The sequence below is a fragment of the Kribbella sp. NPDC051587 genome, from assembly GCF_044453945.1.
In the GTDB taxonomy this organism is placed as follows: domain Bacteria; phylum Actinomycetota; class Actinomycetes; order Propionibacteriales; family Kribbellaceae; genus Kribbella.
Genome location: NZ_JBITDE010000002.1, coordinates 564,758 through 677,695, shown reverse-complemented (window position 1 = coordinate 677,695; position 112,938 = coordinate 564,758). Strand labels below are relative to the sequence as shown.

At 68.1% G+C, this 112,938-nt stretch carries 109 protein-coding genes, 1 tRNA gene and 1 pseudogene (2 of these 111 only partly in view); 45 read left to right on the top strand and 66 right to left on the bottom strand.

What is annotated here, in order from left to right; genetic code table 11:
• The 7 genes from ACIA49_RS09485 to ACIA49_RS09455 form a co-directional block, all read left to right on the top strand.
• On the top strand, window positions 1–72 hold the 3' end of the coding sequence (locus ACIA49_RS09485; RefSeq protein WP_396376671.1) for a hypothetical protein. Its footprint begins 969 nt before the window's first position; 72 of the gene's 1,041 nt are visible here — the last part of the coding sequence; its start codon lies off the left edge, out of view; it ends in the stop codon at window positions 70–72.
• Window positions 69–2,351 carry a cell division protein FtsK gene (locus tag ACIA49_RS09480; protein WP_396376670.1) on the top strand — a complete coding sequence of 761 codons (2,283 nt, stop codon included), beginning with the start codon at window positions 69–71 and terminating at the stop codon, window positions 2,349–2,351. The genes ACIA49_RS09485 and ACIA49_RS09480 overlap by 4 nt, the downstream gene beginning before the upstream one ends.
• Before the next feature lie 310 nt (window positions 2,352–2,661).
• Window positions 2,662–2,928 (top strand): hypothetical protein, encoded by a 267-nt coding sequence (locus ACIA49_RS09475; RefSeq protein ID WP_396376669.1) that lies wholly within the window; start codon window positions 2,662–2,664, stop codon window positions 2,926–2,928.
• A gap of 51 nt (window positions 2,929–2,979) precedes the next feature.
• A complete protein-coding gene (locus tag ACIA49_RS09470) occupies window positions 2,980–3,855 on the top strand; it encodes a bifunctional DNA primase/polymerase (protein WP_396376668.1) in 876 nt (291 codons plus the stop codon).
• Entirely contained in the window at window positions 3,852–5,468 is a 1,617-nt protein-coding gene (locus tag ACIA49_RS09465; protein ID WP_396376666.1) for a YfjI family protein, read from the top strand. Before ACIA49_RS09470 ends, ACIA49_RS09465 begins: the two co-directional genes overlap by 4 nt.
• Window positions 5,469–5,552: 84 nt before the next feature.
• Entirely contained in the window at window positions 5,553–5,753 is a 201-nt protein-coding gene (locus tag ACIA49_RS09460; RefSeq protein WP_380090862.1) for a helix-turn-helix transcriptional regulator, read from the top strand.
• Window positions 5,750–7,177, top strand: a complete 1,428-nt coding sequence (locus ACIA49_RS09455) for a tyrosine-type recombinase/integrase (protein WP_396376665.1) — start codon at window positions 5,750–5,752, stop codon at window positions 7,175–7,177. The genes ACIA49_RS09460 and ACIA49_RS09455 overlap by 4 nt, the downstream gene beginning before the upstream one ends.
• A gap of 126 nt (window positions 7,178–7,303) precedes the next feature.
• Here the strand turns inward: ACIA49_RS09455 and ACIA49_RS09450 are convergent.
• Window positions 7,304–7,386, bottom strand: a tRNA-Tyr gene (locus ACIA49_RS09450).
• A gap of 82 nt (window positions 7,387–7,468) precedes the next feature.
• On the opposite strand from ACIA49_RS09450, the gene ACIA49_RS09445 reads away from it, so the two are divergent.
• The 3 genes from ACIA49_RS09445 (at window position 7,469) to ACIA49_RS09435 (ending at window position 9,551) form a co-directional block, all read left to right on the top strand.
• Window positions 7,469–7,960 (top strand): YajQ family cyclic di-GMP-binding protein, encoded by a 492-nt coding sequence (locus ACIA49_RS09445; protein WP_391541288.1) that lies wholly within the window; start codon window positions 7,469–7,471, stop codon window positions 7,958–7,960.
• Between the two features lie 67 nt (window positions 7,961–8,027).
• On the top strand, window positions 8,028–8,963 hold the full coding sequence (locus ACIA49_RS09440; RefSeq protein WP_396376664.1) for a phosphotransferase enzyme family protein: 936 nt from the start codon (window positions 8,028–8,030) through the stop codon (window positions 8,961–8,963).
• Window positions 8,964–9,551: a hypothetical protein gene (locus ACIA49_RS09435; RefSeq protein WP_396376662.1), complete on the top strand. Its 588-nt coding sequence runs from the start codon at window positions 8,964–8,966 to the stop codon at window positions 9,549–9,551.
• 170 nt (window positions 9,552–9,721) lie between these two features.
• On the opposite strand, the gene ACIA49_RS09430 is transcribed toward ACIA49_RS09435, so the two are convergent.
• Window positions 9,722–10,438 (bottom strand): hypothetical protein, encoded by a 717-nt coding sequence (locus tag ACIA49_RS09430; RefSeq protein WP_396376661.1) that lies wholly within the window; start codon window positions 10,436–10,438, stop codon window positions 9,722–9,724.
• Between the two features lie 10 nt (window positions 10,439–10,448).
• Window positions 10,449–11,234, bottom strand: coding sequence for a helix-turn-helix domain-containing protein (locus ACIA49_RS09425; protein ID WP_396376660.1), 786 nt, complete (start codon window positions 11,232–11,234; stop codon window positions 10,449–10,451).
• Window positions 11,235–11,334: 100 nt separating this feature from the next.
• Here ACIA49_RS09425 and ACIA49_RS09420 point away from each other — a divergent pair, with 100 nt between their 5' ends.
• The 3 genes from ACIA49_RS09420 to ACIA49_RS09410 are packed head-to-tail and all read left to right on the top strand — an operon-like array spanning window position 11,335 to window position 13,101.
• On the top strand, window positions 11,335–12,195 hold the full coding sequence (locus ACIA49_RS09420; RefSeq protein ID WP_396376659.1) for a phytanoyl-CoA dioxygenase family protein: 861 nt from the start codon (window positions 11,335–11,337) through the stop codon (window positions 12,193–12,195).
• Entirely contained in the window at window positions 12,192–12,476 is a 285-nt protein-coding gene (locus tag ACIA49_RS09415) for a hypothetical protein (protein ID WP_396376657.1), read from the top strand. Before ACIA49_RS09420 ends, ACIA49_RS09415 begins: the two co-directional genes overlap by 4 nt.
• Window positions 12,477–12,513: 37 nt before the next feature.
• Window positions 12,514–13,101 carry a SecDF P1 head subdomain-containing protein gene (locus ACIA49_RS09410; RefSeq protein WP_396376656.1) on the top strand — a complete coding sequence of 196 codons (588 nt, stop codon included), beginning with the start codon at window positions 12,514–12,516 and terminating at the stop codon, window positions 13,099–13,101.
• Here the strand turns inward: ACIA49_RS09410 and ACIA49_RS09405 are convergent.
• Window positions 13,098–14,105 carry a lactonase family protein gene (locus ACIA49_RS09405; protein WP_396376655.1) on the bottom strand — a complete coding sequence of 336 codons (1,008 nt, stop codon included), beginning with the start codon at window positions 14,103–14,105 and terminating at the stop codon, window positions 13,098–13,100. The genes ACIA49_RS09410 and ACIA49_RS09405 overlap by 4 nt on opposite strands.
• A 66-nt stretch (window positions 14,106–14,171) precedes the next feature.
• Here ACIA49_RS09405 and ACIA49_RS09400 point away from each other — a divergent pair, with 66 nt between their 5' ends.
• Window positions 14,172–15,026, top strand: coding sequence for an arylamine N-acetyltransferase (locus ACIA49_RS09400; RefSeq protein ID WP_396376654.1), 855 nt, complete (start codon window positions 14,172–14,174; stop codon window positions 15,024–15,026).
• 53 nt (window positions 15,027–15,079) lie between these two features.
• Window positions 15,080–15,436, top strand: a complete 357-nt coding sequence (locus ACIA49_RS09395; RefSeq protein WP_396376653.1) for a DUF3224 domain-containing protein — start codon at window positions 15,080–15,082, stop codon at window positions 15,434–15,436.
• On the opposite strand, the gene ACIA49_RS09390 is transcribed toward ACIA49_RS09395, so the two are convergent.
• The 10 genes and pseudogenes from ACIA49_RS09390 to ACIA49_RS09345 form a co-directional block, all read right to left on the bottom strand.
• Window positions 15,433–16,884, bottom strand: a complete 1,452-nt coding sequence (locus ACIA49_RS09390) for an NADH-quinone oxidoreductase subunit N (RefSeq protein ID WP_396376651.1) — start codon at window positions 16,882–16,884, stop codon at window positions 15,433–15,435. The genes ACIA49_RS09395 and ACIA49_RS09390 overlap by 4 nt on opposite strands.
• Window positions 16,881–18,413, bottom strand: a complete 1,533-nt coding sequence (locus ACIA49_RS09385; RefSeq protein ID WP_396376650.1) for a NuoM family protein — start codon at window positions 18,411–18,413, stop codon at window positions 16,881–16,883. The genes ACIA49_RS09390 and ACIA49_RS09385 overlap by 4 nt, the downstream gene beginning before the upstream one ends.
• Complete coding sequence (locus tag ACIA49_RS09380; protein ID WP_396376648.1) at window positions 18,410–20,176, bottom strand: NADH-quinone oxidoreductase subunit L; 1,767 nt, start codon at window positions 20,174–20,176, stop codon at window positions 18,410–18,412. The genes ACIA49_RS09385 and ACIA49_RS09380 overlap by 4 nt, the downstream gene beginning before the upstream one ends.
• Entirely contained in the window at window positions 20,173–20,496 is a 324-nt protein-coding gene (nuoK, locus tag ACIA49_RS09375) for an NADH-quinone oxidoreductase subunit NuoK (protein ID WP_391541274.1), read from the bottom strand. The genes ACIA49_RS09380 and nuoK (ACIA49_RS09375) overlap by 4 nt, the downstream gene beginning before the upstream one ends.
• A 1-nt stretch (window position 20,497) precedes the next feature.
• On the bottom strand, window positions 20,498–20,992 hold the full coding sequence (locus ACIA49_RS09370; RefSeq protein ID WP_396376645.1) for an NADH-quinone oxidoreductase subunit J: 495 nt from the start codon (window positions 20,990–20,992) through the stop codon (window positions 20,498–20,500).
• A 152-nt stretch (window positions 20,993–21,144) separates the two neighbouring features.
• Window positions 21,145–21,360: pseudogene (locus tag ACIA49_RS09365) on the bottom strand (4Fe-4S binding protein); the annotation flags it as partial.
• Between the two features lie 211 nt (window positions 21,361–21,571).
• The gene (locus ACIA49_RS09360) at window positions 21,572–22,330 is read right to left on the bottom strand and encodes a methylenetetrahydrofolate reductase (RefSeq protein WP_396376644.1); all 759 of its coding nucleotides are present in this window, start codon (window positions 22,328–22,330) and stop codon (window positions 21,572–21,574) included.
• Between the two features lie 70 nt (window positions 22,331–22,400).
• Window positions 22,401–23,597, bottom strand: a complete 1,197-nt coding sequence (locus ACIA49_RS09355; RefSeq protein ID WP_396376643.1) for an RNA polymerase sigma factor — start codon at window positions 23,595–23,597, stop codon at window positions 22,401–22,403.
• Complete coding sequence (locus ACIA49_RS09350) at window positions 23,594–23,938, bottom strand: YciI family protein (RefSeq protein ID WP_396376642.1); 345 nt, start codon at window positions 23,936–23,938, stop codon at window positions 23,594–23,596. The genes ACIA49_RS09355 and ACIA49_RS09350 overlap by 4 nt, the downstream gene beginning before the upstream one ends.
• 139 nt (window positions 23,939–24,077) lie before the next feature.
• Complete coding sequence (locus ACIA49_RS09345; protein WP_396376641.1) at window positions 24,078–25,589, bottom strand: alkaline phosphatase family protein; 1,512 nt, start codon at window positions 25,587–25,589, stop codon at window positions 24,078–24,080.
• Window positions 25,590–25,742: 153 nt separating this feature from the next.
• Between ACIA49_RS09345 and ACIA49_RS09340 the strand changes: the two genes are divergently transcribed.
• Window positions 25,743–26,648: a helix-turn-helix domain-containing protein gene (locus ACIA49_RS09340; protein WP_396376639.1), complete on the top strand. Its 906-nt coding sequence runs from the start codon at window positions 25,743–25,745 to the stop codon at window positions 26,646–26,648.
• A 16-nt stretch (window positions 26,649–26,664) separates the two neighbouring features.
• Here the strand turns inward: ACIA49_RS09340 and ACIA49_RS09335 are convergent, their stop codons facing one another.
• Window positions 26,665–27,612 (bottom strand): NADH-quinone oxidoreductase subunit H, encoded by a 948-nt coding sequence (locus tag ACIA49_RS09335; protein ID WP_396376638.1) that lies wholly within the window; start codon window positions 27,610–27,612, stop codon window positions 26,665–26,667.
• A gap of 91 nt (window positions 27,613–27,703) precedes the next feature.
• Here ACIA49_RS09335 and ACIA49_RS09330 point away from each other — a divergent pair, with 91 nt between their 5' ends.
• Complete coding sequence (locus ACIA49_RS09330) at window positions 27,704–30,904, top strand: S8 family serine peptidase (protein ID WP_396376637.1); 3,201 nt, start codon at window positions 27,704–27,706, stop codon at window positions 30,902–30,904.
• Here ACIA49_RS09330 and ACIA49_RS09325 read toward each other — a convergent pair.
• The 4 genes from ACIA49_RS09325 to ACIA49_RS09310 are packed head-to-tail and all read right to left on the bottom strand — an operon-like array spanning window position 30,886 to window position 34,004.
• A complete protein-coding gene (locus ACIA49_RS09325) occupies window positions 30,886–31,809 on the bottom strand; it encodes a GNAT family N-acetyltransferase (protein ID WP_396376636.1) in 924 nt (307 codons plus the stop codon). The genes ACIA49_RS09330 and ACIA49_RS09325 overlap by 19 nt on opposite strands.
• On the bottom strand, window positions 31,806–32,564 hold the full coding sequence (locus tag ACIA49_RS09320; protein ID WP_396376635.1) for an NADH-quinone oxidoreductase subunit C: 759 nt from the start codon (window positions 32,562–32,564) through the stop codon (window positions 31,806–31,808). Before ACIA49_RS09320 ends, ACIA49_RS09325 begins: the two co-directional genes overlap by 4 nt.
• Window positions 32,561–33,121, bottom strand: a complete 561-nt coding sequence (locus tag ACIA49_RS09315; protein ID WP_132177989.1) for an NADH-quinone oxidoreductase subunit B — start codon at window positions 33,119–33,121, stop codon at window positions 32,561–32,563. The genes ACIA49_RS09320 and ACIA49_RS09315 overlap by 4 nt, the downstream gene beginning before the upstream one ends.
• A 4-nt stretch (window positions 33,122–33,125) precedes the next feature.
• Entirely contained in the window at window positions 33,126–34,004 is an 879-nt protein-coding gene (locus tag ACIA49_RS09310; protein ID WP_396376634.1) for an alpha/beta fold hydrolase, read from the bottom strand.
• An 88-nt stretch (window positions 34,005–34,092) separates the two neighbouring features.
• Between ACIA49_RS09310 and ACIA49_RS09305 the strand changes: the two genes are divergently transcribed.
• The 6 genes from ACIA49_RS09305 (at window position 34,093) to ACIA49_RS09280 (ending at window position 39,921) form a co-directional block, all read left to right on the top strand.
• Window positions 34,093–35,541, top strand: a complete 1,449-nt coding sequence (locus ACIA49_RS09305) for a purine-cytosine permease family protein (protein WP_396376633.1) — start codon at window positions 34,093–34,095, stop codon at window positions 35,539–35,541.
• Window positions 35,542–36,234, top strand: coding sequence for a GntR family transcriptional regulator (locus ACIA49_RS09300; protein WP_396376632.1), 693 nt, complete (start codon window positions 35,542–35,544; stop codon window positions 36,232–36,234).
• Between the two features lie 59 nt (window positions 36,235–36,293).
• Window positions 36,294–36,452: a hypothetical protein gene (locus ACIA49_RS09295; RefSeq protein WP_391541252.1), complete on the top strand. Its 159-nt coding sequence runs from the start codon at window positions 36,294–36,296 to the stop codon at window positions 36,450–36,452.
• 139 nt (window positions 36,453–36,591) lie between these two features.
• Window positions 36,592–36,720: a hypothetical protein gene (locus ACIA49_RS09290; protein WP_391541251.1), complete on the top strand. Its 129-nt coding sequence runs from the start codon at window positions 36,592–36,594 to the stop codon at window positions 36,718–36,720.
• Window positions 36,721–36,733: 13 nt separating this feature from the next.
• Window positions 36,734–36,889 (top strand): hypothetical protein, encoded by a 156-nt coding sequence (locus tag ACIA49_RS09285; protein WP_396376631.1) that lies wholly within the window; start codon window positions 36,734–36,736, stop codon window positions 36,887–36,889.
• A gap of 113 nt (window positions 36,890–37,002) precedes the next feature.
• Window positions 37,003–39,921: an AAA family ATPase gene (locus tag ACIA49_RS09280; protein ID WP_396376630.1), complete on the top strand. Its 2,919-nt coding sequence runs from the start codon at window positions 37,003–37,005 to the stop codon at window positions 39,919–39,921.
• 248 nt (window positions 39,922–40,169) lie between these two features.
• Here the strand turns inward: ACIA49_RS09280 and ACIA49_RS09275 are convergent, their stop codons facing one another.
• The 3 genes from ACIA49_RS09275 to ACIA49_RS09265 form a co-directional block, all read right to left on the bottom strand.
• The gene (locus tag ACIA49_RS09275; protein WP_396376629.1) at window positions 40,170–40,376 is read right to left on the bottom strand and encodes a hypothetical protein; all 207 of its coding nucleotides are present in this window, start codon (window positions 40,374–40,376) and stop codon (window positions 40,170–40,172) included.
• A gap of 243 nt (window positions 40,377–40,619) precedes the next feature.
• On the bottom strand, window positions 40,620–40,976 hold the full coding sequence (gene ndhC, locus ACIA49_RS09270) for an NADH-quinone oxidoreductase subunit A (protein WP_391541247.1): 357 nt from the start codon (window positions 40,974–40,976) through the stop codon (window positions 40,620–40,622).
• 10 nt (window positions 40,977–40,986) lie between these two features.
• The gene (locus ACIA49_RS09265) at window positions 40,987–41,829 is read right to left on the bottom strand and encodes a hypothetical protein (protein WP_396376628.1); all 843 of its coding nucleotides are present in this window, start codon (window positions 41,827–41,829) and stop codon (window positions 40,987–40,989) included.
• 219 nt (window positions 41,830–42,048) lie between these two features.
• Between ACIA49_RS09265 and ACIA49_RS09260 the strand changes: the two genes are divergently transcribed.
• From ACIA49_RS09260 to ACIA49_RS09250, 3 genes are read left to right on the top strand one after another with little or no spacing between them, the layout of a single operon-like run.
• Window positions 42,049–44,016 (top strand): 2-oxoacid:acceptor oxidoreductase subunit alpha, encoded by a 1,968-nt coding sequence (locus ACIA49_RS09260; protein WP_396376627.1) that lies wholly within the window; start codon window positions 42,049–42,051, stop codon window positions 44,014–44,016.
• Complete coding sequence (locus tag ACIA49_RS09255) at window positions 44,013–45,083, top strand: 2-oxoacid:ferredoxin oxidoreductase subunit beta (protein WP_396376626.1); 1,071 nt, start codon at window positions 44,013–44,015, stop codon at window positions 45,081–45,083. The genes ACIA49_RS09260 and ACIA49_RS09255 overlap by 4 nt, the downstream gene beginning before the upstream one ends.
• A 58-nt stretch (window positions 45,084–45,141) precedes the next feature.
• Window positions 45,142–45,753 carry a hypothetical protein gene (locus ACIA49_RS09250; protein ID WP_396376625.1) on the top strand — a complete coding sequence of 204 codons (612 nt, stop codon included), beginning with the start codon at window positions 45,142–45,144 and terminating at the stop codon, window positions 45,751–45,753.
• A gap of 100 nt (window positions 45,754–45,853) precedes the next feature.
• Here ACIA49_RS09250 and ACIA49_RS09245 read toward each other — a convergent pair whose 3' ends face one another.
• From ACIA49_RS09245 to ACIA49_RS09230, 4 genes are read right to left on the bottom strand one after another with little or no spacing between them, the layout of a single operon-like run.
• Complete coding sequence (locus ACIA49_RS09245; protein WP_396376624.1) at window positions 45,854–46,618, bottom strand: HAD family hydrolase; 765 nt, start codon at window positions 46,616–46,618, stop codon at window positions 45,854–45,856.
• A complete protein-coding gene (locus tag ACIA49_RS09240) occupies window positions 46,615–47,766 on the bottom strand; it encodes an alpha-hydroxy-acid oxidizing protein (RefSeq protein WP_396376623.1) in 1,152 nt (383 codons plus the stop codon). The genes ACIA49_RS09245 and ACIA49_RS09240 overlap by 4 nt, the downstream gene beginning before the upstream one ends.
• Window positions 47,750–49,147 carry a nitrilase-related carbon-nitrogen hydrolase gene (locus ACIA49_RS09235; protein ID WP_396376622.1) on the bottom strand — a complete coding sequence of 466 codons (1,398 nt, stop codon included), beginning with the start codon at window positions 49,145–49,147 and terminating at the stop codon, window positions 47,750–47,752. The genes ACIA49_RS09240 and ACIA49_RS09235 overlap by 17 nt, the downstream gene beginning before the upstream one ends.
• Window positions 49,131–49,715, bottom strand: coding sequence for a TetR/AcrR family transcriptional regulator (locus ACIA49_RS09230; protein ID WP_396376621.1), 585 nt, complete (start codon window positions 49,713–49,715; stop codon window positions 49,131–49,133). The genes ACIA49_RS09235 and ACIA49_RS09230 overlap by 17 nt, the downstream gene beginning before the upstream one ends.
• A gap of 154 nt (window positions 49,716–49,869) precedes the next feature.
• Between ACIA49_RS09230 and ACIA49_RS09225 the strand changes: the two genes are divergently transcribed.
• The 3 genes from ACIA49_RS09225 (at window position 49,870) to ACIA49_RS09215 (ending at window position 53,713) form a co-directional block, all read left to right on the top strand.
• The gene (locus tag ACIA49_RS09225) at window positions 49,870–50,874 is read left to right on the top strand and encodes a hypothetical protein (protein WP_396376620.1); all 1,005 of its coding nucleotides are present in this window, start codon (window positions 49,870–49,872) and stop codon (window positions 50,872–50,874) included.
• A 350-nt stretch (window positions 50,875–51,224) separates the two neighbouring features.
• Complete coding sequence (locus ACIA49_RS09220; RefSeq protein ID WP_396376619.1) at window positions 51,225–52,430, top strand: MFS transporter; 1,206 nt, start codon at window positions 51,225–51,227, stop codon at window positions 52,428–52,430.
• A 35-nt stretch (window positions 52,431–52,465) separates the two neighbouring features.
• A complete protein-coding gene (locus ACIA49_RS09215) occupies window positions 52,466–53,713 on the top strand; it encodes a DUF445 domain-containing protein (RefSeq protein ID WP_396376618.1) in 1,248 nt (415 codons plus the stop codon).
• On the opposite strand, the gene ACIA49_RS09210 is transcribed toward ACIA49_RS09215, so the two are convergent.
• Complete coding sequence (locus ACIA49_RS09210) at window positions 53,710–54,471, bottom strand: D-Ala-D-Ala carboxypeptidase family metallohydrolase (RefSeq protein WP_396376617.1); 762 nt, start codon at window positions 54,469–54,471, stop codon at window positions 53,710–53,712. The two genes, ACIA49_RS09215 and ACIA49_RS09210, sit on opposite strands and share 4 nt — an antisense overlap.
• 188 nt (window positions 54,472–54,659) lie before the next feature.
• On the opposite strand from ACIA49_RS09210, the gene ACIA49_RS09205 reads away from it, so the two are divergent.
• Complete coding sequence (locus tag ACIA49_RS09205) at window positions 54,660–55,163, top strand: SigE family RNA polymerase sigma factor (protein ID WP_396376616.1); 504 nt, start codon at window positions 54,660–54,662, stop codon at window positions 55,161–55,163.
• Complete coding sequence (locus ACIA49_RS09200) at window positions 55,160–56,605, top strand: hypothetical protein (RefSeq protein ID WP_396376615.1); 1,446 nt, start codon at window positions 55,160–55,162, stop codon at window positions 56,603–56,605. Before ACIA49_RS09205 ends, ACIA49_RS09200 begins: the two co-directional genes overlap by 4 nt.
• Here ACIA49_RS09200 and ACIA49_RS09195 read toward each other — a convergent pair.
• Window positions 56,602–57,354, bottom strand: a complete 753-nt coding sequence (locus ACIA49_RS09195; protein ID WP_396376614.1) for a sugar phosphate isomerase/epimerase family protein — start codon at window positions 57,352–57,354, stop codon at window positions 56,602–56,604. The two genes, ACIA49_RS09200 and ACIA49_RS09195, sit on opposite strands and share 4 nt — an antisense overlap.
• A 131-nt stretch (window positions 57,355–57,485) precedes the next feature.
• Here ACIA49_RS09195 and rarD point away from each other — a divergent pair, with 131 nt between their 5' ends.
• From rarD to ACIA49_RS09180, 3 genes are all read left to right on the top strand, one after another.
• Entirely contained in the window at window positions 57,486–58,403 is a 918-nt protein-coding gene (gene rarD / locus ACIA49_RS09190; RefSeq protein ID WP_396376613.1) for an EamA family transporter RarD, read from the top strand.
• Window positions 58,404–58,464: 61 nt separating this feature from the next.
• Window positions 58,465–58,947: an RrF2 family transcriptional regulator gene (locus tag ACIA49_RS09185; protein ID WP_396376612.1), complete on the top strand. Its 483-nt coding sequence runs from the start codon at window positions 58,465–58,467 to the stop codon at window positions 58,945–58,947.
• Between the two features lie 54 nt (window positions 58,948–59,001).
• Complete coding sequence (locus ACIA49_RS09180) at window positions 59,002–59,469, top strand: cupin domain-containing protein (protein ID WP_396376610.1); 468 nt, start codon at window positions 59,002–59,004, stop codon at window positions 59,467–59,469.
• A gap of 165 nt (window positions 59,470–59,634) precedes the next feature.
• Here the strand turns inward: ACIA49_RS09180 and ACIA49_RS09175 are convergent, their stop codons facing one another.
• The 18 genes from ACIA49_RS09175 to ACIA49_RS09090 form a co-directional block, all read right to left on the bottom strand.
• Window positions 59,635–60,087, bottom strand: a complete 453-nt coding sequence (locus ACIA49_RS09175) for a hypothetical protein (protein ID WP_396376609.1) — start codon at window positions 60,085–60,087, stop codon at window positions 59,635–59,637.
• A 40-nt stretch (window positions 60,088–60,127) separates the two neighbouring features.
• Window positions 60,128–61,174 (bottom strand): polyprenyl synthetase family protein, encoded by a 1,047-nt coding sequence (locus tag ACIA49_RS09170; protein WP_396376608.1) that lies wholly within the window; start codon window positions 61,172–61,174, stop codon window positions 60,128–60,130.
• A complete protein-coding gene (gene nuoN, locus ACIA49_RS09165; RefSeq protein ID WP_396377179.1) occupies window positions 61,171–62,691 on the bottom strand; it encodes an NADH-quinone oxidoreductase subunit NuoN in 1,521 nt (506 codons plus the stop codon). Before nuoN ends, ACIA49_RS09170 begins: the two co-directional genes overlap by 4 nt.
• 65 nt (window positions 62,692–62,756) lie before the next feature.
• Window positions 62,757–64,280: an NADH-quinone oxidoreductase subunit M gene (locus ACIA49_RS09160; RefSeq protein WP_396376607.1), complete on the bottom strand. Its 1,524-nt coding sequence runs from the start codon at window positions 64,278–64,280 to the stop codon at window positions 62,757–62,759.
• Window positions 64,277–66,145: an NADH-quinone oxidoreductase subunit L gene (gene nuoL / locus ACIA49_RS09155; RefSeq protein ID WP_396376606.1), complete on the bottom strand. Its 1,869-nt coding sequence runs from the start codon at window positions 66,143–66,145 to the stop codon at window positions 64,277–64,279. The genes ACIA49_RS09160 and nuoL overlap by 4 nt, the downstream gene beginning before the upstream one ends.
• Before the next feature lie 12 nt (window positions 66,146–66,157).
• Window positions 66,158–66,457, bottom strand: coding sequence for an NADH-quinone oxidoreductase subunit NuoK (nuoK, locus tag ACIA49_RS09150; RefSeq protein WP_132411663.1), 300 nt, complete (start codon window positions 66,455–66,457; stop codon window positions 66,158–66,160).
• Window positions 66,454–67,290, bottom strand: coding sequence for an NADH-quinone oxidoreductase subunit J (locus ACIA49_RS09145; protein WP_396376605.1), 837 nt, complete (start codon window positions 67,288–67,290; stop codon window positions 66,454–66,456). The genes nuoK (ACIA49_RS09150) and ACIA49_RS09145 overlap by 4 nt, the downstream gene beginning before the upstream one ends.
• A gap of 5 nt (window positions 67,291–67,295) precedes the next feature.
• The gene (gene nuoI, locus ACIA49_RS09140) at window positions 67,296–67,850 is read right to left on the bottom strand and encodes an NADH-quinone oxidoreductase subunit NuoI (RefSeq protein ID WP_396376603.1); all 555 of its coding nucleotides are present in this window, start codon (window positions 67,848–67,850) and stop codon (window positions 67,296–67,298) included.
• Window positions 67,843–69,168 carry an NADH-quinone oxidoreductase subunit NuoH gene (gene nuoH / locus ACIA49_RS09135; protein ID WP_396376602.1) on the bottom strand — a complete coding sequence of 442 codons (1,326 nt, stop codon included), beginning with the start codon at window positions 69,166–69,168 and terminating at the stop codon, window positions 67,843–67,845. The genes nuoI and nuoH overlap by 8 nt, the downstream gene beginning before the upstream one ends.
• Window positions 69,165–71,576 (bottom strand): NADH-quinone oxidoreductase subunit G, encoded by a 2,412-nt coding sequence (locus ACIA49_RS09130; protein ID WP_396376600.1) that lies wholly within the window; start codon window positions 71,574–71,576, stop codon window positions 69,165–69,167. Before ACIA49_RS09130 ends, nuoH begins: the two co-directional genes overlap by 4 nt.
• Complete coding sequence (gene nuoF / locus ACIA49_RS09125) at window positions 71,573–72,874, bottom strand: NADH-quinone oxidoreductase subunit NuoF (RefSeq protein ID WP_396376599.1); 1,302 nt, start codon at window positions 72,872–72,874, stop codon at window positions 71,573–71,575. The genes ACIA49_RS09130 and nuoF overlap by 4 nt, the downstream gene beginning before the upstream one ends.
• A 2-nt stretch (window positions 72,875–72,876) precedes the next feature.
• Window positions 72,877–73,701 carry an NADH-quinone oxidoreductase subunit NuoE gene (gene nuoE / locus ACIA49_RS09120; protein WP_396376598.1) on the bottom strand — a complete coding sequence of 275 codons (825 nt, stop codon included), beginning with the start codon at window positions 73,699–73,701 and terminating at the stop codon, window positions 72,877–72,879.
• The gene (locus ACIA49_RS09115) at window positions 73,702–75,042 is read right to left on the bottom strand and encodes an NADH-quinone oxidoreductase subunit D (protein WP_396376597.1); all 1,341 of its coding nucleotides are present in this window, start codon (window positions 75,040–75,042) and stop codon (window positions 73,702–73,704) included.
• Window positions 75,042–75,749: an NADH-quinone oxidoreductase subunit C gene (locus tag ACIA49_RS09110; RefSeq protein WP_396376596.1), complete on the bottom strand. Its 708-nt coding sequence runs from the start codon at window positions 75,747–75,749 to the stop codon at window positions 75,042–75,044. The genes ACIA49_RS09115 and ACIA49_RS09110 overlap by 1 nt, the downstream gene beginning before the upstream one ends.
• Entirely contained in the window at window positions 75,746–76,300 is a 555-nt protein-coding gene (locus ACIA49_RS09105) for a NuoB/complex I 20 kDa subunit family protein (RefSeq protein ID WP_396376595.1), read from the bottom strand. The genes ACIA49_RS09110 and ACIA49_RS09105 overlap by 4 nt, the downstream gene beginning before the upstream one ends.
• 1 nt (window position 76,301) lies before the next feature.
• Complete coding sequence (locus ACIA49_RS09100) at window positions 76,302–76,661, bottom strand: NADH-quinone oxidoreductase subunit A (protein ID WP_391541221.1); 360 nt, start codon at window positions 76,659–76,661, stop codon at window positions 76,302–76,304.
• A gap of 105 nt (window positions 76,662–76,766) precedes the next feature.
• Window positions 76,767–78,080, bottom strand: a complete 1,314-nt coding sequence (locus tag ACIA49_RS09095; RefSeq protein WP_396376594.1) for a geranylgeranyl reductase family protein — start codon at window positions 78,078–78,080, stop codon at window positions 76,767–76,769.
• Window positions 78,081–78,231: 151 nt separating this feature from the next.
• The gene (locus ACIA49_RS09090; protein ID WP_391541219.1) at window positions 78,232–78,930 is read right to left on the bottom strand and encodes a demethylmenaquinone methyltransferase; all 699 of its coding nucleotides are present in this window, start codon (window positions 78,928–78,930) and stop codon (window positions 78,232–78,234) included.
• Window positions 78,931–79,188: 258 nt separating this feature from the next.
• Between ACIA49_RS09090 and ACIA49_RS09085 the strand changes: the two genes are divergently transcribed.
• Window positions 79,189–80,457: an isochorismate synthase MenF gene (locus ACIA49_RS09085; protein WP_396376593.1), complete on the top strand. Its 1,269-nt coding sequence runs from the start codon at window positions 79,189–79,191 to the stop codon at window positions 80,455–80,457.
• A 927-nt stretch (window positions 80,458–81,384) separates the two neighbouring features.
• Window positions 81,385–82,002 (top strand): MBL fold metallo-hydrolase, encoded by a 618-nt coding sequence (locus ACIA49_RS09080; RefSeq protein ID WP_396376592.1) that lies wholly within the window; start codon window positions 81,385–81,387, stop codon window positions 82,000–82,002.
• Here ACIA49_RS09080 and ACIA49_RS09075 read toward each other — a convergent pair.
• The 3 genes from ACIA49_RS09075 to ACIA49_RS09065 are packed head-to-tail and all read right to left on the bottom strand — an operon-like array spanning window position 81,992 to window position 84,400.
• Window positions 81,992–82,720, bottom strand: a complete 729-nt coding sequence (locus tag ACIA49_RS09075; protein WP_396376591.1) for a GNAT family N-acetyltransferase — start codon at window positions 82,718–82,720, stop codon at window positions 81,992–81,994. The two genes, ACIA49_RS09080 and ACIA49_RS09075, sit on opposite strands and share 11 nt — an antisense overlap.
• Window positions 82,707–83,546 carry a GNAT family N-acetyltransferase gene (locus tag ACIA49_RS09070; RefSeq protein WP_396376590.1) on the bottom strand — a complete coding sequence of 280 codons (840 nt, stop codon included), beginning with the start codon at window positions 83,544–83,546 and terminating at the stop codon, window positions 82,707–82,709. Before ACIA49_RS09070 ends, ACIA49_RS09075 begins: the two co-directional genes overlap by 14 nt.
• A complete protein-coding gene (locus ACIA49_RS09065) occupies window positions 83,543–84,400 on the bottom strand; it encodes a GNAT family N-acetyltransferase (RefSeq protein ID WP_396376589.1) in 858 nt (285 codons plus the stop codon). Before ACIA49_RS09065 ends, ACIA49_RS09070 begins: the two co-directional genes overlap by 4 nt.
• 55 nt (window positions 84,401–84,455) lie before the next feature.
• On the opposite strand from ACIA49_RS09065, the gene ACIA49_RS09060 reads away from it, so the two are divergent.
• From ACIA49_RS09060 to mptB, 4 genes are all read left to right on the top strand, one after another.
• On the top strand, window positions 84,456–85,076 hold the full coding sequence (locus ACIA49_RS09060) for a PadR family transcriptional regulator (protein ID WP_396376588.1): 621 nt from the start codon (window positions 84,456–84,458) through the stop codon (window positions 85,074–85,076).
• Window positions 85,077–85,181: 105 nt separating this feature from the next.
• The gene (locus ACIA49_RS09055; protein WP_396376587.1) at window positions 85,182–86,144 is read left to right on the top strand and encodes an ATP-binding cassette domain-containing protein; all 963 of its coding nucleotides are present in this window, start codon (window positions 85,182–85,184) and stop codon (window positions 86,142–86,144) included.
• Window positions 86,141–86,905 (top strand): ABC transporter permease, encoded by a 765-nt coding sequence (locus tag ACIA49_RS09050; protein ID WP_396376586.1) that lies wholly within the window; start codon window positions 86,141–86,143, stop codon window positions 86,903–86,905. Before ACIA49_RS09055 ends, ACIA49_RS09050 begins: the two co-directional genes overlap by 4 nt.
• Before the next feature lie 45 nt (window positions 86,906–86,950).
• Window positions 86,951–88,384, top strand: a complete 1,434-nt coding sequence (gene mptB / locus ACIA49_RS09045; RefSeq protein WP_396376585.1) for a polyprenol phosphomannose-dependent alpha 1,6 mannosyltransferase MptB — start codon at window positions 86,951–86,953, stop codon at window positions 88,382–88,384.
• Here the strand turns inward: mptB and menD are convergent.
• The 3 genes from menD to menE are packed head-to-tail and all read right to left on the bottom strand — an operon-like array spanning window position 88,311 to window position 91,971.
• On the bottom strand, window positions 88,311–89,972 hold the full coding sequence (gene menD, locus ACIA49_RS09040; RefSeq protein ID WP_396376584.1) for a 2-succinyl-5-enolpyruvyl-6-hydroxy-3-cyclohexene-1-carboxylic-acid synthase: 1,662 nt from the start codon (window positions 89,970–89,972) through the stop codon (window positions 88,311–88,313). The genes mptB and menD overlap by 74 nt on opposite strands.
• Window positions 89,969–90,895, bottom strand: a complete 927-nt coding sequence (locus ACIA49_RS09035) for an o-succinylbenzoate synthase (RefSeq protein WP_396376583.1) — start codon at window positions 90,893–90,895, stop codon at window positions 89,969–89,971. Before ACIA49_RS09035 ends, menD begins: the two co-directional genes overlap by 4 nt.
• Window positions 90,892–91,971 carry an o-succinylbenzoate--CoA ligase gene (gene menE / locus ACIA49_RS09030; protein ID WP_396376582.1) on the bottom strand — a complete coding sequence of 360 codons (1,080 nt, stop codon included), beginning with the start codon at window positions 91,969–91,971 and terminating at the stop codon, window positions 90,892–90,894. The genes ACIA49_RS09035 and menE overlap by 4 nt, the downstream gene beginning before the upstream one ends.
• A 36-nt stretch (window positions 91,972–92,007) precedes the next feature.
• Between menE and ACIA49_RS09025 the strand changes: the two genes are divergently transcribed.
• A complete protein-coding gene (locus ACIA49_RS09025; RefSeq protein ID WP_396376580.1) occupies window positions 92,008–92,880 on the top strand; it encodes a 1,4-dihydroxy-2-naphthoate polyprenyltransferase in 873 nt (290 codons plus the stop codon).
• Here the strand turns inward: ACIA49_RS09025 and ACIA49_RS09020 are convergent.
• Complete coding sequence (locus ACIA49_RS09020; RefSeq protein WP_396376579.1) at window positions 92,838–94,043, bottom strand: FAD-dependent monooxygenase; 1,206 nt, start codon at window positions 94,041–94,043, stop codon at window positions 92,838–92,840. The genes ACIA49_RS09025 and ACIA49_RS09020 overlap by 43 nt on opposite strands.
• Window positions 94,044–94,119: 76 nt before the next feature.
• On the opposite strand from ACIA49_RS09020, the gene ACIA49_RS09015 reads away from it, so the two are divergent.
• The gene (locus ACIA49_RS09015) at window positions 94,120–94,575 is read left to right on the top strand and encodes a MarR family winged helix-turn-helix transcriptional regulator (RefSeq protein WP_396376578.1); all 456 of its coding nucleotides are present in this window, start codon (window positions 94,120–94,122) and stop codon (window positions 94,573–94,575) included.
• A 131-nt stretch (window positions 94,576–94,706) separates the two neighbouring features.
• Here the strand turns inward: ACIA49_RS09015 and ACIA49_RS09010 are convergent, their stop codons facing one another.
• A complete protein-coding gene (locus ACIA49_RS09010) occupies window positions 94,707–95,822 on the bottom strand; it encodes a PLP-dependent cysteine synthase family protein (RefSeq protein ID WP_396376577.1) in 1,116 nt (371 codons plus the stop codon).
• 57 nt (window positions 95,823–95,879) lie between these two features.
• On the bottom strand, window positions 95,880–96,506 hold the full coding sequence (locus ACIA49_RS09005; protein WP_396376576.1) for a M23 family metallopeptidase: 627 nt from the start codon (window positions 96,504–96,506) through the stop codon (window positions 95,880–95,882).
• A gap of 140 nt (window positions 96,507–96,646) precedes the next feature.
• On the opposite strand from ACIA49_RS09005, the gene ACIA49_RS09000 reads away from it, so the two are divergent.
• Entirely contained in the window at window positions 96,647–97,666 is a 1,020-nt protein-coding gene (locus ACIA49_RS09000; RefSeq protein ID WP_396376575.1) for a M48 family metallopeptidase, read from the top strand.
• A 431-nt stretch (window positions 97,667–98,097) separates the two neighbouring features.
• Window positions 98,098–98,577: a GNAT family N-acetyltransferase gene (locus ACIA49_RS08995; protein ID WP_396377178.1), complete on the top strand. Its 480-nt coding sequence runs from the start codon at window positions 98,098–98,100 to the stop codon at window positions 98,575–98,577.
• A 58-nt stretch (window positions 98,578–98,635) separates the two neighbouring features.
• Here the strand turns inward: ACIA49_RS08995 and ACIA49_RS08990 are convergent, their stop codons facing one another.
• The 9 genes from ACIA49_RS08990 to hemL all read right to left on the bottom strand — a co-directional run bounded on the left by ACIA49_RS08990 (window position 98,636) and on the right by hemL (window position 107,164).
• Complete coding sequence (locus ACIA49_RS08990) at window positions 98,636–100,186, bottom strand: MFS transporter (RefSeq protein ID WP_396376574.1); 1,551 nt, start codon at window positions 100,184–100,186, stop codon at window positions 98,636–98,638.
• A gap of 55 nt (window positions 100,187–100,241) precedes the next feature.
• The gene (locus ACIA49_RS08985; protein ID WP_396376573.1) at window positions 100,242–100,847 is read right to left on the bottom strand and encodes a TetR-like C-terminal domain-containing protein; all 606 of its coding nucleotides are present in this window, start codon (window positions 100,845–100,847) and stop codon (window positions 100,242–100,244) included.
• A gap of 213 nt (window positions 100,848–101,060) precedes the next feature.
• Window positions 101,061–101,309, bottom strand: a complete 249-nt coding sequence (locus ACIA49_RS08980; RefSeq protein WP_396376572.1) for a DUF4229 domain-containing protein — start codon at window positions 101,307–101,309, stop codon at window positions 101,061–101,063.
• 1 nt (window position 101,310) lies between these two features.
• Window positions 101,311–102,249, bottom strand: a complete 939-nt coding sequence (ccsB, locus tag ACIA49_RS08975) for a c-type cytochrome biogenesis protein CcsB (protein WP_396376571.1) — start codon at window positions 102,247–102,249, stop codon at window positions 101,311–101,313.
• Window positions 102,250–102,269: 20 nt separating this feature from the next.
• On the bottom strand, window positions 102,270–103,847 hold the full coding sequence (locus tag ACIA49_RS08970; protein ID WP_396376570.1) for a cytochrome c biogenesis protein ResB: 1,578 nt from the start codon (window positions 103,845–103,847) through the stop codon (window positions 102,270–102,272).
• A gap of 1 nt (window position 103,848) precedes the next feature.
• Window positions 103,849–104,592: a cytochrome c biogenesis CcdA family protein gene (locus tag ACIA49_RS08965; protein ID WP_396376569.1), complete on the bottom strand. Its 744-nt coding sequence runs from the start codon at window positions 104,590–104,592 to the stop codon at window positions 103,849–103,851.
• Window positions 104,593–104,596: 4 nt separating this feature from the next.
• Window positions 104,597–105,136, bottom strand: a complete 540-nt coding sequence (locus ACIA49_RS08960) for a TlpA family protein disulfide reductase (RefSeq protein ID WP_396376568.1) — start codon at window positions 105,134–105,136, stop codon at window positions 104,597–104,599.
• A 44-nt stretch (window positions 105,137–105,180) separates the two neighbouring features.
• Window positions 105,181–105,804: a histidine phosphatase family protein gene (locus ACIA49_RS08955; RefSeq protein ID WP_396377177.1), complete on the bottom strand. Its 624-nt coding sequence runs from the start codon at window positions 105,802–105,804 to the stop codon at window positions 105,181–105,183.
• A gap of 40 nt (window positions 105,805–105,844) precedes the next feature.
• Complete coding sequence (gene hemL, locus ACIA49_RS08950; protein WP_396376567.1) at window positions 105,845–107,164, bottom strand: glutamate-1-semialdehyde 2,1-aminomutase; 1,320 nt, start codon at window positions 107,162–107,164, stop codon at window positions 105,845–105,847.
• A 247-nt stretch (window positions 107,165–107,411) separates the two neighbouring features.
• Between hemL and ACIA49_RS08945 the strand changes: the two genes are divergently transcribed.
• On the top strand, window positions 107,412–108,788 hold the full coding sequence (locus ACIA49_RS08945; RefSeq protein WP_396376565.1) for a lytic transglycosylase domain-containing protein: 1,377 nt from the start codon (window positions 107,412–107,414) through the stop codon (window positions 108,786–108,788).
• Between the two features lie 266 nt (window positions 108,789–109,054).
• Here ACIA49_RS08945 and ACIA49_RS08940 read toward each other — a convergent pair whose 3' ends face one another.
• Together ACIA49_RS08940 and ACIA49_RS08935 are read right to left on the bottom strand one after the other, a co-directional pair.
• Window positions 109,055–112,621 (bottom strand): S8 family serine peptidase, encoded by a 3,567-nt coding sequence (locus tag ACIA49_RS08940; RefSeq protein ID WP_396376563.1) that lies wholly within the window; start codon window positions 112,619–112,621, stop codon window positions 109,055–109,057.
• Between the two features lie 126 nt (window positions 112,622–112,747).
• A protein-coding gene (locus tag ACIA49_RS08935) for an LLM class F420-dependent oxidoreductase (RefSeq protein WP_396376562.1) crosses the window boundary here: on the bottom strand, window positions 112,748–112,938 show its 3' portion. It continues 772 nt past the right edge of the window; only the last 191 of its 963 coding nucleotides appear in the window; the start codon falls outside the window, past its right edge — the gene reads right to left on this strand; the stop codon is at window positions 112,748–112,750.

Sequence of the window (112,938 nt, the reverse complement as noted above, 5' to 3'; positions counted from 1 at the left end):
GCCGAGCTGGCCGCCACGACCACTCAGACCACCACCGCTAGCCGTCCGGACCTCGTCCGGTCGGCGGCGTGACCAGGACCGGAGGCAGGTTCATGGACAACGTCCGCAAGCTCCACCCCGACAACGACGACAGCAACGAGCCCGTGAGCGGGATCGTGTTCACGCCCGCCGAACGGGTCGACCTGCCCACCGACGACGCAGCCGACGCGATTCCTGAGGCTGAGGTGGTCGAGGGCGAGATCCTGACCGAGGCCGAGGCGGCCGAGGTGGAAGCCCGCATCGCCAACCGTGGCGCACTGGTCGTCCGTAAGGCGGTCGCCGGTACGCAGGTCGCCACCCGGGCGGTGGTGCGGGTCGGCACGCACGATCGCACCAAGACCGCCGGGAAGGTCGTCCTGCGCGAGGGCTTCACTGTCGTGCAGGGTGTCGAGTCGTGGCTGAAACGAGCCTGGGACGCCTCGACTCAGGGGACCTACCGGCGGATGATCAAGGCCGCCGAGCTGGCAGGCGACCGCGACGAGCTGAAGGAGTGGACCGACCGCAAGGAGACCGCGACCGAGCGCCGTCACCGCCGCCTGATGGATCTGCCGAAGCTGGCGTTCGGTGTCCTCAAGGTCGCCGTGTCGATGGTGATCGGTGTCCCGTTCCTCGTGCTCGTCGTGGCGATCCTGGCGAAGGCAACTGGCAACGCGTCGTTCTCGGGTGTGTGGCTGGGGTTCTTCGGGCTGATCGGGTTCCTGATCGCTGCCGGTGCCGTCATCTGGTCGGGACTCTCGATCGCCGCGCCGTTCCTGATCGTCTACGGGGCGTGGCGTGAAGGCCGCAAGCGCGCGATGCCGCCCGCGTGGCTGGTCACGACGGCTGAGGCTGAGTGGGATGTGGCGATTGATGAAACCACGATCGCGAAAGCCCTGGACGCGCTGCGGATTCCGGCGATCACGCAGTACTTGAAGTCCGGCCTCAAGCTTCAGTTCATCACCCCCGCGAGGGTCGACGGGCGCGGTACTCACGCCGTCGTCCGGCTGCCTGCCGGTGTCACTGCCGAGAAGATCGCGCGCCGTCGTGGCGACCTCGCGACCGGCCTTCACCGGGCCGCGAAAGAGGTGTGGCCCAAGACCGGCAGCGAGGCCGGAATCCTGGATATCTGGATCGCTGACAAGGGCGCACTTGCCGAAGGCGCGGGTGACTACCCGTTGCTGACGGCTGGGCTGGTGGACGTGTTCAAGGGCGTGCCGGTCGGCAAGACGCTGCGCGGTGACGAGATCGTCGCGCCGATCATGGAACGCAACACCATGGCGGGTGGTATGCCGGGCCAGGGCAAGTCGACCGGTGCCCGCGACATCATGGCCGGTTGCGCACTTGACCCGACTGCCGAGTTGCGGATCTGGGTGCCGGACACGAACTTCGACTTCGAGGCGTTCAAGCCCCGCTGCGCGTCGTACGTGATGGGCGCGGATGACGATTCACTGAAAGCCATCCGGGACCAGCTCGTGAACATTCATGAAGAGGTCCAGCGACGCGGACAGTTGCTGGTCGACTTCGAGACCCCGGCGGTCACCCGTGAACTCGCGAGCGCTGGTGTCGGGCTGCACCCGCTGATCTGCCTGCTGGAAGAGGCGCACGTGGCGATCACCCACGAGACCTACGGCAAGGAGATCTCCAAGGTCCTGATCGACATCGTCAAGCTCGGACGCAAGCGCGGTATCCACATGATCATCTCGACTCAGGCACCGACCAAGGATTCGATGCCGCGCGACATCACCCGCAACTGCTCCAACGGCATCGCGTTCGCGGTCGGTGACCACGTCGCCAACGACGCTCTCCTAGGACAGGGCGCTTACGCGGCCGGTCACCGGGCAACCGAGCTGATCCCCGGCACCGACCGTGGAACCGCTGTGGTCAAGGGATTCAGCGGCGAGCGCTCCGAGATCGTGCAGTTCTACTACCTCGACGTTGCCAAGGGCAATGACCAAGTCACCCCGCTCATCAAGCGCAGCCTTGACGCCATCGCCAAGCTCGGCAAGACCGTCCAGGCCACGCAGATCGCAGCACCCGAGACGCGGGACCTGCTGACCGACCTGGACGCCGTCCTGACCGGCGACGAGCCGGTCAACAGCGCCGACGTTCCCGCGCTGCTCAAGCGCCACGCCCCGAACTGGCTGCCCTACCAAGGTCTGACCGGCAAGGCGCTGCGCGAACTGCTGGCCGACGAGCACGGCATCAAGGTCCCCTCGACCGGCAACCGCTACCCCATCGACCCGACTACCGTCCGTGAGGCAATCGTCCGGCGCGATCAGTCCGCCGCCGACGCCGACACGACCGACGACAACGGCGACGAGGCCGCGAGTTAACCCGGCGCCACGGGTCCGGAGACCCGCGTTTCAGCCGCTCTGAGCGGGACTCCGGACCCCACCTAACCCGGCTAACTCCCTAACTTTCCGCAGGTCAGAGCCGGGTTAACCCCCGATACGGCTCCGAGTTACAGACCTAACCCGAAACCGCCGACCTAACCACCTCTCTAACTCCCAACCGAACACCCACCGGCCGGACGCTCCACAGCGCCTGCCCCGGCCCGCTACACCTTCATTCGACTACAGAAAGTGATCAATCGTGATCGCCGTCCCGTCACCCTCCCCGATCCCGACACCAACTCTCCCGCCGTTGCCGGACCTTCCCAACCTGCCGCCGCCCGGCCCGGTGCGAACTGTCGCGCTGGTGATGTTCGGACTCGCTGCGCTCGTGCTGCTGACCGCCGCCTACCTCCTGTCCTGCCGGATCTGGCCCTACGCCAACTGCACGCGGTGCAGCGGCTCGGGCAAGTCCAGATCGCTTAGCGGCAAGGCGTTCCGCAACTGCCCGCGCTGCACCGGCACCGGCCGCCGCGAACGCGCCGGAACCAAGTACCTCAACCGCAACAAGACCCGCTAGCCGCCACCCGCACGCCGCCTGAACCCTCAACGCTGCAAGGAGGAAACACCCGTGTCAGCTCTGCTGCCCGCCGCTCTGGACGCCGCCGAACGCGGATGGCCGGTGTTCGTACTCGGACGCTCCAAGCGCCCCGTCGCCAACTGCGACGCCTGCCCGCCCGACGAGCCCGACCACGACCCGGCCGCCTGCGGTCACCTGACCTGCCACGGCTTCTACGCCGCCACCACCGACCCCGACCGACTCCGGCGCATCATCGCCGCCGTCCCGGGCGGTCAGCTCGCCGTCCGCACCGGCACCGTGTCCGGCCTAGTCGGCATCGACGTCGACCCCGGCCACGGAGGCGACGACAGCTTGCGACACCTGATGGATGCCGAGCTGGTGCCACGCACGCTCCACGTGCGTACCGGGTCCGGCGGACTGCACCTGTACTACCGCCACCCCGACCGGCCGATCACGTCCCGGCCGATGCCGAACCGGCCCGGCATCGACATCAAGGCAGACGGCGGATACCTCGTCCTACCGCCCTCACTCCACCACCGCACCCACCGCCCCTACCAATGGGGCCAGGCCGCCGAACTGACAGAGATGCCCCCCGCCCTGATCGATGCCTGTCAGCCACCACAAACCGACCTGACGGGTTTTGCCGGCAAAAATCTTAGGACCCTCGGGGGCGGGGGCATCTCCCACCCCGACGCCTTGCTCAGCTCGATTCTCGACACCGTCCGGCACGCACCCAAAGGCAAACGCCGCACGACGCTCTACGGGGCTGCTAGAGGCGTCGCACGCATGGTCGCGGCCGGTGCCATCGACCACGCCGCCGCTGTCATCGCACTCACCGACGTGGGCCACCAGGCCGCCCAGACCGAGCGCGAGATCAGGGCCGCCATCACCGGCGGATTCCGCGACGAAGGGATCGCCGCAGCATGAGCGCCGAACACCTACCCGACTGGCTACCGCCACTGACCGAGCCACCGGATGACCTGCCCGACTACCCCGATTCTGACCCGTGGGCACCGACTCCGATCCGGCCCGGCATCGTCGTACCGCCTGCGCCGCAAGGTCCCGTGTGGGATCACGCGCCGGTGCCGTTGACGACTGATCGGATCAAGCGAGCGTTCCCGGTCGAAGCGTTACCGGAGTGGGTGCGCGACGCCGTCGAAGCGGTCGCAGAAGCCACACAGACGCCGGTGGACCTTGCGGCGTCGGTTGGGTTGGCGTGCCTGTCGACGGCAGCCGCGGGGAAGGTGCTTGTGCGGGTGAACCGGTCGTGGGTTGAGCAGGTCAACCTGTACACGGTTACGGCGCTGCCGCCGGGGTCGCGCAAGTCACCGGTGTTCCGGGCAATGACCGAGCCGTTGACCGATGCCGAGTCGGCGCTGGCAGAGCTGGTGGCCGATCAGCGAACCGAGGCTGAGTTGGCGTCGCGGATAGCCCACGCCCGAGCCGAGGAGCTGGCGAGGAAGGCGGAGAAGCCAGGCGCGAATCCTCATGAGGCGCTGGCCGACGCGACGCAGGCAGCAAAGGAGGCCGCCGCGATCGTCGTGCCCGAGCTGCCCCGACTGATGACCGATGACGTAACCCCTGAGTCGTGCGTTTCGCTGCTGGCAAGGCACGGCGGCCGGATCGCTGTCCTGTCGGCTGAGGGCGACGTATTCGCGACCCTGACCGGCACTCGCTACTCAGCCGCGCCCAATCTCGGGGTGTTCCTTAAGGGCCATGCGGGCGACAAGATCCAGGTTGACCGGAAGGGCCGTGAGTCCGAGTCGATCGACCGACCGGCACTGACGCTCGGAGTCACGACGCAGCCGGGATCGCTTGCAGGGCTGGCGAATCAGCCGGGTTTCCGGGACCGGGGCGTGCTGGCACGGATCCTGTACAGCCTCCCGCAGAACACCGTGGGCGAGCGGAACCAGGAACCCGACCCGGTGCCCGAGGAGATCGAAGAGGCGTACAGCGCTCACCTCCAGGCGCTCGTACTGACGCTGGCCGAACGCGATGAGGCGTACCGGCTCGACCTGGATCCGGACGCTTACGCGATCCTTCTGGACTTCATGCGATGGCTCGAACCGCGACTTCACCCGGTCACGGGTCAGCTCGCCGCCATCACCGATTGGGCATCCAAGCTCGCCGGAGCGATCGTCCGCGTCGCCGCCCTGCTGCATGTCGCCGCGACGTACGAGACCGGCTACGCGCAGCCCATCAATGCCGACACCATGGCCGCCGCCGAACAGGTCGGCCGCTACTACCTCGACCACGCCCTAGCCGTCTACGACCTCATGGGAGGCAGCAACCATCCTGACCGCGACAACGCCCGCGCCGTCCTCGCCTGGATCGCCAACAACGGCGCCGACACAGTCACCCGCCGCGAACTGCTGCGTGCCTTCAACGGGCGCACCGGACTCAACACCCCCGCCGACATGGACCAAGCCGCCGCCGTACTGATCGACCACGGCTACCTCCGACTCCGCGACCCCAAGCCCGGACGGGGCCGTCCGTCCATCGCCTACGACGTTCACCCCGCCACCTTCGCCACCCTCTGACAAAAATGCCAGAAATGACAGAAGTCGGGTTTTTGTCATTATTGGCATTTTTGTCAGGGCTCCCATGATCCGAGGAGACCTCGCGTGCCGACGCCGACACCGATCCACCGCGCACACCTGACGATCACTGACCTGTGCGCCGAGCTGGGCGTAGCCCGGTCCACCTTCTACGACTGGCGGGCCGCTCGGAAAGCGCCCCGCTGCATCAAGCTCCCGAACGGCGAGATCCGTATCCGCCGTGCAGATTTCGAGAAGTGGCTTGTGAGCCTGGAGGACGCCGCGTGAACCCGCAAGAATTCTCTTACGACGTACACATCTTCGGTATCAGCATCTATTCCGGAAAGCGCCGCAAGAGCTACACCGTCCGTTGGGAGGTCGCAGGAAAGCGCGCCCAGGAGACGTTCACCCAATCGAAACTCGCAGACAGCTTTCGGGCCAAGCTGACAACCGCAGCACGCGAAGGAAGTGCATTCCATATTGCGAGCGGACTTCCGCACGAGATGTGGCGGGAGCTGAGCCGCCGTACCTGGTACGAGCACGCGACAGAGTTTGTCGACGTCAAGTGGCCTCACGCTTCGCCACGCCACCGCAAGAACATCGCCGAGGCACTTACGACCGTAACTGTTGCTCTCCTGCCGCCTCGATCGGCTCACGACGCGGCGCGGGTTCGTACGGTCCTCCGGTCCTGGAGCTTCAACAAGGCCGCCCGCAGTAACGTCCCAGCATTGGAAGCAAGTCCGAAGGAAACGGACTCTTCGCTGTTGCGGTGGATAGCGGAGAACTCTCCAGACCTGTCCGACCTGCGCGACGCACCGACAATGCGTCGGGCGCTCGACGCGCTCGGCTTGAAGCTCGACGGCAAATCGGCCGCACCGGCAACGGTAAGCCGCAAGCGTTCCGCGTTTTACAGCGCCCTGGAATACGCGGTGGAACTGCAACTCTTTGAGGCGAATCCGATCGATAAGGTTGCGTACACCAAGCCGGAAGCCAGCGACATAGTCGATCGGCGCGTTGTCGCTAACCCCCAGCAGGCGCGCTCACTTCTTGAAGCGGTCAGAGAGATACACCCCGCATTAGAGGCGTTCTTCGGGTGCCTGTATTACGCCGGACTGAGGCCATCCGAGGCAATCCACCTGAGTGACACTGATTGCAAGCTGCCCGACGCCGGATGGGGTGAATTGCTGCTGACCGGCTCGACCCAGCGGGCCGGGGCCGAATGGACCGACAGCGGGGAGGCTAGCGAGGATAGGAGCCTGAAGCACCGGCCGGACAAGGCGACTCGTCTTGTCCCAGCCTGCCCCGAGCTGGTCGAACTTCTGCGTCGGCACATGGCCGAATTCCGGTGCGGCCCCGGCGGCCGGTTGTTCGTCAGTCGGACCGGCCGGGCGGGCATCCCTCTACCGCCGCCGTACAGCAACCCTGTGTCGTCGAACACCTACGCCCGTGTCTGGGCAAAGGCTCGTACGAAGGCGCTTAGCGAGGCGCAGGCCGCCTCACCGCTTGCACAGCGCCCCTATGACCTACGACACGCTGCAGTGTCTCTGTGGCTCAATGCAGGCGTGCCAGCGACTCAGGTAGCCGAGTGGGCAGGTCACAGCCTGCACGTCCTGCTGAAGGTCTACGCGAAGTGCCTCGATGGACAGGACGAAGTTGCCCGGCAGCGAGTCGAGGCGGCACTGAAGGACACACCAGGCGAGCGAGCGGCCTAGCGCTCAAACTTCCTCACGTATTCCGCACTGGCAGCCGTAATCACACGGATTCGGCCGGACACAGTCGGACAGACGAAGACAGCCCCTGACCTGCATCTCTGCAGGTCAGGGGCTGTTTAGCGCCTGTGGCGGGTGCAGGGTTCGAACCTGCGTAGGCATAAGCCGACAGATTTACAGTCTGCTCCCTTTGGCCACTCGGGCAACCCGCCAGGGTGCTGCCGGTTCGTGAACCGGCGTGGGAGACGATACAACAGTAGGTGCCCCTGACGGCAAATCGGAAAGGAAGTGCCCATGGCTTCGGAGTCCTCCTTCGACATTGTGAACAAGGTTGAGCGCCAGGAGGTGGACAACGCGGTGAACCAGGCCGCGAAGGAGATCAGCCAGCGGTTCGACTTCAAGAACGTGGGCGCTCAGATCGAGTGGTCCGGGGAGTCGATCGCGATGGAGGCGAACACCGAGGAGCGGGTGAACGCCGTACTGGACGTGTTCAAGGACAAGCTGGTCAAGCGCCAGATCTCGCTGAAGGGGCTCGATGCGGACGAGCCGAAGTTGTCGGGGAAGATCTACAAGATCACCGCGACGATCGACGCCGGGATCACGCAGGAGAACGCGAAGAAGCTGTCGAAGCTGATCCGGGACGAGGGTCCGAAGGGCGTCAAGGCGCAGATCCAGGGCGAGGAGCTGCGGGTCTCGAGCAAGAGCCGGGACGACCTGCAGACCGTGCAGGCGCTGATCAAGGGTCAGGACCTCGACTTCGCGGTGCAGTTCGTCAACTACCGCTGACGCAGGCCGGACGGCGACCCGGTTAACGGGTCGCCGCGGGCCGGTCAGGGCGGGCATGCTGGGCGGCGTGGGTGACACGTTGCTGCGGCGGTGGTTGTACGACGACTTCGGGCTGGATGTGGTGGAACTCTCACCTGTGGGGCACGGGGCGGACCTGGCTGCGCAGGTGTGGAGGGCCCGTACGGCGACCAATGGGTACGCCGTGAAGTGGAGTGGGGCCGGGACCAACACCGGGCACCAGGTGGCGGCGTACCTGGGTGATTGTGGGCTGCCGGGGGTGCCGGAGGCGGTGCGGACGGTGGAGGGCGGGTTGTGGACCTTCCATGGGAAGAAGAAGCGGCTGACGGTGACGCCGTGGATCGACGCTGCGCGGGCGGCTGAGGTTGGGCTGACGGTCGAGCAGTGGAGCCAGTACGGCGTACTGCTGCGGCGCGTGCATGACGCGGAACCGCCGGTGCGGTTGCGGGACGCGCTGCCGCGGGAGAGCCATATCGATGCTCGGGTGCCGGGGCTGGCGGCTGAGGTGCGGGAGCGGCTGCGAGCGCCTCAGGATGAGGTTGAGGCGGAGCTGGCGGCGCTCTGGGGGCAGTTTGCGGAGACGATTGACGTGCTGCTGGCTGGGGATCCGCCAGCGCCTGAGGGGCAGCGGGTGGTCTGCCACGGCGATCCGCACCTGGGGAACGTGCTGGTCGCGAAGGGGCAGCTGCATCTGATCGACTGGGACGACGTGATCCTGGCTCCTCGTGAGCAGGATCTGATGTTCATGCTCGGCGGGATGAGCGACGTCGGTACGACGAACGCGGAGCAGGTCGAGGCATTCCTGAGCGGCTACGGTCAGCACGTGATCGACGACGAGGCGGTCCGCTACTACCGGCACGTCCGGGCCCGCGAAGACGTGGTGGGCTGGTCGCACCAGGCGCTCACCGGTCCGGACCGGGAGAAGTGCGTCGCCATCACCCGCGGCATCCTCACCACCGGCCTCGCCGCGTTGGCGGTGCAGTAGGTGCTGACCGTTGAGCAGATCCAGCAGCACTTCATCGAGGTGCTGAACGGTGCTATCCGGAGGCCGGCGTTGTACGGGCCGGGTGAGGTCGGCCTCCACTACGCCATGTCCAACGTCACGTACGTGATGGAGACAGACGACGAGTGGAGCGACGCGTTGGCGGAGCGGGGCGCTTGGTCGTCGATCGGGGTCAGTGGGGCGGTCAGGCAGTTGATGCCGGAGACCGAACAGCGTGCGGCGGCTTCGGTGTATGCCGACTACGCGCGTGAACACGGGTGGCTGACGCTTGACCGGGTGCTGACGAGCGACGAGTACGGCGACCTCCACAGCGAGCTCGCCACCTGGTGTGCAGTCGATCGGACCCGGGCCGACGTGCTCGCTCGCTTCGGAGAGCCGTCGGTGCGGATTGGCGGGATCGGCGACCAATCGCTCGGATACGGACGCCGGGTGAGCCGATCGTGTGGTTCCACACCGGGAACGACGAGGGTGTTGCTGGCGGGACGGTGTGGCGGACAGTTCGTCGAGTCGCTGTTGTTCACGCCCGAAGGCGCACGGCGGCGACCGGCCGAGGACGACGACGAGGAGTAGCACGACGCCAACGTCCGAAAACCCGGAGACGGGCCCTCCGATCCTTCGGACGTTGCGTACCCGGCGAAGCTAACGTCCGAAAAGCCGGAGACGGGCTCTCCGATCCTTCGGACGTTGGGTGGGGGCGGGGAAGTCGGAGGGGCGACTAGTACGTGTGCTTGGGTGCGGGGTTAGGCGTGGCGGACCCAGATGTTGGGTTCGACGTAGGTGCCGGTGTTGGTGGGGTGGTCGATGTGCAGGGTGGAGAGGCCGGCGGGGATGACGTAGGGGCCGGTTGAGGGGAAGGACATGTGGGTCCAGGACTCCCAGTCGGCGATGGGGGCCTTGATGGTTTGGGAGGTGGGGGCGGGGGCTAGGACGGTGGCGCCTAGGCGGGCGTGGGTGCGGAGCCAGGGGTCGAAGGGGAGGCCGTCGGGGCGGGTCCAGGCCATGTAGGTCTCGATGGGGGTCAGGGGGTAGCGGGGCTTCCAGGTGGGGCGGAGCGGGGCGATCACCCCCAGGCCGGCGGCGACGGCTCGGTCGCGGAGGGCGGTGATCAGGGCTGAGGCGGCGCCGCGGAATTCGGGCAGTACGGCGGCGGCCATCAGCACGAAGGTGTTCGGGACGACGCCTGCCTCGTACGACGTGACTGCCCGCCCGAGCGCGTCCGCATAGCCGCCGGGCAGGTCGGCGACTGCGCCGTCCCAGGCGAGCGTCACTCCCCAGCAGCCGGCGGCCAGGCGGTCTTCGAGCACGAAGTAGAACTCCCAGTCCGCGAAGTACTGGGTTCGTCGCGCGTTCCAGACCGACGCCTCGGCGTCGTGGAAGATGAACTCGGGCCAGCCCTCCGCGAAGCGCTCGGAGGCCTCGGCGTCGTACTGCGGAGCGTCGGCAGCGGGGATCAGCACCTTCAGCACGCTAGCGGCCGGCGACGACCGTGGTCATCTCATTTCGGATGGCGCGTGGGGAGGCACCGAGTTCGCGGTGGCAGGTCTTGTTGAAGGCCTGCAGGTCGGGGATGCCGACGGAGGCAGCCACGGCGGGGATGGACAGGGTCGACGCCACCAGGAGGTGCCGGGCCCGGTTCATGCGGCGGTGCCGGAGGTAGCTGATCACAGTGGAGCCAGTCTCGGCTTGGAAGAGGCGTGTGAGGTGGTTGTGAGAGACGCCAACCACCCGCGCCACCCCGGCGACGCTCAGAGGCTGGCTGAGGTTGGCCTCGATGTACGCCGTTGCCGCCGCGACCGCTGGATGCCGGGGGTCACCAGCAGGCGTGGCCGCAGCCAGGTCGGCGATGCGCCACAGCACCGTCCAGATCTCGGCAGCAACCCGCGCAGAGCCTGACGGGGACGCCTCGATGGCCGACCGCATCAACCCGGTCAGCACCGGAGCGGTCTCCCCCGCATCCTGTACGACGGGCACGTACGACGGCGAGCCCACATCCAAAGGCCGGAAGTGGGCGTAGAGGTGTTCGGACCGACCGCGGTAGTCGAACTGCACCGGAGCCCCGGCTGGGGTGAGTGACACGTAGCCCGGCGCCACCGCGTACGTCGTACCGGCGACGGTGAGGTCGCAGGAGTAGGTGTAGAGGTGGAGCTGCCAGAGGTCCGGGAGCTGGAAGACGTCGCGCAGCGATCGGGTGCCGTGGATCCCCGACCCGACGTTGACAACCTCCGGCGGCGCGGCTAATGGCAACGCGATCATGGTGAAAAATTACCACCAGTGGTGATCACAACCCACGCGCCAGCACGAACAGGGGACCTAGCGTTGTGGAGTAGCAACCACCACCCCGAGAGGGAGAACCATGCCTCATCCGCATCAGAAGAACCTGCTCAGCTCGGTTCAGATGGCGCATTTCGTGGCGACGGGGGCGCTCCGGATGGACGCCGTCGTGCCCGACGAGATGAACCGGCAGGCGATCGAGGTCCTCGACAACGGCATCCCCGGCGTCCCGTACGGCACCCCGCTGTCGGAGGCGTTCGTGGACAGCGAATTCGTCCAGCGGCTGGTGCAACTGCCGGAGGTGGCCGGGGCGATCCACAGCCTGGTCGGTCCGGAGCCGACGGTCGACCACCACGCCGTGCACATCCGCCGCGCCAACGAGGGTGAGGCGCAGAACCTGCACGGTGACGCGATCATCGACGTCCGCGAGGACGCCTTCGACGTCCAGCTCATGTACTACCCGCAGGACGTCACGCTGGAGATGGGCGGCACGCTGAGCGTCCCCGGCAGCCACCTGCGCCGTACCAACGAGTCCGACACCGGCAGGTACCAGAACCTGCTCGGCCAGACCAGACTGGTCTGCCCGGCCGGCACCGTCCAGTTCCTGCACCACGGCATCTGGCACGGCGGCCGCAAGAACGACAGTGCGATCGACCGGTACATGTTCAAGATCCGCTTCAACCCCACCGTGCGCCAGGTCCGCCTCTGGAACCTCGAGGACCTGTACGACGAGGAGGTGGCGCGCGAGCTGAGCCAGTCGTTCCCGTGGTACGAGAACGCCACTGGCCGGCTGGAGATCTACAACCGCGTCAAGCTCTGGCAGGCGCTCACCGGTGACGACACCTTCGACCCGGACTTCTGGGTGACCCGGGTGTCGAACCGTCCGCAGCGCGTGGTCTCCCAGCGCAGCGTCAACCCCCACGCCAAGAAGGTGATCGCATGACCACGACTGCTCAGCAGACCCTGAGGCAGCAGGTGCTGGTGCTGTACCTCGCCTCCTCCGCGCTGGACGCCCGCGTGGTCGGCTGGTCGACGTACGACGGAACAGGCGAGACGTCTCCGACCACGGGGGACAGCGACGTACCGCCGTACGCGACCGGGCTGGATGCGTTGAAGGACGGCTGGCGGCTGTTCCAGGCAGCACAGCTGCTGCCGCCGCAGCCGGGGCACGAGTACGACGTCTCGTTCCTCAAGCACGAGTTCTTCTTCGAGAAGCTCGTCTGAGCAATCTGAGCCATGGCACCCGCTAGCATCCGGTGCCATGGCTCAGTCATACCCGCCCCCGCAGCTCGGAGTGCCCACCAAGCGCAGCCGTGGGCCAGTGGTGTTGTTCCTGGTCCTGGTGGTCGTGCTGGTCGTGGCAGTGGTGGGGATCGTCCTGATCGTGCTCAAAGGCCCGAACGGTACGGCGAACGATCCGTCCGAGCCGAAGCACGCGGCGGCCGGCACACTGCAGTTCCGGCGGGTGGTGAAGGTGGAGCCGAACGCCTGCACCAAGGCACCGACCACGGCCAACGTGCGGTGCAGCTCGGACGGAACGCGGTACACGCTCGGCAAGGTCGAGCTGGACGGCACGCACGTCACCGAGGTGCAGGCCGTCGTCAACAGCCAGGGTGTGGGCTGGGTCGTCAACCTGACCCTCGATGCTCAAGGCACCACAACGTTCGCCACCCTGACCGCTGACCTGGTGAAGCAGCAGGAGCCAGCCAATCAGCTCGCGATCGTGGTCAACGATCAGGTCGTGTCCGCGCCGATGGTGAACGGCGTGATCAGCGGCGGCCAGGTGCAGATCACCGGCAACTTCACCAGCGACTCGGCGAAGAAACTGGCCGCCGACATCACGGGTTAGACCGGCAGGACGCAGACCGGCTTCGGCCAGCTCGTCGGATCGCCAACCGCCTCCAGAAGACCGTCCACGACCGTGTACGTCGCAATCGTGTCCGAGCGCTCGTTGGCGGCGTACAGGCGGGTCCCGTCGAGGCTGAACGCGAGGTGGCGCGGCCAGTTGCCACCGGAGTCGATGGTCTGCACGAGCTCGACCGACAACGCGTCCGCAGCGACGGCGAAGACGGCGATGGTGTCGTCGCCACGGTTCGAGCCGTAGAGGAAACGGCCGTCGGCGGAGATCAGGAGCTCGGCCGGGAAGCTCTCCCCCGGCGAGTCCGCCGGTCGCGTGGAGACCGTCTGCACGACCTGCAGCTTGCTGTCGTCGTAGCTGCAGACGCTCAGCGTCGAGTCCAGCTCATTGATCACGTACGCCGCGCTGCCGCCCGGGTGGAACACGAGGTGTCGCGGACCGGCGCCGGGGTGGACGCGCAGCAGGTCAACCGCTTCGAGGCGGCCGGCCCCGGTCAGCGTCGAGGTGTATACGGTGTCCGTACCGAGGTCGACGTCGAAGACGAAGTCGCCGAAGAAGACGACCTGGTGTGCGTGCGGACCCTCCTGGCGATCTGGGTTCGGGCCGGTGCCCTCGCGCTGCAGGATCTGCGTCGCCGTACCGAGTGAGCCGTCGTCACCGATCGGGTGGATCGCGATCGAACCGGAGCTGTAGTTGGCCGACAGCAGGTACTTGCCGGTCGGGTCGATGCCGAGGTGGCACGGGTGCAGGCCCTCGGTCGGCTGGTCGTTCAGGAACTCCAGCCCACCGTCGGCCTGGATCGCGAACGCGCTGACCCGGCCGGTCTCCTCCTCGTTGGTCGCATAGAGAAACCGGCCGTCGGCGGACCGGACCAGGAACGACGGGTCGGCGGTCGTCGCCGCCACCGCGATCCCGTCCAGCGAACCGAACCCGATCCCCTCGCCGCCACCGGGCTGATTGGTGTAGCTGCCGACATAGATCCGCTCAGAGGTCATAACCCCTACCCTGCCAGGTCACTCCGCGTCCGGCACTCCGGTGTCCACTGACATAACCTCGATCTTGTGCACACCGAAGCCCTCCTCCGCCGGATCGGCGTCGAACCCGGCGAGAAGCCCAGCGTCGACGCGTTGTCACGCATCCACGAGGCCTACGTCGACCAGGTGCCCTACGAGTCGATCCAGTACCAACTGCAACCCGGTACGCCGCTCGATCTCGAAGAGACCGCTCGCCGGATCATCGACCGCGAGGCCGGCGGCTACTGCTTCCAGCTGAACGGCGTCCTCGGCCTACTGCTCACCGAGCTCGGCTACGAGGTCCGCATGCACCGCGGTGGCGTCCAGACCGTCAACCGGGACGGCGAGGTCGACGCAAGCCACCTGGTCCTCACCGTGCGCGGCCTGGCCGAGGATCCGGAGCGCTTCTGGGTGGTGGACGCCGGCCTCGGCGATGGCCTCAGGAGCCCGATCCCGCTGGAGGTCGGGACCACCCACCAGGCCCCCTTCGACCTGCACCTTCGCCGCTCCGAGAAGACCGCCGGTTGGCGTCTTGACCACGATCCCCGCGCCAGCCTGATCGGCATGGACTTCGAGGACGCCCCGGTCACACTCGACGCCTTCACCGCGAAGCACACCGAGCTCTCCACCAATCCGGAGTCCCCGTTCCGCCGTACGGCGTCCGCCTTCCGCCGCAAGCCCGCCTCGATCGTCGTACTGCGTTCGGTCGGCCGCATGGAGACCTTCGCCGACCACGTCGACACCACCATCATCGAGACCCCGGCCGACTACTTCGCCATCCTCGCCGACGAGTTCAACCTCCCCCTCCCCCAGTACGACGCCGCGCAACGCGACGCGTTGTGGCGCCGAGTGTGGACGCAGTACAAGGACTTCCTCGCGAAGACTGGCGCAGCATCTGGCTGACCTGTCGCGTTCTTACAAGCCGCCGGCTCCGAGGCCCGGCTAGGCTCCGGAGCATGCCTGAGACCAAAGCTGCGTTCACGATCGACCTCAAGCCCGCCGAACCGTTGCTAGAGGCAACAGGTCGCTTCGACTTCACGAAGGACTGGACGGGCGGCATGGCCGGTACCAGTACCGGCCTGATGTTGTCGGCAGGTGACCCCCAAGCCGGTACGGCGGGTTACGTGGCGCTGGAGGTGTTCCGGGGAACCGTCGACGGGCGCGACGGCACCGTCGTACTGCAGCAGTTCGGCACGATGACCGACGAGAGCATCCTGTACTACGAGTTCGTCCCGGGCTCGGGGACGGGACAGCTGGCGGGCCTGGTGGGCACGCTAAAGCTGGACGGCCACGACGTGACCGTCACCTACTAGGTCGCCAGCGCGAAGAGCGTGCTGGGCAGCACCGAGACCACCACGGCGACCGCGGCGAACAGCGAGACCATCACGACGGCCGGCGTCTCGATGTCGACCGAGAACGGGTCGTCGGCCGGGAGCAGGAAGAGTTCGGCGACCCAGCGCAGGTAGACCGCGAGGCCGATCATCACGTTGATCGCCATCACGATCGCCAGCCAGCCGAGGTGTGCGTCGATCACGGCCTGGAACGCGGCGAACTTGGTGAACAGCCCGGCCAGACCCGGCGGCAGACCCGCGAGCACGACCAGGAAGAAGATCAACGCGACCGCCAGCCCGGGCTCCGACCGAACCATCCCGCGGTAGTCCGTCAGCAGTCCACGCGGTCGATGCCGCTGCACGATCGCGACCGAGCCGAAGGCACCGAGCGTCACAACGACATACGCGGCGAGGTATCCGACGACTGCCTGAGCATCGCCCACCGCGAGCGGGGCAAGCAGGAAGCCGACCTGACCGATCGACGACCACGCGAGTAGCCGCACGGCCTCGCGCTGCCGCAGCGCGGCCAGGTTGCCGACCGTCATCGTCACGGCCGCGAGGATCGCGATCACCAACTGCAGGTCCGACCCGGCCGGCGCGATCCCGGTCACCACGAGGACGAGCAGTCCGGCGACCCCGGCCGACTTCGACACCACCGCCAGGAAGGCCGTCACCTCGATCGGCGCACCGACGTACGTGTCCGGGAGCCAGGCGTGGAACGGCACCGCCGCGATCTTGAACGCGAACCCGACGACCACGAACAGCCCGGCCGCAAACGCGACCCGCCGCATCTCAGGGTCGAGCCCGCTCAGCCGGTTCGCGATCGTGGTCAGGTGCAGCGACCCGGTCACGCCGTACAGGTAGGAGATGCCGAACAGCATCACCGCGGTCGACAACACGGAGACCAGGAACGCCTTCAGCGCCGCCTCGGACCCGCGTCGATCACGCCTCAACGCAACCAACGCGAAGCTCGGCAGCGAGACGACCTCGAGCCCGATCACCACCGTCGCCAGGTCGCGCGCCCCGGCCAGCGTGGTCGCGCCGACCAGTGCGCTGAGCAGCAGGAAGTGGTACTCACCGATGGGGATGTCCGAGGACAACAGCCGGTACGCCGAGAGTCCGACGACCCCGAGTCCGCCGATCAGCAGCACTCCCCACAACCCGGCAGTCAGCGGCTCGAACACCAGACTGCACTCAGCCGGGCCCTCGACCACCGGACGGCAGAAGGCCGGCTTGAAGTCGTCGCGTTGCGCCCAAACGAACACCAGCCCGAACAGGATCACCACACCGGTCAGCAAACTGACGACGGTATGCCGGAGCTGTGCCGAAGCACTGCGCCAGAACGCGTCGATGAGCAGTACGGCGACCGCGCCGATCGCCAGCACCAGCGGTACGGCGAGCGCCTGCCAGTCGGTCCACGTGAGCGTCACAGGCTCCCCCACTGGTGCAGAAGCAGACCGGGCCAGACCCCGAGCAGCACTGTCAGCACGACCAGCGGCGTCCAGGTGATCAGCTCGATCCGGCTCAGATCCACGGCGAACGCACTCGCCGGGTTCTCAGCAGGATCGCCTTGGCAGAGGTTGCGGACCAGCCGCAGGAAGTAGGCCGCGGTCAGCACCGTCCCGATGCCGGCGACCGCCATGAAGACCAAGTAGGTTGCCCGCGGCAACGAGGCCGCCGGGTCGTACGCACCGAGCAGGACCAGCATCTCGCCCCAGAACCCGGCCAGCCCCGGCAACCCGAGTGAGGCCAGGCAGGCGAAGGTGAGCAATGCCCCGATCCGCGGCAACCGTGCGTACAGGGCCCGGCCGATCGTGCGCAGGTCGCTGGTGTCGTGGCGGTCCTTGATCGCGCCGGCCAGGAAGAACAACAGGCCGGTGATGATGCCGTGGGCGATGTTCGCGAACAGCGCGCCCTTCATCCCGGCGTCCGAGAGCGATGCGATGCCGAGGCCGACGAAGCCCATGTGACCGACGCTGGAGTACGCGATCAGCCGCTTCACGTCGGTCTGGCCGAGGCAGGCCAGCGAACCGGCGATGATCGCGACAGTCGAGAACCCGGCCAGGTACGGCGCGATCGTCACGGTCGCGTCGGGCAGGATCGGAACCAGGATCCGGATCAGGCCGTACGTCCCGAGCTTCAGCAGGACGCCCGCCAGGATCACCGAGCCGACCGTCGGCGCCTTCGCGTGCGCGTCAGGCAGCCAGATGTGCAGCGGCCACAGCGGCACCTTCACCGCGAGCCCGATCGCGACCAGCAGCGCCGCAGCCAGCGGTACGCCGTGCGCACCGAGGACCGGCGTACTGGTCAGCTGGGCGATGTCGAACGTCCCGGCCTGCCGGTGGATGAGCAGGAACCCGAGCAGCATCAGCGCGGACCCGAAGACCGTCATCAGCACGAACGTCGTCGCGGCCCGCTTCCGCCCGGCCGGGTCGTGGTCGTCGCCCCAGATGTCGATGATCAGCCACATCGGGATCAGCACGATCTCGAAGCAGACGAAGAACAGCACCAGATCCATCGCCGAGAACGCGCCGATCACGCCCGCCTCGATCACCAGCAGCAACGCGATCAGCGAGCGCATCCGGCCGATCCGCGGGGTGATCCGCAGCGAGTAGATGCAGCAGAGGAACGTCAGCAGCGCGGTCAGAATGATCAGCGGCAGCGAGATCGTGTCGATGCCGATGTGGAAGCGCACGTCCAGCGACGGGATCCAGGGCACGTCGGTGGCTGCGTCGAGCCGCAGGCCGCTGACGTTCGAGTTCGCGAAGAGGGTGAGGTGTGCCTCGCCCTCCAGCTGGTTGCCGATGGGCCAGAGCAGGATCGAGCCGATCAGCACGAGCCCGGAGACGACCGCGCCGTACGCCGCCGCCACCCGATCGCCGAGCTGGATCGGGAGCGCCCAGAGCGCCAGCGCGGCGAGCAGCGGTAGGCCCAGGATGCTCAACAGGATCGCGTTCATCGGGCGATCACCCCGGCCAGGATGGCGAGGGCGACGACACCGACGACGGCTCCGGTCAGATAGGTCTGGACGTTGCCGGTCTGCAGCAACCGCAGCCCCTGGGACGCCAGCGTCCCGGCCCGGCCGGCGGCTCGCACGTAGGCACCGATCACGTCGCGGTCCCCCAACACACTCAGCTTGGACAGCCATCGCACCGGCACCACGAACAGCCCGTGGTACACCCGATCCACCCCGAACTCACGCTCCAGCACAGCCGGCCGCGGGTCCGCGCCACGCGACCAGAGCGAGTACGCCGGGAGCACGCCGAACAGCACGAGGACCGTCGAACCGAGCGCGATCACCCAGTTGATGTGCAGACCGTCGACGTACCCGAGCCCGATCGCGCCCACCGCCAGCAGCACGAGCGGCGCGAGCATCAACCAAGGAGCGTCCTTGAGCTTGGACGTGTCCGGATCCTCAAGGTCTGCCATCGGGTCGTCCTGCTCGAACGCACCCATCGCCCCAGCCAGCGCCGGCGTCCGGAAGAACACCCAGAGCCAGAGCCGGGTGCAGTAGAACGCCGTGAACGCCGCCGTCAGCCCGACGCACGCGAGCACGACCCAGCCGATCGCCGAACCATCCTCATGCGCGTGATCCCAGGCAGCTTCCAGCACGGTGTCCTTCGAGAAGAACCCTGCAAACCCCGGTACGCCGGCCAACGCCGCGAGGCCGACCGTCATCGTCAGGAAGGTCACCCGCAGCGTGTTCCGCAGTTTCCCGCGACGCGTATACCGGCGGAGCACCACGAACGCGGCGCTGCCGACCTGGTGCAGCAGCACACCGGCGCAGAGGAACAGCAAACCCTTGAAAGCCGCATGCGTGACCAGGTGGAAGAGCGCGGCGTGCCGCCCCTCCCGCGTGCCGAGCGACAGCGCGGAGAACATGATCGCGAGCTGGCTGACCGTCGACCAGGCCAGCACCCGCTTCACCTCGACCGCGGCCATGGCACACAACGCGGCGAACAGCATGGTCACGCAGGAGATCACCGCGAGCACGGTCATCGTGGTCGCGGAGGCCGAGAAAACGTCGTACAGGCGGGCGATCAGGAAGACACCGGCGGCCACCATGGTCGCCGCGTGGATCAGGGCGCTGACCGGGCTCGGGCCGGGCATCGCGTCCGGAAGCCAGGTCTGCAAGGGGACCTGAGCCGACTTGCCGACCACCCCGACCAGAAGCAGCAGCGTCCCGGCGGTCAGTACACCGGGCGAGATCCGGGCCGGGTCGAGCTCGGAGATCCGGAAGGTCCCCGCGCCGACACCGAGCACGAAGATGCCGAACAGGAAGCCGACATCGCCAAGTCGGGTCATCAGGAACGCCTTGACCGCGCCGGAGCGCGCCTCGCGCCGCTCCCAGTAGTGACTGATCAGCAGGTACGAGCAGGCGCCCATCACCTCCCAGCCGATCAACAGCAGGAACAGGCTGTCCGAGACGACCACGGTCGCCATCGCGGCGGTGAAGAGCGTGACGAGCGCGTGGTACGACGCCGCGCGCTCGTGCAGGTAGCTGAGTGAGTAGACCTGCACGCAGGTCGCGACGACCCCGACGACTGCGAGCAGCAACACAGTCAGGTCGTCGGTACGGACGGCGAACCCGATCGTCAGGTCGCCGATCTGCGAGTTCAGGAACGACGCTTGGTCCGGAGTGGCGCCGTACAGGAGGCCGGCGATCAGCAGGAGCAGCAGCGAGAACCCGACACCGAGCACCCGCCAGACGGTCGCGATCACGTCGGGGACTCCTCGTGCTCGACCAGGTCGCGGGCGGCGTCCGCGTCGACGTGACCGTGACCGCGGAACAGCAGCAGCACGATCGCCAGGCCCAGCCCGATCTCCGCCGCGGCCAGCGTGATCACGAAGACGGCGAGGGTCTGACCGGTGGCCAGGCCGTCGAGGTGCCAGGCGTCGAACGCGACGAGGTTCAGGTTCACCGCGTTCAGCATCAGCTCGAGCGACATCAGGATGGTGATCGCATTGCGGCGCGACAGCACGCCGTACACGCCGAGGCAGAACAGGACGACCGCCAGCAGCAGCGGGAGGACCAGCGGCATCTCAGTCCTCCTTCTTCCGCTGGGACAACGCGATCGCTCCGATCAGCGCGGCCAGCAGCAACACCGAGAGGATCTCGAACGGCAGCACCCAGGTCGTGAAGATCGACGTACCGAGGGCGTTGGCGGAACCGGCCGGGACGGGCTTGATCTTCTGGTTGCCGAAGGCAAGCACTACGCCGGAACCGAGCAGCAGCGCGAGGACGACCGCGACGGTCGCCGCGAACGGGCTGCGGCCGGTGGTCAGATCGGGCAGCGGGTTCGTCGGCGCCTTGGTCAGCATCAGCGCGAACAGGACGAGGACGACGATCGCGCCGACGTACACGAGGATCTGCACCAGCGCGACGAACTCGGCATGCAGGGCCCCGAAGCAGCCTGCCACCGCGCCGAGCGTGACGACCAGCCACAAGGCCGCGTGCACGATCCGGCGCGAGGTCACCACCATCACAGCGGCAGCCACCGCCGCCGCACCGGCGACAGCGAAGAGAGCAGTGGTCACGCCTTGCCCTCCACGACAGCAGTCTCCACGGAGGTGACCGCCGGCCCGGGGTCGATCGGCTGCGGCGCCGGGACGGTCCACATCCACTCGCGCAGCTTGTCCTTCTCGTGCGTGAGGTTCAGCAGCTCGGTCTCGGCGTACTCGAACTCGGGCGACCAGAACAGCGCGTCGAACGGGCAGGCCTCGATGCAGATCCCGCAGTACATGCAGAGGCTGAAGTCGATCGCGAAGCGGTCCAGCACGTTCCGGCTGCGCTCGCGGGCCTGCTCACCGACCGACGGCGCGGTCTCGGTGTGCGAGTCGATGTAGATGCACCAGCTCGGGCACTCCCGCGCGCACAACATGCACGAGGTGCAGTTCTCCTCCATCAACGCGATCACTCCGCGCGACCGCGGCGGCAGCTCCGGCTGCACGTCCGGATACTGCTCGGTGACCGACCGACGGCCCAAGGTCTTCGCGGTGACCTTCAGCCCATCGATCAGACCCTTACCCGGTACGCCCACGCTCCACCTCCCCGTCGAGATCCTGTCCTAGCAGGACACTAGTCGGTTCCGCCCTGATCCGGTGCGACCACGCCCCTCAGAGCTCTGCTTCCAGGCGGGCGGCGACCTGACGATAACGGCTCACCGGTATCAGGTGAACGCCGTCGAAGGCCCCCGAGTCACGGATCCGGAGGATCTGCTCGCAGGCGTGGTCGATGCCGGCGTCGCGATCCTGGTCGACCGCCTTGACCAAACTGTCCGGGATGGTGAGCTGGGGCAGGGCGGCCAGGTTGCGGGCCATGGTGGCGCTGGCCAGCACCATCACCCCGGCATAAACGGGGATGGTCAGGTCGACGGTGTCGCGCCAGCGGAGGAGTTCGTCGACGTCGTAGCTGATCTGGACGAACAGGAAGTCGGCCTCGGCCTTCCAGCGCGGGATCGGCCGGAGCCGGGTGGTGGCGCCGACCTGGAAGGGGTCCAGACCCGGGTACGACGTCGCCCGGGTCTGCTCGATCATCGCGCGAACCGTGAGCTGGCTGGTCCGGGCGCCCTCGGCGGGGTCGTCGCCATGCACGAACAGGAACTGCTCCACCCCGTACGCCGCTGCCGTGAGCAGGTCGCGGCGGAACCCGAGGAGGTTGCGGTCGCGCGAGTTCAGGCAGGCGATCCCGCGGGAGCCCATCGCCTGGACCTCGTTGGCGACGGCGACGCTCGAAACGGTCGCCCGGCCGATGTGGTTGTCGGGAATCAGGAAGGCGTCCGCGATCGGGCTCATCACCCCGATCTGGTGCCGCACCTTCTTGAGGTCGGGGCGCGTCGGCGGCTCCACTTCACAGATCAGTTCGAATCCCGGCATGCCGCAGACCCTACTGATCGAGCGGGCGCGGGAACCGGAGTTCCAGGGAGTGGGCGCCGGCTCCGGTCGATCAGGTGCTGGGGAGAGTTGCGGCGCGGGCTGCAAGGAAGCGTTGTTCGGCGGCGTTCTCGGTGAGGTTTTGTGCTGTTGTGTAGGCCTCGCGGGCTTCGGTGGGGCGGTTGAGGCGGGCCAGGAGGTCGGCGCGGACGGCGTGGAAGAGGTAGTAGGTGGTCAGGTCTAGCTGGTCGACCAGGCTCAGCGCTGCGGCCGGGCCTTCGACCTCGGCCAGGGCGACAGCTCGGTTGAGGGCGACGATCGGGGTTGGCTCGAGGGTGAGCAGGTGGTTGTAGAGCTGAAGGATCTGGGTCCAGTCGGTCGGCGGGGTGTCGCTGTGGACGGCGTTGATCGCGGCCTGCAGTTGGTACGGACCAGGCTGGTTGCGACGGAGGCAACGCCGTACCAGCTCTTGGCCTTCGGTGATCAGGTCGGCGTCCCATTGGGAGCGGTCCTGGTCAGCGAGGCGGACGAGAGCGCCGTCGGCGTCGATGCGGGTTCGGCGGCGGGATTGCTGGAGGAGCATCAGCGCGAGAAGGCCGAGCGCCTCGGGTTCGTCGGGCATCAGGTCGACCAGGACCCGGCCCAGCCGGATCGCCTCGACCGCGAGGTCGTCGCGCACGAGGGTTGCGCCGGATGAGGCGGCGTACCCCTCGTTGAAGATCAGGTAGACGACGGCGAGGACGCCGCGGACGCGTTCGGGCAGGTCGGCCTCGTACGGGACCCGGTACGGGATGCCGGCCGCGCGGATCTTCGTCTTCGCCCGGACCAGACGCTGTGCCATGGTCGGCTCGGGTACCAGGAAGGCTCGGGCGATCTCCGCAGTGGTCAGCCCGCCGAGCATCCGCAGCGTGAGCGCGACCCGGACGTTGAGCGCGAGGGCCGGGTGGCAGCAGGTGAAGAGCAGGCGCAACTGTTCGTCGTACACGGCTCCCACCTCCTCGGGCTCGTTCTGCGCATGGATGAGCGCCGCCTGCGCGTGCTTGTCGTCGCGCTTGTCCTCACGGCGCAGGCGATCGATCGCCCGGTTCTTCGCGGTCGTGATGATCCAGCCGGCCGGACTCGGCGGTACGCCGGTCTCCGGCCACTTCTCGACCGCCGCGGCGAACGCGTCCTGGACGGCGTCCTCGGCGATCTCGAGATCGCCGAACACCCGGGTCAGCACGGCCACCGCGCGACCGTGCTCAGCCCGGAACACCTCGGCGATGGTCATCCCTGGAACGGCCGCACCTCGATCGACAACGGCTCCAGCACGGCGGCCACCTTCCGCGCCCAAAGCAGCGCCGCGTCGAGATCCTCGGCCTCGATCACCGTGAACCCACCCAGGTGTTCCTTCCCCTCGGTGAACGGCCCATCGGTCACCAGGACCTCCCCGCCGGCAGCCTTCACCACGGTCGCCGTTTCCGGCGGATGCAGCCCGGCCGCGAACACCCACGCGCCCGCCGCCTGCATCTCCTCGCTCACCACCTGCAGCTCACCCATGATCTTCGCCAGCGCCGCCGGCTCCGGCACCGGCCCGTCCGGCTGATAAATGCTCAGCAAGTACCGCGTCATCATGACCTCCTGCTCCCTAGTCTCACCCCCTGAACGAACGAGATGCCCGCAGATCGACAGGACGTAGTCGTCTACGTAGACGACGGCGCCCGCGGGGGATCATCGTGCGGGCGCCGTCTCAGACGTATACGCCCTGTCGTCAGGAGGTGACCTGGGGGCTGTCGATGGCCCAGTACCAGTCGTTGTCGCCGTTGGTGAGGGACCAGGTGAGCTTGAGGGTGTGGGCACCGGCAGGGACGGGAACGGTGAGGCGTTCCTGCTTGGCGATGACGTCCGCGGTGTAGGTGAGGATCGGCTTGGGGGTGCCGCCGTCGAACGACGCGAGGACGGTGGCGGTCTCGTTGCCGCTCTTCAGATAGTGCGAGGAGAAGCTCACCGTCGCGCTGCCGGAACCGCTGACGTCGTACGCAGGTGAGACCAGCTTGCTGTTGAACAGACCGCTGCGGGTCTTGTCCGCCCACTCATCGGAGTCGGCGACGGCGAAGACCCCGCGAGCCCGGACGTTGCTTTCACGCTGCTGGTCCGGAGCTGCCCGGGTCCAGAAGTCGTCCGTGGTGAACGACCAGCCCTGCCACTCGCGAACACCGCCAGTGCCTAGGCCGGCGTTGTCGATCGTCCACCCCGTCGGCGCGCTGTGTGTCCAGCCCTTCACGTCAGTCGGTACGCCGGTCTCATCGAGCCGCGACTGCAGTGAACCAACCAGCGAGTCGAACGGATCCGCAGGCGTCGTCGCCACCCCGTCGAGCTCCGGGACAGTCACGCCGAACCGGCTCAGCACGATCGCCGCGAGGTCCACGTTCTTCGGCGCGATGGCCGGCGTACCGGGCGTCGTACCGGGGCCGTTGCGGATGATGAACGACGACCGCTCGGGGACCGAACTGCCGCCGTGACCGCCGGCTTCGGTGTGACCGTGGTCGGCGGTGACGAGGATCGTCCAATCCTCATTCGCGTACGTCGGCCGCGCGCGAACCGCATCCAGCAAAGTGCCGACGTGTTTGTCGGTCTGCTCGGTGGCGGTGCGGTAGCAGGCACCGGCGGCGCCACAGCTGTGGCCGGCGATGTCGACGTTCCCGAAGTACACGAAGGACGCGTCCGGCCCGGTGTCCTTCAGGTACGCCGCAGCCTCGGTCGCGATCCGCGCGTCGGCGGCGGCCCATCCGAGCGCGTCACCGTCGTACGTGACCTTCTTCTGCACCGCGTCACTGAAGATCGCCTGCCCGGCGCTGTTGGTGGTCAGCGGCGTCCAGTCGGCGATCGCGTACGTCGACAGTTCGGGGCGGGCGCGCTCCAACCGGGTCAGGAAGTCCGGGTACTGGGTCAGGTTCGTCCCCGTCCCCCAGCTGTTGCTCTTCACCTTGTGCTTGTCCGGCCAGACACCGGTCGCGTTGGTCGCCCACCCCGGTCCGGAGAGCGTCGGCGCGAACGGCGAGGCGTACAAGGAGGTCTTTGCGGCCGAGCCGGAGCTGATCAGGCTCTTCAGCGCCGGGGTGTCGAAGGCCTGGATCTTGCTCAGCATCGCACCGTCGATGCCGATCACCAGCACCTTCTGCGGACGGGCGGCAGGGGCGTCCGCCGTACCGAAGGCGGGGACGGCGAGCAGACTGGTCGCGGCTGCGATGGCCAAAGCTGTGATGGCGAGGGGGCGGTTCACGGGCTCCTCCGGGGGCAGTTTATTGGTCCGGACCAATAAATCAAAGAGCGCGCGCGAGATCAACGGCTCAGCAGTGGCGCGGAGGTGAATCTCAGAAGACAGTGAGCAAAAGCGGTCAAGACTGAGCCGGCCGCGGATCGGCAGGATCTAGGTATGGATCTGTTCGTGGCATTGGTGGACGTGGTCGGCGACAGCCTCGACGACCCGTCCGCTTCCGGGGCCGAACTGGCTCGGCGGTTACATCTGTCGCGGTTCCACTGCGACCGGATCGCGACAGCCGTGGCGGGCGAGACACCGATCGCTCTCCGACGGCGGTTGCTGCTGGAGCGGGCGGCGTACCAGCTGGCCGGTACCGATCGCGGCATTCTCGACATCGCGGTCGATGCCGGGTTCGGCTCGCACGAGGCGTTCACGCGGGCCTTCTCCCGGTCGTACGGGACGACGCCGAAACAGTGGCGCCGGCAGCCGACGCACCCGTTCTTCCTCGATGCCCCGAGCGGCGTCCATTTCCATCCACCGGCCGGCCTCCGCCTGCCGGCCCGACGAAAGGTCACCAGCATGGACATCGTCACCGGTCTCGCCGATCACCACGTGAGTCTGCTCGGCGAACTGATCGACCGCGCCCGCGACATCTCCCCCGAGGTCCTCGACGGCGCGATCCCCGCACCCGATCTGGACGAGCCGCCGATCACGCCGCGGCGAATGCTGGACCGCATGGTCTGGCAACTCGAGATGTGGCTGGCCGCCGTGGCCGCTGAACCGTTCGAGTTCCCGGAGAGCGGCCGCGCCGTCTCTCTCGGCCAGTTGCGCGATCGCTACGAGGTGGCCGGCCCACGGTTCCTCGACCTGGTCCGCCGGGTCAGCGCCGAGAACACCTTCGACGAAACCTTCGTCGACTCGACCTGCGCACCACCCACCGTGTCCAGCTACGGAAGCATGATCGCCCACGTGCTCACCTTCGCCGCAGTACGGCGGCTGCTGGTCGTCGACGCGTTCCAGAAGGCAGGCATGACCGATCTCGGGTACGGCGACCCCGCGCCGTTCCTCGCCAGGTCCTGATCTGCTGGAGTGCGGTCTAGGTCAAGACGACGCCGATGCCGGTGAGCGCGAGCTGGATGAGTGCCACCGGGACGAGGCCCTGCCAGGCGAGCTTTTGGAGCTGGTCGGCGCGCATGCGGGGGAACGAGACGCGGACCCAGATCACGACGAAGGCGACTACGGCGGTCTTCAGGATGGTCCAGATCCAGCCGATCGAGTCGGGACCGGGACCGGACCAGGCGCCGAGGAACAGGACGGCGGTTAACGCGGAGAGGATGACGATTCCGGCGTACTCGGCGAGCAGGAAGAGGGCGAAGCGGAGGCCGGTGTACTCGGTGTAGGGGCCGAAGATGACCTCGGAGTCGGCGACCGGCATGTCGAAGGGCGGGCGCTGCAGCTCGGCGAGGCCGGCGATGAAGAAGACGACCAGGCCGGGGAGCTGCCAGAGCAACCACCAGGGGTTCCAGGCGTCGGCGATCCCGGTCAGGCTGAGCGAGCCGGCGGCGACCGCGACGCTGGCCGCGGACAGCACGAACGGGAGCTCGTAGCTCATCAGCTGCGCCGCGACCCGCAGGCCGCCGAGCAGGCTGTACTTGTTGCCGCTGGCCCAGCCGGCCATCAGCGAACCGAGCACGCCGACGCTCATCACCGCGAGCACGAAGAACAGCCCGGAGTCGAGGTCCGCGCCGACGATGCCGGGCGCGATCGGGATCGCGGCCAGCGCGGCCATGTACGGCAGGATCGCGACGAACGGCGCCCACTCGAAGATCCGCCGATCCGCCGCGGCCGGTACGACGCTCTCCTTCTGGACGAACTTCACCCCGTCGGCGACCAGTTGCGCCCAGCCGTGAAACCCGCCGGCGTACATCGGGCCGAGCCGTGACTGCATGTGCGCCATCACCTTGTGCTCGGCCTGACCGACCACCAGCGGCGCCACCAGGAAGGCGACGATCACGCCGACCACCCGCACCACGAACTCCAGCATGACCGTCACCCTATCGACTCCTGCTCGACCTGACCCACCGTCGAGGTCGAGCGATGCAACCTTCCCGGCGGACCACCCCGTAGATCAGGTCGTGAATCAGCTCAAACGAATCGCCGGCGGTCTCGCCCTCGCCACCGCCCTGGCCGCGCCGGTACCAGCGGCGGTCGCCAAGACAGTGCCCGCTGCGCCGACCGCGCGCTCGCTCACGTCCGTCACGTTGATCACCGGCGACCGGGTGAGCGTGGGCGACGGCAAGGGCGCACCGGTGATCAGCCCGGGTCCCGGTCGGCGCAACCTCACCTTCAGCAGTACCAGAGTGAATGGCCGGCTGACGGTCATCCCCTCGGACGTGCGCGCGCTGGTCGGCTCCGGACGACTCGACCGGCGGCTCTTCGACGTGACCGGCCTGATCGACTCCGGGTACGACGACGCGCACACCAAGGTGATCCCGATCCTGGTCACGCAGTCCCAGGCGCAGGCGCGCTCGGCACCGACCGGGCTGAGCATCAGCCGCCGGCTGCCAGTGGTGAACGCGACCGCGGGCACGGTCGCCAAGGGTTCCAACTTCCTGACGACCGCCGGGAACGGCTTCCGGAAGATCTGGCTGGACGGGAAGCGCAAGCCGCTGCTCGACCACTCGGTCCCGCAGATCGGCGCCCCGGCCGCCTGGCAAGCGGGCTACACCGGCAAGGGCGTCCGGGTCGCGGTGCTGGACAGCGGCGTCGACGCGACCCATCCGGACCTGGCCTCGCGGGTCAAAGGGGTGAAGAACTTCGCCGACACGCTGCCCGGTGACCAGCTCGGCCACGGCACCCACGTCGCTTCGATCGTCGCCGGTACCGGCGCGGCCTCCGGCGGCAAGTACCGCGGGGTCGCGCCCGACGCCGACCTGTACGACGGCAAGGTGTGCACGGACATCGGCTGTTCGGACTCGATGATGCTGGCCGGTCTGCAGTGGGCCGCGACCGAGGTGCACGCGCAGGTCGTGAACATCAGCATCGGTACGCCGGACACCCCCGAGGTCGACCCGGTCGAGGAGGCGATCAACACCTTGACCGCCCAGACCGGCACCTTGTTCGTGGTCAGCGCCGGCAACCTCGGCGAGCACGGCACCCAGACCCTCACCTCCCCCGGTACGGCGGCTGCCGCGTTGACCGTCGGCGCGGTGGACCGCGATGACCAACTGGCCGACTTCTCCAGCCAGGGACCCGGGTGGGGTACCGCCGAGCTCAAGCCCGACGTCACCGCGCCGGGCGTCGACATCGTCGCCGCCCGCTCGGGGCAGTCCCCTGGCGACGGCGACTACGTCGCGAAGGCCGGTACGTCGATGGCCGCGCCGCACACCGCAGGCGCAGCGGCCCTGCTGGCTCAGCAGCACCCGGACTGGCACGCGGCCGAGCTGAAGAGCGCGCTGATGTCGTCGGCGATACCCACGGCCGGCCTGGACCTGTTCAAGCAGGGCACCGGCCGGATCGACGTCGCGCACGCGATCACGCAGACCGTCACCGCCGACCAGTCCAGCCTGTCGCTCGGCAACGCCAGCTGGCCGCACAGCGACGATGCTCCAGTCGTCAAAGACATCACCTACCGGAACAGCAGCAGCGCCCCGGTCACTCTGGCGCTCACCACCGAGCTGACCGGACCGACCGGAGCCCCGGCCCCCGCGCAGGCGCTGACATTGAGCACCAGCCAGGTGGCCGTCGCCGCAGGCGGTACCGCGACGGTCAAGGCCACCTCCTCGACCAACCACAGCGGTCCCGACGGCCGGTACGTCGGTCTGATCGTGGCGAAGGCAGTGGACGGTACGGCGGTCCGGATCCCGCTCACGGTGACGAAGGATCCCGAGATGTACGACCTGACCGTGAAGGCGATCGGGCCGGACGGAGCACCGGCTGCCGAGGCGAGTCTGTCGCTGTTCTCGATCGACCGTCCGGAAGCGGACTTCGACTACGGCCAGGACGGTGTTTTCAAGCGCCGGGTCCTGCGTGGCGACTATGCCGCCGACACCCAGTTCCTCGCAGGCGATGCCCAGTACGCGCTGGCGCAGCCGATGATCCAGGTCACGAAGGACACCACCGTCGTACTGGATGCACGCGACGCACGGAAGGTGGCGGTCGAGCTGCCGCGGGCCGATGCGCGGACGGCGTACCAGTCTCTCGACTACCTGCGGACGTCGGCGGACGGGACGCGCTCGTTCGCGGAGTACCTGGCATCGATGGGCCCGAAGACGCTGTACACCCTTGGCCAGGGACCGAGTTTGCCGGCGGATCAGTTGAAGACCTTTGTCTACTCGCAGTCGGGTGTCCCGGGGCCGGACGGCGACTTCCGCGATACGCCGTACCTGTACAACCTGGCCGATCGGGTCGACGGGGTCATTCCGACCGGGTACCGGCGGACGGTCCGCGATCGGCAGCTGGCGACTGTTGCCACGAGCATCAATCGCGGGGCCGGTACGGCGGTCCAGCTGACCACGACGGGACGCCTTGACGGGTATGAGTTCCCACTGGTGCCGATCGTGTTCACGACCCCGGCGACGATCGTCGAGCACCTCGAACCGGCGCCGGTGAGCTGGTCCCAGACGGTCACGGAGACGCGCCCCACGCCCGACGGTTTCGATCAGGTGGTCAGCGTGCTGGCAGGTGAGCCGGCGTCGTACCGGTCCGGGTCGACGACGCAGCATCGGTGGAACGCGGTCGCGTACGGACCTGCGCAGGCGACGGCTACCCGGCAGAACGGGAAGCTGACGATCGCGATGGCGACGACGTCCGATGCCGACGGGCATCCTGGTGACACGCTCGTCGACACGTCGAGCAGCCGGTTGCTTCGCGACGGTGCGGTGATCGCGTCGAGCGATCAGTACGGCGCGCTCGAGGCAGACGTGGCGCCGGGGACGGTGCGCTACGAGACGTCGATGACTCGTCCGTCGGTCGCGCCTTGGTCCGATCGGGTCGACTACGCGGCGACGTTCTCGTCGGGTGCCGATGGGAAGGTGAACCTGCCGACGGTGGGCTATCGGCCGGCTGTCGACAGCCAGAACCTTGCGAAGCGGACGGCTGTCAGCACACTGCCGCTCGTGGTCGCTGCCGAGGTGAAGAGCGTGCAGATCTCCGGTGACGGCGGTGCCACTTGGCGAGCCGCGACTGTGGTCAAGGCACGCGGTGGCTATCAGGCGACCTTCCCGACACCGGCCGGCGCGCGGACGATCTCGGTGCGGACCACCGTCGTCGACACGGCCGGCACGAAGGCGGAGCAGACGACGTACAACGCCTACGGCTACTCCAACGGGAGCTGAAGCCAGGCGCCGATTTCGTGGCGGCCGGCCTGGAGGGCTGCGGTGCGGGCGCCTCGGTTGGCGGCGTGGATGGTGCCGATGAGGACGTGGGTGGGTTCGGGCAGGGACTGTGCCAGGAGGCGACTGAGGTGGCGGCCGTAGCCGTTGCCTCGGTGCTTCTTGCTGAGGATGATCTCGCGGACCACGTAGGCGGGGAGGCCTAGCGCGTCCTCAGGCTTGACGATGGCCGCTGCGTAGCCGGCCCACTCGTCGTGAACGATGACGTCGAACAGCAGCCCTTCCCCGGCTGCCTCCTGCAGGTCCTCGCGGTCCTGGATGGTCGACTCCTCGACGTGATGCGGGTGGTCGGCGTCGACATCGTCGTACGCCTGCTTGGCCTCGTCGTAGTGGTCGGCGATCGTCGCCTGCCGCAGCTCGAGACCAGCCGGTACGCCGGTCGGCCGGAGCTCGTGGATCGGGGCGGCGAGGAAGCGGCGGTCGGGCTCGGTGCCGGGGAGTTCCGGGTCGGAGCTCCAGAGGCGGAGGTAGCGCGGGTGGTGCATGCCGTAGATCTCGAGTGCCGTCGCTTTGAGCGCTGCGAGGTCTTCGGGTTGTGGGGAGCGCGTCATCGCCGTCGCGTCCACGAAGGGCTTGGTCGCGTCCCCGCCCTGGAACCGCATGCTGAACATGGCTTGGAGCTCGCCCGCCGGAAGCCAGTGGTTGAGCATCGACTCGGTCGGTTTGCCCGGCGCGAACCGCTCGGCCCGCAACGCGGCGATCTCGTGCGAGTTCGCGAGCAGGACATCGGGGTCCTCGTGCATCTCGGTCAGCAACCGCAACCGCGTCTCGTCGTCCACCCAGGTACGCGTCAGCGGATGCTGTCGCTCCAGCGTGAAGGTCGCAAGCTCAACCGCGGTAATGGTCATGCAGACGAATCCTCAGCCCCGGGAGGGTCAGCCGGCTCAGCCGGTGGCGGCGTGGGTTCAGCCGGTACGGCGGGGGCCGGCGCGGGCTCGGCTTGCTTTCTGGTACGGCGTTCGCCGGGCGCGCCTCGGCGTGGTCGGGCCGGGGCTGCGGCGGCTTGGGCGGGCGCGAGTGGGTCTGGGTCCGGCGAGCCTGGTGGGCGTGGGCCCCACGACTCCGCATCGGGGACGCCGGGCGGGAGGGTACGACGACGGCTCGGAGCGCCGGCGGTGTCGGACTCGCCTGGCTCCTTCGCACCGGGCCAGGGCTTGGCCACGCGGGCGGCGAGGATGAACTCCTTGCGGAGCGGGTTTCCTTCGAAGCCGTCCGGCAGCAGCAGCGGGACCAGGTTCGGGTGGTCGTCGAACGTGATGCCGAACATCTCGAACGTCTCGCGCTCGTGCCAGTTCGCCCCGGCGTACAGGTCGGACAGCGTAGGAAGCTGCGGCTTGTCGCGCGGAATCAGCGTGCGAACCAGCACGTGGTCGACGTGCGCACCACCCCAGAAGTCAGCCAGGTGCGTCACGACCCGGAAGCCGTCGGTCAGCTCGTCCGACGCAGACAGGAAGTCGAAGAACGTGAAGCCGACCCCGTCCCGCAGTACTTCATGCGCGGCGACCCAAGCAGCAGCCGGTACGTCGATGGCCGTGGGACCGAAGCTGTCCGCGGCGACCGCTTCGATCCCGGCGGCGGTCAGCGCTTCGAGAGCATCGCTCATTCGGGGAGCACCAGGTCGCGGGTGAGGGCGGCGGCCGAGGGTTCGTCGTACCGGTCGGCCAGCTTCTCGCCGGCGATCTTCTCCTGCAGCTTGAGGATGCCCTGCAGCAGTGCCTCCGGGCGCGGCGGGCAGCCGGGGACGTAGACGTCGACCGGGATGATCTGGTCGACGCCCTTGGTCACGCAGTACGAGTCCCAGTACGGGCCGCCGGAGTTCGAGCAGGAGCCGAACGAGATCACGTACTTCGGCTCGGGCATCTGGTCGTAGAGCCGCTTGATGGCCGGCGCCATCTTGTCGGTGACCGTGCCGGAGACGACCATCAGGTCGGCCTGCCGCGGGCCGGGCGCGAACGGGATCACGCCGAGCCGGATGAAGTCGTGCCGTCCCATCGAGGCCGCGATGAACTCGATCGCGCAGCAGGCGAGTCCGAAGTTGAACACCCACAGGGAGTACTTCCGGCCCCAGTTCAGCAGGTACCGGACCGGCGTGGGCGCGAGCTTGGCCAGCGCACCAACGGCCGGGCGCACGGCCGGCAACGGCAGGTCGGTCTGGGACATGGACCTACCCTAGTCCGGCGATCTCTTCGGCGAGGATTTCCGGGTACTCCAGCGGCGCGTAGTGTCCGACCCCGTCGACCGTCCGGAGCCGGACGTCGCTGAAGAAGTCGTCGAGCCGGTCCGACCACGCCCGCGGGAACAGCGGGTCGAACTCCGGCCACAGCACGACCGTCGGCACGTTGATCCGCTCGTACGACGCCGGCGCCGTCTCGGCCGCGGACACGGCGACCGCCCCGGCACCACCGCGGTACCAGTTGAGCGAGGCGGTGAACGCGCCCGGGACCGAGTACACCTCGACCAGGTGATCCAGCTCGGGGACATAGCCCGGCCCGGACCAGTGCTGCCAGAAGTGGTTCAGGTACGACCGGACCGCGTCCGGCTTGCCGTCGATCAGCTCCTCGATCAGGGGCAGCCGGTGGAACGACTGGTACCAGAACTCCCGCTGCGCATGCTCGGAGAACACCCGCTTCCCAATGCCCGGCAGCGGCGGCGCAACCACCAGTCCGTCGATCAGCTCCGGGGTGGTCCGGGCGATCGCCTGCGCGACGCGGCTGCCCACGTCGTACCCGGCAAGCACCGGCCGATCGAGCCCGAGCTCCTCGATCAGCCCGACCACACTCCGCGCCTGGCCGACCGCGCCGTACTGGGTCGGATCGACGGCTGCCGGTGAGTCCACCACCGTCGGATCGATGCCGGCGACGTACGACCCGCCGAACCCGCGCAGGTCCGGCACGACGACCTCGAATCCACGCTCGACCAGGATCGGCGCGAGCACGCGGTAGTCGGTGCGGTCGCCCGGCCAGCCGTGCAGCAGGACCACCGCCGGGCCTTCGCCGGACCGGTCGTACTCGAGCTCGAATCCGTCCACCGCTGCGCTTCGCATACGCCCCATTCTGATCTACCGTGATTGAACAGGACTGAACAGGTTCCCTCGCGCGGAGCGCGCCAGTCGGAGAGCGGTAGGAGATGGCATGTCCGAGCAGGTGGAGTCCCGCGGTTTCACCGTGGAGAGCAACGGGCTGAACGTGATCGCCGACGCCGACCGGAAGGGCCGGCCGAGCCAGCTGTTCTGGCCGTGGTTCGGCGCGAACGTGTCGGTGCTCGGGCTCAGCTACGGCGCCTTCGCGCTCGGGTTCGGCATCTCGTTCTGGCAGGCCGTCGTGGCCGGCGCGATCGGGATCGCGTTCTCGTTCCTGCTCTGCGGGCTGATCGCCCTGGCCGGCAAACGCGGTTCGGCCCCGACGCTGGTGCTCAGCCGCGCGGCCTTCGGGGTCCGGGGCAACAAACTCCCGTCACTCGTCTCCTGGGTGCTGACGGTCGGCTGGGAGACCGTGCTGACGATCCTCGCGACCCTCGCCACCGCGACCGTGTTCGAGCGCCTCGGCTGGGGCGGCGGCGCCGTGACCAAGGTGATCGCGCTGCTCGTGGTCGGCGTACTGATCGTCGCCTGCGGGGTGCTCGGCTTCGACCTGATCATGCGCGCCCAGACGATCATCACCGTGGTCACCGGCGTCCTCACGGTCGTCTACATCGCACTGGTCGCGGACAAGATCCACTGGAGCACCGTCGCCGCCATCCCGCACGGATCGACCCAGCAACTGATCGGCGCCCTCGTCTTCGTGATGACCGGCTTCGGGCTCGGCTGGGTGAACGCGGCCGCCGACTACTCGCGCTACCTGCCGCGCGGCTCGTCGAGCAGGGGTGTGGTCGGCTGGACGACCTTCGGTGGTTCGGTGGCGCCCGTCGTACTGCTGCTGTTCGGTCTCCTGCTGGCCGGTTCCTCCGCGGACCTCAGCAGGGCGATCGGTGCCGACCCGATCGGTGCGCTGGCCGCCGCGTTGCCGACGTGGTTCCTGGTCCCGTTCGTGATCGTCGCCGTCCTCGGCCTGGTCGGCGGTGCCGTCCTCGACATCTACTCGTCCGGGCTTGCGCTGCTGTCGATCGGGCTCCCGGCCCCGCGGTACGTCGCCGCCCTCATCGACGGCGTGGTGATGATCGCCGGGACGATCTACGTGGTGTTCTTCGGCACCGAGTTCTTCGGGCAGTTCCAGGGCTTCCTGATCACGCTCGGCGTCCCGATCGCGGCCTGGTGCGGGATCATGCTGGCCGACATCGCCACCCGCCGCCGCGACTACACCGAGCGCGACCTCTACGACAGCACCGGCCGGTACGGCGACATCCGCTGGCTGCCGGTCATCACCATGATCGTTGCCACCGGCATCGGTTGGGGCCTGGTCGTCAACACCTACGCCTCCTGGCTGAGCTGGCAGGGCTACCTACTGCACCCCCTCGGCCTCGGCGCCAAGGACGGCGCCTGGGCCTACGCCAACCTCGGCGTGCTCGTCGCCCTGGTCCTCGGCTTCGTCGTCCAACGACTCGCCGGCGCCAAAGCCGTCCGCCACCAAGAGGCCCTCGCCTAAATGCCAGAGGGGCTCAAACACGAGCGAGTCGCGGCCGTCCTCACCAGAGAGATCAAAGCCGGGCTGGTACGACGTGGCGCCCGCCTGCCCGGTGAGGTCGAACTCGCCCGCCGTTTCGCGGTCAGCCGCAACACCGTTCGCGCGGCCCTGTCCCAGCTGATCGCGGACGGCCTGATCACCACCCGCTCCGGTAAAGGCTCGTTCGTCATCTTCGACGGCCGTCCCCTCGACGGCCGCCTCGGCTGGACCCACTCCCCCGCCGACCCGGACCTCGAGGTCGAGCTCCGCACCCTCCGCATCGCCCACGAACAAACCGCCCACCGGACGGACCGGAGCGAGAAACTGATCGTGATCGAGCGACTGCAGGTTGCAGCCAACAAACCGATTGCCTGGGAACGCAGCTGGATCCCCGCCCTCGACAGCCTGCGCGACCTGCCGAAACGCGGCCTCGTGAACGACTCGATCGCCCTCACTCTGACCCGCGCCGGCCTCCACCCGGACCACTGCCGCCAACGCCTCCACGGCCGTGCACTCGACCCCACCGAGGCCAAGCTGCTCAAGCGTCGTACCGGCTCCTGGTTCCTGCATACCGAGCGCACCAGCTGGACCGCCGACGACCGCTTCGCCGAACACTCAGAGTGCCTCTTAGACCCCTCCTACTTCGAGCTCAGCTTGGACTACGGAACCTCCTGAGGCCGGCATAGGGAGTTGTGCCGATGTGGCCCTCCCCCTCAGACGAGCACTCTCTGGTCATGTCCTTCTACACGCCAGAAGCAATCCAGGCCGAGGCCCGGTACCGCCAGGAGAAGCTCCGGCGCTCGTACCAGCGCCCGCTCTGGTTCCAGCGCAAGCCGAAGACGCAGCGCCCTGAGCCCTGCGCCCCTGAACTCCGCGCCCGCCCCGCGATGTGACCTCCCCCTAAGCATCGTCCGGACTCCCTAGGAGGTCCTAGGGAGTCCGGATAGGGAGGAGTTCCGATGTGCGGGACCACCTCAGAAGAACAGAGTTAGTGATGTCGGCAGGAAGCCGACGACGACAAAGGAGAACGCGATGTACACGAACGAAACGGTCAAGGCCGAGGTCGCCTACCGCAGGGAGCGCCTCACCCGTGACTACCGGCAGCACCGCAGCACCGGAGCTCGCCGGACCCTCACCCACTTGTTCGGCCGGAAAGCCTGAAGGGAGGTACACCATGTTCATCACCCCGCAGATCGCTCAGGCAGAGACTGCCTACCGCCAGGAGCGCACCAAGCGTGAGTTCCGCAGGCTGACCCGCCGGACGCGTCCGGAGCAGGCCGTCAAGCCCGCTCCGCGGCACGCCCGCCGGTCCTTCACCACGGCCGCATGAGCGCCAAGGTCGCCGTCCCTGACCCGATAGTCCAGGTCAGGGACGGCTTTTTTGTTGCCGGTGGCGCTCATCGGACGGAATGCCGTCGATTTGTGTCGGCTCCAGGGGCGAAGATGGACGACGTGCCCTGGACCTCGACACCTCTCGTCGGCCGTTCGACCGAAATGGCCGCCCTGCTCAGCGCCGTCGACGACGCCAAAACGCGTCGCGCCGGTGCAGTTCTGCTGTCCGGTGACGCGGGCGTCGGCAAGACCCGGCTGCTGGACGAGGTGGCCACCGGTGCGCACGAGCGGGGCTTCGGCGTCCTTGTCGGGCACTGCACCGACTTCGGCGACGCCGGCCTGCCCTATCTGCCGTTCTCGGAGATCTTCGGCCGCCTGGCAGGCGACCGCCCGGACCTGGTCGAGAGCGTGCTCACCAACTTCCCGGCGATCGGCCGACTGCTCCCCACCCACCGCCTGATCGGCGCACAGCCCACCCCACAGGACGGTCCGCTCGATCGCGCAGCCTTGTTCGACGCCGTGCTCGGCGCCTTCACCGCGCTGTCGACCAGCGAACCGCTGCTGGTGATCGTCGAGGACGCGCACTGGGCCGACGACTCCACCCGGGACCTGATCGGTTTCCTGATCACCCGCCTCACTGCGCAGCGCCTCACCCTCGTGGTGTCGTACCGCAGCGACGACCTGCACCGCCGGCACCCGCTTCGTCGCCCGATCGCCGAGTGGTCGCGCAACCCGCGCGTCCGCCGGGTCAACCTGCTCCCCCTGGATGCGACCGAGTCCCGCTCACTGCTCGACTCCCTGCTCACCGAGCCGCTCCCGGAGAGCGACGTACGGCGGATTCTCGACCGCGCCGGAGGCAATGCGTTCTTCACCGAGGAACTGGTGGCCGCGTCCTCGATGGGCGACTCAGCCGCCGTACCGCCTGACCTGGCCGATCTGCTGCTCGTCCGGCTCGACCCACTGTCCGACGAGGCGCGTCAGGTCGCGCGGGTGATCGCCGTGGCCGGGCGCCGGGTTCCGCACACGCTGCTGACCACCGTTGCCGGGCTGCCGGACAGTCAGCTCGACCTCGCGCTGCGTGAGCTCATCGACGCGCACATCATCGACGTACCGGGCAATGCGAGCTACTACTTCCGCCATGCCCTGCTGGCCGAGGCCGTGTACGACGATCTGCTGCCGGGCGAGCGAGTTCGCCAGCACGCGGCGTATGTGCAGGCGCTCAAGGACCAGACCGTCGCGGGTACGGCGGCTGAGCTGGCGGGGCATGCCACCCGCTCGCATGATCTGGCGACCGCGTTCGAGGCTCGTGTCCGGGCCGGTGAGGAGGCGATCTCGGTCGCTGCACCGCAGGAGGCGTTGAAGCACTACGAGATGGCGCTGGAGCTGTTGCCGAACGCGGCTCCGGACAACACGATCGACAAGACCTGGCTGATCGCCGAGACCGCGATGGCGGCCACGCTGTCGTCGCAGCACCTGCGCGCACTCAAGCTGCTCCGCAAGGCGCTCGCCGATCTGCCGTCCGACGCACCAAAGGTCCAGCGGGCTCAGTTGTTGCTGCCACTGGCCGACATCGCGTTGGTGATCGACCAGGACCAGGAGGCCAACGAGGCGGCCACGCAGGCGCTCAAGCTGGTCGCCGACGAGCCGTCGACGGTCTTCAAGGCCCAGATCGCAACCCTGTACGCACGGGTGTCCGCAGGTCTCGGTCGTTCGATGGAGGCCGAGCGCTGGGCACACAAGGCGCTCGAGATCGCCCGGGAGGCCGGCGAGGAGTCGGCCGCGGGCGACGCCGGGATCACGCTCGCACAGCTTCGTCGCCGAGCCGGTGATCCGGCGACTGCCACCAGGCAGATGGAGGAGGCCGCCGTACGGGCCCAGCTGACGGGCGATGCCGCGGCCGAGGTGCGCAGCCGGTTCCTGCTCGGCTCGATCCAGTACGAGGAAGGAGATCTACAGGCCGCGAAGACCACCTTCGCCACCACTGGCCAGCGGGCCGGTGAGCTCGGGCGGCAATGGGCGGCGTACGGGTTCGATGCCCGGCGGATGCTCGGGCTCGTGCAGTTCATCCTCGGCGAGTGGGACGCGTCGACGGTCACCACCCGCGTCGATGCCGGTACGCCGATGGCGTCGTCGGCCGCATTGCGCGCGGTCGAGTTCAACGTGCGCAGTGGTCGTGGGGACGACGCCGTGGCCGAGGAGCTCGAGATGCTGCGGAAGTGGTGGGAGCTCGACATCATGACGCCGATCATCGGGCTCCAGCCCGCGGTCGACGCGTACCGGCGACTGGACCGGATCCCCGAGGCGCAGAAGCTGATCACGGATGTGTCGACCCTGTGCCAGGACATCTTCCAGACCGAGTGGTTCACCGGCCAGGTCCGCTTCTCGACGCTCGGGCTGCAGTTGCTCTGCCACCGCGCGGTCGGGGAGCCGTCCGCGGCCAAGGACCTGATCGAGCAGGGTGCCGAGCTGGTCGCGACCGGTCATGCGACCGCCGAGAAGGGCTTGCCGCCGGGGCGGCTGATGGGCGTCGAAGGCCTGTCGTGGCTGTCGCGGCTCGAGGCCGAGTGGGAGCGGCTGCGCTGGCTGACCGGGATCGACCCGCCGTCACCCGAGGAGCACGTCGCGGTGTGGCAGCGGACCATGGAGTCCTTCGGGTTTGGGAACGTCCACGAGCAGGCGTGGTCGCGGGCGCGGCTGTCCGACGCCTTGCGGGCGGCCGGTCGGGTCGCCGAGGCGAACGAGCAGGTCACGCTGGCGGCGGAGACGGCACGGCAGCTCGGGGCAAAGCCGTTGCTCGACGAGCTCGGTGGTGCCGAAGGACCGGGGCTGGGCGGTGGCGCACTGACCGCTCGGGAGACCGAGGTGCTGAAGCTGCTGGCCGAAGGCCGGACGAACCGGCAACTGGCTCGCGAGCTCTACATCAGCGAGAAGACGGTCAGCGTGCACGTGTCGAACATCCTCGGCAAGCTCGGCGTCCGCTCCCGCACCGAAGCCGCGGCCGTAGCCCGGCGGGACGGCCTGCTGGACTGAATCCCGCTAACGTCCGAAAACCCGCCGACCAGGTACTGCGTTCCTTCGGACGTTGCGGAGCAAGCGGTTGACCCACGACGGACAGTTGCCTTCAACAAGCGACTGATCCAGCACGGACTGTTGCCTGGTCGAACGATTGACCTACGACACAGAGTGCACCGCCCACGATCGGCGCTGTGCGGGCCACCGATCATGAGCGGTGCTGGGCGGAGCCCGGTGTGGGGACCGGGACATTCCGGACTGGGGGGTCAGCCGTGCTTTCGATGCCGGGCTGAGTCGGGCGCGGGCCGGTGCGAGCGGCGATGTGCCAGCTCGTCGACGTGCGCGGCGGTCGCCGGACGCTCGACGTGCGTGATGTCGTCGAATACGTGCTGAGCGTGCCGCATCCGGGTGACGGCGAAGAGCAGCAGAGCGGCCGCGACGACGCCGATCGCCACCCACAGTTGCCAAATCATTGCCTCACCACCCTCTACCTCTGTGGTACCCCGGCGTAGTCACGATAACCACGAATCATCCGGTTTGGCGACAGCGTGGACGCATTCCGTGATGATCATCGTGATCATGCCCCAATCGTTGCCTGATGCAAATACATACGGTGATCGAGCAACAACAGAAGGCGCAGGGAAAGGTGACTTTCCGTCACCTCTGCCGCAACGAGACCGGCCGTACCACCAATACGGAGCGCGACCGAAAACGGTTCAGGTCCAGCGCAGGACGCCCTTGCGGTAGGCGTAGAGCAGCCCGACCGCGACGAAGGCGAGGAAGACGAACATCTCGATCAGCGTGGCGACGCCGAGCTTCGCGAAGACGGTCGCCCACGGGAACAGGTAGACCGCGTCGACGGCGAAGATCACGTACAGATAGGCGAACAGGTAGTACCTGATGTGGACCTGCGCCCAGCCCTCGCCGACCGGGTCGACGCCGGACTCGTACGTCGTGAGCTTGCCGGCCGTCGGGTACGTGACGGTCAGGGACTTGTTCAGCGCGAAGGCACCGATCAGTCCCAGCAGACCCAGGACGACGATCGCGGCGACAACGCCATAGCTCTCCGACACAGGTCGAAGCTTAGTTCGTGCAGAGCAGGTAGGAGTCGACCGAGATGTAGGGGCCGTAGCCGGACTTGACGTCGGTGGCCTGCAGCCGGAGCCGGGTGACACCGTCGATCTTGGCCGCGAGGTTGCCCTCGGTCTCCTGCAGCTGCCGGACCGAGGCGATCGCCTTCGCCCGGGGACCGTTGTGGATCGACAGACGCGCCGTACCGTCGGTCAGATTGCCGAGCCAGGTCTTGAACGCGCGGCAGCCGGTCGAGTCGACCTCGCCCCAGACGAACCCGCCCTTGTCCGCGAGCAGGTCGGCCTCGGAGCGGCGCGGACCCTCGTTCGGCGGGATGACGGTGAACTGCGGGTTCGCCTTCCCGCCCGAGGCCAGCACGCCACGCTTGAACAGCCCACGCCAGACGAAGTGCTGGAAGGTGATCGGCTTCGACGTCGCCGCCGGGTACGGCGCCTGGGCGTACACGTTGAGGCGGTAGTCGCGGACCGATCCCGGCTGGGTGACCTTGATCGTCACCGCGGTCCCGGACGACAGGCCGTACCCGATCTCCTGCCATTTCTTCGTGGTCGGGATCCACTGGTGCAGCCGGATCCGGGTTCCGTTCGCCGGGGCCGGCGTCACCGTGCCGGTCACGGTGATCTGCCCACTGGTCGCGTTGGTGGTCTTGATCCCGGTGATCTTCGCGCCACGAGTCGGTGCGTCCGCGGCGGCGGGAAGCACAGCGGACGTCGTACCGGCTGATTGGTCGGTGCCGGACAGGCTCAGCTCGCCGCTGGACGGCGCAGCCGGAGCCGTGCAGGCGGTGAGTGCGAGCAGCAGGCACGCGGCGGTTCCGGTCACCAGGGGACGAAGCATGGAAGACACAGTGCCTGCTGGTGCTCCGTCTCCGCAACCGCGCGGCTGCTGAGGGTAGCGAAGCACCGCCCGGATAACACCGCGTCCCAGGCTGTGGACCGGCGGGTCCGGCCCGTGGCTCCGGGTCGAAAGCGAACTAATATTGGGGTTACCGCCCTGCCCTGGGGGGACGCGGCTGGAACTCACGAGGGGACAGCCGGCCCAAGCGCAGACTTGGAGATGACGAGAACAGTGACCATCGAGGTCAAGCAGCTCGACCGCGTGGTGATCCGCTTCGCCGGTGACTCCGGTGACGGGATGCAGCTCACGGGGGACAGGTTCACCGCGGAAACCGCGTCGTTCGGCAACGACCTGTCGACGTTGCCCAACTTCCCCGCCGAGATCCGGGCACCAGCCGGAACCCTGCCGGGCGTCTCTTCCTTCCAGCTCCACTTCGCCGACCACGACATCCTGACGCCGGGCGACGCGCCCGACGTACTGATCGCGATGAACCCGGCCGCGCTCAAGGCGAACCTCAAGGACGTCCCGCGCGGCGCGACGGTGATCGTCGACACCGCGGACTTCACGCCGAGGAACCTGAAGCGGATCGGGTACGACGAGAATCCGCTGGAGAACGGCGAGCTCGAGGCGTACCACGTGGTCGCGCTGAACCTGACCGGGATGACGGTCGAGTCGGTCAAGGAGTTCGGGCTGTCCCGCAAGGACGCGTCCCGGGCGAAGAACATGTACGCGCTGGGTCTCGTCTCCTGGCTGTTCCAGCGGCCGGTCGACTCGACGATCACGTTCCTGCAGACCAAGTTCGCCGGCAAGCCGGACATCCGGGACGCGAACATCGCGGCCTTCCGGGCGGGCTTCAACTTCGGTGAGACGGCCGAGGAGTTCTCGGTCCGGTACGAGGTGAAGCCGGCCGTGATGCCGACCGGCACCTACCGGAACATCTCGGGCAACCTCGCGCTGGCGTACGGCCTGGTGGCGGGCGCCGAGCGCGCCGGGCTGCCGATGGTGCTGGGGGCTTACCCCATCACCCCGGCGTCCGACGTACTGCATGAGCTGTCGAAGCTCAAGCGGTTCAACGTGACGACGATTCAGGCCGAGGACGAGATCGCCGGTGTCGGTGCTGCGCTTGGTGCGTCGTTCGGTGGGGCGCTGGGCGTGACCACGTCGTCCGGGCCGGGGATTTCGTTGAAGTCCGAGACGATCGGGCTCGGCGTGATGCTCGAGCTGCCGCTGGTCGTCTGCGACATCCAGCGCGCCGGGCCCTCGACCGGGATGCCGACGAAGACCGAGCAGGCCGACCTGCTGCAGGTGATGTTCGGGCGGAACGGCGAAGCACCGCTGCCGGTGCTCGCCGCCCAGTCCCCCGCGGACTGTTTCGCGATCGCCGTCGAGGCGACCCGGATCGCGGTCACCTACCGGACGCCGGTGATCGTGCTGTCCGACGGTTATCTGGCCAACGGCTCCGAGCCGTGGCTGATCCCGTCGGTCGAGTCGCTGCCGACCATCGACCCCGCCTTCACCACCGAGCCGAACGGGACCACCGCCGACGGCAAGCCGACGTACCTGCCGTATCTGCGCGATCCGGAGACGCTGGCGCGCGCGTGGGCCATCCCCGGTACGGCGGGGCTCGACCACCGGATCGGTGGTCTGGAGAAGGAAGACAAGACCGGCAACATCTCCTACGACCCGGCCAACCACGACCTGATGATCCGGACCCGGCAGGCGAAGGTCGACGGGATCGCCCAGACGATCGAGCCGTTGCACGTCGACGACCCGGACGGTACGGCGAAGGTCCTGGTGCTCGGCTGGGGATCGACGTACGGGCCGATCGGGGCCGGTGTGCGGCGGGTGCGGCGCGTCGGCGGCAAGATCGCGCAGGCACATCTGCGGCACCTCAACCCGTTCCCGTCGAACCTCGGGGACGTGCTGCGCAGCTACGACAAGGTGCTGGTCCCGGAGATGAACCTGGGTCAGCTGGCGATGCTGCTGCGGGCGAAGTACCTGATCGACGTCGTGTCGTACGCACAGGTCCGCGGCATGCCGCTCGGTGCGGCCGAGCTGGCCGAGGTGATCGGCAACCTGGTCGAGGAGACCGAGGGGATCGACGACGACGCCCGCCACCTGGGTGCCGCCGCGGCGGCGAACTCGGACCACCGCGACCAGCTGGAGCAGACGGAAGGTGTGCGATGAGCACGGTTGATCTCGGACTCCCCGGCGGTCTGAAGGGTGTGCCGGTCGCGGACGCACCGCAGAACCGCAAGGAGTACGTGTCGGACCAGGAGGTCCGCTGGTGCCCGGGCTGCGGGGATTACGCCGTACTGGCTGCTTTTCAGGGGTTCCTGCCGGAGCTCGGGATCAAGCGCGAGAACATCGCGATGGTCTCGGGGATCGGCTGCTCATCACGGTTCCCGTACTACTTGTCGACGTACGGGATGCACTCGATCCACGGGCGAGCGCCGGCGATCGCGACCGGCCTGGCGACAGCCCGGCCGGATCTGAGTGTGTGGGTCGTGACGGGTGACGGCGACGCGCTCTCGATCGGTGGCAACCACCTGATCCACACCCTGCGGCGCAACGTGAACCTGAAGATCCTGCTCTTCAACAACCGCATCTACGGTCTGACCAAGGGTCAGTACTCGCCGACCTCCGAGCCGGGCAAGGTCACCAAGTCGACCCCGATGGGTTCGGTGGACACGCCGTTCAACCCGGTCTCGCTGGCGCTCGGCGCCGAGGCGACCTTCGTCGCGCGCACCGTCGACTCCGACCGCAAGCACCTCACCTCGGTCCTGCGCGCGGCCGCCGAACACCGCGGTACCTCGTTCGTCGAGATCTACCAGAACTGCCCGATCTTCAACGACAACGCCTTCGACGCCATCAAGGACCCCGCCACCCGCGACGACGCGATCATCCCGCTGGTCCACGGCGCCCCCATCCGCTTCGGCACCGACGGCCACCTAGGCGTAGTCCGCGACGGGTTCGCCTCCCTGGCCGTCCGCGAGATCGCCGACCTCCCGGGAGGCGAGGCCGACCTCGTCATCCACGACGCCCACACCCCCGACCCCGCCTACGCCTTCGCCCTCTCCCGCCTCACCGACGCCGGCGTCCTCCACCAGGCCCCCATCGGCATCTTCCGCCAGGTCGATCGCCCCGCCTACGACGACCTGGTCCGCCAACAAATCACCACCGCCACCGAAGCCCAGGGCCACGGCGACCTCCAGTCCCTCATCACCGGCACCGACACCTGGACCGTCAACTAACAGTCCGCCCCCCCACCTGCCGGTGACACGTGCTCCGCCGGCAGGTGACAATCGGCCCATGGACGACGCGTTCAAGCTCATCCGGCAAGCCGTCGACCTCTTACCCGAGGACGCCACGGCGGAGAACGGCGTCACGATTGAGGACGTCCGCGACTGGATCCGATACACCGAGTGGGAGATGGCGCTCGCCGTCCTCATCGAGATCGCCGATACGAATCCCGCACCGCTCACCTTCTGGGAACTACTCGCCGAGTCCTCACGGCAGATGGATCTGGACGGCGACCGCCGCTGGTGCGAGTGGCGCGCCTGGGAGGTTCAGCACGGCACGATCCGCGCAACCCTGACACTGGTGGATGCAGACCAGGGCCTACGACAGACACCGTTCGCTGGGCACGGGGAGCTCCGGCCCCTGTGGGACATCGGCAACCGCACCGCAGATGGGCAAGCGGATCTCGACGTCGCACTCCTGTGGGTGGAGTTCGCGCCGACCCTTGGCCCTGGAGAGACAGCGTCCGTCCGGCTGGCGCCTCTGCGGCCCGCACGATGGCAGCACCTGAAACCCGGTGACCTGATCACCATGCACGAGGGCCGCCCCATCGGTGGCCTCGCGGAAGTCATCGAGCTACTTCCCCCTGCATCACAGTTGCCGCGGACCGCCCCCACTCAGTAACTCCTCTGAATGTCCGGATCCAGGCACCCGTCAGGCGTGGGCGATGCAACTACGGAAGTGTTGGTGAGTGGTGGCGGTCCGCGGAACGCGGACCGTTGGCTTATCTGTCCTGGTGTGGATTGACGACGTCCTGATTGATCCGGTCGCGGTCGGTCGGCCAATCCGCGTCGGTGCGGGGGCGCAGCACGTCGGCGACCTCGTCGTACCGCTTCCAGGTCCGGGGCAGCAGGTCGGTGAGGAGGTTGCCGGCGGGGCGGTTGAGGTGGCGGGCGGTGAGGCCGGCGGCTTGGGCTCCTTCTACGTCCAGGGCTAGGTTGTCGCCGATCATGAGGGTTTCGGCGGGGTGTACGCCGAGGTGAGCGCAGGTTTGGAGGTAGGACTGGGGGTCGGGTTTGCTGACGCCGAGGGACTCGGTGGTGCAGACGACGTCGACGAGCGGGGCCAGGCCGATGGTTTCGAGTTTGGCGTTCTGCTGGACGGTGCTGCCGTTGGTGAGGACGCCGATGCGCCAACCGTTGCCTTGGGCAAGTTCTAGGGCTGGGCGGGCGTCGGGGTAAGCCGACCAGTGCGACTTGTACAGGTTCAGGTAGCCGGTGAAGAACTCGTCCTGCTCGGGTTCGGTGGCGGGTACCGGATGACCGACCAGCGGGAGGAACTCGTGGAGGCGGGCTCGGCGTTGGCCTTGATGGGTGAGTTCGCCGGCCAGCCAGCGGGGGTAGACGCGGTCCTCGATGGCGAACCACTCTGCTACCAAGGCATCCGAAGGGTCAGCGCCCAGCGACGGGAGCCAAGCCCGTACGGCGGCCTCGGCGGAACCGGTGTGGTCGAAAAGGGTGTTGTCGAGGTCGAAGATGACGGCCTTCACGCGCGGGTGACCGAGTCGCGGTTGAGTTCGCGGTGGTTGGCGTAGCCGGACAACGCCAGCGTGAGATCGAGCTCGGCGAGGAAACACCGCAGGACGTGTTCGACACCGGCTTGACCAGCCAACGCCAGTCCGTACATCAACGGTCGCCCCAGAAGGACCGCCTTGGCACCCAAAGCGAGCGCCTTCGCCGCGTCCGCGCCCGTCCGTACGCCGGAGTCGAACAGCACGGTCATCTGCTCGCCCACCGCATCCGCGATCGCGGGCAGCGCGTCCAGCGCGGCAACGGCACCATCGACCTGACGGCCACCATGGTTCGACACCACGAGACCCTCGAACCCGTGCTCCGCGGCCAACTTCGCGTCTTCGACCGCGGTGATGCCCTTCAGGACGATCGGGCCGTCCCAGTTGTCGCGCAGGAATCCGAGGTCGTCCCAGCTCAGCCCGACGTTCGGGAACATCTGCGCCCACTGCATGACCGCGGCCCCCGGATCCTCGGCGATCGGCTTGGCGAGCTTGGACTGGAAGGCCGGGTCGCTGAAGTAGTTCGCCAGCCCCTCACCCTTCAGGAACGGCAGGAACCCGCGGTCGAGATCCGCCGGCCGCCAACCGATCGTGCCGGTATCAAGCGTCACCACCAGTACGCCGTACCCGCTGGCCTTGGCGCGTTGCAGCAAGCTGAGGCAGACGTCGCGATCGGTCGGGTAGTAGAGCTGGTACCACTTGCTCTTCGCCTCGATCTGCTCGATGGCGTGGCTCGCCTGCGTCGAGTGCGTGTACGTCAGTCCGAGCGTGTCCGCGGCCCGCGAAGTCGCCAGCTCACCCTCCGGGTGCGCGAGCGTCTGGACACCGATCGGTGCGACCAGCACCGGCGCCGGCATCGCCGTACCGAGGATCGTGCAGCTCAGGTCGCGCTCGACACTCCCCCGCAGCATCCGCGGTACCAAGCGCCAGCGGTCGAAGGCGGCCAGGTTGGCGCGCGCGGTCGACCCGTTGCCGGCGCTCGGCACGATGTAGCCCATCGCCTCGGCGGACAGCGTCGCGGCCGCTTGGGACTCCAGCCGAGCCAGGTCGGTCGTGATCTCCGGCGTGGTCCCTTGCAGCATCCCCTGCAGGTAGATCTGCAGCTGAAAATCACCGAAGTTGGCCATGCCGGATGCTTTCACGCCGCCCACCGGACCTCAACCGCACCGCCCCCGCGAGCGCGACCAGCGCACAGAACCAAGCGAACCAGTCACCCCAAGCGGTGTAGAGCGTGTGAACCCGCCCCGGGTGCAACTTCCCGATCAGACTCACCGAGGCGTTCCCAGGAGCGGTGGCCTCACCGACGACCCGGCCGTTCGCATCCGTCAGGGTCAACCGCCCCTTGCTACCGTCGCGAGCCATCGGGAGGCCGTTCTCGATCCCGCGGAGCATCGCCATCCGGCTGTGCAGCCAGCCGTCGTTCTCGAAGTCCAGGGCCGGTACGACGAGCAGGTCCGTGTCCAGCTTGCCGTATGACCGCGCGAGCGCCGGGAAGTCCAGGTCCTTGCAGATCAGCAACCCCCAATCCTTGTACGTCGCCAACCGGGTACCCGGCGTATACGGCTCGAGCCCCGGGATCAAATGCTGTTTGTCGTACGACGTCGGCGCGGTCCCGTCCGGATGGAAGATCAACGCCCGGTTGTGGTCCCCGTCCCCGAGCACGGTCATCCCGACGACCAACTCAACTTTGTTGCTACTGGCAAGCGATTGGAACTGCTGTGACAGCTGCGGAAGCGCCGTGGCCTGGACGTCGACGACCTTCTCCGGAAGCAGTACCACCTGCGCACCACGACGAGCCGCATCCGCGATCAGCGGCCGATACCTCTCCACGATCGCCGGACCACCGGCCGAGGGCCAACCTGCATCATCGGCCCCTTCCGCCGACAGCACGGCAATGCTCACAACCGGACCACCGGGCGCTCGGTGCAGCTGCACAACGCCGTACAGGCAGACACCGGCTGCCACGGTGGCGAGGAGGATGAAGCGGCGGGCGGCGAGACTGGCCGCGGCGAAGAGCAGCAGGAAGCTCAACCCCCACGGCCCAACCAGCGACACGATCTGGTTCACCGGGCGGACGTCGGCCTGCGTATATGCCAGGCTCGTGAACGCGCCGTGCGGCGAAACCGTCGCCACCAGATAGTCGAGCGCGGCCCACAACGCTGGCGCCGCAACCGCAGCAACCAACGGATGCCCGCGAACCACCAGCGCGCGGAAGAACAGCGCGGTGAGCGTGAACAACCCCGCCATCAACAGCAAGAACGACAGCGCGACCGGCGGCAACTCGAGGTCGTTCAGCAGATAGGGCACGAGATTCATCAGCCCCAGAAGCCAACCCCCGAAGGCGGTCAGCGCGGCAGCACCCACCCGCAATCGCGGTACGACGAACAACACCGGCAGCGGCGCCCACCAGATCAGCGCGGGCAACGTCGAGAGGCCGGACCCGAAGTACAGCAGCGCTCCCGTCGCGAGTGCCGCTGGTACGCCGTACCAGCTAGAGACGGATTTCATCGATGATCCTTTCGCCCAGGCGCAGGCACAGCGAGCGGAAAGCCGCGTCGGGCATGCCGATGCGGGCGCCGTGGTGGAGTTGCAGGAGACCGTGCAGGAGCGCGGCGAACAGCAGGGCCGTCTCCCAGAGGTCGAGCTCGGGGCGGAACAGGCGTTGCTCGATGCCGAGCGTGATCGCGTCGGCGACGAGGTTGAGCGTGGGCGACTTGCGCGCCTCGAAGTCGGCAGGGAACGTGCGCGCCTGATCCCGGCGCTCGACGAACATGTACGCGTAGATCCGCGGTTGGGCGAGCGCGAAGTCGACGTGGTCGGCCAGCATCTCGCGCATCTGCTCGTCGGCCGCGACCGGACGCTCGGCCGACTCCCAACGCCGTACCAGCTTGGTGAACGCCGCGTCGGCGACCGCGTTGAGCAGCGTCTCGCGGTCCGGGAAGTACTGGTAGATCGCCATCGGCGTGATGCCGACCGCGGCCGCCACCTTCCGCATCGAGACCCCGTCGGCACCGTGCTCGGTGAGCAGGTACGTCGCGGCCGCGGTGATCCGGTCCTTCGTCGTCACTTCACGCATGAGAATCATTGAAGCCGACATTCCCTATACGGTGTATAGGGAATAACCCTGAGCCGCCCATGACATCCGTCAGCCCCCGCCCGCGCCGTCCGTCAGCCCGGGATCAGGATGGATCGCATCCGCGGCCGGCTCCGTCCGCCGCCAGGCTGGAAGCATGCTGAAGCGAACGCTCCCCGCCCTCGGACTCTTCTTCCTGGCACCCCTGGTCGCCGAGTTCGTGCTGGGCAACATCCCGATCACCGCGCTCTACGCGCTCCTGATGCTGGCGCCCCTGTACGGCGGTGGCGCCGTCCTGATCCGCGAGCTCGTCCGTCGCCGCGGCTGGGGCTACCCGAGCGTGGTCCTGCTCGCCCTCGCGTACGGCGTGCTCGAGGAGGGCGTCACCACGATGTCGCTCTTCAACCCGAACTACGCCGGATTGCGGCTCCTGGACCAGGGGCATATCCCTGGGCTCGGAATGGGCGCGCCCTGGACGATCTTCGTCCTCGGCCTGCACACGGTCTGGAGCATCACGGTCCCGATCGTGCTGATGGAGTCCATCTCCCGCCGTCCCCGCGAACCGTGGCTCGGCAAGGTCGCCCTCTCCGTGTACGGCGTTCTGTTCGTCCTCGTCGGCGTGGTCGCGACCACCGCCTTCGCGATCTCCAACGACCCCTTCGTCGCCAAGCCGGCCCAGTTCGCGGGCGTCGCGGTAGCGATCGTCGTACTGGTGGCCCTCGCCGCCTGGGTCGGCAACCGCACCAAGCAGCGCACACAGGCGCGCGGCGCGGTCCCGGCCGTCTGGCTGGCAGGGCTTAGCGGGCTCGTCCTGAGCTCGGCGTGGATGCTCGCCAACGACATGATCCACAACGCGTGGATCGGCGCGGCCGTGATGCTGGCGATCGACGTACTGGCTGCGGCCCTGCTCGTGACTTGGTCCCGCCACGCCGGCTGGACGCAACGCCGCGCGATGGCAGCGGCCGGCGGCGCGCTCCTCACCTACGCCTGGCACGCCTTCCCCGAGTCCCCCATCTTCGCCGCCTCCCACACCGCCGACCTGATCGGCAACGCGATCTTCGCCCTCATCGCCGTCGCCGTGATCGCCCTCGCCCTGCACAGAACCCGCCCCACCCACCCCGCCGACCACCCCGCAAAGCCGACCAGCCACCCCGCCCACTGAAGCCACTCGCTGCCAGCCCCCCACTCGCCACCGAAGCCACTGTGCGCCGCCAGTGAATTCACCGTGCACCGCCACCGAAGCCACCGTGCAGATGGGACGCGAGTGAAGGCAGAGTGTCGCCGGATAACGATTTCCGGCAGCACGGTACCCACACTCGAGTCGGATCAGACTGGCTTCACCCACGGGCGCCAGTGAAGCCAGCGTGGGGTGCGAGCGAAGCCGGTGTGCGGCGGTGAGTGGGTTCACCGTGCGGCGGGGTGAAGTCGGCGTGCGGGGTAAGTTGACAGTCGAGTGGGAGGTTTGTGGGTCGACCGGGGCAGGGTTTGGGAGACTCAGGTGTGACTAGTGCTGTGACTGCTGACGAGCGAACCTCCAGGCATGTGGGGCTGGCGCTGTTCGCGCTGGCGACCGGTGGGTTCGCGATCGGGACGACCGAGTTCGTGACGATGGGGCTGTTGCCGCAGATCGCGGACGGGGTGCAGATCTCGATCCCGACCGCGGGGCACGTGATCTCGGCGTACGCGATCGGGGTGGTGGTCGGGGCGCCGGTGATCGCGGCGCTCGGGGCGCGGACCGGGCGGAAGCGGTTGCTGCTCGGGCTGATGGCGATGTTCGTCCTGGGCAACGTGTTGTCGGCCGTTGCCTCCAGCTACGAAATGCTGATGGCGGCGCGCTTCCTGACCGGGTTGCCGCACGGCGCGTTCTTCGGGATCGGTGCGGTGGTCGGGTCCTCGATGGTGCCGACCAATCGCCGCGCCTGGGCGGTGTCGATGATCATGGTCGGACTCCCGGTCGCGAACATCATCGGGGTCCCACTCACGACGCTCCTCGGTCAGAAGCTCGGGTGGCAAGCGCCGTTCCTCGCGGTCGGTGGGCTGGGGCTGCTGACCCTGGTGGCCGTCTGGTTCTGGGTGACGCCGCAACCGGTGGGCAGTGAGACCAACGTCCGCAGCGAACTGAGCGCACTGGCTCGCCCGCAGGTGTGGATGGCGTTGCTCGTCGGGATGGTCGGGTTCGGCGGCATGTTCGCGACCTACTCCTACATCACCCCGACGATGACGGAACTGGCCGGTTTCTCCACGACCGCGATCACCCTCGTGCTCGCGACGTACGGCGTCGGCATGACCTGCGGCACCCTGGTCGGCGGCCGGCTGGCCGACCGTGCGCTGATGCCCAGCCTGTACGGCGGTTTGGTCGCGGTGACCGTCGTCCTCGGCGTGTTCGGGTGGATGGCGCACACGAAGCCGACCGCCCTGATCGCGGTGTTCGCACTCGGCTTCTCCTCGAGCATCCTGATCCCGGCCCTGCAGACCCGGCTGATGGACGTCGCGCACGAGGGTCAGTCGCTGGCCGCGTCCCTCAACCACTCCACCCTGAACATCGCCAACGCACTCGGCGCCTGGCTCGGCGGCGTCGTACTGGCTGCCGGTTACGGCTACGAATGGCCGAGCCGGGTGGGTGCCGCCTTGGCCGTCGCCGGGCTGGTCTTCGCGATCATCTCGGGCCTGATGGACCGCCGTACGGCGAAATCAGGGGTTACTCAGGTCACTGCCTGACCGGATCCCTGGGTATCACCTGGTTGGATCGGAGTATGGCAACAGTGACGTTGGGCGCCGCCGACCTCGTACGGCGGCGTGGGCTGCGGCAGATGCGACTGGTCGCGCTGTCGTTGCTGGTGCTGGCCGCGGTGATCTACGTGGTCACGCTGCACCGCGACGGCGGATGGGCGTACGTCAACGCGGCGTCCGAGGCGGCGATGGTCGGTGCGCTGGCGGACTGGTTCGCGGTGACGGCGTTGTTCCGGCATCCGCTCGGGCTGCCGATCCCGCACACCGCGATCGTGCCGACGCGCAAGGACACGCTGGCCGAGAGCCTGGAGCAGTTCGTCACCGAGAACTTCCTCTCCGAGGAGGTGGTGGCGGAGAAGATGAAGTCGGCCGACGTGAGCCGCCGGGCCGGCGAATGGCTGGCCGCGGGTAACCACGCCGAGCGGATCGTGGCCGAGGGCGCCCGGACCATCGGGGCTGCACTGCCGAAGCTCGGGGACGAGGACGTGACCGCGTTCGTCCGGGGGTCGCTGCTGCCGCGATTCGTCAAGGAACCGCTGAGCCCGATCGCGGGGCACTTCCTCGAGTCGGTCGTCGACGACGGCGCGCATCACGCGCTGTTCGACCTGCTGATGATCGAGGCATACGACTGGCTGAGCGACAACCGCGAACTCCTCGCCGACGTGGTCGGCCCGCGGGCGCCGCGGTGGTCACCGATGTGGGTCGATCGGCTGGTGGTCGACCGGATTCATCGCGAGGCGCTCGCGTGGCTGGCCGACGTACGGGACAACCAGGATCATGCGGCGCGGCAAGCGATCGACCGGCTGCTGCGCAAGCTCGCGACCGACCTGCAGAACGACGCCGAGACGATGGCGCGGTTCGAGGCCTTCAAGGCCCGGATGCTCACTCACCCCGACATGGGCTCCAGCCTGACCGCGGTCTGGGATTCGTTGCGGACGGCACTCATCGACTCGATCCAGGACCCGGCCAGCACGCTCCGCGTCCGCGGGGTGAAGGTGATCCAGGATCTGGGTCAGCGGCTGCAGACCGACGACGTCCTGCGCGGCAAGGTGGACGACCGCGCCACCGAGGCCGTCAGCTACGTGATCCGGACCTACGGCACCGAGATCGTCTCGGTCATCTCCGACACGATCGCCCGCTGGGACGGCCGCGAGGCGTCGGCCCGGATCGAACTGCACGTCGGTCGCGACCTGCAGTTCATCCGGATCAACGGAACCGTCGTCGGAGCCCTGGTGGGGCTAGTAATTCACTCGGTGAGCCAGCTGCTCTAGATCCCGCAGTTCGGGGCGCTCCAGAAGTTGCTGGTGCGGATGTCGAGGTGCGTGTGGTCGTTGTGGTCGGGGTAGCCCGGGCCGAGGATGCCACCGAAACCGTGGTAGCGGGCCTGCTTGGCCATCGTGCAGAAGGAGTGGACACCGGTCAGGTCGGCCGAGCGTCCGTAGAGGTGCTCGCTGTTGCTCGCGCCACCGACCGAACGGTTGCACGGGATGCTGCGGAAGCCGCTGGAGATGTTCAGCGGCTGGTCGCCCAGGGCGTGCCGCAGCGCCTCGAGCTGCCACATGGTCTGCAGGGCGTTCGCCTTGGTGGCCGCCTCGCTCAGCGGACCGCCGTCGTACCCGGATCCGCCGCACCCGTCATCCAGCTCGGCGTACGTGAAGTGGATCGGGGTGCAGTCGTCGTCCTGCAGCGCGTAGAGCTTGCTGAACGTCGCCGGCCCGGCGACGCCGTCCGCCGTCAGCCCGTACGCCGACTGGAACCTCTGTACGGCGGCCTTCGTGGCCGGCCCGAAGACACCGTCAGTGGCGATGTGAGCGCCGTACGCGGGGTAACCGGCGACGCGGATCTGTAGCTGGGTCACGTCGGCGCCGCTGGTCCCCTGGGCGAGGGAGCGGCCCCACGTGTAGCAGCCGTCGGCGTGGGCCGCGGTGGGGTTGACGACCTGGGCGACGACGGTCGTCGTGAGCATCGCGGCGAACAGGAGAAGCAGGGCGGCGATCCGCGGGAGCGGACGGCCGATCAGATGGGACATGACAACCTCCGGGGCGGTGAAGGGACTTGTCTGCCCGACAGCATGGCGGCAGAAATCACCGGTTGCCTAGGCCTCAGAAGGAACTTTGTACCGAACAGGCAACCAAATCCCGGGGACACCTGGTCAGGCAAGATGTGACCATCAAGCACAGCACGCTCACTCTGCGTGCGGGAGAAACGGGGCCCCCGGTGACAGCAAGCGAGGGATTCGACGCCTTCGTCGCAGCCCGCTCCGGGCGGCTGCTGCGAACGGCGTACCTCCTGACCCACGACCACGCGCTGGCCGAGGACCTGGTGCAGACCGCCCTCGCCAAGGCCTGGTTCGCGTGGTCCCGGATCGAGGGTGACAACCCCGAGCCGTACGTCCGCAAGATCATGGTGAACACGTACTCGTCCTGGTGGCGCCGCCGCTGGCACCACGAGGTGCCCAGCGACGAGCTCCCCGAGACCGGTTCGACCTCCGGACCCGAGTACCAGGGCGACCTCTGGGAAGCGCTGCAACGGCTCCCCCGCCGCCAGCGCGCCGTGATCGTCCTGCGCTACTACGAGGACCTCACCGAGGCCGAAACGGCCCGCCTCCTCGGTACCACGGTCGGCACCGTCAAAAGCCAAGCCAGCAAGGCAGTAGCGAAACTCCGCCTGGACCCCGCCCTCCTCTCCGGCGCCCCTGCCACTCAGGAGACCCCGCGATGAACCTCCAAAACCTGCGCGACGAGCTCACCACCCGCGCCGACGAAGCCGCCGACCGCCAGCCCGACCTCCTGCCCGGCGTGCGCCACAAGATCCGCCGTACCAAACAACGCCGTACGGCGGGAGCTCTGGCCTCGGTCGCCGCCGTTGCCGCGATCGCCATCGCGGTCGTCCCGGGCGTGGTGAACAACTCGGCACCGGACCCGGCCGACAACACACCGCCGCAGGACTACACGCAGAACGGCTGGACGCTGCCCGGCATGGTCAACGGCGACAGACTCCTCAAGCCCTGGATCGGCGAACCCGGCCAGAACAAGTTCAGCTTCGCCTGGACGCCGACCACCGACAAGATCGCCGTGTACGCCAAGTGCGACGGCCGCGGCACCACCGGCCCGACAGAGGTCAGGGTGAAGATCGGCGACCGGTATGTCGGCAGTTCCTACTGCGACAACTCCGGCGTGGAGACCGAGAAGGATACCGGTCCCCTGGGCACCTTCCTCGCCGACTCCGCCCTCTGGCTCACCACACCGGTCGGCAAGGCGACAACGGTCTCCGCCGAGGTCGTCGAAGCCGACAGCGGCAAGCCGGTGACCGTGACCGTACGAGCCCAGGTCGGCATCTACTCCACCACCGACGCGGCTCGCATCGGAGGCCCCGCCGCGCCGGCAGCAGGGCCGAACGACTTCCAGCAGAACGGCCTCGTCTACCGGAAGCAGGTCGGCGGCGACACCCTGCTCGGTGCAGGCGTCGCGGGCCCTCGCAGCAACGAGGTCCGCTTCAAGTTCCGGCCGAACGGCTCACTGTTGTCTTTCCGCCCGTTCTGTACCGCGAACAGCGGCGCGATCACCGGCAATCCGCCGTACTGGATCGAAGTCACCCTCAACGGCAAGCCGGCAACGAAGATGACCTGCTCCGGCAACTCGACGGATGCCGCAACCTCCGGCGGCACGATCTCCGGCGACGAGCAGGCGCCGGCTGGCGACGAGGTCGAGGCGGTGGCGCGCCTGGTCCCCATGGACAAGAACAGCCCGCCGGTTCCTACCGACGGCTACCTCGGGCTGGGCATCTACGCCCAGGGGCCGCGACGTGTGGTCGGCGGCGTCAAGCTCGAGGAGCGCATCGAGCTCGGCGGCATCAACTACCGGCTCGCGACGGTCGAGTCCGCACCTGGTCCCTCGAAGCGCGTCTCGATCGACACCCCGGCCAACCAGAACTTCGTGCTCGCCTACGGCGGCACCGGCCTCGGCCGCGGTCACTTCCGGAGCGAAGGACAAGTCGGCACCCTGACGCCCAGCGGCGCGGGGGTCGACTCCGAGAGCAACGGTGATCTCGGAGTCTCGAAGGAACCGTTCCCGGCTGCCCCCGCGGAGAAGGCCACGATGCGTGTCGCCGAGGGCAAGCCGACCGGGGGCTCGCTGGTGATCGCGATCTACCTGCCGGACTAGAGCCAGGCGTGCAGGTCGGCGGCGTCTTTGACGAGCTGCTCGGGGTTGTTGTCGGGGACGAACTCGAGCAGCGCGTTGAGCTCGCGGGGGTCTGCCGCGAGCTTGGCGAGGACCTGGCGCCAGAGCCGCTCCCTGGTAGCCAGGGGGCGGCGAGTGCCGTCGGGGTCCCAGGAGAAGACGTGGACGGTGGTCAGCCAGGGCAGCAGCGCATCCAGCTGCTCCAGGCATTCGTCGTCGTCCATGCCGACCGGGGGCTGCCAGTACGTCGTGAGGTTGGGGGCGCCCACGTCCATCAGCAGCGTGATCGTGGAGTCGACCTCGTCGGTGAGCGTGTTGCGGTGGAACTCGAGGGCGACCTCGATCCCCGAGCTCGCGGCCACGTCCGACAGTTCGGCGAGACCACGGGTGACAGCCATCCGATCACCGACGCCGGCTTCCGCCGTACCGACGGTGCCGGCCCAGACGCGGATGCGGGCGGCGCCGAGGGCCTCGGCGGTGGCGACGGTGGCGCGCATCTGCTCGCGGTCGGCGGCGCCGGCGCGCAGGTAGGAGCCGTAGGCGACGGTCTCCAGACCGTGCAGCTCGGTCAGGTTCTTCACCCGCCGGGCGGCGACCAGGTCACCGAGCGGGACGTGGATGTCGCCACCCCATTCGATCGCCTTCAGGCCGGCTCGTGCCGCGACCTCCACCACCTCGTCGGCCGGCAACTGACGGAACGTCACCGAGACCAGACCGGTCCTCACACCCACAGGTGCCTCCTCAGGTTCACACCTCTATCCAACCTCATCGGGCCAACGGCGCCCACGCGATCCCGGTCACCGTCTCAAGTCATGAGCAAAGCTCTTGGATGCCACTGACATTCGGACTTAGAGTGCAGAACGTGCCGGATCAGCGAAAAGGGTTCATCTACGGGTTCGTCGCCTATCTGCTGTGGGGTCTGTTCCCGATCTACTGGCGACTCCTCGACAAGTCCGGCGCGATCGAACTGCTCGCGCATCGCGTGGTCTGGTCACTGCTCACGATCGCGGCCCTGGTCGCCGTACTGCGGAAGTTCGGCGCCGTGAAGGAGTTGCTCCGGCAACCGCGGAAGCGCTGGGCGCTGATGGGCGCCGCACTGCTGATCTCGGTCAACTGGGGGACGTACATCTGGGGCGTGATCCACGGTCATGTCGTGGAGACGTCGCTCGGCTACTTCATCACTCCGTTGTTCGCGGTGTTCCTTGGCGTCGTCGTACTGAAGGAACGGCTGCGGGTGGTGCAGTGGGTGGCGCTGGCGATCGCGTTCATCGCGGTTCTCGGCCTGGCCATCGAGAACGGGCGGCCGCCGTGGATCGCGATCCTGCTGACGTTCTCGTGGGGCTTCTACGGGCTGGTCAAGAAGAAGGCGGACGCGGGGGCGATCGAGGGGATGGCGGTCGAGTCGGCGACCGTCGTACCGCTGGCGGTCGCGGCGATCGCCGTACTGGGTGCGCAAGGCCAGTCGACGGTCACGCATCACGGCGCCGGGTACTTCGTGCTGGTGCTGCTGACCGGCCCGCTCACCGCCGTACCGCTGCTGTTCTTCGGCGCGGCCGCGACCCGGACCTCGCTGACCACACTCGGGCTGCTGAACTACATCGCGCCCATCCTGCAGTTCATCTGCGGGGTCACGCTCTTCCACGAGCACATGTCGCCGATGCGCTGGGCCGGCTTCGGCCTGGTCTGGCTCGCGCTCACCCTCTTCACCTTCGACAGCCTGAACCGGCGCCGCCGCTCGATCGCCCTCGAGCGCGCAGCCCTGGCCACCTCGGCAGCCTGACCCTGGCGGTTCGGCCGAAGCGGCTTGACTGCGGCTATTCTGGACGTCTAATATCCAGATTATGAAGATGAACGAGGGCGTCGAATGGGCGATGCACAGCTGCGTGAACCTCAGCTGGGTCCCCGGTGAGGCGGTCACCGCCAAGCGCCTCGCCGCCTTCTACGAGCTGCCGACGGCGTACCTGAACAAGCAGTTGCAGGCGCTGGCGCGGGCCGGGATCCTGACCTCGGCCTCGGGTCCGAAGGGTGGGTTCCAGCTGGCCCGGGACCCGAAGAAGATCAGTCTGCTCGACATCGTCGTGGCGATCGACGGGGCGGACGACGCGTTCCGGTGCACCGAGATCCTGAAGGCCGGGCCGGCGGCGAACCCGAAGACCGACTACGTGAAGACCTGCCACATCTCGCGAGCGATGCGCGCGGCCGAGCTCACCTACCGGCGCGAGCTCGCCGGCCAGAGTATCGCGGACATCGCCGAGCGGGTGCTGGCCGAGTTCCCGGCCGCGCCGGAGAACACCCGCACGCATTTCGCCAACCTCAAGTCCTAGCTGTTGTTCCATGCCTTAATTCTGGACATTCGACATCCACAAAGGAGCTTCATCATGACGTTCACCAAGCCTGTCCTGGTTCGCGCGACCGATGGCGAGGTGCTGTCCGCGAGTGGCGTGACGCTGCTGGCCGACGTACCGGAGACCGGCGGTCAGCTGACCAGCCACCGCTCGACCTTCCAGCCCGGCAAGGAAGGCGCTCCCCCGCACCAGCACCACGAGGCCTCGGAGCTCTTCTTCGTCCTCGCCGGCCAACTGCGCGTCCTCCTCGACGACGAGCTGATCGTCCTCGAACGCGGCGACTTCCTCGTCGTACCGCCCAGCACCACCCACGCCTTCGAAGCAGCCGGTACGTCGAACGCCGAGGTCCTCTTCGTCCTCACCCACGCCAAACCCCGCTTCGGCTACTACCGCCTCCTCGAGCAGGCCTACCGAGGCGACACCCCCTGGACCGAGGTAGCCGCCACCAGCGACCTCTACGACAACCACTACGCCGAAAGCCCCACCTGGCAAAACCGCTAACCACCCACCGCCATCCCCTCACCCACCTTGAGCACCCATCAACCGCCTAGCCCCCACACATGACCGCGCCGTGCACAAAGTCGCCGTACTGCCTCGCTTTGTGCACCGACCAACCACGTTTTGCATGCAGGAATGGCTGAGGGGTGCTCAAGGTCCGCTGGACCGCTAGTGCGGTAGGCCTTTGCGGACTCGGCTCAGGACCTGCCGGAGCGTTTTGAGGATCTCGTCGTGGCGGTGCCAGAGGTCCGGGAGAGCGTCCACTCTGTTCAAGGCCTCGACCTTGTCGCGCACGTCGTCGAGCTGTTCGTCGAGTCCTTCGTCACCACTCAGGAAGATTGCCTGGCCGATCGCGGATCGTGCCCGCGTATCGCATCGGTAGGCCTCCTGGCGGAGCGCCTCCCGCTCGGCGTCAGGCCGCTGTTCGATCCGAGCCCGGACGCGGCTGAACATCACGCGTTCGTACTCGTGAAGTGCTTCCACACAGGCGCCGTACACCTGCACCTGAGCGGCGAGCATCTGAGCCTCGCGTGCACTCGAGCGCTGCCAGTAGGCCGAGAGCGCCACCCCACCGATCGTCGCGACAAAACCCATCGCCGCGACGGCAACCGTCGAATCCATCTGCTCACCGTAGGGCCACGCGCAGCCCCTCGTCTGTAGCTCAGACGGAGCGGGTGACCACCAGGTCGCAGAGGGAGTCGAGGGCTTGGCGGGCGGGGCCTTCGGGGAGGGAGGTGAGGAGTTTGCGGGCGTCGGCGGCTCGGCGGCGGACGTCGTCCTCGGCCTGGGTGAAGGCGGGGTTGGCGCGGAGGAGTTCCAGGGTCTCAGCGAGGCGCGCGTCGTCGGTCAGGTCCGAGTCGAGAAGCTCCAAGAGCCTGGCGTCGTCGGGGTTCGAGGGGTCGGCCTGGGCGCGGAAGATGAGGACCGGGAGGGTGGGGACGCCTTCGCGCAGGTCGGTGCCTGGGGTCTTGCCGGACTGGCCGGAGTCGCCGGCGATGTCGAGGATGTCGTCGGCGAGCTGGAAGGCGATGCCGATCTCTTCGCCGAAGGCGCGCAGGGATTCCTGGACGTCTTCGGAGGCGCCGGCGAAGCGGGCGCCGAAGAGGGCGGAGGTGGCGATCAGCGAGCCGGTCTTGTCGGCGATGACCGAGAGGTAGTGCTTGAGCGGGTCCTGGCCTTCGCTGACGCCGAGCGTCTCGCGGATCTGGCCCTCGACCAGGCGGCCGAAGGTGCGGGCCTGGATCCGTACGGCGTCCGGTCCCAGATCGGCGACCAGGTCCGAGGCGCGGGCGAACAGCCAGTCGCCGGACAGGATCGCGACCGAGTTGTCCCAGCGCGCGTTCGCGGTGGCCGAGCCGCGGCGGAGCGCGGCCTCGTCCATCACGTCGTCGTGGTGCAGGGTCGCCACGTGGGTCAGCTCGACCACCACGGCTGCCTTGACGACGTCATCACGATTCAGCACCACGTCGGTCGAGGCCGGTGAGGGGCCGAACTCGGCCCCGATCAGGACCAGCAGCGGCCGGAACCGCTTGCCGCCGGCAACCATGACGTGCTGGGCGGCGGCGGTGACGAACGGCGCCTCGGACTCGGTGGAGTCGCGCAGCGCCTGTTCGACAGCCTCCAGCCCAGCGCGGACCCGGGCTTCGAGCGCCTCATCGGCGAACGCGAAGCCCAGGCTCTCGGCCGGCAGCGGCGGGGTCGGGCTCAACGGATGAACTCACCCGCGCGGGCCGCCAGGTCGAGCACCGGTCCGGGGACCAGTCCGAGAACCACTGTGGCGGCGAGACCGAGAGCGACCGCGGTCGTGGTCTGCCAGCCCGGCAGCGCCACGTCGGGCGCGTCGGCCGGCAGATCCGAGAAGAACATCAGCACGATCACGCGGACGTAGAAGAACGCGGCGACCAGGCTGGACAGGACGGCGACGACGACCAACGGCCACGCCCCACCGGTCCAGGCCGCGCTGAAGACCGCCCACTTGCCGGTGAAACCCGCGGTCAGCGGGATACCGGCGAAGGAGAGCAGGAAGAACGCGAAGATCCCGGCCAGCAGCGGCGACTTCTTGCCGAGGCCTGCCCACCGCGACAGGTGGGTGGCCTCGCCGCCCGCGTCGCGGACCAGCGTGACGACCGCGAAGGCACCGATCGTCGGGAAGCCGTAGGAGACCAGGTAGAACAGCACCGCCTGGGTCGAGGTGATGCCGTTGTGGACACCGTTCCCGACCTGGGCCAGGCCGACGAACGCGGTCAGCAGGAAGCCCGCGTGCGCGATCGACGAGTAGGCCAGCATGCGCTTCACGTCGGTCTGGGTGATCGCGACGATCGAACCGACCACCATGGTGAGGATCGCGACGATCCACATCATCGGCGCCCAGTCCCAGCGCGTACCGCCGAGGGCGACGTAGAAGACGCGCATCAGGCCGATGAACGCGGCGATCTTGGTGCAGGCCGCCATGAACCCGGTGACCGGCGTCGGCGCACCCTGGTAGACGTCCGGCGTCCAGGAGTGGAACGGTACGGCGCCGACCTTGAACAGCAGGCCGACCCCGATCAGACCGGTCCCGGCCAGCAGGATGGTCTCCGAGCCGGTGTCCTTGGCCAGTGCGTCCGCGATCCCGCCGAGCGACATGGTTCCGGCGTACCCGTAGAGCAGCGCGATCCCGAACAGCAGGAACGCGGAGGCGAACGCCCCGAGCAGGAAGTACTTCATCGCGGCTTCCTGCGAGATCAGCCGGCGACGACGCGCCAGGCCGCAGAGCAGGTACAGCGGCAGCGAGAAGACCTCGAGCGCGACGAACAGCACCAGCAGGTCGTTGGCCGACGCGAACAGCATCATGCCGCCGACCGCGAACAGGGTCAGCGGGAAGATCTCGGTGTGCTCGATCCGGGCCGCCGTGCCCTCACGCTCGGCCTCGGACCCCGGTACGGCGGCCGCCTGGCTCGCGAAGGCGGACAGGCCACCGTCGAGCGAGCGCTCGGCGAACAGCAGCACGCTGATCAGCGTCAGCGCCAGCAGGATCAGCCAGGTGAACAGTGCCGGGCCGTCGACCGAGATGGCGCCCTGGGCCGCGATCAGTTCCTTGTTGTCGTTGACCAGGAACCCGGTCAGCACCCCGGCGGCCAGCAGCGCCACCACGGTGATCGCCAGCTGCGCAGCGTGCCGCAGCGGCCGCGGCAGGAACGCCTCGGCGATAACGCCGACGCAGGCCGCGCCGAACACCACGAGCATCGGTGCGAGCTCGTTGTACTCGATCTTCGGCGCGACGAAGTCTGCCGCCGGCAGGATCAGGCCGATCACTTCTGTCCCTCCGTCACGGGGATCTGCGGAGCCTTGTCGGTGACACCGACACGCTGCATGGTCGACTCGACCGCGGGTTTGATGATGTCGACGATCGGCTTCGGGAAGATGCCGAGGCCGACGATCAGGAGCACGAGCGGGGCGATCGCGAGGATCTCCCGCTTGTTCAGGTCCTTCAGCTTCTCGATGCCTTCACGGACCGGCCCGGTCATCGTGCGTTGGTACATCAGCAGGATGTACAGCGCCGCCAGCACGATCCCGACGACCGCGATCACCGCGATCACCTTGTGCTTGCTGAAGGTTCCGGCCAGCACCATGAACTCGGAGATGAACGGCGACAGACCGGGCAGCGCCAGGCTGGACAGACCCGCGAACAGGAACGTTCCGGCCAGCACCGGGGCGACCTTCTCGACCCCGCCGTAGTCGGCGATCCGCGCGGACCCGCGCCGGGAGATCAGGTACCCGGCGACCAGGAACAGCGCCGCGGTGGAGAGACCGTGGTTGAACATGTAGAGCGTCGAGCCGGTCAGGCCCTGCGACGTCAGCGCGAAGATACCCATCACGATGAAGCCGAAGTGCGAGATCGACGTGTAGGCGATCAGCCGCTTGATGTCGGTCTGGCCGATCGCCACCAGGGCGCCGTACAGGACCGAGATCAGCGCGAGCACCAGGACCACCGGGGTGGCCCACTCGGACGCGTTCGGGAACAGGCCCAGACAGAACCGGATCATCCCGAAGGTGCCGATCTTGTCCAGGATGCCGACCAGCAGCACCGAGGTGCCCGGCGTCGCCTCACCGGCGGCGTCCGGCAGCCAGGTGTGGAACGGCACCATCGGCGCCTTCACCGCGAAGGCGAAGAAGAAGCCGAGGAACAGCCACCGCTCGGTGTTCTGGCCGATGTCGAGCTTGATCAGGTCACTGAGCAGGTACGACGGGTCGCCGGCGCGCGCGGAGAGCACGTACAGGCCGACCACCGAGGCCAGCATCAGCAGACCGCCGAGCAGCGAGTACAGCAGGAACTTCACCGCGGCGTAGGAGCGCTGCGGACCGCCGAAGCCACCGATCAGGAAGTACATCGGGATCAGCGTGGCCTCGAACAGCACGTAGAAGAGGAACACGTCGGTCGCCGAGAAGACACCGATCGACAGTGCCTCCAGCGCCAGGATCCAGGCGAAGAAGGACTTCTCCGACCAGCGGCCCTTGTCGGCGTCGTTCCAGGACGCGATCAGCACGATCGGGGTCAGCAGTGCGGTGAGGACCACCAGCACGATGCCGACACCGTCGAGGCCGAGGGCGTAGTTCGCGCCGAAGGCCTTGATCCAGGTGTGCGTCTCGTTGTACTTCTCGGCACCGTTCTGGTGGTAGCCGACGGCAACGATCGCCGTCAGCACCAGCGTCACCAGCGAGAAGCCGAGGGCCACCTGCTTGGACAGCAGTGCCTTCGCCTTGGGCACCAGCATGGTGGCCAGGGCGCCCACGAAGGGCAGCAGCAGTAAGAGGGTCAGCCAACCGATTTTCACGACAACCTCACCGCGAGGAGGGCGACGACCACGAATGCGGCGCCGAAGACCATGCTGAGTGCGTACGAACGGACGAAGCCCGTCTGGAACCGGCGGAGCCGGCCGGACAGCCCACCGAACAGTGCGGCCAGCCCGTTCACCAGGCCGTCCACGCCGCGGTTGTCGAGCCAGACCAGCGTCCGGGTGAGGTACTGGCCCGGGCGCATCAGGACCGCCTCGTTCAGAGCGTCACCGAAGAGGTCACGCCGGGCGAGGACCGTCAGCGGCGAACCGGCCGGGGCCTCCCGCGGGATGTCGCGGCGGTACTTCGCGACGGCGATCACGATGCCGACGGCAACCACCGCGAGCGTGATCACGGTCATCAGGATCGGGGCCAGCGGCGGGTGCTCCTCTTCGGCCCCGACGATCGGCTCGAGCCAGTGCTCGATCCAGTGCCCGGCGAAGTACAGCGCGCCACCACCCAGCGACAGCGCCGCCAGGATGATCAGCGGGATCGTCATCACCTTCGGCGACTCGTGCGGGTGCACGTCGTCGGCCCAGCGCTTCTTGCCGAGGAAGGTCATCAGCATCACGCGCGTCATGTAGAACGCTGTGATGCCCGCGCCGAGCAGCGCGCACAGACCGATCACCATGTTGTGCGCGAACGCCGCCTCGATGATCTTGTCCTTGCTGAAGAAGCCGGCGAACGGCGGGATGCCGAGGATCGCCAGGTAGCCGAACGCGAAGGTGACGAAGGTGATCTTCATCGGCGTCCGCAGGGCGCCGTAGTGGCGCATGTTCACGTCGTCGTTCATCCCGTGCATGACGGAACCGGCGCCGAGGAACATGTTGGCCTTGAAGAAGCCGTGCGTGATCAGGTGGAAGATCGCGAACACGTACCCGGCCGGGCCGAGACCCGCGGCGAGCATCATGTAGCCGATCTGGCTCATCGTCGAACCGGCGAGCGCCTTCTTGATGTCGTCCTTGGCGGTACCGATGATCGCACCGGCCAGCGCCGTGACCGTACCGACGATGACGACGGCGGTCGAGGCCGCCTCGGACATCTCGAAGATCGCGTGCGAGCGGACCACCAGGTAGACGCCCGCGGTGACCATGGTCGCCGCGTGGATGAGCGCCGACACCGGGGTCGGGCCCTCCATCGCGTCCAGCAGCCAGGACTGCAGCGGCACCTGTGCGGACTTACCGCACGCGGCCAGCAGCAGCATCAGGCCGAGCAGGGTGGCCCAGGTGCCCGACAGGCCCTCGGCACCGGCGTTCACCGAGGCGAAGGCCGAGGAGCCGAACAGGCCCCACATGCTCATCACCGCGAGCGAGAGACCGATGTCACCGACCCGGTTCACCACGAAGGCCTTCTTGGCCGCAACCGCGGCCGAAGTCTTGTGCTGCCAGAACCCGATCAGCAGGTACGACGCCAGACCGACGCCCTCCCAGCCGACGAAGACCAGCAGGTAGTCCGCCGCCAGCACCAGCAGCAGCATCGCCGCGATGAACAGGTTCAGGTAGGCGAAGAACCGGCGCCGCCGGACGTCGTGCTCCATGTAGCCGATCGAGTAGATGTGGATCAGCGAACCCACACCGGTGATCAGCAGCACGAACAGGATCGAGAGCGGGTCGATCAGCAGCGTGAAGTCGACCTTCACGTTCCCGACCGTGAACCACTCGAACAGGCGAACCGCCTCGGACCGTTCTTCGCCGCCCAGCCCCTGCATCTGGACGAACAGCAGGACGCCGCAGACGAACGAGGCCAGCGACGCCGCGGTGCCGAGCAGGTGACCCCACTTGTTGGTGGCCTTGCCACCCAACAGCAGGATCGCTGCGGACACCGCCGGAATCGCGACCAGCAGCCACGTCAGCTCATGACTCATCGGTTTCAGACCTCAGTACTTGAGCAGGTTGGCGTCGTCGACCGAGGCCGAACGACGGGTGCGGAAGATGGCCATGATGATCGCCAGGCCGATCACGACCTCGGCCGCGGCCACCACCATCACGAAGAAGGCGGCGATCTGGCCGTCGAGGTTGCCGTGCTGGCGGGCGAAGCTGACGAACGCCAGGTTGGCCGCGTTCAGCATCAGCTCGACACACATGAACACGACGATGGCGTTCCGGCGGACCAGCACGCCGAGCGCGCCGATACTGAACAGGATCGCCGCGAGCACGATGTACGGCTCGGTGCTCATGCCTTGCCTCCTTCGCCAAACCCGGTCTGGTCGGTGCTCTCGGCATCGGACCGGACCTTGTCACCGGGGTCGCCCTCGCTGATCTCGAGCACGGTGTTGATCTCGTCGCGCTCCTCAGCTTCGGGGAACACGGTGCCACGAGCCTGCAGGACGCGCGAAACCGAGGTGGGTGCGATCGACCCGTCCGGCAGCAGGGCCGGCGTGTCGACGGCGTTGTGCCGGGCCAGTACGCCGGGAGTCGGCAGCGGACCCGGGTGGACCCCCTGCTCGGCGTACTTGCGGATCCGCTCCTCGGCGTGGTCACGCTGGGTGCGCTTCTTGGTCAGCCGCTCCCGGTGCGCGAGCATCATCGCGCCGAGGGCCGCGGTGATCAGCAGCGCCGAGGTGACCTCGAAGGCGAACACGTACTTGCCGAACAGCAACTGGGCGATGCCCTTGGGATTGCCGTCCGGCTGCGCGTCGGCCAGGCCGATCGGGTTGCCGTAGATGCCGTTGCCGACCGCGGCGACGATCAGGATGCCGAAGCCGAGGAACGCGACACCGGCGAGCAGCCGCTGTCCGCGAATCGTCTCCACCAGGGAGTCGGACGCGTCGACACCGACCAGCATCAGCACGAACAGGAACAGCATCAGGATCGCGCCGGTGTAGACGATGATCTGTACGGCGAACAGGAACGGAGCGTCCTGAGCGGCGTACTGGACGGCCAGGCAGATCATCACCGTGGCCAGCAGCAGCGCGGAGTGCACGGCCTTGCGGACCAGCACCATCGCGATCGCGGCCAGCACCATCACCGGTGCGAGCAGCCAGAACGCGACCTGGGAACCGACGACCATCGGAGTCACTTCGCGTCACCACCGTCGGTGGCTGCCGCGCCGGTCAGGCCGCGGTAGTAGTCCTTGTCGGTGGTGCCGAGCTGCATCGCGTGCGGCGGCTCCTGCATGCCCGGAAGCATCGGGGCCAGCAGATCCTTCTTCTCGTAGATCAGCGAGGCGCGGCTGGAGTCGGCCAGCTCGTACTCGTTGGTCATCGTGAGCGCCCGGGTCGGGCACGCCTCGATGCACAGTCCACAAAGGATGCAGCGCAGGTAGTTGATCTGGTAGACGCGGCCGTACCGCTCGCCGGGCGAGAAGCGCGCGGAGTCGTCGCCGTCGACGTTGTCCGCGCCTTCGACGTAGATCGCGTCGGCCGGGCAGGCCCAGGCGCACAGCTCGCAGCCGATGCACTTCTCCAGACCGTCCGGCCAGCGGTTCAGCTGGTGCCGGCCGTGGAAGCGCGGTGCGGTCGGCTTCTTCTCGAACGGGTACTCCTCGGTGAACACCTTGCGGAACATCGTCCGGAAGGTGACCCCGAACCCGGCTACCGGGTCCCAGAGAGCTTCTTTGACGCTAGCCACGGCTGCCTTCCTTGCTACGACTGTCTGTCTCGCTCGCGGTATCGACGATCGGTGGTGGCACCGGGAACCCGCCGGCGAAGGCGTCGAACTCCTTGCCCTCGGCAAGCTCGGTGGTCTGGTCGGTCTTCTTGCCCGGGAAGAGCATCGAGATCAGCGCGAGCGCGACCGCGATCCCGGCCGCGACCAGCAGCCAGGTGCGCGGCGTCGAGGCCTCCCGGCCGACCGCGCGGACGGTGGCGACGAGCAGGATCCAGCCCAGCGAGACCGGGATCAGGATCTTCCAGCCCAGCTTCATGAACTGGTCGTAGCGCAGTCGCGGCAGCGTTCCGCGCAACCAGATGTAGAAGAAGATGAAGCCCATCAGCTTGCCGAAGAACCACAGCACCGGCCAGTAGCCGGAGTTCGCGCCGTCCCACAGCGAGATCGGCCACGGGGCCTGCCAGCCGCCGAGGAACAGCGTGGTGGCCAGCGCCGAGACCGTCGCCATGTTGATGTACTCGGCCAGGAAGAACATCGCGTACTTGATCGAGGAGTACTCGGTCAGGAAGCCCGCGACCAGCTCGCCCTCGGCCTCGGGCAGGTCGAACGGCGCCCGGTTCGTCTCACCGATCATCGAGACCACGTAGATCACGAACGACGGGAAGAGCAGGAACGCGTACCAGCCCGGGATCGGGATGTCGACGCCGAACAGGTTCACCGTCTGGTGCGTGCTCTGCGCCGCGACGATCTCCGAGGTGGACATCGAGCCGGCGAAGAGGAACACCGTGACCAGGGCCAGCCCCATGCCGACCTCGTAGGAGATCATCTGGGCGCTGGAGCGCAGACCGCCGAGCAGCGAGTACGTCGAGTTGGACGACCAGCCGCCGAGCACGATGCCGTAGATGCCGATCGAGGCGATCGCCATCACGTAGAGCACCGAGACCGGCAGGTCGGTCAGCTGCAGGCGCGTGTAGGTGTCGGTGAACGGGATCTTCACCGTCGGCCCGAACGGGATCACGGCGAAGGTCAGGAAGGCCGGTACGGCGGTGAGCACCGGTGCCAGCACGAAGACGAACCGGTCGACGCCCTTCGGCATCAGGTCTTCCTTGAGCATCAGCTTCACACCGTCGGCCAGCGACTGCAGCAGACCGAAGGGCCCGTGCACGTTCGGTCCGACCCGGTGCTGCATCCGCGCCACCACCCGGCGTTCCCACCAGATGTTGAACAGCGTCAGCAGGACCAGCAGCACGAAGATGATCAGCACCTTGAGGCCGATCACCCACCACGGGTCATGCCCCACACCCGCGTCCGGCGGGGCGGCCAGCGGAATGAAAGTCATGCGTTCCCTCCGGCGATCGTCACGATCGAACCGTGATCGGCGTGCAGTGAACGACGGACGTGGGAGTCGACCGAGTTGCTCGGCAGCCAGACCACGTTGTCGGTCATCGGGGTGATCGCGACCGGGAGCCGGACGGATCCGGCGTCGGTGCTGACCACCAGCTCGTCACCGTCGGCGAGGCCGACGCGGTGTGCGGTGGTGGCCGAGACCCGGGCGACCGGCTTGCGCGCGGTCGCGGTCAGGTGCGGCTCGCCGTCGCAGGCGCGGCTGTCGTCGATCAGCATCCGCCAGGTCGCCAGGCGGGTGGAGTCGAACGCACCCAGCGCCGGACCGGCCTGGTACGTCGGCTCCTGGGCGCGGTCGCCGTCCCAGCGGCCGAGCTCGTCGTACTCGCGCTTGGCGCCGGCCGGCGTGGTGAACCCGAGCGTGCTGTCCATCTCCTGGGCCAGTGCGGCCAGGGCGCGGACATCCGGCATCGCGGCGGGCACCTTGAGCACGACCGGGAACGGCCGCTCGCGACCCTCCCAGTTCACGAAGGTGCCGTCCTTCTCCGCCGGCGGAACGACCGGGAAGACGACGTCGGCGTGCTCGGTGACCTGCGAGTTGCGGACCTCGAAGCTGACCACGAACGGCGCCGCGGCCAGGGCGGCCAGTGCGGCAGCCGGGTCGGGCAGGTCGTCGACCTCGACGCCTGCCACCACCAGCGCACCGAGCGAGGACGCCGACGCGAGGATCTCGGTCAGGTCCTTACCCGTTGCCGACGGCAAGCTGTCGACGCCCCAGGCGGCCTGCAGGTCGACCCGCGCCTGCGGGTCGGAGACCAGACGGCCACCGGGCAGCAGGCCCGGCAGGCAACCGGCGTCGAGCGCGCCACGGTCACCCGCACGACGCGGGATCCAGACCAGCTGCGCACCGGTGTCGAGCGCCAGCCGCAGCGCCGCCGAGTACGCACCCGGAACGCTCGCGAGCCGCTCGCCGACGATGATCACCGAGTCCGCGCCGAGCACACCCTTGACGTCGGCGTTCAGACCGGACAGTACGGCGGCCTCGGTGCCGGGCTCAGCCGGTACGACGATGCCGCCCAGCTTCTCGACCCCGCGTGAGGCGAAGGCGGCGACCGTGAACACCTTGGTGCCGTGGGCCTTGACGGCCTTGCGCAGCCGCAGGAACACCGACGGCGCTTCCTCTTCCGGCTCGAACCCGGCGAACAGCACGGATCCCGCGTTCTCGAGGTCGGCGAACGTCGTACCGAGGCCGGTGCCGGCCACCGCGGCGGCCAGGAAGTCGGCCTCCTCGGCGGAGTGCGGGCGGGCCCGGAAGTCGATGTCGTTGGTGCCGAGGGCGACCCGGGCGAACTTCGAGTACGCGTAGGCGTCCTCGAGGGTCAGCCGGCCACCGGTCAGTACGGCGGCGTTGCCGCGGGCCGCGGTGAGCTTCTCCGCGGCGAAGGTCAGCGCCTCCGGCCAGGACGCGGGCCGCAGCTCGCCGTCCTCGCGGATCATCGGGTGGGTCGGCCGGTCACCGGTGCTCGCGTAGTTGAACGCGAACCGGTCCTTGTCCGAGATCCACTCCTCGTTGACCTGCGGGTCGTCGCCGGCCAGCCGGCGCATCACCTTGCCGCGCCGGTAGTCGACGCGGATCGCGGCACCCGACGAGTCGTGCTCGGCCACCGAGGGTACCGAGACGAGGTCGAACGGCCGGGACCGGAACCGGTACGCCGCGCTGGTCAGCGCACCCACCGGGCAGATCTGGATGGTGTTGCCGGAGAAGTAGCTCTCGAAGGGCTCCTTCTCGTAGATGCCGACCTGCTGCAGCGCACCGCGCTCGATCAGCGCGATGAACGGGTCACCGGCGATCTGCTCGGAGAACCGGGTGCAGCGCGCACAGAGGATGCAGCGCTCGCGGTCGAGCAGCACCTCCGACGAGATGTTGATCGGCTTGGGGTAGGTCCGCTTGATCTCGTGGAAGCGGGTCTCGCCCCGGCCGTTCGACATCGCCTGGTTCTGCAGCGGGCACTCGCCACCCTTGTCGCAGACCGGGCAGTCCAGCGGGTGGTTGATCAGCAGGAATTCCATCTGGCCGTGCTGAGCCTTGTCCGCGACCGGCGAGCTCACCTGCGTACGGACCACCATGCCGTCGGCGACGGTGATCGTGCAGGAGGCCTGCGGCTTCGGCATCCCGCGGCCGTTGCCGGCGTCGGTGATCTCGACCAGGCACTGGCGGCAGGCGCCGACCGGGTCGAGCAGCGGGTGGTCGCAGAAGCGCGGGATCTGGATCCCGATCTGCTCGGCCGCCCGGATCAGCAGGGTGTTCTTCGGAACCTTGACCTCGATGTCGTCGATGGTGACGGTGATGAGGTCGGTCCGCTCCACCTCGGCTCCGGCCGGAGGGTTCGCTTGGATCGTCATGCGCTTGCTCCAGCGGTCGCGAAGACGGTGCTTGCCATCGGGTCGAACGGGCAGCCGCCGTGGGTGAAGTGCGCCAGGTACTCGTCCTTGAAGTGCTGGATCGAGCTGGTGATCGGCGCGGTCGCACCGTCGGCCAGTGCGCAGAACGAGCGGCCGGTGATGTTCTCGCTCAGGTCGAGCAGAGTCACCAGGTCCTCTTCGCTGCCCTGGCCGTGCTCGAGCCGCTCGAGGATCTGCACCAACCACCAGGTGCCCTCACGGCACGGGGTGCACTTGCCGCAGGACTCGTGCTTGTAGAACTCGGTCCAGCGCAGCGTCGCCCGGACCACACACACGGTCTCGTCGAAGATCTGCAGCGCCTTGGTCCCGAGCATCGAGCCGACCGAACCGACACCCTCGTAGTCCAGCGGGATGTCGAGGTGCTCGGCGGTCAGCAACGGCGTCGAGGACCCACCCGGCGTCCAGAACTTCAGCTCGTGACCCTCGCGGATCCCACCGGCCAGATCGATCAGCTGGCGCAGCGTGATCCCCATCGGGGCCTCGTACTGACCGGGCTGCTTGACGTGTCCGGACAGCGAGTACAGCGTCATGCCCTTGGACTTCTCGGTGCCCATCGAGGAGAACCAGTCCGCGCCGTTCTTGATGATGGCGGGAACAGACGCGATGGACTCCACGTTGTTGATCACTGTGGGGCACCCGTACAGACCGGCGACCGCCGGGAACGGAGGACGCAGCCGAGGTTGACCGCGCCGACCTTCCAGCGAGTCCAGCAGTGCCGTCTCCTCGCCACAGATGTAGGCGCCGGCGCCGGCGTGCACGATGACGTCGAGGTCGTAGCCGGTGCCGAGGATGTCGGTGCCGATGAAGCCGGCGTCCTTGGCCTCCTGGACGGCCTGCTGCAGCCGGCGGATCACGTGCAGGACCTCACCGCGGACGTAGATGAACGCCGTGCTGGCACGGATCGCGTACGACGCGATGATGACGCCCTCGACCAGCGTGTGCGGCGAGGCCATCATCAGCGGGATGTCCTTGCAGGTCCCCGGCTCGGACTCGTCGGCGTTCACGACCAGGTACTTCGGCTTCGGGTTGTCCTGCGGGATGAACGACCACTTCATCCCGGTCGGGAAGCCCGCGCCACCACGGCCGCGCAGACCGGAGTCCTTGACGGCGGTGACCACGTCGGCCGGCTGCATCGCCAGCGCCGTACGGAGGGCGTCGTACCCACCGGTGCGCTGGTACGACGAGAGCTGCCACGCGTTGATCTGGTCCCAGTTGTCGGACAGTACCGGGGTCAGCATGGTCAGTCCTCCTTCCGCGAATCGTCGCCGTCGACGGCTTGGGATTCCTTGCCGGGCTGGTCTTCCGGACGCGGACCGGCCGCGGCCTCCGGGGAGACCGTGGTCTCGGCGGCGCGGCCGTTCGAGCCGCTGCCATCCGGTGCGGTCCAGTTGCGCTCGCGGGCGAGCCGGAGACCAGCCAGCGAAGCCTTGCCACCGGTCGGACCCTCGTCGGCGCGGCCGTCGGGGAAGCCCGCCAGCACGCGCTCGGCCTCGCGCCAGCTGCAGATGGTGGCACCGCGCGGCGACTTCACCTCGGTGCCCTCGCGCAGGTCGTCCACCAGCTGGGTGGCCGACTCCGGCGTCATGTCGTCGAAGAACTCCCAGTTCACCGTCACCACGGGTGCGTAGTCGCAGGCCGCGTTGCACTCGATGTGCTCGAGGGTGATCTTGCCGTCCTCGGTGGTCTCGTCGTTCCCGACCTCGAGGTGGCCCTTCAGCCGCTCGAAGATCAGGTCGCCGCCCATCACCGCGCACAGCGTGTTGGTGCAGACCCCGACGTGGTAGTCGCCGACCGGGCGGCGCTTGTACATCGTGTAGAAGGTCGCCACCGCGGAGACCTCGGCGCCGGTCAGCCCGAGCACGTCGGCACAGGCCTCGATGCCTTCCGGAGTGACCCGGCCCTCGACCGACTGCACCAGGTGCAGCATCGGGAGCAGGGCGGAGCGGCCGACCGGGTACCGGGCAGCCAGCTCGCGCATCTCCGCGATCGTCGTCTCGGTGATCGCGGAGTCACCGGTGCTGTAGGGCACCGGGACATTGGTCGCAGTCGCGTGATCGTTGGCCATCTATCGGTCCACTCCACCCATCACCGGGTCAAGGCTGGCGACGGCGACGATCACGTCGGCGACCTGCGCGCCCTCGCACATGATCGGCATCGCCTGCAGGTTTGCGAAGGACGGGTCACGGAAGTGCACCCGGTACGGCTTGGTGCCGCCGTCGGAGACGACGTGGCAGCCCATCTCGCCCCGCGGCGACTCGATCGCCACGTAGGCCTGACCGGCCGGTACCCGGAAGCCCTCGGTGACCAGCTTGAAGTGATGGATCAGGGCTTCCATCGACTCGCCCATGATGTGCTTGATGTGGTCGAGCGAGTTGCCCATGCCGTCGCTGCCGACCGCCAGCTGGCTCGGCCAGCCGATCTTCTTGTCGGCCACCATCACCGGCTCGCCGTCCATCTTCTCCAGCCGGTCGGCGCACTGCGAGATGATCTTCAGCGACTCGTGCATCTCCTGCAGCCGGACCCGGAAGCGGCCGTACGAGTCCGACGTGTCCCAGGTCGGTACGTCGAAGTCGTAGGTCTCGTAACCGCAGTACGGCTGGGTCTTGCGCAGGTCCAGCGCGTAGCCGGTCGAGCGCACCGTCGGTCCGGAGATGCCCAGCGCCATACAGCCGGCCAGGTCCAGGTAGCCGACATTGTTCAGCCGCGCCTTGAAGATCGGGTTGGCGTTGCAGAGCTCGGCGTACTCCGGGAGGTGCTTGTTCATCCAGGTGATGTACTCACGGATCTTGTCCAGCGCGCCCGGGGGCAGGTCCTGGGCGACACCGCCGGGCCGGATGAACGCGTGGTTCATCCGCAGGCCGGTGATCAGCTCGAACAGGTCCAGCGTCATCTCGCGCTCGCGGAACCCGATCGTCATCACGGTCAGCGCGCCGATCTCCATCCCACCGGTGGCGATGCAGACCAGGTGGCTGCTGATCCGGTTGAGCTCCATCAGGAGCACCCGCATCACGTTGGCCTTCTCGGGGATCTGCTCCTCGATCCCGAGCAGCTTCTCGACCGCGAGGCAGTACGCCGTCTCGTTGTAGAACGGCGACAGGTAGTCCATCCGGGTCACGAAGGTGACGCCCTGGGTCCAGGAGCGGAACTCCATGTTCTTCTCGATGCCGGTGTGCAGGTAGCCGATGCCGCAGCGGGCCTCGGTCACCGTCTCACCGTCGAGCTCGAGAATCAGCCGCAGCACGCCGTGGGTCGACGGGTGCTGCGGTCCCATGTTGACGACGACGCGCTCTTCGGGCTCGTCGCCGAGGCCGGCGACGACCGAGTCCCAGTCCTGACCGGTGACGGTGAAGACCTTGCCCTCGGTGGTGTCGCGAGTGGTCGCATAAGGATCTTGAGTCTCAGTCATCAGTTGTACGACCTCCGCGTGTCGGGCGGCGGGATGACGGCGCCCTTGTACTCGACGTCGATGCCGCCGAGCGGGTAGTCCTTGCGCTGCGGGTGACCCGGCCAGTCGTCCGGCATCTGGATCCGGGTCAGCGCCGGGTGCCCGTCGAAGACGATGCCGAAGAAGTCCCAGGTCTCGCGCTCGTGCCAGTCGTTGGCCGGGTAGACCGAGACCACCGACGGGATGTGCGGGTCGGCGTCCGGGCAGGACACCTCGAGCCGGATCCGCCGGTTGTGGGTGATCGAGAACAGGTGGTAGACCGCGTGCAGCTCGGCGCCGGTCTCGTGCGGGTAGTGCACACCGCTGACGCCGGAGCAGAACTCGAAGCGCAGGGCCTCGTCGTCGCGCAGGTGCTGGCAGACCGTGACCAGGTGCTCGCGGGCCACGTGCAGGGTCAGTTCGTTGCGGTCGACGACGACCTTCTCGATCGCGTCACCACCGACCAGGCCCTCGAGGCGCTCGGTGGCGCCGTCGAACCACGAGCCGTACGGCTTCGGCGTACCGCCGGGCAGTGCGACCTGGCGGCGCAGGCCGCCGAAGCCCGAGGTGTCACCGGTACCGCGGACACCGAACATGCCCTCGCGCTGGTCGATCACCTCCGCACCCGGCGTCTGAGCGTCGCCGGCGGCGGACGTCGCCGGAAGGTTCTCCGGCTGCGAGTCACTCATCGAAGGAGACCCTTCATCTCAAGCGTCGGGGCGGCCGTCAGCGCGGCGGCCTCCTGCTCGGACTGCAGCGCCTTCTTGTGCGCGCCGAGCTTGCTGTGCTGGATCTGGTCGTGGATCTTCAGGAAGGCGTCCAGCAGCATCTCCGGCCGCGGCGGGCAGCCGGGCAGGTACATGTCCACGGGGACGATGTGGTCGACACCCTGGACGACGGCGTAGTTGTTGAACATGCCGCCGGACGAGGCGCAGACGCCCATCGCGAGCACCCACTTGGGGTTCGCCATCTGGTCGTAGATCTGACGCAGTACCGGGGCCATCTTCTGGCTCACCCGGCCGGCCACGATCATCAGGTCGGCCTGGCGCGGCGACGCCCGGAAGACCTCCATGCCGAACCGGGCGGCGTCGTACCGGGGCGCACCGGTGGTCATCATCTCGATCGCGCAGCAGGCCAGCCCGAAGGTTGCCGGCCACAACGAGGCCTTCCGCATGTAGCCGAGCAGGCCTTCGACGGTGCCGAGCAGTACGCCGGCCGGAAGCTGTTCTTCTAGACCCATATCAGTCCCACTCCAGTCCACCGCGACGCCACACATAGGAGTACGCGATGAAGACGGTGACGATGAAGATGACCATCTCGATCAGCCCGAACAGCGCCATCTGGTCGAAGGCCACCGCCCACGGGTAGAGGAAGACGATCTCGATGTCGAACACGATGAACAGCATCGCGGTGATGTAGTACTTCACCGGGAAGCGCCCACCGCCGACCGGCTGCGGCGTCGGCTCGATGCCGCACTCGTACGAGTCGAGCTTGGCCCGGTTGTATCGCTTCGGGCCGACCAAGGCGCTCGTGACGATGCTGCCCAAGACGAAGAGCGCCGCGAGCACACCGAGAGCGAGGATCGGTACGTAGGGGTGCATCGCTCGGTGCTCCCTCCTTCAGCCGGTGGTCTGTGTTTGTGGTGTTCGTTGCAACCGACACTGTGTTATCAGTACCGGAGTGACTGGGCTCACTCGCCCCGCCGGTCAGGCCGACGGAGCGACCTTCGTGAGCCCGTTGATGATCTTGTCCATCACGTCGCCGTCGCGCGGGTCGGTGAGGTTGGCCAGCAACTTCAGGGTGAACTTCATCAAGGTGGTGCGCGGCAGACCGTACTTCGTGCAGAGCCGCATCACCTCCGGGTTTCCGATCAGCTTCACGAAGACCCGGCCGAGCGAGTAGTAGCCGCCCCACTCCTGCTTCAGCGCCTTCGGGTACGCCGACAGCGCACGCTCGCGCTGGTTCGGCTGCCGGTGCAGCGCCTGGGCGGCGACCTCGGCGGCGAACATCCCCGACTCCATCGCGTACGGGATGCCCTCGCCGTTGAACGGGTTGACCATGCCGCCGGCGTCGCCGAGCAGCATCAGGCCGCGGGTGTAGTGCGGCTGCCGGTTGAAGCCCATCGGCAGCGCCGCCCCGCGGATCGGGATGGTCTGGAACTCGTCGCGGAACTGCCACTCCTCCGGCGTGTTCTTCAGCCACGCCTTCAGCAGGTCGCCGTAGTCGACCTTGCCGAAGGCCTCGGAGGTGTTCAGGATGCCGAGACCGACGTTCACGGTGCCGTCGCCCATGCCGAAGATCCAGCCGTAGCCGGGCAGCAGCAGCTTCTGGTCCGGCTGCTTGGGGTCGTCGGCCCACAGCTCGAGCCAGGACTCCAGGTAGTCGTCGTCGTGCCGCGGGCTGGTGAAGTACGTCCGGACGGCGACGCCCATCGGCCGGTCGTCGCGCTTGTGCAGGCCCATCCCGACGCTCAGCCGCGACGAGTTGCCGTCGGCCGCCATCACCAGCGGCGCCCGGAACTGGATGTCGGCGCCGTCGCGGCGGCCGTTGTCGTCGACCGGCTTCGCGGTCACCCCGACGATGAAGCCCTTGTCGTCGAGGATCGGGCCGGTGACGTTGGTCCGCTCCCGCAGCCGCGCGCCGGCCTTGACCGCCTGCCGCGCGAGCAGGTCGTCGAAATCCATCCGGTTCCGGGTCAGGCCGTAGTTCGGGTGGCTGGCCAGATCCGGCCAGTCCAGCTGCAGCTGGTGCCCGGCGCCCTGGATGCGCAGCCCGTAGTTGCGGATCCAGCCGGCCTCTTCGGAGATGTCGATCCCCATGTTGATCAGCTGCTTGGTCCCGCGCGGAGTGATCCCGTCGCCGCAGACCTTCTCCCGCGGGAACGCGGTCTTCTCCAGAAGCAGTACGTCGAGACCGGCGTTCGCCAGGTGGTACGCCGCCGACGAACCCGCTGGTCCGGCGCCGACGACAATCACGTCCGCGGTCTCGGCCTGGGGCCCTGCCGACACGTCCTGGCTCATCTCATCCCGACCTGAAGTTGGGGGCTGCATGGCTCGTGAAGGGATTCACTAAGCCTGGTCATCCGACAGTCTAGGACTGCCTGACGCGGACACGAAACTCGCCCCAACCCCCTTGCAGGCAAGCAAATTACGCGCAGCTTTCGTTGCGTAATTAAGCCGGCTTCACGGCTCGATGGATGGCCACCAGACCACCGGTCAGATTGGCCCAGTGCACCCGGGTCCAGCCGGCCGCCTCGATCGTCCGGGCCAGCGGCTCCTGCGGCAGCCACGCCCGGGTCGACTCGGCCAGGTACTCGTAGGCCTCCGGGTTGGTCGAGACCAGCTTCGCCACCGCCGGTACGGCGCGCATCATGTACTCGAGGTAGACGACCCGGAACGGTTTCCAGGTCGGGTGCGACTGCTCGAGGATCACCAGCCGGCCACCGGGCCGGGTCACCCGGAGCATCTCGGTGAGCGCGACAGTGACATCGTTCACGTTCCGCAGCGCCCACGAGATCGTGACGACGTCGAAGGTCTCGTCCGCGAACGGCAGGTGCAGCGCGTCACCCGCGATCAGATCCAACTCGGGGTGGTTCCGCTTGCCGACCCGGAGCATCCCGACCGAGAAGTCGCACGACACCACCTCGGCGCCTGCCTCGCGCAGCTTGATGCTCGACGCGCCGGTCCCGGCCGCCAGGTCGAGGATCTTCATCCCCTTCCGCGGCGCGATCTCGGCCAGCGTCGCCGGCCGCCAGACCAGCTTCTCCAGCCCCATCGTCGCCACCGCGTTCGTGCGGTCGTACCCCTCCGCCACATTGTCGAACATGGCGGCCACGGCATGCGGGTCTTTACTCAAGTCGGCGCGGGTCACCACCCCAGTCTCGCGCACCCCTCCCCCGCCCCCATTCGATGGGTTCACCCACGAGCTTGGGGGTTCCGCCCCCGCATGCCGGCACGGAACCCCCGACCTGGTGGGTGAACCCACCAAAGGGGCGTGGGACGCGAGGTTCGTCACGGCTGCGACAGGCGCTGAAATTCGCTGGACATCCGGCAGTCGTACGCTTGCATCTCGTGAGTGCATTCGCGGCTGCCGTGATCCGGCGCCTGAGCGCTAGCGAGGAGTGGTGCAGTGAGTCTGTCTGACCCGGTCCGATCCGGTCATGAGCCGGCACCGCAGTTGGTCGTTCGCAGCCAGCCGGTGACAGGGGTGGCGAAGCAGCTGATCGATCACTTGCCGGCCGAGGGTGGGCTGAGCTGGGTGCGACGTGGCGACGGTCACATCGGCTGGGGAGTCGCGGCTCGCCTCGACGTTGCCGGTGGCAACCGCTTCCAGGACGCCGTGCTGTGGTGGCAGCAGCTGGTCGGTGCCGCCGTCGTACGGGACGAGATCGGCGTACCAGGCTCCGGACTGGTCTGCTTCGGATCGTTCGGTTTCACCGACTCGGATCCGGCCGAACTGGTCATCCCCGAGGTGATCGTCGGCCGCCGTGGTGGCACCACTTGGGTGACCACGATCTCCGAGGCATCGCTGGCCGCACCACCCGATCTGGTCACGCACGAGGCCTCCCCCGTGTACGACGTGACATTCTCCGACGGAGCGCGGTCCGGGACGGACTGGTCGAGCATCGTGGCCGACGCCGTGCAGCGGATCACCGCCGGTGAGCTCGAGAAGGTGGTGCTCGCCCGTGACCTGATCGCGATCGCCGAGCAACCGATCGACCTGCGCTGGCCGCTGCGCCGGCTGGCCGAGTCGTACCCGAACTGCTGGACATTCTCCGTCGACGGCCTGATCGGCGCCACGCCCGAACTGCTGGTACGGCGGGAGAAGGGGCTGATCACGTCCCGCGTGCTGGCCGGGACAATCCGCCGTAGCGGGGACGACGCGCACGACCTCGCGCTCGCCGCGTCACTCGCGCGATCGTCGAAGGACCTCGAGGAGCACGAGTTCGCCGTACGGTCGGTGGCTGATGCTTTGAAGCCGCACTGCAAGTCGATGAACGTCCCCGAGACGCCCTTCGTGCTGCACCTACCGAACGTGATGCATCTCGCCACTGACGTCGCGGGCGTCGCCAACAACGGCGCGTCCGCCCTCGGCCTGGCCGCCGCACTACACCCGTCGGCGGCAGTCTGCGGTACGCCGACAGACGTGGCGCGCGACCTGATCGGCGAGATCGAGGGGATGGAGCGCGGCCGGTTCAGCGGACCGGTCGGCTGGATGGACGCGGCCGGGGACGGCGAGTGGTGCATCGCACTGCGCTGCGGTCAGGCCGACCCCGACGACAGCCGGAAGATGCGCCTGTTCGCCGGCGCCGGCATCGTCGCGGGCTCCGACCCGATCGCCGAGCTCGCCGAGACGAACGCCAAGCTCGTCCCCATGCGCGACGCCCTCGGCGACTGAGGCGGTCCCCCCACTCGTGCACGGTCTCCGTGGTCCACGGAGTGCTGCCCACCCCAGCTGGGAGCCTGGCTGGTGTGAGCGGGTTGCTGACCCGCTTCGGTGGGGAGAGTGGTCCCCCCACCCGCGCACGGTCTCCGTGCTGCATGGGGTGCTGCCCACCCCAGCTGGGAGCCTGGCTGGGTCGGGCAGGTTGTTGACCCGCTTCGGGGGGAGGGCGGCGTGCCGTGCGCGGTGCACGGGCGCGCGTATGGAGGCGCGCGGGTGCGCATGTGGAGGCGCGCGGGTGCGCATGTGGAGGCGCGCGGGTGCGCGTGTGGAGGCGCGCGGGTGCGGAGGCGCAGTACACGGGTGCACGGGCACGGAGGCGCGGCGCAGAGCGTGCGGTGCACGGGTGCACCGGTGCGGAGGTGCACGGGTGCACGGGTGCACGGGTGCAGAGTGCGCGGGTACCGGTGCGGAGGTGCACGGGTGCGGAGTGCGCGGTGCACGGGTGCGGAGGTAGACGGGTGCGCGCGTGCGGAGTGCACGGTGCGCGGGTACCGGTGCGGAGGTGCACGGGTGCGGAGTGCGCGGTGCACGGATGCGGAGGTGCACGGGTGCACGGGTGCACGGGTGCACGGGTGCACGGGTGCACGGGTGCACGGGTGCACGGGTGCACGGGTGCACGGGTGCACGGGTGCACGGAGCGAGCAGCGAGCGGGGTGAGTGGTGCGAGCGGAGTGCGTCGGGCGCGCGGAGTGCGGGGGGCGTGGGCGCGCGGAGTGCACGAAGCGATGGGTGAGTGCCGCGCACCAGCCTGGATCCATCGACTGGCCAGCGCCGCACAGGCAGCACCGATGGCCGAGGAGCGGTTGATCACTGTCTGCGGGTCACTAGGCTGGTCGCGGATGCGGATGTAGTTCCGGTGAGCACGTATTGAGGAGACTGATGAAGCTCACGAAGTTTGCGCACGCTTGTGTTCGGTTGGAGAAGGACGGGAAGACGCTGCTGGTCGACCCGGGTGCGTTCAGCGAGGACGCCGTGTTCGAGCGCGCCGACGCCGTACTGGTGACGCACGAGCATCAGGACCACCTCGACATCGAGCGCGTGAAGGCGCTGAACGTCGCCGTCTACACCAACGCCGGCGTCGCCGCCCAGCTCACCGAACTCGGTGACCTCGTGCACGTCGTCGAAGGCGGCCAGTCCTTCGAGGCGGCAGGCTTCTCGATCAGTGCCTACGGCAAGGACCACGCCGTGATCCTGCCCGAGTGGGGCGTCCCCTGCGAGAACATCGGCTTCCTGATCGACGACGCCGTCTACCACCCGGGCGACTCCTTCACTCAACCCGACCGGGCCGTCCACACCAACCTGGTTCCCATCTCGGGACCTTGGTTCTCGCTGCCGCCGGCCGTGGACTACGCGCGCGCGGTGAAGGCCGAGCAGCTCGTGGGCATTCACGACGGGCTGCTCTCGGAGATCGGGCTCGGCATGATGCCGCGCTTCCTCAACAGCGACGAGCGCCCCTACAACAAGCTCGCCCCTGGCGACTCCTTGACTATCGACTGAAGCGGCGGAGATCGACGACGGGCTCGAACCCGAGTCGTTGGTAGACCTGGTGCGAGTCCGGATTGCCGAGGTCTGTGCGCAAGCAGACCTCGGCCTCGGGGTGAAAGAGCCCCGCGAGATGCGCGGTCATCGCACTGCCGTACCCGTGCCGCCGGCGCTCCGCCGGCGTGTAGATCGGGCCCAGCCGTACGACGCCTTGCAGCGCCGGGCGATGTGCGCCAAGGGTCACCGGGCGGCCGCCGTCTTCGAGCAACCACAGGCGGTCTGCCGCAATCAACGCTTGTACGGCGGCCAGCAGGTCGACCGCTCGGTCGCCGGGAACCCAACCCCGGCGGGAATCCTCGGTACGCGCCATCTCCGACAGCCAGTCGGCGCACAGCTCGGCGTCGGACAAGACTGCCAGGCGGGGTGTGCCGACCGGGTGGGGTGGCTTCAGCTCGGCAAGGCGGTAGAGGCGGACGCCGCCGACCTCGCGAAACTGCTTGCCGGTGGCAACTGACCAGGCGGTGGCGACTGGTTCGGTGAAGACGCCTTCGATGGCGGTGGCATGCGGGGCGACCTTCAGGAGCGCGGCAACCAAGGCGTCCGGCGGATCCGGTACGTCGCCCAGCCGGATGCCGCGGGGTTCGCGGGCTACGGCGAAGCCGCCGGGGACCTCGACGAGAGTGCCGCCCTGGTCGACTTCTTCCAGCAGAGCAAGGTGCTCAGGTAAACGCATAGCCGACGAAGTCTTGCACCGGGCGGTACCCGATCGCGGCGTAGATCTTGTTCGAGGTCGGGTTGGCCAGGTCGGTGTTCAGGCAGACCTCATCGCCAGCTGATCGCAACAGCTGAGTGACATGAGCAGTGAGCGCACTGGCGTAGCCGTGGCCACGATCGGCGGGCGGCGTGTAGACCGGACCGACCCGAACAGCACCGAAGACCGGACTCTGGTGACCCACCAACGTGACCACCCGACCGGCATCCTCCCAAAGCCAGAGCCGCTCGCGCTCCACCCGCTGCTGCAAGAACCAGCGGTCGACCGCTGGACCTTCGACGGGGTGTCCGAGTTCGAGCCGATAAGCAGTGAACATCGGCGTCAGAACATCGAGATCGGCCTCGGTCGCGAGACGCGGTGCGCCGTCAGCCTGCTTCGCGACGAAGTCGACCAGCACGTGCAACCGCGAGCGGTCGACGACAGCAAACGAGCGGCCGGTGCGCGCGCCGTACTGCTCGGCGAACAGCTTCGCCGCCTCCTCCGTCCCATGCACACTCCGGGCCTGCGGCACGGCCTCAGCCAGTACGTCGACCACCGGCGGCACGAGCTCGACCGGCAGGCCGCCCAGCGCGATCCCACGCATCGCGGTCCAGACAGCAACTCCGATCACCTTGTCGTCGTCGGCGTGCACCGAGACGAAGACCGGTGGTTCGGGGTCGTTCATGATGCCGCGAACCCGATCGGCGACATTGGTCAGGATCTGCGTGTTGAGCACCGGATCGCGTTGCAGGAAAGGAAAAACCAGGCCCTGGAAGGCAGCTGCGTCGTACGACGTCCGCGCGATCATTCGATGAACTCCAGGACGACGAAGTCGGCGAGGGGGCGGTAGCCGGCCTGGTGGTAGATCTTGTTCGAGGTGGGGTTGGCGAGGTCCGTGTAGAGACAGGCTTGGTTGCCGCTCGCAAGGATCTCCGCGGTGACGTGGCTGGTGAGCGCACCGGCGTACCCGTGCCGGCGATGCTCGGGCGGCGTGTAGACCGGGCCGACCCGGCAGACCTCGAAGATCGGCCGGTGGTAGCCGACCATGCTCACCGCCTCACCGTCGACCTCCCAGATCCACATCGTGCCTTCGTCGAGTTTGTGCTCGGCCCAGTCGATGGTGTCGTCGCCCAGCTCCGGGAAACCGTCCTGTCCCCAGGCCGCGACCAGCTCGATGTCCTCGGACCGCATCAGCCGCGGCACCCCGACCTCGGCGGTCAGCGGGGTGTGCGTCTCCAGCTTGTGCAGCCGGGTCCGCATCACCTCCTGCACGTCGCAACCGCGCCGCTCGCACCAGCGCTCCGCGAACCGCTCGGCCGCCGCCGCGTCACCGGCGACCCCACCCGGTACGGCATCGTCGTACAGGCCCTCGGACACGACTCCGTCGTACAGGTCGAGGTACTGGTCGGCGACCAGGTCGACGAGGTCGGTCCGTAGCGAGCCGAGGTAGACACCGCGACCCGGGGTGCGCATCGCGACGCCGATCACCTCACCGTCATGGACCGACACGAAGTGTGGCGGGATGTCGTCGACCGGCCGGATGCCGACTGCCCTTTCGTGCACATTGCTGAGGATGACGGTGTTCAGCACCGGATCCTGTTGCAGGAAAGGGAAGGCGAGCTGCGAGAAATTGGCGGGGTCACTGGTCACCTGGACGTGCACGCGGACGAGACTACGCCTCCCGGGGGACAACCGGCCGCCGATTTACACTGCGACCATGTCCACCACGCGGTTGCTGCTGCTAGGGATCGTCCGGATCTTCCAGCCGGCCTACGGGTACCAGCTGCGCCGCGAGCTGTTGACCTGGAACGTGCAGGAGTGGGCCAACATCAATCCGGGCTCGATCTACACGGGTCTGCGGACGCTGGCCAAGCACGGTTTTCTCCAGGAGATCGAGCAGGAGGAGGGCGATCGCGCGGGGCGGACGTCGTACAAGCTGACCGCCGACGGCGAGACCGAGTACTTCACTCTGCTGCGGCAGATGCTGTGGACGGTGAACGGGTTCCACCCGGACCAGATGCAGGCCGCGCTGAGCTTCGCGTGGTCGTTGAAGCGCGACGAGGTGCTGGCCGCGCTGGAGGCGCGGATCGTGCAGATCGAGGCCCGGATGTCGGCGCAGCCGTTCAACGAGCGGCAGATCCTGGAGGAGCGGTCGACGCCGAACCACGTGGTCGAGATGTTCCGGATCGCGGCCGCCCGCGACCAGGGCGAACTCCAGTGGACCCGAGAGTTCCGCGACCGGGTGGCGAACGGCGACTACGCCTTCGCCGGCGAACCCCCGGACTGGGATCCCGACCCCGCCCTCATCGCCCAATGGCGCGACCGCCCCACCCCGTAGCGTCCGAAAACACGCCGACCACGCCCTCGGATCGTTCGGACGCTGTGCGATTTTGGGTCACCATTCAACTTTGACTAATCAAGATTGAGTGCGCAGACTGAGGTCATGATGATCGAAGCTCGCGGACTCGTCCGCACGTTCAAGACCCGGCGGGGGCCGGTGGAGGCGGTACAGGGGGTGGACCTGGCGGTCGCCGACGGCGAGATCGTAGGTTTCCTCGGGCCCAACGGGGCCGGCAAGACGACGACGATGCGGATGCTCGCGACGCTGATCCAGCCGACCAGCGGCTCCGCGACGGTGGCCGGGTGCGACCTGGCGAAGGACCCGGTGGGCGTACGGCGCCGCATCGGCTACGTGCCGCAGGGTGGGTCCACGCTGCCCGAGGCGATCGCCGGCGACGAGGTCGTCGACCACGCCCGGCTGTACGGCGTACCGAAGGCTGAGGCGGCGACTCGTGGTCAGGCGCTGTTCGAGGAGCTGGACCTACCGGGGCTGTGGCGGCGGCAGTGCAAGACGCTGTCCGGTGGTCAACGGCGCCGGCTCGACATCGTGATGGGGCTGATCCACGACCCCAAGCTGATCTTCCTGGACGAACCGACGACCGGGCTCGATCCGCAGGCCCGCGCCAACCTGTGGGAGCACATCCGCGGGCTGCGCGACCGGGGCGCGACGATCTTCCTCACCACGCACTACCTGGACGAGGCGGACGCGCTCTGCGACCGGATCCTGGTCATCGACCACGGCAAGATCGTCGGCTCGGGCAGTCCGGAGGAGCTGAAGCAGCAGGTCTCCGGTGACGGCGTCCGGCTCGACCTGGCCGACGCGGCGCAGGCACCGGCGGTCGCCAAGATCGTCGCGGAGCTGGACGGCGCGGTGGCGATCGAGACCGACGGTGTGACGGTGAACTTCCGCATCCCGCGTGGCGGCTCGGTGCTGCCCGGACTGCTGCGGTCGATCGACGCACAGGGCATCGAACTGGAGGGGGTCGAGGTGCATCGGCCGACGCTGGACGACGTGTTCCTCACCATGACCGGACGGTCGCTGCGCGACGAGGGGGCGGCGGCATGACGGTACTGCGGGAGACGTGGATCGTGTTCAACCGGGCGATGCGGCTGTCGCTGCGGAACCCGATGTGGTCGATCCTGATGCTCAGCCAGCCGCTGATGTACCTGTTCCTGTTCGGCCCGCTCCTGAAGCCGATCACAGCGCAGATCAGCCAGGGCGCGACCACCAACGCCTACCAGGTGTTCATCCCTGGTCTGATCGTCCAGCTCGGCATGTTCGGCGCCATGTTCGTCGGCTTCGGTCTGATCGCGGAGTACCGCGCCGGCGTGATCGAGGCCGACCGGGTCACGCCGGCGTCCCGGATCGCCCTGATGGCAGGCCGGGTATTGCGGGATGTCGTCGTACTGGTCGTGCAGTCGGTGCTGTTGCTCGTGGCGGCACTACCGCTCGGGCTGCGCGCACCATGGAAGGGTGTGCTGCTGTCACTGGTGATCGTGGCGCTGCTCGGCGCGACCTTCGCCTCGCTGTCGTACTCGGTGGCGCTCATCACCAAGAGCGAGGACGCACTGGCTCCGCTGCTCAACGGGATCGCCATGCCGTTGCTGCTGCTGTCCGGCATCCTGCTGCCGATGCAGATCGGCCCCACCTGGCTGCAGCGGCTCTCCGACATCAGTCCGCTGAAGCACGTGGTCAACGGCGTCCGCGCAATGTTCCGGGGTGAGGTCGCCAGCAGTGCAGCACTCTGGGGGCTGTTCTGGGTCGTGCTGCTGACAGTCGTCGGACTGGCTGTCGGTGCTCGTACCTTCAGGAAAGAATCCGCTTAGCTTTCTGTTCATCAGGGCGTCGCACGGGCGGAGTAACGTCCGCCTGTGCGCTCGCCGGTGGTTCGTGGAGTGGTCGGCTCTGTCGTCGTCGCCGTGACCAGTCTGGTGACCTCTACAGTGCCGCCGTCGTCGTGGGTGGCGACGTTCCCGATCACTGGTGACCTGCGCACCACACTGGCCGGGCGGATGATCGCACTGGCCTTCATGGTGGCCGGGCTCGGTCTGATGGCGTGGGCGTGGCTGGAGATCGGCCGCAACGTCATGGCTGGCCAACGACCCCGGCTGGTGCGAGTGGCGACGTACTGGAGTCTGCCGCTGCTCTTGATCCCGCCACTGTTCAGCCGGGACGCGTGGAGCTATGCGGCCCAGGGTGCACTGGTAGCCAAGGGCTTTGACCCCTATGCGGTCGGACCGGCCGCGCTGTCCGGCCACATCGTGGAGGCGGTCGATCCACGCTGGATGGAGACCCCAGCGCCGTACGGGCCGTTGCCACTCGCGTACGGCGGTCTGATGGCGCACCTCACCATGGACCCGTACGTCTTGATGCTCGCGCATCGCCTGCTGGCCGTGATCGGCATCGCGCTGATCGCCTGGACGGTACCGCGGCTCGCTACTGCTTGCCGGGTCGATCCGGTCTTCGCCACCTGGCTGGTGGTCGCCAACCCGATGCTGCTGATGCATGGGATCGGCGCGGCCCACAACGACATCCTGATGCTCGGCCTGGCCTGCGCTGCCTTCGCACTCGCTCTGACTGGTCACTGGGGTACGGCGGCTGTCGTGGCCGGCATCTCTGCTGCCGTGAAGCTCCCTGGTGGGCTGGTGGTGATAGCCATCGCCGCAGTGATGAGTCCGATGGGAGGGCGGCTCTCCCGGTTCGCCAGTCTTGCTCTGGCGGGTGCAGTCTCCGTGCTGTCGCTGGTAACGGTCGGCGCGCTGACCGGTGTCGGTTCCGGCTGGCTGAACGCACTCGACGTACCGGGGCTGGTGCGGTCGCCGTTCTCGATCGCCAACCTGGTCGGCGACGCCGCTCACGGCATCCTCGGGCTGTTCGGTCAGAACACTGCGGCCGAGCAGTCGCTAGAGGTGGTAAAACTCGCCGGCATGCTCATCGCGATCACTCTGATCGCCGTACTGAGTCTGCGGTCGTCAATCCACCATGCGGCCCGTGCGGTCGGCATTGCACTGCTGGCGATCGTCCTGCTCGGTCCGACCGCCCATGACTGGTATTTCCTGTGGTGCCTGCCGTTCCTGGCCGTAGCGCGGCCCGGACGACGGCTGGTCACCACCATCACGGCAGTCAGCCTGATCTTCACGATCGCAGCGCCGCTGAACTCCTCACTGCGCGGTGCGACCATTCCGATCCTCACCACGACCGCTTTGGTGATCGCGGCCGTGGCCCCGCTGCTCAACCGGCTGCGGAGTCTCCACCCAGTGCGCGCAAGGCCTCAACGAGCTCCTCAGCCAACGGTCGGTGCGTAGACCGCGGTACGCGGGCCTCCACCACGTCGATACCGGCCACTGTCGCGGCCAGCGCAGCCTGCAGGTCCGCTGCGTTCTCCACCAGCTGGTACGGCGTTCTGGTCGCCGCGCAGAGTGCACCAAGGTCGGTGTTGTGCGGCGTACCGAAGACGCGCTCGAAGTGCGACGCGTGGGTCGGGTCGCCCTGTTCGAGCGTGGAAAAGATCCCGCCACCGTTGTCGTTGACCACCACGATCCGCAGGTCCGGCCGCGCCTCGTCCGGGCCGATGACCAGCCCGTTGGAGTCGTGCAGGAAGGCGAGGTCACCGATCAGCGCGTACGTCGGTCCGGCGTTCGCGAGCGCGGCGCCGACGGCGGTGGAGATCGTGCCGTCGATACCGGCGAGACCGCGGTTGGCGATGGTGCGGATCGGGACGACGGGGGCCAGGTCGAGATCGCGGACCGCGTTCGAGGACGCGACGACGAGCATCCCGTCGGCACCGGCCGCGGCACCGACGAGTGCGGCGACGCCCGGCCCCGTGAGGTCGTCTGCGAGCAGCTTGTCGATCGCCGGGCGAGCCGTTTGGTCAGCGTGCTGCCAGCGCTCCAGCCAGTCGGTGGTGTCCGGCCCGGCGACCTCGAGTCCCGTGATCACGGCCGCGGCACGGCGAGCCGGGTCCGGCCACAGGCCGGTCGGCGCAACCACGATCACCTCGACGTCGGCGCGCGCCAACAGCTTCGAGATCGGCCGGGACAGCGTCGGGTGCCCGAACACGATCACCCGCTCGATCTCAGTGGTGAGGTCGCTTGCCTGGAGCAACAATCGGTACGCCGAGATGACGGCCGGCCCGGTCCTGGCCCGGCTGGACGGCTCCGCGAACAGCGGCCACCGACCGCCCTCCGCCGCCAGCCGCGCTGCCTGTGATGCGCCGTCACCTGCGACGACCACGGTCTTCGGTCCAGGCGCGACAGTCGAGGGCTGACCAGCTGCAGCGTGTACGGCGGTCCACGGGCCGGTGCTGCGACCGTCCAACGGCTCTGGCCAGTCCTCACCACCAGTCGGCACCAACGGCTCGGCCAGCGGGCAGTTCAGCTGCACCGGGCCCGGGTCGGCCGACCGGGCACCAGTCGCGTTGGCCACGGCCCGTGCGACCTGTGAGCGCCAGTAGGCGACCTGACCGATCTCTCGGACCGGAGTGCCCAGCTCGTGGAACAGGCGCACAGCTGAGCCGAATACCTTGAGCTGATCAGTGGTCTGGTTCGCACCGGCACCACGTAGTGAGGGCGGTCGGTCAGCGCTCAGCACGATCAACGGCAGCCCGCTGTGCGAGGCCTCCAGGACAGCCGGGTGCAGGTTGGCGACCGCCGTACCGGAGGTTGTCAGGACCGGCACCGGCAGACCGGTTCCCCGGATCAGTCCGACGGCCAGGAAGCCCGCCGTACGCTCGTCGATCCGGACATGTAGCCGCAGCCGACCGGCGCGGTCCGCCTCGGCGAAGGCGAGTGCCAGCGGGGCGCTGCGCGAGCCTGGGGAGACCACGGCCTCCCGGACGCCGCAGCGGATCAGCTCGTCGACCACCACGGTGGCAAACGCAGTGGACGGGTTCATCCGGCACTCCTCTGTTGCACTCTGGACAGGCGCTGTTCCCACACTGCAGTCCGCTCCGCGTCAGCGCGGTTCGCTTCGAGCTGGTCGGGCTGTACCCGCTTCACGGGTAAGAAACCGTCCACCGGCAGCAGCGGCTCGCTGACGACCTCACTGGTGAACATGGAGACCGTAGCGAGGCCGCAGGCATACGGGAGCTCAGGAAGGGCAGCGGCGAGCGCGACGCCGGCGGCGATACCGACGGAGGTCTCCAGCGCGGAGGAGACGACGACCGGGAGACCGATCTGTTCCGCGATCTCCAGGCACGCACGAACTCCGCCGATCGGCTGCACCTTGAGCACTGCGATGTCAGCCGCTTCGAGCTTCTTGACCAGCAAGGGGTCCTCAGCGCGACGGATCGACTCGTCGGCTGCGATCAGAACGTCGGTACGCCGTCGGACCGCCGCCAGGTCCTCGACCGCAGCACACGGCTGCTCGACGTACTCGAGATCGAAGCGGGCGAGTTCCTTCAAGCTGTGCAGGGCCTCGTCCACAGACCAGAGACCGTTGGCGTCGATGCGCACCTGGCCGTCGCCGATCGCATCCCGGACGGCTTCTATCCGAGCTATGTCGTCAGCCAGCGTCTGGCCGGGCTCCGCGACCTTCACCTTGGCTGTGCGACAGCCGGATGCTCTGACGATCGCTGCGGCCTTCTCCGGACCGACTGCCGGGACAGTGCAGTTCACCGGTACGACGTCGCGCAGCGGCGCCGGCCAACCGTCGTACGCGGCCTCGTGGGCAGCACGCAGCCAGGAGACGGCGGTGGCGTCGTCGTAGTCCAGGAACGGACTCCACTCGGCCCAGCCGGCAGGGCCTTCGAAGAGCATGCCTTCGCGGACGGTGATGCCACGGAACTTGTTCTTGAGCCCGACCGAGTAGGTGATCACAGCAGCGCCTGCCGATCAACCTTGCCGGAGGCAAGCATCGGCAGGGCGTCCAGGTGGCGCACTTCGCGGGGCGCCCACGTTCTAGGCAGCACCTCAGCCACGAAGTCCCGCAGCTCGTCTTGGCTCGGCTCCCCCACGACGTACGCGATCACTCGGGTCCCCCACTCCGCATCGGGCACCCCGAGCACCACAGCGTCTTTCACCCGCGGGTGCTCGAGCAGGCGAGCCTGCACTGTCGGCAGGGTGATGTTCACTCCCCCGGAGATCACCACGTCGTCGATGCGGCCGATGACTCGCAACAGACCATCTGTGAGCTCCCCGCGGTCCTGTGTGCGGAACCAGCCATCTCTCAGCACCTCTGCGGTGAGCGACGGCTGCAGGCGGTAGCCGGAGAACAGCGTGCTGCCCTTGATCAGGATGCGACCGTCGTCGAGAGCTATCTCAGTACCGCTCAGCGGCTGACCGGCGTACACGCAGCCGCTGCCGGTCTCAGTCATCCCGTACGCCGGAATCGCGGTGACGCCGGCCTCGACCGCCCGGGCCTTCAGCGGGGCCGGAGTGGCCGCGCCACCGATGATGATCGCGTCGAAGGCGCGCAGCGCGTCCACGTCCGTGTCGAGGTAGCGAGCCAGCTGGGTCGGCACCATCGCGGTGTAGCGACGGGAGCCGGTCATGGCGGCAGTGGACTCACTAAAGCTGTCCCCCAGCAGCACTGGCGTCTGACCGGCCAGGACCGAGCGCGTGAGGATCTGCAGGCCGCCGACGAAGTAGGACTTCATCGGGAGCAGCCACTGGCCCGGTCCGCCCAGCCTCTCGTGCGTTGCCTCCGCTGACGCGACCAGCGCGGTCCGGGACAACAGGACGCCCTTGGGCTCGCCGGACGACCCCGAGGTGGTCAGCACCACAGCGCAGTCGTCCTCCAACGGCTGGTCCGGTGCCGCAGCACGCCGTACTCGCTCCGCAGCGGCCGGATCGTCCGGCACCGGGGCAAATGGCGGCCCGCTGCCATCCAGTACGGCGGTCACGGCCGACAGCACGGCGTCCGGCGTACCGGGGACCAGATGGAGGGTAGACATAACAGTCCGAGCGTACGGCTGAAAGAATCCCTGTCCATGGCCACCCCTGCGCAGTGGATCGAAGGCGCGCGACCCCGCACACTCCCCGCCGCCGTCGCCCCCGTCCTGGTCGGAACGGGCGCTGCGGCGTACCTGGACGCCTTCGTCTGGTGGAAGGCCCTGCTGGCCCTGGGCGTCGCCCTGGCCCTGCAGATCGGCGTCAACTACGCCAACGACTACAGCGACGGCATCCGCGGTACGGACGAGGTCCGGGTCGGCCCACTGCGCCTGGTGGGCTCCAAGGTCGCCACTCCGGGACAGGTGAAGACCGCAGCGTTCACCTGCTTCGGCGTAGGCGCCGTACTGGGCATTGTGTTGTCCGCCACCTCCAGCTGGTGGCTGCTGGTCGCCGGTGCGGCCGCACTCCTCGGAGCGTGGTTCTACACCGGCGGCAAGCGCCCCTACGGCTACCGCGCGCTGGGCGAGGTCAGCGTCTTCCTGTTCTTCGGACTGGTCGCAGTGCTCGGTACGACGTTCGTCCAGGCCGAGAAGCTCAGCTGGGTCGCAGTGGCCGGCGCAGTGTCGGTCGGCGCGATCGCCTGCGCCCTGCTGGTCGCCAACAACCTGCGCGACATCCCCACCGACACCGTCACCGGCAAGCGCACCCTGGCCGTCGTACTGGGCGCTGCGAACTCACGGAAGCTGTACGCCGGGCTGATCGCGCTGGCGTTCATCCTGGCCGCCGTGTCGGCGCTGGCGACCCCGTGGACGCTGGTCGCGTTCATCGCCGTACCGCTGGCGATCAAGGCGACCCGCACTGTGCTCAGCGACGCGGTCGGCCCGGCCCTCATCCCAGTGCTGCAAGGCACTGGCCTGACGGAGCTCGTCTACGCCGTCGGACTCACCATCGGGCTCTTCATCGCCTCGTAGTCCGGCAGGTCCAGCGCACTCTTGGCCTCGGCCAGCTCGTCGTTCGACATCGCACCGCTGCGCAGCGCCGCATTGCGCGCGTCGATCAGCTCCTGAGTCCCAGGAGTCAGCCCACTGCGGCCCTTGTCGACCAGCGCCTGGTTCTGCTCGACGAAGGTCCGGATCCGGCGCTCGAACGCTGTGAAGGCCTCGGTGTGATCAGCGTGCGTGGCCAGCTCGCCCGCGAGGACGTACGCCCCGACCAGCGCGACACTCGACCCCTGCCCGGACATGAACGAGGTCGCGTAGGCCGCGTCCCCGACCAGCGCGACCCGGCCCTTCGACCAGGTCGGCATGTGGATCTGGCTGACCACGTCGAAGAACAGGTCATCCGCTTCCTTCATGGCTTCCACGAGCCGCGGCACGTACCAGTCCGTCTCCGGGAAGGTCGACGCCACCAGCTCCCGCTGAGCCTCCGGGTTGCGGAAGGCGTCGTACGGCGGCTCCTCCAGCTCGAAGTTGAGGAAGCCGTGCACGGGCTGCTCAGGATTGGTGGCATACAACACGGCGGCGCGACCGGGCTTGTTCCAGATCACGCCTTCGTGGCTGAGGCCGAAGGTGTTGGGCAGGGTGAAGCCGGCGAACGCGTACCCGATGTAGCGGTGGAACTCCTCCTCGGGACCGAAGACCAGCCGGCGTGTGTTCGAGTGCAGGCCGTCGGCGCCGATGACCAGGTCATAGGTCCGCTCGTCACCACTGGCGAAGACCACGTCGACGCGGTCGCCACGATCGTCGAGCTGGGCGATCGAGTCAGCGAACCGGAACGTCACCCGGTCGCGGATCGGTGCGTAGAGAGCGTCGGTCAGATCACCCCGCCGGACCTCCAGGTCGACGCCTTCGGTTCCGCCGGTCAACGCGTCGTTGCTGACCGTGGCGATCAGCTCCCCGTCCGGCTCCACGAAGGAGATGCCCTCGGTGGCGACGTGCGCCTTGGTCAGCTGCGGCAGCAGCCCCATCCGGTCGACCACCTCCCGCGCCGTACCGCGGATGTCGATCGGATAGCCGCCACCACGGACGCCGTCGTTCCTCTCCACCACGGTGACGTCGAAGCCGTACCGGTCGAGCCAGTAGGCGAGGGCCGGGCCGGCGATGCTGGCACCGGAGATCAGCACACTGCGAGTCATGATGCATCCTCCGAGAAAGATAGGTACTTTAGGTATCGATCTCCTTCAGCATATACATACCTAAGTTAGGTAATCAATGTCCGGTGACGACGACCTGCTCGACGTACTCCCCCGGCTGGGCCAGATCAGCACTGCCCTCGGCCGCGGCCGCCTGGTTCAGGAGGCCACCGAAGCGACCGGCCTGAACCTGGACCGCCCGGCCATGACGATCCTGATGACGCTCGCCACCACCGAGGCCCCGATGCGGATCGGCGAGATCGCCGACCGGATGCAGGTCGTCGGTCCCCACGTCACGCGCCAGGTCCAGGCCCTCGAGCAGCGCGGTCTCGTCCAACGCGTCGCCGACCCGAACGACAAACGCGTCAGCCTGATCGAGCCCACCCCCACCGGCGCCGAAGCGGCCCGCGCCTACACCGCCACCATCTTCGGCTGGTTCCGCGAAGTCATCGCCGACTGGCCCACGCAGGACCGAACCGACCTGACCCGCCTCCTCAACAAACTCGTCGACGACATCACCGCCCGCCTCACCTAAAGGACACTCTCGTGCGGTCCGCCCTCGGTGGTCGCGTGACCTGGTGCGAGGCGGGGAGTGGCCGCCTTTGCGGTGAGCTACTGCCGCTCTATGGCAGCAGATGCACACAAAGCGCGGAGGACCCGGGAGGTCTAGTGGGGTTCGCTCCATTCGCCGGTGGTGGCGAAGGTTTCGAGGGTGGCCAGGTAGGGGGTGATGTCGATGTTGCTGGTGCGGAGCCAGGCTTCGTCGTAGTAGGTGTTGCCGTAGCGTTCGCCGCTGTCGCAGAGCAGGGTGACGACGCTGCCGCGGACGCCGGTACGGCGCATTTCGGCGGCCAGGCGGAGGGAGCCCCAGAGGTTGGTTCCGGTGGAGCCGCCGACCAGGCGGCCGGTGACTCGGGAGCAGAACTGCATGGCCGCGATCGAGGCGGCGTCGGGGATGGCGATCATGCGGTCGACGACGCCGAGGATGAAGGAGGGTTCGACGCGGGGGCGGCCGATGCCTTCGATCCGGGAGGGGCGGCCGGTGGCGAAGTCGTTGTCGCCGGACTCGAAGGCGGGGAAGAACGAGGAGTTCTCCGGGTCGACGACGGCGATCGAGGTGTCGTGGCGCTGGTAGCGGACGTAGCGGCCGATGGTGGCCGACGTACCGCCGGTGCCGGCGCCGACGACGATCCAGGTCGGGACCGGGTGCTGTTCGAGCGCGAGCTGGCTGAAGATCGACTCGGCGATGTTGTTGTTGCCGCGCCAGTCGGTGGCGCGCTCGGCGTAGGTGAACTGGTCCATGTAGTGGCCGCCGGTCTCCTCGGCGAGCCGCTTGGCCTCGGCGTAGATCTGCCCGGAGCGCTCCACGAAGTGGCAGCGGCCGCCGTAGAACTCGATCAGCTCGATCTTCTCCGGGCTGGTCGACGCCGGCATCACCGCGACGAACGGGAGCCCGAGCAGCCGGGCGAAGTACGCCTCGCTGACCGCGGTGGACCCACTGGACGCCTCGATCACCGGCGTGCCCTCGCTGATCCACCCGTTGCACAGCGCGTACAGGAACAGCGACCGCGCCAGCCGGTGCTTGAGCGAACCGGTCGGGTGGACGGACTCGTCCTTCAGATACAGGTCCACACCGGTGACGGCCGGCATCGGGAACACATGCAGATGCGTGTCCGCACTGCGGTTCGCATCCGCCTCGACGATACGAACCGCCTCGGACACCCAGGCGCGGGCCTTCTCGTCCCGACGATCCACCTCACGACACATACCGCTGTCACTCATGCGCAGCAGGTTAGGTGCTCCGTCAAGAAATGGGTATTCCGCGCCTGGGTCAGCGAGTCAGCAGTCGCGTGCGCGGCTGTACGTCGCCGGGCCCGGGTAGGCGACCCAGGTGCTGGTGCCGAACAGGGCGGGGACCACGGCACCGTCGTGGATCTGTTCGTAGTGCAGGTGGGGTCCGGTCACGTTGCCGGTGTCTCCGACGCGGCCGATCTGCTGGTTGACGGCGACGTGGTCGTTGACCGCGACCCCGCGGCTCTGCAGGTGCGCGTACAGGGTGTGCCAGCCGTCGCCGTGCGCGAGCTCGATGTAGTTGCCGTACCCGCCGGCGTCGTACGCGGACCGCACCACGGTGCCGGAGTCACTGGCGATGACGGGCTTGCCGAGGTCGGCGGTGCCGGAACCCCAGTTGAGGTCGACGGCGTAGTACGACGGGCTGTGGCCGGAGCGGCTCGCACCGGACCAGTTCTCGCCACACCGGAACGGGACGCGGAGCAGCGGCCGCGCCAGCGTCGACATGGTCGAGGCGGCCTTTCCGGTCTGCAGGGCGGCCCGCTGGGCCATGTAGCTCTGCGGAGCAGGGGCGGTCTCATCCGGTACGGCGGCGCCAGCGGCACCGGCCGGCGCGAGGGGCGCCAGGGTCAGAGCGGCCAGGGCGGCGGCCGCGACGAGGGCAGGACGGATCATGAAGTCCTCCAGGGGCGGTTGGAGAGTGCTGGCTTCCAGCGTGACCGGTGCGGATTGCACGAACCAGCAATCCGGCCAAACTCGGTCAGACCCTCGGATCGGGCTACCTTGGGACACACCAACCGACCTGTGGGGGAACAATGACTGAGAACGGCGAGCGGCCGACGCGACCGCGGGTGACGCTGACCGACATCAGTTCGCGCGCGTGGGAGCACCCGGCGGACCGCGGTGCGCTGGTGGCGCTGCGGCAGCTCAAGGGGTTCGACTTCGTCCTGCGGAAGATCTCCGGGCTGATCGACGAGCGCGCCGTCCGGCTGCAGTTCCTCGGGTCGGCGATCCGGGTCGACGAGCGGCAGTTCCCGACCGTGCACCGGCTCTACACCGAGGCCGGCACCACCCTCGACGTCCGGCAGCTGCCCGAGCTCTACATCACCAACAGCCCGATCTGGAACGCGTTCACGATCGGCCTGGACAAGCCGATCATCGTCGTGAACAGCGCCTTGATGCAGGGCCTCGACGAGGAGGAGCTGCGGTTCGTCCTCGGTCACGAGCTCGGCCACGCCCAGAGCGGGCACGCGCTGTACCAGTCGCTGCTGTTCTGGCTGATGCGCCTGACCGGTGCGATGAACTGGATGCCGATCGGCGCCCTGGGCATCCGGGCGATCATCGCCGCGCTCCACGAGTGGTCCCGCAAGGCCGAGCTGTCCGGTGACCGCGCCGGGCTCCTCGCCGTACAGGATCCTGCTGTTGCGTTGCGCGTGCAGATGAAGCTGGCCAGCGGTGGTCAGCTCGGCGAGCTCGACACCACCACCTTCCTCGCCCAGGGCACGGAGTACGAGAGCTCCGGCGACCTGCGCGACAGCGTGCTGAAGCTGCTGCTCCTGGAGGCGCAGTCGCACCCGCTCGCCGTCATTCGCGCGCACGAGCTGCGTCGCTGGGTCGACGAGGGCGAGTACACGACGATCGTCTCCGGCGACTACCCCAAGCGCCAGGACGACGACAGCGCCTCGATGTCGCAGGAGGCCAAGAACGCCGCCAAGTCGTACGGCGATGCCTTCGCCCGCTCGCAAGACCCGCTCGCCAAGCTCCTGCGTGACCTCGGCGACGGCCTCGGCGGCGTCCGCGACTGGGTCTCGGACAAGCTGCGCCCACCGCGGTGAACCAGGCCGCCGACGGGTTGCTGAAGACCAGCCGCCTCGAGGCGTTCAGCGACGGGGTGTTCGCGATCGCGAACACCCCGTTCTACTGACTCCCCCACTCACCACCCGCCGCCCCAAACCCGCCTGACCCGCCCACCCGAACCGTCTCGCCCCGCGGGCAATCTGAGCGGATATCCCTTCAAGTTGCCGGTTCTCCCCTCGTATTTCGACCGGAGAAGCGACCACTTGAGGGGAGATCCCCTGAAATTGCGCGAGGGGAGGCGGGGGCCAGGTGGGAGGGCGGTGGGCAGCAGTGAGCTCTGGGAGGGGCCGGGCCTTGGAGGGGCTGGGCCTTGGGGGGCCGGGCGGCGGGAGGGGCCGGGCCTGGGGAGGGGGCGGGCGGTGGGAAACGGGGTGCGGTGAGGGGGGTGGCGGGAGATGCTGGGCGGGTGATGGAGATTGTTGAGCTGGGCTCGGACGACTGGAGGGTTTGGCGGGAGCTGCGGTTGGCGGCGCTCGCGGAGGCGCCGTACGCGTTCGGGTCGAAGCTGGCCGACTGGGTGGATGCGCCGGAGGAGAAGTGGCGTGCTCGGCTCGAGATGCCGGGGGCGCGGAACGCGATGGCCGCTAGCGACGGTACGGCGGTGGGGATGGCGACCGGCGTTCCCGCGGAGGCGGACGGCGTGGTCGGGCTGATCTCGATGTGGGTGGCGCCGGCCGGTCGCGGGAAGGGTGTCGGCGACCTGTTGATGAGCTGGGTCGAGGAGGGAGCTCGGGCGGCCGGCGCGCACACGCTTGAGCTGACGGTTGCTGAAGGCAACGAAAAGGCGATCGGCCTCTACGAACGGCACGGGTACGTCGCGACCGGCAGCCTGGAAGAGGTCGACGGGGACCGCGTCCTGCGCGAGACGATCATGCAGAAGGCCCTGTAGACACAGAGAAAGGCCCGCTTCCCCCCTCCCGGGAAGCGGGCCTTTCAGCTTGCGGCGATCAGCCGATGTGCACCGGCGCGCTGCTGTCGGTGGCGAGGTCCTTGTGCTTGACCGACAGACCGATCAGGGTAATGATCGCCGATCCGAGGGCCAGGAAGGTCGACCAGAGGAACGCCCGGGTGAATCCGTGCGTGGTGGCCACCGCGGTGAACTGGTCCTTCAGCTGGCCGAGCTGCTCCGGCGACTGTCCGGCCTCGGCGGCCTTCTGCAGGCCCGGGGCGAGCTCGGTGAACTTGTCCTTGATGGCGTTGGTGGAGACCGTGCCGAGCAGCGCCAGGCCGATCGCACCACCGATCTGCTGGACGGTGTTCAGTACGGCGGAACCCACCCCCGAGTCCTCGTTCGCGACGCCGCTGACCGCGGTCAGCGTGAGCGGGACGAAGATCAGGCCCATCCCGAAGGACAGCAGCAGGATGTAGGGCAGCAGATCCGGCGCGTACGACGAGGTCACCTCGAGCCGGCTGAAGCCGAACATCCCGGCCGCGACGAACAGCCCACCGGCACCGGAGATCCAGCGCGGGTCCATCCGGGCGATCAGCACCGAGGCGAGCTGGGCGGCGGCCACGATCCCGACACTGAAGGGCAGGAAGGCCAGACCGGTCACGATCGCGCTGTAGCCCATGATCATCTGCACGAAGATGCCCAGGAAGTAGAACATCGAGAACATCGCCGCACCGACGATCAGCATCACGAAGAAGCTGACGCCACGGGTCCGGTTCGCGAGGATCCGGAACGGCATCAGCGCGTGCCGCGAGCGAGCCTCGATGAACAGGAACACGGCGAGCAGCAGCAGACCGGCGCCGATGAAGCTCAGCGTCCAGGTGTCGCCCCAGCCCTTGGAGCCGGCGCGGGTCAGACCGTAGACCAGCGAGGTGAGACCGACGGTGCCGGTGATCGCACCCGGCAGGTCGAACTTGCCCTTCTGGCGGGCCGACTCGCCCAGGTAACGGAAGGCCAGTACGGCGACGATCAGGCCGATCGGCGTGTTGATGAAGAAGGTCCAGCGCCACGACAGCTCGGTCAGCGCGCCACCCAGGATCAGGCCGACAGCGGCACCGGCCCCGGACATCGCGGCGTACACGGCCATCGCGCGGTTGCGCTCTTTACCGGCCGGGAAGGTCGTGGTGATGAGTGCCAGGGCGTTCGGTGAGGCAGCGGCCGCCGCGACACCCTGCAGGATCCGGCTGGCCAGCAGCACGCCCTCGCTCTGCGCGATACCGCCGACGAACGACGCCACCCCGAACAGCACGACACCGAACACGAACACCTTGCGGCGGCCGAGGATGTCGCCCATCCGGCCACCGAGCAGCAGCAGACCACCGAAGGCCAGCGCGTACGCGTTGACCACCCAGGTGAGCGTGGCGTCGGTGAAGCCCAGTGCGTCCTTGATGTGCGGCAGGGCGATGTTGACGACGGTGCCGTCCAGCACCACCATCAGCTGCGCCATGCTGATCAACGCCAGCGCGATGCCTAGATTGCGGTGACCGTGCCCAGCCGGCTCGGTCCCTGTGTCGACCGGGCGATCGCCCTTCACGACGTCTTCGGACATGAATGTTCCCCTTTTGCGCATTGCCGTGCGGATGCGCCGACCAGCCCCTCGCCGGTCAGCTTGCCTGCGACCCCCGCGCCGCAGGCAGGATGATGTTGTCGATCACTCGGAGGATCAGTTCTTCGGTCGGCTGTTCGCCGAGGATGTAGGCCTGGTGCACGATCACGGCCGGCAGCGTCATCGAGAGCATCTCGATGTCGACGCCGGGCCCGATCTCGCCGCGGGCGACCGCCCGGTGGTAGACGCCGGCGGTGATGTCCTGCCGCGGCGCCAGGAACCGCTCCCGGAACGCCTTCTGCAGGTCGGGGTCGCGGTGCAGCGCCGTCACCAGCCCGGCGATCACCGACATCGGTAGCTCGTCGGTGAACCCGCCCTCACCACACGACATGGCGATCAGGTCACCCCGCAGGCTGCCGGTGTCGACGTCCTCCGGGATCGGGCAGCCCTTGGTCCGGCTGATCGCGTCGACGACCAGGTCGGCCTTGGTCGACCAGCGCCGGTACAGCGTGGCCTTGCTGGCCTTCGCCGCCGTCGCCACCGCGTCCATGGTCAGCCGGTCGTAGCCGAGCTCGGCCACCACCGCCACGGTCGCATCGAGGATCTCCTCCTCGCGGCCACCCTCGACGCGCGGCCGCTGCCGCGCTCCGACTGCATCGATCATGATCACCCTGGGTAAGCGTTCGGTTGCTGATAGAACGAAACGGTTTCGTTTCATCACCCAAGCTACGCCTTATGTGAACGAATGCACAAAGGATTTTCTGAAGATTCCTCAGGTGAGCTAGGTCACTCTGCGTACCAGTCGACCAGCTGGTACGACGAAAAACCCCGCCCCGACCGGATCGGTCGAAGCGGGGTTTGACGGCAACTCGAAGGGTCAGTCGTCCTCGGCGGTCCGGGCCTGCTCGATGCGCTGGGTCATCTGGCCGGCGCGGTGCTCGATCTTCCCGGCAAGCCGGTCCCGCCAGGCGCGCAGGACGAAGATCGACAGGATCGAAGAGATGATCAGCGCGACCAGTAGCAGCGGGAAGACGCCCAGCTGGCTCTTCAGCGGGAAGTAGAGGATCGCGAAGCAGATCGCGAACAGGCCGGCCCGCAGACCGGTGTAGACGGCGAACTCTTTCATCTCACAGCCCCGAGTAGGCATGGAAACCGGACAGCAGCAGGTTCACGCCGATGAAGTTGAACAGGAACACGAACCAGCCGACGATCGCGACCCACGCGGCCCGGCGACCCCGCCAGCCCGCCGTCGCGCGCGCGTGCAGATAACCGGCGTACACGACCCAGGTCACCAGCGACCAGACCTCCTTGGGATCCCAGCCCCAGGCGCGGCCCCAGGCGTAGTACGCCCAGATCGGTCCGGCGACGAGAACACCGAAGGTCCAGAGCGGGAAGGCGAAGGCGTGCACCTTGTAGGCGACCGCGTCGATCGCCGAGGCGGAAGGGACGCGGCGCAGTGCGGCCGGCATCGGCTTGTCCTCGGTCGCGCGACGCTCGGCCCGGGCCTTGATCAGGTAGAGCACGGACGCCAGGCCACCAATGGTGAATCCACCACCGGCGATCGCGGCGGCCGACACGTGAATGACCAGCCAGTACGAGTGCAGCGACGGCAGCAGATCACCAGCAGGAACATAGAAAGCCAGTACGGCGAGGCCGAGCGTGCCGGCGATCACGAACGTGACCCCGAGCCCCAGCCACTGCAGCCGCTGGCGCTTGAGCAGTACCAGGTAGACCGCGGCGACGGCCAGCGAGGCCGTGATCGAGAACTCGTACATGTTGCCCCACGGCACCCGCCCAGCAGCGAGACCGCGAGTCAGTACGCCGGCCGCGTGCAGCGCGAAGGCGAGGATCGTCAGCAGGACACCGATCCGGCTGGCCTGCTCGGCCCGCACCGACGGAGTCTCCTCGACCTCGGGCTCGACCGGAACCTCGGGACCACCGGCTCCGACCAGGACCTTCTGGTCCGCCTTGCGGGTCACCTTCAGCCCCGCGGCCCATTCGGCCGTGTGCGCCAGCAGGGCGATGGCGTAGACGACGGTCGCGGTCGGGATCAAGAGATTCGACACCGACGCCAGCGTGGACGAATTCATACCTGCTCCTGCTTCTTGATGACCTTGCCGATGGCTTCGATCTCGTCGCCGAGGGCACGCTCCGGTCCCCGGTCCAGGCCGGCGACCTCGACCACGGTACGCCCGTCCTCGGTGCGGACCCGAACCCAGGTACGCCGCGGGTGGATGAACAGCGAGGCCATCAGGCCCAGGATCATCAACAGCACCCCGGCCAGGGCGACGTACAGGCCCGGAGTGTGGCTGACCTGCAGCTTCACCCATTGGGTATAGCCGTCGAAGGTGATCGAGCCGGCCTTGTCGGGCAGCGTCAGGCTGTCACCGGGTTTGAGCTGGAAGCGCAGCTTGTCGCCGTCCTTCTCGAACTGGGTGAGCTTCGACTTGTCCAGCTGGTAGACCGATTCCGGCTTCCCGGTCTCCGGCTGCGGGCGGCCGTAGTACGCCGTCATCACCAGCGCCGGGTTCAGGACGTCGGGGAAGATCGAGCGCGGACCGAGGTCGTCGATCACCGCGCTCGGCAGGAAGAAGCCTTCGAAGCCGAGTGTCACCGGCCGCGCGTCCGGGGCCTTGACCACGCCGAACGACGAGAAGTTGGCGTCCTGCGGCAGGAACGGCGCCGGGCCGGAGAACGCGACCTGGCCGGTCCCGTCCTTCACCGTGATCTTCGGCGCGTACCCGTGCCCGAGCAGGTAGACCGTGCTGCCGTCGAGCTTGAGCGGGTGATTGACCTGCAGGTCGTAGGACTTCTCCGGACCGTCGGGCGTCGCCTGGTAGGTGAGGGCGGCGTTGAACTCCCGCGCCGCGCCCTTCTGCGGTCCGTCCTGCTGGTACGTCGCCTTGAAGTCGTTCACGGTGAGCGCGAACGGCGGCAGGTCGTTCTCGGTGTCGAACGCCGCGCCGGAGGTGAAGTCGTCGTACTGGGCGATCGAGTTCGCGAAGCCCTCGCCGCCGACGACGACCAGAACGCTGCCCTTGTAGCCGAACAGCGAACCCCAGGCGACGCCGATCAGCGCGACGATCAGGGAGAAGTGGAAGAGCAGGTTGCCGGCCTCGCGGAGATAACCACGCTCGGCGCCGATCGCACCGTCGTACGACTCGATCCGGAAACGGCGGCGGCGCAGCTCGGCGGTCGCGGCCGCCAGTACGGCGGAAGCGTCGTCCTCGACGGTGAACTTCTCGTAACCCTGCAAGCGATTCAGGTTGCGCGGCGGCTTCGGCGGGCGGGACCGGACGGCCTTCAGGTACACGCCGAGGCGCGGCACCACACAGCCGATCAGCGAGATGAACAGCAACAGGTAGATCGCCGAGAACCACGCCGACTTGTAGACGTCGAAGAGGCCGAGCTTGTCGTAGAGCGGGCCAAGCTTCTTGTGGGCCTCGAGGAAATCGGCCACCTTGATCGGGTCGACGCCGGTCTGCGGGACCAGCGAACCAGGGACCGCGCCCAGCGCGAGCAGGAACAGCAGCACCAGCGCGGTCTTCATCGAGGTGAGCTGCCGCCAGGCCCAGCGCAGCCAGCCCTTCACACCGAGCGCCGGCAACTCCGGGCGTCCGTCCGGGCTGGAGCCCGCCGCGATCCGTTCCTCGACCTCGGTCACCTCAGACCGCCGATCCGAAGTTGGCGACCCACTGCCGCAGATCCGCGGTCATCGCATCCCACACTCCTGTCAACAGCAGCAGACCGACGGCGATCATCAAGACCCCACCGATCCGGATCACCAGCAACTGGTGTTTGCGCACCCACGCGACCGCGCCGAGCATCCGCCGGAACGCCAACGCAGCAACGATGAACGGGATCCCGAGCCCGAGGCTGAACACGAGCGCCAGCGTCGCGCCCCGCCCGGCACTGCCCTCGGTCGCCGCCAGCGTCATCACGGTGCCGAGCGTCGGCCCGATACACGGCGTCCAGCCGAAGCCGAACAGTACGCCGAGCAGTGGCGCGGCCGCGATCCCGACAGCCGGCACCCGGTGCACCCGCAGATCCTTTTGCATAAAGCCGAATCCGCCGAGAAAGATCAGACCCAGTACGACGGTCAGCGCGCCGAGCACCTTGGTGATCAGGCCCTGGTGGTCGATGAGCAGGTCACCGGCCTTGCCGAACACCACGCCGGTCAGGATGAACACGGCCGAGAACCCGGCCACGAAGAGCGCCGTACCGGCCAGCATCCGGCCGCGCTGCTTCGAACCCAGCTCGGCCGCGGACAGCCCGGTCACGTAGGACAGGTAGCCCGGTAGCAGCGGGACGACACAGGGTGAGAAGAACGAGATCGCACCGGCCAGCACCGCGATCGGCAGTGCCACCAGCATCGAGCCCGTCATCGACTCGGCGAACCACTGACCCATCAGCTCAACCAGCGTCCTTGACCATGCCGAGCAACGTGTCCTTGGTGATCGGCGCGATCGCGCGGGCCGCGACCTTGCCGTCCTTGTCGATCACGAGCGTGGTCGGGATCGCGTTCGGCGAGATCTGGCCGCGGAACCGCAGCAGCGCCTTGCCGGCCGGGTCGTACACACTCGGGTACGGGACCTTGAACTCCTGCTGGAACCGCTTGGCCGGCGCCGGGTCGTTGTCGCGGGTGTTCAGTCCGATGAACTGCACCGACGGCCCGAGCTCGTTGGCGGCCTTGACGAAGTCCGGCGCCTCCTGACGGCACGGCGGGCACCACGAGCCCCAGACATTCAGGACGACGACCTTGCCGAGCTGGTCGGACAGCGTCCACTTCTTGCCGTCGAGGGTGTTGCCGCTCAGCGGCGGGGCCGGCTTGCGGTCGGCCTTGGCGAACACCGAGACGTTGCCGGTGCCGCTGACGAAGCCGGACTGGCCCTTCCGGTTCTGCGCCGAGTCCTGACCGGTCGAGCACCCGGCGATCAGGAGCACACCGGCCACGACTGCCGCCGTACGGGCAAACTTTTTCGATGGGTGACGCAGCATCATGCGCCGCCGACGAACTTCTTCGGGTTCTTCACCGGCAGCAGGTCCTTGGCCGGTTCGGAGTAGCCGACCGAGACGATCGACTCACCGTGGAAGGTGAACGAGGTCAGGCTGGCCAGGCTGCACTGCCGCTTGCGCGGGTCGTGCCACAGCCGGCGGCCCTCGATCGCGGACCGGACGATCCAGATCGGCAGCTGGTGCGACACGATCAGCGCCTCGTGCCCGGCGGCCTTCTGCCGGGCGGTCTCGATCGCGTCCCGCATCCGCCGGACGATCTGCTGGTACGGCTCACCCCAGGACGGCTTCACCGGGTTGCGCAGCAGCCACCAGGCGCTCGGGTTCTTCAGCGCACCGTCGCCGACCCCGAACTTCTTGCCCTCGAACAGGTTGGCCGCCTCGATCACCCGCTCGTCGATGTCCGGGGTGATCCCGAACGTCGCGGCGATCGGCTCCATCGTCTCCTGGGCCCGCTCCAGCGGGGAGCTGACCAGGTGCACGACGTCGCGGTTCTTGACGTGCTCGGCGACCCGGTCGGCCATCGCGCGGCCGAGCTCGGACAGGTGGAAGTCGGGTATCCGGCCGTAGAGCACACCGGTCGGGTTGTGCACCTCGCCGTGACGCATCAGGTGCACGACCGTCGTTTCGGTCACCGGGACGTTCCCTTCAGTTCTGTACGGCGGCTGCTGCGGCGGCCGCCGGTGCGAGAGCGGACTCGAGTTCGGCCAGCCCGTCGTCGTCGATGGCGCTGCTCACGAACCACGCCTCGAACGCGCTCGGCGGCAGGTACACACCGCCGTCCAGCATGGCATGGAAGAACGCCGCGAACCTCGGCAGGACCTGTGCACCGGCATCACCGAAGTTCTTGATCACAGCATTCTCCTCAGACTCCACGAAGAAGACACTGAAGAGGTTCCCGGCCGACTGGATGACGTGCGGCACACCTTCCTTGTCCAGCGCGGCCTTCACCAGGCCCTGGATGGCCAGTGAGGTGCGGTCCAGCTTGGCGTAGACCTCGTCGGTTGCCAGCCGCAACGTCGTCAGACCGGCGGTGGTCGCGATCGGGTTCCCGGACAGGGTTCCGGCCTGGTAGACCGAGCCCTCGGGGGCCAGGTGGGCCATGACGTCGGCCCGGCCACCGAAGGCCGCGGCCGGGAAGCCACCGCCCATCACCTTGCCGAACGTCATCAGGTCGGGCCGGACGCCGTCGACGCCGTACCAGCCGGACTTGGTGATCCGGAATCCGGTCATCACCTCGTCGGAGATGAACAGCGCGCCGTTGTCGGTGCAGGTCTTGGCGAGGAACGCGTTGAAGTTGTCGCGGGGCGGGACCACGCCCATGTTGCCGGGCGAGGCCTCGGTGATCACGGCCGCGATCTGGTCGCCGTACTGGGCGAACGCCTCGGTGACGGCGGCCTGGTCGTTGTACGGCAGCACGATCGTGTCGGCGGTGGTCGCTTCGGTGACTCCCGGCGTACCGGGGATACCGAGTGTGATCACGCCGGAGCCGGCCTGAGCCAGCAGCGCGTCGACGTGACCGTGGTAGCAGCCGGCGAACTTCACGATCTTCGCCCGGCCGGTGAACCCACGCGCCAGCCGGAGCGCGGACATCGTCGCCTCGGTCCCGGAAGAGACCAGCCGCACCTTGTCGACCGGCGTCCGCGCGACGATCTCCTCACCGAGCAGCACCTCCGGCTCGGTCGGAGTCCCGTACGACGTCCCGCGGGCGACCGCGGTCTGGACGGCGGCCGTCACCTCGGGGTGCGCGTGGCCGAGCAGCATCGGTCCCCAGGAGCAGACCAGGTCGAGGTAGCGATTGCCGTCGACGTCGGTGATGTGACTTCCGTCACCACTGGTCATGAAGCGCGGCACGCCGCCCACGGCGCGGAACGCCCGGACGGGAGAGTTGACGCCACCGGGAGTAACGGCGGAAGCCCTGTCGAAGAGCGCGGCGGACTGTTCTGTGTGGTCGGGCACGGCCGCCATTCTTCCCGACAGACCAGTGCGTCTGGTGGGCGGGCGGCAGGATTACGGTACCCAGGGGGTTCACAGGCGCGTTGTTACGGGCCAGTATGGGTACCCGGTAACTGCACGTACACGGTCGAGGTCCGGCGCGTAACCCACGCAGCGGGGCGGACGTTGTACCCAGTGCGACGGTTTTACCGGCACCGACGAAATGACCTGTCCGCAGCGTGGGGCTGGACAGGTCGATGAGTCACGGAGGGGATCATCGATGGCGAAGGGCAAGCGCCGCGCCACGGGAAACGGGTGGCGGTCAGTCGCGCCGCTCATTCCACTGGCGTTGTTCGCGAGCGCGTTCACCGTCAGCGCGACCGACAATCCGGCGGTCGCCACGGCGTCGCTGGAGCAAGGACTGTCAGGTAAGGATTCGGTCGTCGTACCGAACACCCCGATCGCGGGCCCGGCCAACGTGCCGGTGCCGGGCGTGGTGGGGCACGGTGTCGATCCGGGTGAGCCGGCCAACCAGGTGGTGTCCGGCCTGTCCCGTAACGGCATTCCGAAGGCGGCCCTGAAGGCCTACTCACGGACCCAGCAGCTGGTGGGCGAGGCCGATCCGACCTGTCACCTGCCATGGACGCTGGTGGCCGCGATCGGCCGGGTCGAGTCGAACCACGGCCGCTTCGGCGGCAGCATGCTGAACAGCAAGGGCGTCGCCGTCCCAGGGATCTTCGGACCCCGGCTGGACGGCACCAAGACGGCCAAGATCAACGACACCGACGCCGGTGCGTACGACGGCGACAGCGCCTTCGACCGCGCGGTCGGGCCGATGCAGTTCATCCCGGGCACCTGGCGTGCGATGGGCGTCGACGGTGACGGCGACGGCGTGCGGAACCCGCAGGACATCGACGACGCCGCGATGTCGACCGGTGTGTACCTCTGCGCCGGCAAGACCGACATGGCCAAGTCCGGTGACCTGACCAAGGCCCTGCTGCGCTACAACCACTCGACCGACTACGCCAACCTGGTGATGAACATCGCCAAGGCGTACGCGACCGGCAGCTGGATCGCCGTCGGCAACGGCACCGAGGACGGCGACCAGGGCATCGACCGCGCCGGCGACCAGGTCAACGACCCGACCATCGACGCCCCGGCCGACAACAACCTGCCGCAGGCGAGCGACCAGGAGACGTACCCCGTGGTCACGCCGACCACCGGTCCCGTCCAGCAGCCGGGCAAGCCGGGCACCAACCCGACCAAGACCCCGCCGGGGACCACGAAGCCGCCGACCAGCAAGCCGACGACCTCGAAGCCCCCGACCTCCAAGCCGACCCAGCCCGGCACCCCGTCACCCAAGCCGCCGACGACTTCCCCGAAGCCGCCGGCCCCGGGAGTGGCCACCCTGCAAACAGCAGTCGGCCTGATCGTCGGAACCGTCGGCAGCACCGTCACCGAGCTGTCCAAGGCAACCACCTACTGCCAGTCGGAGATGAAGAAGGTCACCATCACCAAACCGACCCAGTCCCAACTGCAGAAGTGCGTCACGGCCTACCAGACCGGCGGCACCAAAGCAGTCGACCAGGTCATCCGCAACCTGCTCTCCCTCCTCGGCCTCCTCGGAGTCCTAGGCACCGGAATCCTCGGCGGCTGACCCCCGCCACCCCAGACGGCGCGCCTGCCCCCACCCCTCCCTAGGCGCGCCTGGCGACGCCACGGAGCTACTCCCCCCCAGCTCCGTGGCGTCGCCCTGTCATATCCCCCGTGACCTGACCACGCCCTCCCCTCCGTCGCGGCTCGGGGCGGACCGCCCGCACTCACCAACTGCCTTTGAGCTGCCTCGGCGGCGTCTCCCTGAGCGTGAGTTCCGGGGAGGAGCCCTACTTGGTGAGTGGCGGCGGTCCGCACGTCCTCGAACTGCTACCAGGGGTTTTCGATTGATTGGGTGAGGGTGTTGCCTTGGTGGTCGGTGACTTTGACTCGGAGGGCGGCTGCGGGGCCTGGGTTGAGGTGGGTGTTGGGGGTCAGGGGGTGCCAGGTTTTGCCGTCGTACGAGATGTCGGCGGTGGTGTGGAAGCGGGTGGTGCCGTGATAGCCGGGTTGGTAGGAGGGCTTGAGGTCGAGGCGGTCGCCTCGGCGTTGGTAGTCGACTTGGATGAGGGGCAGGACGCCTCGGCCGCGTGCGGGTTGGGAGTAGAAGTGCCAGGTGGTCTGGGTGGCGGTGGAGGTTTTGGCCCAACTGGTCGGGCCGCGCTGCTGGTTCAGGGTCAGGTCGTACCAGGCCGGCTTGGCCGGTACGGCGAACTGGGCCACTGACCAGGTGGCGTTGCCGAGGTCGATGCCGTTGCTGGTGAGCTTCATCGAGGTGGTGTCGCCGCGGTCGGCCCAGCCGTAGATGGTGCGGTCGCCGTTGACGTACTGCGGGATGGCGATCCGCAGGGCGTTCTCGAAGCGGGCAGGCGGCCAGCCTTCGGGCTCCTCGCCGGTGACGGCGGGAACGGCCGGGCGCATCAGCGGTTCCCACCAGCCGCGTGTCACGTGCTCGCCCGGCCGGTAGCCGCGCGCGATCGTGGACTCGGTGCCGGACTCGTTCCACTCCCCCGCGGAGGTCTTGTCCTCCCAGGTGACGCCGCGCAGGTCGGTGGCCAGGTAGTCGGTTCGGGTGACCGGGCCGGTGACCGCTCGCGTTGCTGTCAGGCCGGCGGCGATCCCGGGCAGGTGGGCGATCCGCTGGTCGGTATGCAGGAACCAGGCGTCGTTGCGTTGGAAGGCGGTCGTGACCACCGCCGGCCGCATCGCGCCGATGTCGAAGGTGAGCGGTCCGCGAACCGTCGACGGCCCTACCGCCAGGTCGTACCGGTAGGTGCTGTCCTGCAAGCCATTGAGCTGCAGTGTCACCGGCCCCTTCCCCAACAGGTCGAGCAACTGCTTCCCCTGCTCGGCGCGCAGCAGGTAGAACGGGATGCCCTCGTCAGCTGAGGTCGACCACCAGCCGGGCGCCTCGTTGTACATGAACACGGCCTTCGCCCCGGCGTCCTTGGCCGCCCGGACCTGCGCCGGGGTCTCCTCATAACCGCGCCAGCGAATCAACGCGACCTTGTCCTTCACGCCGGCCAGCTCGTCCGGCGTACCGTCGCCGCCGTCGGCGAGGGGCAGTTTCGCCTTGCCGACAAAGACGTTGCGCGCCGAACCCTCGTCAGGCGTCGGCAGCCGGAACGACTGCCCGGCTCCGGTCACGTCCGCGGTCAGCTTGGGCTGCGCGAGATCCCAGCGCTGCACGACCTGAAAGGTGCCCTGGGCAACCTTTCCGAAGTCCTGGACATAGACACCGTCGGCGACCCGTCCGCTGAACGACCAGCCGGAGACCGCATCGCGCTGCCCGACCTGGCGATGCCAGGCGATCCCGACGCTGCGGGCATCGGCCCGGAGCGGCGTCTTCACCGTCACCTTGTGCGCCGTCCGCGCATCGAAGGTGTAAGACCGATCGCCGTCGATCCACTCGTCCGGATCGCCGAGCAACGTCACCGAGTTGGTCCAGTCGGCTTCGTCGCCGCCCATCGCATACGCCATCACCGCATACCGCCCGGTCGGTACGCCGATGGTCCGGCTTCCCGTTGCGTCGAACGCGACGGCGGTGACGCCACCGGTGTCCTGGTTCCACAGCTGAACGCCACTGGCCCCCGCACGTGTGGTGGCCGGCTGACCATCACGCCCGATCGCCTTCACGGTCACCTGGTGCAGTGGACCGGTCGCCGCAAAACCAACCCCAGTCCGGTACGACGTACCACCGGCGCGCGCGGTGAGCACGCCGGCGTAGTTAGCCGCCCGGGTCTTGGCGAGGTCGAGCGTGACCGTGACCGACGCCGTACCACCGGCCGGAACGAGGAGCCGCGAAGGACGGACCGCAATCGCCGCCGCGACACCGGCCGGCGAGGTCGCGCCGACGGTCAGGTCCAGAGTCACCGCCCGCTTCGAATTGTTGTGGTAGGCAACCTTCTGGGCGGTCCCGGTACCGAAGAACAGATTGCCGGTGTCCGGGAGGATCTGCGGGTCGAGTGCCTTCGGGATGTCGATCCGTCCCAGCCCCTGCTGATCGGGCCGGACGCCCTTGGTCGGTACGGCGGTCGCCGTCAACGCCGCCTTGAGCTGCGAACCGGTCCAGTCGGGGTGCCGCTGAGCCAGGATCGCGGCGGCTCCGGCGACATGCGGTGTCGCCATCGAGGTGCCGCTCATCGCGGTGTAGTACTGGTCGAGCACGTGACCTTCCGTCGTACCGGCGGCGCGGGCCGCGGCGATCTCGACGCCGGGAGCGGTGACCTCGGGCTTGAGAGCGCCGTCACCGAGCCGCGGACCACGGCTGGAGAAGTTCGCGAGCTGGTCGTCCCGGTCGACGGCACCGACGGTCAGTGCCTCGGTCGCGGACCCCGGACTACCGACGGATTCCTCGGCACCGGCGTTGCCGGCTGCGATGACGAACAGCGCGCCGCTCGACCTCGAAAGCTCGTCGACCGCCTGGCTCATCGGGTCGGTGCCGTCCGACGGCCAGCCGCCGAGGCTCATGCTGACGACCTTGGCGCCCTGTTTGACCGCCCACTCCATGCCGGCGATCGCCTCGGAGTCCGATCCGCTTCCGGCGTCGTCGAGCACCTTGCCGATCAGCAGGTCAGCGCCGGGCGCGACCCCCTTCCGCTTGCCGGCGGACGCCGTACCGAGGCCGGCCACCGTCGAGGCGGTGTGGGTGCCGTGTCCGTGCCGATCCTGCACGCTCTCACCGGGAACGAAGCTCTCCGCTGCGACCACCTGCTGGGCGAGGTCCGGGTGGCCGGCGTCGTAACCGGTGTCGAGTACGGCGACCTTGACCCCGCGGCCGTCGTACCCGGACTTCCAGGCGGTCGGTGCGCCGATCTGCCGGGTGGAGCGGTCGAGCATGGCGTGGGTGCGGCCGTCGAGCCAGATCTTGGCCGGCGCGGAACGGCTGGTGACCGCGGTCTTCCAGAAGGCTTTGGCGTTCGCCTTGGACACGGTGACCGCGGTGCTACCGACACTCGGCAGGGTTCGACGGACGGTCGCGGCCGCGATCGTGTTGCGCGGCGTGGTGAGGATCAGCGGCAGGTCAGGCGTGGCGTTGTCGTCGTAGCCCTGCGCAACGAGTTCGGTGAGGTTGAACAGGCGGCGATCGAGCCGGTTCTCGGTGAGCAACGGGTAGGCCGAGGCGGGGACGATGCTGAGGTCCCCGTCGAAGGAACCGAAGTAGTAGGGCTCGTCGCCGACCAGCCGGGCCGAGACCTGGCCGGTGGAGCTGGTACTCAGTTCGGCGACGTCGCCGGTGACGAGCGTGACACGCTGCGTCGTACCGGGCTGCGTCGTACCGGGCTGGGCCGTAGCGAGCGGCGCGGCGGCCTGTGCGGTGGTGCTCGCCAGCAACGGGGAACTGGCGAGCACCATCGCGGTGAGGCCGGACGCGAGGCGGAACAGGCGGGATTTCACAGGGGGGACCTCCCGACGCCCCGACCCTCGCGAGGCCGTCGTCAGCAGGCTTTCAGCTGCCGGGGGTCGCCCGCAGCCGCTCTCCCTGTCCTGTCCACGCCATGACCGAAAGTGGTCAGGACCGCATTACGCGAAGCGCTTGGCGACCTGCTCGACGCGGTCGACCAGGTTGAGGTCGTAGGCGACGCCGGGGATGTAGAAGATGACGTAGTCGGCGCCGGCCTCGAGGGCTGCCTCGACGCGGAGGGCGATCTCGTCCTCGGTCTCGATCTTGTTCTCGGTGGAGAAGCGGTCCCAGTTGATCGGGCCGCGGGCCT

Bases quoted from the DNA above. Each gene is read 5' to 3' on its own strand.
- ACIA49_RS09315 (WP_132177989.1), bottom strand. From the start codon at position 33,121: ATGTCCCAGACCGACCTGCCGTTGCCGGCCGTGCGCCCGGCCGTTGGT.
- ACIA49_RS09130 (WP_396376600.1), bottom strand. From the start codon at position 71,576: ATGACGATCCAAGCGAACCCTCCGGCCGGAGCCGAGGTGGAGCGGACC.
- ACIA49_RS09445 (WP_391541288.1), top strand. From the start codon at position 7,469: ATGGCTTCGGAGTCCTCCTTCGACATTGTGAACAAGGTTGAGCGCCAG.
- ACIA49_RS09180 (WP_396376610.1), top strand. From the start codon at position 59,002: ATGACGTTCACCAAGCCTGTCCTGGTTCGCGCGACCGATGGCGAGGTG.
- ACIA49_RS09355 (WP_396376643.1), bottom strand. From the start codon at position 23,597: ATGACCATCGCCGAGGTGTTCCGGGCTGAGCACGGTCGCGCGGTGGCC.
- nuoF (WP_396376599.1), bottom strand. From the start codon at position 72,874: ATGCTGACCCCGGTACTGTCCGACAACTGGGACCAGATCAACGCGTGG.
- ACIA49_RS09275 (WP_396376629.1), bottom strand. From the start codon at position 40,376: ATGATTTGGCAACTGTGGGTGGCGATCGGCGTCGTCGCGGCCGCTCTG.
- ACIA49_RS09255 (WP_396376626.1), top strand. From the start codon at position 44,013: ATGAGCACGGTTGATCTCGGACTCCCCGGCGGTCTGAAGGGTGTGCCG.
- ACIA49_RS09055 (WP_396376587.1), top strand. From the start codon at position 85,182: ATGATGATCGAAGCTCGCGGACTCGTCCGCACGTTCAAGACCCGGCGG.
- ACIA49_RS09360 (WP_396376644.1), bottom strand. From the start codon at position 22,330: ATGCCGGGATTCGAACTGATCTGTGAAGTGGAGCCGCCGACGCGCCCC.
- ACIA49_RS09300 (WP_396376632.1), top strand. From the start codon at position 35,542: ATGCCAGAGGGGCTCAAACACGAGCGAGTCGCGGCCGTCCTCACCAGA.
- ACIA49_RS09185 (WP_396376612.1), top strand. From the start codon at position 58,465: ATGAAGATGAACGAGGGCGTCGAATGGGCGATGCACAGCTGCGTGAAC.
- ACIA49_RS09075 (WP_396376591.1), bottom strand. From the start codon at position 82,720: ATGCGTTTACCTGAGCACCTTGCTCTGCTGGAAGAAGTCGACCAGGGC.
- ACIA49_RS09175 (WP_396376609.1), bottom strand. From the start codon at position 60,087: ATGGATTCGACGGTTGCCGTCGCGGCGATGGGTTTTGTCGCGACGATC.
- ACIA49_RS09025 (WP_396376580.1), top strand. From the start codon at position 92,008: ATGGCCACCCCTGCGCAGTGGATCGAAGGCGCGCGACCCCGCACACTC.
- ACIA49_RS09340 (WP_396376639.1), top strand. From the start codon at position 25,743: ATGGATCTGTTCGTGGCATTGGTGGACGTGGTCGGCGACAGCCTCGAC.
- nuoE (WP_396376598.1), bottom strand. From the start codon at position 73,701: ATGGCCAACGATCACGCGACTGCGACCAATGTCCCGGTGCCCTACAGC.
- nuoN (WP_396377179.1), bottom strand. From the start codon at position 62,691: ATGCTCGTGGTGTTCGGCGCGGCCTGCGTCGGCGTTATCGCCGAGGCG.
- ACIA49_RS09305 (WP_396376633.1), top strand. From the start codon at position 34,093: ATGTCCGAGCAGGTGGAGTCCCGCGGTTTCACCGTGGAGAGCAACGGG.
- ACIA49_RS09310 (WP_396376634.1), bottom strand. From the start codon at position 34,004: ATGCGAAGCGCAGCGGTGGACGGATTCGAGCTCGAGTACGACCGGTCC.
- ACIA49_RS09395 (WP_396376653.1), top strand. From the start codon at position 15,080: ATGCCTGAGACCAAAGCTGCGTTCACGATCGACCTCAAGCCCGCCGAA.
- ACIA49_RS08990 (WP_396376574.1), bottom strand. From the start codon at position 100,186: ATGTCCGAAGACGTCGTGAAGGGCGATCGCCCGGTCGACACAGGGACC.
- ACIA49_RS08955 (WP_396377177.1), bottom strand. From the start codon at position 105,804: ATGCGTCACGGCGAGGTGCACAACCCGACCGGTGTGCTCTACGGCCGG.
- ACIA49_RS09100 (WP_391541221.1), bottom strand. From the start codon at position 76,661: ATGCACCCCTACGTACCGATCCTCGCTCTCGGTGTGCTCGCGGCGCTC.
- ACIA49_RS09070 (WP_396376590.1), bottom strand. From the start codon at position 83,546: ATGATCGCGCGGACGTCGTACGACGCAGCTGCCTTCCAGGGCCTGGTT.
- ACIA49_RS08945 (WP_396376565.1), top strand. From the start codon at position 107,412: ATGGCGAAGGGCAAGCGCCGCGCCACGGGAAACGGGTGGCGGTCAGTC.
- ACIA49_RS09020 (WP_396376579.1), bottom strand. From the start codon at position 94,043: ATGACTCGCAGTGTGCTGATCTCCGGTGCCAGCATCGCCGGCCCGGCC.
- ACIA49_RS08995 (WP_396377178.1), top strand. From the start codon at position 98,098: ATGGAGATTGTTGAGCTGGGCTCGGACGACTGGAGGGTTTGGCGGGAG.
- ACIA49_RS09425 (WP_396376660.1), bottom strand. From the start codon at position 11,234: ATGATCGCGTTGCCATTAGCCGCGCCGCCGGAGGTTGTCAACGTCGGG.
- ACIA49_RS08985 (WP_396376573.1), bottom strand. From the start codon at position 100,847: ATGATCGATGCAGTCGGAGCGCGGCAGCGGCCGCGCGTCGAGGGTGGC.
- ACIA49_RS09325 (WP_396376636.1), bottom strand. From the start codon at position 31,809: ATGACCATTACCGCGGTTGAGCTTGCGACCTTCACGCTGGAGCGACAG.
- ACIA49_RS09110 (WP_396376596.1), bottom strand. From the start codon at position 75,749: ATGAGTGACTCGCAGCCGGAGAACCTTCCGGCGACGTCCGCCGCCGGC.
- ACIA49_RS09005 (WP_396376576.1), bottom strand. From the start codon at position 96,506: ATGATCCGTCCTGCCCTCGTCGCGGCCGCCGCCCTGGCCGCTCTGACC.
- ACIA49_RS09290 (WP_391541251.1), top strand. From the start codon at position 36,592: ATGTACACGAACGAAACGGTCAAGGCCGAGGTCGCCTACCGCAGGGAG.
- ACIA49_RS09230 (WP_396376621.1), bottom strand. From the start codon at position 49,715: ATGCGTGAAGTGACGACGAAGGACCGGATCACCGCGGCCGCGACGTAC.
- ACIA49_RS09105 (WP_396376595.1), bottom strand. From the start codon at position 76,300: ATGGGTCTAGAAGAACAGCTTCCGGCCGGCGTACTGCTCGGCACCGTC.
- ACIA49_RS09320 (WP_396376635.1), bottom strand. From the start codon at position 32,564: ATGAGCGATGCTCTCGAAGCGCTGACCGCCGCCGGGATCGAAGCGGTC.
- ACIA49_RS09240 (WP_396376623.1), bottom strand. From the start codon at position 47,766: ATGGCCAACTTCGGTGATTTTCAGCTGCAGATCTACCTGCAGGGGATG.
- ACIA49_RS09225 (WP_396376620.1), top strand. From the start codon at position 49,870: ATGCTGAAGCGAACGCTCCCCGCCCTCGGACTCTTCTTCCTGGCACCC.
- ACIA49_RS09260 (WP_396376627.1), top strand. From the start codon at position 42,049: ATGACGAGAACAGTGACCATCGAGGTCAAGCAGCTCGACCGCGTGGTG.
- nuoH (WP_396376602.1), bottom strand. From the start codon at position 69,168: ATGACTTTCATTCCGCTGGCCGCCCCGCCGGACGCGGGTGTGGGGCAT.
- ACIA49_RS09415 (WP_396376657.1), top strand. From the start codon at position 12,192: ATGACCACGACTGCTCAGCAGACCCTGAGGCAGCAGGTGCTGGTGCTG.
- ACIA49_RS09350 (WP_396376642.1), bottom strand. From the start codon at position 23,938: ATGACGCGGTACTTGCTGAGCATTTATCAGCCGGACGGGCCGGTGCCG.
- ACIA49_RS09295 (WP_391541252.1), top strand. From the start codon at position 36,294: ATGTCCTTCTACACGCCAGAAGCAATCCAGGCCGAGGCCCGGTACCGC.
- ACIA49_RS09010 (WP_396376577.1), bottom strand. From the start codon at position 95,822: ATGAGTGACAGCGGTATGTGTCGTGAGGTGGATCGTCGGGACGAGAAG.
- ACIA49_RS09080 (WP_396376592.1), top strand. From the start codon at position 81,385: ATGAAGCTCACGAAGTTTGCGCACGCTTGTGTTCGGTTGGAGAAGGAC.
- ACIA49_RS09250 (WP_396376625.1), top strand. From the start codon at position 45,142: ATGGACGACGCGTTCAAGCTCATCCGGCAAGCCGTCGACCTCTTACCC.
- ACIA49_RS09145 (WP_396376605.1), bottom strand. From the start codon at position 67,290: ATGGTCGTCGGTTCCCAGGTCGCGTTCTGGCTGCTCGCACCGGTGATG.
- ACIA49_RS09115 (WP_396376597.1), bottom strand. From the start codon at position 75,042: ATGACTGAGACTCAAGATCCTTATGCGACCACTCGCGACACCACCGAG.
- ACIA49_RS09095 (WP_396376594.1), bottom strand. From the start codon at position 78,080: ATGAGCCAGGACGTGTCGGCAGGGCCCCAGGCCGAGACCGCGGACGTG.
- ACIA49_RS09420 (WP_396376659.1), top strand. From the start codon at position 11,335: ATGCCTCATCCGCATCAGAAGAACCTGCTCAGCTCGGTTCAGATGGCG.
- ACIA49_RS08965 (WP_396376569.1), bottom strand. From the start codon at position 104,592: ATGGGTCAGTGGTTCGCCGAGTCGATGACGGGCTCGATGCTGGTGGCA.
- hemL (WP_396376567.1), bottom strand. From the start codon at position 107,164: ATGGCGGCCGTGCCCGACCACACAGAACAGTCCGCCGCGCTCTTCGAC.
- ACIA49_RS09015 (WP_396376578.1), top strand. From the start codon at position 94,120: ATGTCCGGTGACGACGACCTGCTCGACGTACTCCCCCGGCTGGGCCAG.
- ACIA49_RS09265 (WP_396376628.1), bottom strand. From the start codon at position 41,829: ATGCTTCGTCCCCTGGTGACCGGAACCGCCGCGTGCCTGCTGCTCGCA.
- ACIA49_RS09405 (WP_396376655.1), bottom strand. From the start codon at position 14,105: ATGACCTCTGAGCGGATCTATGTCGGCAGCTACACCAATCAGCCCGGT.
- ACIA49_RS09285 (WP_396376631.1), top strand. From the start codon at position 36,734: ATGTTCATCACCCCGCAGATCGCTCAGGCAGAGACTGCCTACCGCCAG.
- ACIA49_RS09060 (WP_396376588.1), top strand. From the start codon at position 84,456: ATGTCCACCACGCGGTTGCTGCTGCTAGGGATCGTCCGGATCTTCCAG.
- ACIA49_RS09280 (WP_396376630.1), top strand. From the start codon at position 37,003: ATGGACGACGTGCCCTGGACCTCGACACCTCTCGTCGGCCGTTCGACC.
- ACIA49_RS09050 (WP_396376586.1), top strand. From the start codon at position 86,141: ATGACGGTACTGCGGGAGACGTGGATCGTGTTCAACCGGGCGATGCGG.
- ACIA49_RS09465 (WP_396376666.1), top strand. From the start codon at position 3,852: ATGAGCGCCGAACACCTACCCGACTGGCTACCGCCACTGACCGAGCCA.
- ACIA49_RS09200 (WP_396376615.1), top strand. From the start codon at position 55,160: ATGAACCTCCAAAACCTGCGCGACGAGCTCACCACCCGCGCCGACGAA.
- ACIA49_RS09210 (WP_396376617.1), bottom strand. From the start codon at position 54,471: ATGTCCCATCTGATCGGCCGTCCGCTCCCGCGGATCGCCGCCCTGCTT.
- ACIA49_RS09235 (WP_396376622.1), bottom strand. From the start codon at position 49,147: ATGAAATCCGTCTCTAGCTGGTACGGCGTACCAGCGGCACTCGCGACG.
- ACIA49_RS08980 (WP_396376572.1), bottom strand. From the start codon at position 101,309: ATGAAAGAGTTCGCCGTCTACACCGGTCTGCGGGCCGGCCTGTTCGCG.
- nuoK (WP_132411663.1), bottom strand. From the start codon at position 66,457: ATGAGCACCGAGCCGTACATCGTGCTCGCGGCGATCCTGTTCAGTATC.
- menD (WP_396376584.1), bottom strand. From the start codon at position 89,972: ATGAACCCGTCCACTGCGTTTGCCACCGTGGTGGTCGACGAGCTGATC.
- ACIA49_RS09000 (WP_396376575.1), top strand. From the start codon at position 96,647: ATGACTGAGAACGGCGAGCGGCCGACGCGACCGCGGGTGACGCTGACC.
- ACIA49_RS09335 (WP_396376638.1), bottom strand. From the start codon at position 27,612: ATGCTGGAGTTCGTGGTGCGGGTGGTCGGCGTGATCGTCGCCTTCCTG.
- ACIA49_RS09385 (WP_396376650.1), bottom strand. From the start codon at position 18,413: ATGAACGCGATCCTGTTGAGCATCCTGGGCCTACCGCTGCTCGCCGCG.
- ACIA49_RS09410 (WP_396376656.1), top strand. From the start codon at position 12,514: ATGGCTCAGTCATACCCGCCCCCGCAGCTCGGAGTGCCCACCAAGCGC.
- nuoL (WP_396376606.1), bottom strand. From the start codon at position 66,145: ATGAGTCATGAGCTGACGTGGCTGCTGGTCGCGATTCCGGCGGTGTCC.
- nuoK (WP_391541274.1), bottom strand. From the start codon at position 20,496: ATGCCGCTGGTCCTCCCGCTGCTGCTGGCGGTCGTCCTGTTCTGCCTC.
- ACIA49_RS09215 (WP_396376618.1), top strand. From the start codon at position 52,466: ATGGCAACAGTGACGTTGGGCGCCGCCGACCTCGTACGGCGGCGTGGG.
- menE (WP_396376582.1), bottom strand. From the start codon at position 91,971: ATGTCTACCCTCCATCTGGTCCCCGGTACGCCGGACGCCGTGCTGTCG.